The 109,371-nt window shown below is 69.6% G+C and carries 116 protein-coding genes and 2 pseudogenes (1 of these 118 only partly in view); 50 read left to right on the top strand and 68 right to left on the bottom strand.

The window, feature by feature from the left end; translation table 11 throughout:
* The 3 genes from IC63_RS01045 to IC63_RS01055 form a co-directional block, all read left to right on the top strand.
* On the top strand, window positions 1-476 hold a 476-nt coding region (locus tag IC63_RS01045), incomplete at its 5' end, for a LysE family translocator (protein WP_036716167.1).
* Complete coding sequence (locus tag IC63_RS01050) at window positions 473-1,138, top strand: RluA family pseudouridine synthase (protein WP_036716169.1); 666 nt, start codon at window positions 473-475, stop codon at window positions 1,136-1,138. The genes IC63_RS01045 and IC63_RS01050, both read left to right, overlap by 4 nt.
* Before the next feature lie 62 nt (window positions 1,139-1,200).
* Window positions 1,201-1,731, top strand: a complete 531-nt coding sequence (locus tag IC63_RS01055) for a lipocalin family protein (protein ID WP_052041762.1) — start codon at window positions 1,201-1,203, stop codon at window positions 1,729-1,731.
* On the opposite strand, the gene IC63_RS17210 is transcribed toward IC63_RS01055, so the two are convergent.
* The 3 genes from IC63_RS17210 to hslU form a co-directional block, all read right to left on the bottom strand.
* Window positions 1,728-2,636, bottom strand: a complete 909-nt coding sequence (locus IC63_RS17210) for an SDH family Clp fold serine proteinase (RefSeq protein ID WP_232222469.1) — start codon at window positions 2,634-2,636, stop codon at window positions 1,728-1,730. The genes IC63_RS01055 and IC63_RS17210 overlap by 4 nt on opposite strands.
* Window positions 2,637-2,869: 233 nt before the next feature.
* Window positions 2,870-3,064, bottom strand: coding sequence for a PLD nuclease N-terminal domain-containing protein (locus IC63_RS01065; protein WP_036716173.1), 195 nt, complete (start codon window positions 3,062-3,064; stop codon window positions 2,870-2,872).
* A gap of 62 nt (window positions 3,065-3,126) precedes the next feature.
* Complete coding sequence (gene hslU, locus IC63_RS01070; RefSeq protein ID WP_036716174.1) at window positions 3,127-4,425, bottom strand: ATP-dependent protease ATPase subunit HslU; 1,299 nt, start codon at window positions 4,423-4,425, stop codon at window positions 3,127-3,129.
* Between the two features lie 131 nt (window positions 4,426-4,556).
* Here hslU and purH point away from each other — a divergent pair, with 131 nt between their 5' ends.
* From purH to trpB, 4 genes are all read left to right on the top strand, one after another.
* Window positions 4,557-6,143, top strand: a complete 1,587-nt coding sequence (gene purH / locus IC63_RS01075; RefSeq protein ID WP_036716175.1) for a bifunctional phosphoribosylaminoimidazolecarboxamide formyltransferase/IMP cyclohydrolase — start codon at window positions 4,557-4,559, stop codon at window positions 6,141-6,143.
* A 181-nt stretch (window positions 6,144-6,324) separates the two neighbouring features.
* Entirely contained in the window at window positions 6,325-6,831 is a 507-nt protein-coding gene (lspA, locus tag IC63_RS01080; RefSeq protein WP_036716354.1) for a signal peptidase II, read from the top strand.
* Between the two features lie 54 nt (window positions 6,832-6,885).
* Window positions 6,886-7,395 carry a DUF3035 domain-containing protein gene (locus IC63_RS01085; protein ID WP_036716177.1) on the top strand — a complete coding sequence of 170 codons (510 nt, stop codon included), beginning with the start codon at window positions 6,886-6,888 and terminating at the stop codon, window positions 7,393-7,395.
* Between the two features lie 69 nt (window positions 7,396-7,464).
* Entirely contained in the window at window positions 7,465-8,676 is a 1,212-nt protein-coding gene (gene trpB, locus IC63_RS01090) for a tryptophan synthase subunit beta (protein ID WP_036716179.1), read from the top strand.
* A gap of 33 nt (window positions 8,677-8,709) precedes the next feature.
* Here trpB and IC63_RS01095 read toward each other — a convergent pair whose 3' ends face one another.
* Genes IC63_RS01095 through pobA form a run of 11 tightly spaced genes read right to left on the bottom strand, consistent with a single transcriptional unit; the run spans window position 8,710 to window position 18,298 of the window.
* Window positions 8,710-9,456: a sulfite exporter TauE/SafE family protein gene (locus IC63_RS01095; RefSeq protein WP_084115343.1), complete on the bottom strand. Its 747-nt coding sequence runs from the start codon at window positions 9,454-9,456 to the stop codon at window positions 8,710-8,712.
* Between the two features lie 18 nt (window positions 9,457-9,474).
* Window positions 9,475-10,794: a TRAP transporter large permease gene (locus IC63_RS01100; protein WP_036716180.1), complete on the bottom strand. Its 1,320-nt coding sequence runs from the start codon at window positions 10,792-10,794 to the stop codon at window positions 9,475-9,477.
* Window positions 10,791-11,327 carry a TRAP transporter small permease gene (locus IC63_RS01105; protein ID WP_036716181.1) on the bottom strand — a complete coding sequence of 179 codons (537 nt, stop codon included), beginning with the start codon at window positions 11,325-11,327 and terminating at the stop codon, window positions 10,791-10,793. The genes IC63_RS01100 and IC63_RS01105 overlap by 4 nt, the downstream gene beginning before the upstream one ends.
* 11 nt (window positions 11,328-11,338) lie before the next feature.
* Window positions 11,339-12,376 (bottom strand): TRAP transporter substrate-binding protein, encoded by a 1,038-nt coding sequence (locus IC63_RS01110; protein WP_036716182.1) that lies wholly within the window; start codon window positions 12,374-12,376, stop codon window positions 11,339-11,341.
* The gene (locus tag IC63_RS01115) at window positions 12,373-13,689 is read right to left on the bottom strand and encodes a lyase family protein (protein WP_052041763.1); all 1,317 of its coding nucleotides are present in this window, start codon (window positions 13,687-13,689) and stop codon (window positions 12,373-12,375) included. The genes IC63_RS01110 and IC63_RS01115 overlap by 4 nt, the downstream gene beginning before the upstream one ends.
* A complete protein-coding gene (locus IC63_RS01120) occupies window positions 13,686-14,540 on the bottom strand; it encodes a BKACE family enzyme (protein ID WP_036716184.1) in 855 nt (284 codons plus the stop codon). Before IC63_RS01120 ends, IC63_RS01115 begins: the two co-directional genes overlap by 4 nt.
* Complete coding sequence (locus tag IC63_RS01125) at window positions 14,533-15,246, bottom strand: protocatechuate 3,4-dioxygenase subunit alpha (protein ID WP_036716186.1); 714 nt, start codon at window positions 15,244-15,246, stop codon at window positions 14,533-14,535. Before IC63_RS01125 ends, IC63_RS01120 begins: the two co-directional genes overlap by 8 nt.
* Entirely contained in the window at window positions 15,246-15,968 is a 723-nt protein-coding gene (gene pcaH / locus IC63_RS01130; protein ID WP_036716360.1) for a protocatechuate 3,4-dioxygenase subunit beta, read from the bottom strand. Before pcaH ends, IC63_RS01125 begins: the two co-directional genes overlap by 1 nt.
* A complete protein-coding gene (gene pcaC / locus IC63_RS01135; protein ID WP_036716187.1) occupies window positions 15,968-16,348 on the bottom strand; it encodes a 4-carboxymuconolactone decarboxylase in 381 nt (126 codons plus the stop codon). Before pcaC ends, pcaH begins: the two co-directional genes overlap by 1 nt.
* Complete coding sequence (gene pcaD, locus IC63_RS01140) at window positions 16,341-17,129, bottom strand: 3-oxoadipate enol-lactonase (protein ID WP_036716189.1); 789 nt, start codon at window positions 17,127-17,129, stop codon at window positions 16,341-16,343. Before pcaD ends, pcaC begins: the two co-directional genes overlap by 8 nt.
* The gene (pobA, locus tag IC63_RS01145) at window positions 17,129-18,298 is read right to left on the bottom strand and encodes a 4-hydroxybenzoate 3-monooxygenase (protein WP_036716190.1); all 1,170 of its coding nucleotides are present in this window, start codon (window positions 18,296-18,298) and stop codon (window positions 17,129-17,131) included. The genes pcaD and pobA overlap by 1 nt, the downstream gene beginning before the upstream one ends.
* 91 nt (window positions 18,299-18,389) lie before the next feature.
* On the opposite strand from pobA, the gene pcaQ reads away from it, so the two are divergent.
* The gene (gene pcaQ, locus IC63_RS01150) at window positions 18,390-19,292 is read left to right on the top strand and encodes a pca operon transcription factor PcaQ (protein WP_036716191.1); all 903 of its coding nucleotides are present in this window, start codon (window positions 18,390-18,392) and stop codon (window positions 19,290-19,292) included.
* A 3-nt stretch (window positions 19,293-19,295) separates the two neighbouring features.
* On the opposite strand, the gene IC63_RS01155 is transcribed toward pcaQ, so the two are convergent.
* Window positions 19,296-19,763 (bottom strand): MarR family winged helix-turn-helix transcriptional regulator, encoded by a 468-nt coding sequence (locus IC63_RS01155; RefSeq protein ID WP_036716192.1) that lies wholly within the window; start codon window positions 19,761-19,763, stop codon window positions 19,296-19,298.
* Between the two features lie 105 nt (window positions 19,764-19,868).
* On the opposite strand from IC63_RS01155, the gene IC63_RS01160 reads away from it, so the two are divergent.
* Window positions 19,869-21,740, top strand: coding sequence for an FAD-dependent monooxygenase (locus IC63_RS01160; RefSeq protein ID WP_036716193.1), 1,872 nt, complete (start codon window positions 19,869-19,871; stop codon window positions 21,738-21,740).
* A gap of 9 nt (window positions 21,741-21,749) precedes the next feature.
* Here the strand turns inward: IC63_RS01160 and IC63_RS01165 are convergent, their stop codons facing one another.
* The gene (locus tag IC63_RS01165) at window positions 21,750-22,661 is read right to left on the bottom strand and encodes a LysR family transcriptional regulator (protein ID WP_036716195.1); all 912 of its coding nucleotides are present in this window, start codon (window positions 22,659-22,661) and stop codon (window positions 21,750-21,752) included.
* A gap of 113 nt (window positions 22,662-22,774) precedes the next feature.
* On the opposite strand from IC63_RS01165, the gene IC63_RS19145 reads away from it, so the two are divergent.
* The 8 genes from IC63_RS19145 to IC63_RS01200 all read left to right on the top strand — a co-directional run bounded on the left by IC63_RS19145 (window position 22,775) and on the right by IC63_RS01200 (window position 27,653).
* Window positions 22,775-23,074 carry a cytochrome P450 family protein gene (locus IC63_RS19145; RefSeq protein ID WP_332257708.1) on the top strand — a complete coding sequence of 100 codons (300 nt, stop codon included), beginning with the start codon at window positions 22,775-22,777 and terminating at the stop codon, window positions 23,072-23,074.
* Window positions 23,068-23,949 (top strand): cytochrome P450, encoded by an 882-nt coding sequence (locus tag IC63_RS01170; RefSeq protein ID WP_332257709.1) that lies wholly within the window; start codon window positions 23,068-23,070, stop codon window positions 23,947-23,949. Before IC63_RS19145 ends, IC63_RS01170 begins: the two co-directional genes overlap by 7 nt.
* 103 nt (window positions 23,950-24,052) lie before the next feature.
* Window positions 24,053-24,304 carry a 2Fe-2S iron-sulfur cluster-binding protein gene (locus IC63_RS01175; RefSeq protein WP_332257710.1) on the top strand — a complete coding sequence of 84 codons (252 nt, stop codon included), beginning with the start codon at window positions 24,053-24,055 and terminating at the stop codon, window positions 24,302-24,304.
* The gene (locus IC63_RS01180) at window positions 24,301-25,458 is read left to right on the top strand and encodes an NAD(P)/FAD-dependent oxidoreductase (protein ID WP_036716197.1); all 1,158 of its coding nucleotides are present in this window, start codon (window positions 24,301-24,303) and stop codon (window positions 25,456-25,458) included. The genes IC63_RS01175 and IC63_RS01180 overlap by 4 nt, the downstream gene beginning before the upstream one ends.
* Window positions 25,455-26,150 carry an alpha/beta fold hydrolase gene (locus IC63_RS01185; RefSeq protein WP_036716199.1) on the top strand — a complete coding sequence of 232 codons (696 nt, stop codon included), beginning with the start codon at window positions 25,455-25,457 and terminating at the stop codon, window positions 26,148-26,150. Before IC63_RS01180 ends, IC63_RS01185 begins: the two co-directional genes overlap by 4 nt.
* Window positions 26,147-26,485, top strand: a complete 339-nt coding sequence (locus tag IC63_RS01190) for an extradiol ring-cleavage dioxygenase (protein WP_036716201.1) — start codon at window positions 26,147-26,149, stop codon at window positions 26,483-26,485. Before IC63_RS01185 ends, IC63_RS01190 begins: the two co-directional genes overlap by 4 nt.
* A gap of 111 nt (window positions 26,486-26,596) precedes the next feature.
* Window positions 26,597-27,325, top strand: coding sequence for a class III extradiol dioxygenase family protein (locus IC63_RS01195; protein ID WP_232222470.1), 729 nt, complete (start codon window positions 26,597-26,599; stop codon window positions 27,323-27,325).
* Between the two features lies 1 nt (window position 27,326).
* A complete protein-coding gene (locus tag IC63_RS01200; protein ID WP_036716202.1) occupies window positions 27,327-27,653 on the top strand; it encodes a YciI family protein in 327 nt (108 codons plus the stop codon).
* Between the two features lie 68 nt (window positions 27,654-27,721).
* Here the strand turns inward: IC63_RS01200 and IC63_RS01205 are convergent, their stop codons facing one another.
* From IC63_RS01205 to IC63_RS01215, 3 genes are read right to left on the bottom strand one after another with little or no spacing between them, the layout of a single operon-like run.
* Window positions 27,722-28,111 carry a TRAP transporter large permease subunit gene (locus tag IC63_RS01205; protein WP_036716204.1) on the bottom strand — a complete coding sequence of 130 codons (390 nt, stop codon included), beginning with the start codon at window positions 28,109-28,111 and terminating at the stop codon, window positions 27,722-27,724.
* Window positions 28,112-28,155: 44 nt separating this feature from the next.
* A complete protein-coding gene (locus IC63_RS01210) occupies window positions 28,156-28,617 on the bottom strand; it encodes a TRAP transporter small permease (protein WP_052041765.1) in 462 nt (153 codons plus the stop codon).
* A complete protein-coding gene (locus IC63_RS01215) occupies window positions 28,617-28,814 on the bottom strand; it encodes a hypothetical protein (protein WP_036716206.1) in 198 nt (65 codons plus the stop codon). Before IC63_RS01215 ends, IC63_RS01210 begins: the two co-directional genes overlap by 1 nt.
* Between IC63_RS01215 and IC63_RS19150 the strand changes: the two are divergent.
* Window positions 28,768-29,652 (top strand): annotated as a pseudogene (locus tag IC63_RS19150) (LysR family transcriptional regulator). The gene IC63_RS01215 and the pseudogene IC63_RS19150 sit on opposite strands and share 47 nt — an antisense overlap.
* 9 nt (window positions 29,653-29,661) lie before the next feature.
* On the opposite strand, the gene IC63_RS01225 reads toward IC63_RS19150, so the two are convergent.
* Entirely contained in the window at window positions 29,662-30,597 is a 936-nt protein-coding gene (locus IC63_RS01225; RefSeq protein ID WP_198026216.1) for a DUF1932 domain-containing protein, read from the bottom strand.
* A gap of 129 nt (window positions 30,598-30,726) precedes the next feature.
* On the opposite strand from IC63_RS01225, the gene IC63_RS01230 reads away from it, so the two are divergent.
* Genes IC63_RS01230 through IC63_RS01240 form a run of 3 tightly spaced genes read left to right on the top strand, consistent with a single transcriptional unit; the run spans window position 30,727 to window position 33,850 of the window.
* Window positions 30,727-32,259, top strand: a complete 1,533-nt coding sequence (locus IC63_RS01230) for a M16 family metallopeptidase (RefSeq protein ID WP_084115345.1) — start codon at window positions 30,727-30,729, stop codon at window positions 32,257-32,259.
* Window positions 32,256-33,557 carry a M16 family metallopeptidase gene (locus IC63_RS01235; RefSeq protein WP_036716207.1) on the top strand — a complete coding sequence of 434 codons (1,302 nt, stop codon included), beginning with the start codon at window positions 32,256-32,258 and terminating at the stop codon, window positions 33,555-33,557. Before IC63_RS01230 ends, IC63_RS01235 begins: the two co-directional genes overlap by 4 nt.
* Window positions 33,554-33,850, top strand: coding sequence for a hypothetical protein (locus IC63_RS01240; protein WP_036716208.1), 297 nt, complete (start codon window positions 33,554-33,556; stop codon window positions 33,848-33,850). Before IC63_RS01235 ends, IC63_RS01240 begins: the two co-directional genes overlap by 4 nt.
* A gap of 54 nt (window positions 33,851-33,904) precedes the next feature.
* Here IC63_RS01240 and IC63_RS18330 read toward each other — a convergent pair whose 3' ends face one another.
* Window positions 33,905-34,081, bottom strand: a complete 177-nt coding sequence (locus IC63_RS18330; RefSeq protein ID WP_198026217.1) for a hypothetical protein — start codon at window positions 34,079-34,081, stop codon at window positions 33,905-33,907.
* Window positions 34,082-34,212: 131 nt separating this feature from the next.
* On the opposite strand from IC63_RS18330, the gene mutL reads away from it, so the two are divergent.
* Both mutL and IC63_RS01250 read left to right on the top strand, forming a co-directional pair.
* Window positions 34,213-36,006: a DNA mismatch repair endonuclease MutL gene (gene mutL / locus IC63_RS01245; RefSeq protein WP_036716210.1), complete on the top strand. Its 1,794-nt coding sequence runs from the start codon at window positions 34,213-34,215 to the stop codon at window positions 36,004-36,006.
* A gap of 47 nt (window positions 36,007-36,053) precedes the next feature.
* The gene (locus IC63_RS01250) at window positions 36,054-36,401 is read left to right on the top strand and encodes a DUF3775 domain-containing protein (protein WP_036716213.1); all 348 of its coding nucleotides are present in this window, start codon (window positions 36,054-36,056) and stop codon (window positions 36,399-36,401) included.
* Window positions 36,402-36,423: 22 nt separating this feature from the next.
* Here the strand turns inward: IC63_RS01250 and IC63_RS01255 are convergent, their stop codons facing one another.
* From IC63_RS01255 to IC63_RS01275, 5 genes are all read right to left on the bottom strand, one after another.
* Window positions 36,424-37,620, bottom strand: coding sequence for a PQQ-dependent sugar dehydrogenase (locus IC63_RS01255; protein ID WP_332257711.1), 1,197 nt, complete (start codon window positions 37,618-37,620; stop codon window positions 36,424-36,426).
* A gap of 73 nt (window positions 37,621-37,693) precedes the next feature.
* Window positions 37,694-38,836 (bottom strand): saccharopine dehydrogenase family protein, encoded by a 1,143-nt coding sequence (locus IC63_RS01260; protein WP_036716217.1) that lies wholly within the window; start codon window positions 38,834-38,836, stop codon window positions 37,694-37,696.
* Window positions 38,833-39,894, bottom strand: coding sequence for a saccharopine dehydrogenase (locus IC63_RS01265; protein ID WP_036716218.1), 1,062 nt, complete (start codon window positions 39,892-39,894; stop codon window positions 38,833-38,835). Before IC63_RS01265 ends, IC63_RS01260 begins: the two co-directional genes overlap by 4 nt.
* A gap of 60 nt (window positions 39,895-39,954) precedes the next feature.
* Window positions 39,955-40,785 carry a C40 family peptidase gene (locus tag IC63_RS01270; RefSeq protein ID WP_036716219.1) on the bottom strand — a complete coding sequence of 277 codons (831 nt, stop codon included), beginning with the start codon at window positions 40,783-40,785 and terminating at the stop codon, window positions 39,955-39,957.
* Entirely contained in the window at window positions 40,785-42,182 is a 1,398-nt protein-coding gene (locus IC63_RS01275; RefSeq protein WP_036716365.1) for a leucyl aminopeptidase family protein, read from the bottom strand. Before IC63_RS01275 ends, IC63_RS01270 begins: the two co-directional genes overlap by 1 nt.
* Before the next feature lie 143 nt (window positions 42,183-42,325).
* On the opposite strand from IC63_RS01275, the gene IC63_RS01280 reads away from it, so the two are divergent.
* The 6 genes from IC63_RS01280 (at window position 42,326) to IC63_RS01305 (ending at window position 51,759) form a co-directional block, all read left to right on the top strand.
* Window positions 42,326-43,348: an aspartate-semialdehyde dehydrogenase gene (locus IC63_RS01280; protein ID WP_036716221.1), complete on the top strand. Its 1,023-nt coding sequence runs from the start codon at window positions 42,326-42,328 to the stop codon at window positions 43,346-43,348.
* A 113-nt stretch (window positions 43,349-43,461) separates the two neighbouring features.
* Window positions 43,462-45,093 carry a DUF4139 domain-containing protein gene (locus IC63_RS01285; protein ID WP_036716222.1) on the top strand — a complete coding sequence of 544 codons (1,632 nt, stop codon included), beginning with the start codon at window positions 43,462-43,464 and terminating at the stop codon, window positions 45,091-45,093.
* Between the two features lie 65 nt (window positions 45,094-45,158).
* Complete coding sequence (locus tag IC63_RS01290; RefSeq protein ID WP_036716224.1) at window positions 45,159-46,091, top strand: ROK family protein; 933 nt, start codon at window positions 45,159-45,161, stop codon at window positions 46,089-46,091.
* Window positions 46,079-47,188, top strand: a complete 1,110-nt coding sequence (locus IC63_RS01295; protein ID WP_052041768.1) for an N-acetylglucosamine-6-phosphate deacetylase — start codon at window positions 46,079-46,081, stop codon at window positions 47,186-47,188. The genes IC63_RS01290 and IC63_RS01295 overlap by 13 nt, the downstream gene beginning before the upstream one ends.
* A gap of 48 nt (window positions 47,189-47,236) precedes the next feature.
* Window positions 47,237-48,634 (top strand): efflux RND transporter periplasmic adaptor subunit, encoded by a 1,398-nt coding sequence (locus IC63_RS01300; protein WP_084115347.1) that lies wholly within the window; start codon window positions 47,237-47,239, stop codon window positions 48,632-48,634.
* Window positions 48,634-51,759, top strand: coding sequence for an efflux RND transporter permease subunit (locus tag IC63_RS01305; protein ID WP_052041769.1), 3,126 nt, complete (start codon window positions 48,634-48,636; stop codon window positions 51,757-51,759). The genes IC63_RS01300 and IC63_RS01305 overlap by 1 nt, the downstream gene beginning before the upstream one ends.
* A gap of 95 nt (window positions 51,760-51,854) precedes the next feature.
* On the opposite strand, the gene IC63_RS16785 is transcribed toward IC63_RS01305, so the two are convergent.
* A complete protein-coding gene (locus tag IC63_RS16785; protein WP_232222471.1) occupies window positions 51,855-52,814 on the bottom strand; it encodes a calcium-binding protein in 960 nt (319 codons plus the stop codon).
* Between the two features lie 255 nt (window positions 52,815-53,069).
* Window positions 53,070-55,217 carry a polyribonucleotide nucleotidyltransferase gene (gene pnp / locus IC63_RS01315; RefSeq protein WP_036716226.1) on the bottom strand — a complete coding sequence of 716 codons (2,148 nt, stop codon included), beginning with the start codon at window positions 55,215-55,217 and terminating at the stop codon, window positions 53,070-53,072.
* Between the two features lie 246 nt (window positions 55,218-55,463).
* Here pnp and IC63_RS01320 point away from each other — a divergent pair, with 246 nt between their 5' ends.
* On the top strand, window positions 55,464-55,919 hold the full coding sequence (locus tag IC63_RS01320) for a hypothetical protein (RefSeq protein ID WP_036716227.1): 456 nt from the start codon (window positions 55,464-55,466) through the stop codon (window positions 55,917-55,919).
* 194 nt (window positions 55,920-56,113) lie between these two features.
* On the opposite strand, the gene rpsO is transcribed toward IC63_RS01320, so the two are convergent.
* The 4 genes from rpsO to IC63_RS01340 all read right to left on the bottom strand — a co-directional run bounded on the left by rpsO (window position 56,114) and on the right by IC63_RS01340 (window position 58,829).
* Window positions 56,114-56,383: a 30S ribosomal protein S15 gene (gene rpsO / locus IC63_RS01325; RefSeq protein ID WP_036716373.1), complete on the bottom strand. Its 270-nt coding sequence runs from the start codon at window positions 56,381-56,383 to the stop codon at window positions 56,114-56,116.
* A 139-nt stretch (window positions 56,384-56,522) separates the two neighbouring features.
* The gene (locus tag IC63_RS01330) at window positions 56,523-57,428 is read right to left on the bottom strand and encodes a calcium-binding protein (protein WP_036716228.1); all 906 of its coding nucleotides are present in this window, start codon (window positions 57,426-57,428) and stop codon (window positions 56,523-56,525) included.
* A 104-nt stretch (window positions 57,429-57,532) separates the two neighbouring features.
* Window positions 57,533-58,186: a Smr/MutS family protein gene (locus IC63_RS01335; RefSeq protein WP_036716230.1), complete on the bottom strand. Its 654-nt coding sequence runs from the start codon at window positions 58,184-58,186 to the stop codon at window positions 57,533-57,535.
* A 1-nt stretch (window position 58,187) separates the two neighbouring features.
* On the bottom strand, window positions 58,188-58,829 hold the full coding sequence (locus tag IC63_RS01340) for a Tim44/TimA family putative adaptor protein (protein ID WP_036716232.1): 642 nt from the start codon (window positions 58,827-58,829) through the stop codon (window positions 58,188-58,190).
* 98 nt (window positions 58,830-58,927) lie between these two features.
* Here IC63_RS01340 and IC63_RS01345 point away from each other — a divergent pair, with 98 nt between their 5' ends.
* The 3 genes from IC63_RS01345 to IC63_RS01355 all read left to right on the top strand — a co-directional run bounded on the left by IC63_RS01345 (window position 58,928) and on the right by IC63_RS01355 (window position 60,742).
* Window positions 58,928-59,452 (top strand): FxsA family protein, encoded by a 525-nt coding sequence (locus IC63_RS01345; RefSeq protein WP_036716234.1) that lies wholly within the window; start codon window positions 58,928-58,930, stop codon window positions 59,450-59,452.
* 64 nt (window positions 59,453-59,516) lie between these two features.
* On the top strand, window positions 59,517-60,056 hold the full coding sequence (secB, locus tag IC63_RS01350; protein ID WP_036716236.1) for a protein-export chaperone SecB: 540 nt from the start codon (window positions 59,517-59,519) through the stop codon (window positions 60,054-60,056).
* 116 nt (window positions 60,057-60,172) lie between these two features.
* Complete coding sequence (locus IC63_RS01355; RefSeq protein ID WP_036716237.1) at window positions 60,173-60,742, top strand: HD domain-containing protein; 570 nt, start codon at window positions 60,173-60,175, stop codon at window positions 60,740-60,742.
* A gap of 16 nt (window positions 60,743-60,758) precedes the next feature.
* On the opposite strand, the gene IC63_RS01360 is transcribed toward IC63_RS01355, so the two are convergent.
* The 3 genes from IC63_RS01360 to IC63_RS01370 form a co-directional block, all read right to left on the bottom strand.
* Window positions 60,759-61,091, bottom strand: a complete 333-nt coding sequence (locus tag IC63_RS01360) for an H-NS histone family protein (protein WP_052041772.1) — start codon at window positions 61,089-61,091, stop codon at window positions 60,759-60,761.
* A gap of 78 nt (window positions 61,092-61,169) precedes the next feature.
* Window positions 61,170-61,724: an ActR/PrrA/RegA family redox response regulator transcription factor gene (locus IC63_RS01365; protein ID WP_036716239.1), complete on the bottom strand. Its 555-nt coding sequence runs from the start codon at window positions 61,722-61,724 to the stop codon at window positions 61,170-61,172.
* A 65-nt stretch (window positions 61,725-61,789) separates the two neighbouring features.
* Entirely contained in the window at window positions 61,790-62,419 is a 630-nt protein-coding gene (locus tag IC63_RS01370) for an SCO family protein (protein ID WP_036716240.1), read from the bottom strand.
* Between the two features lie 72 nt (window positions 62,420-62,491).
* Here IC63_RS01370 and IC63_RS01375 point away from each other — a divergent pair, with 72 nt between their 5' ends.
* Window positions 62,492-63,868, top strand: a complete 1,377-nt coding sequence (locus IC63_RS01375; protein ID WP_232222472.1) for an ActS/PrrB/RegB family redox-sensitive histidine kinase — start codon at window positions 62,492-62,494, stop codon at window positions 63,866-63,868.
* Between the two features lie 78 nt (window positions 63,869-63,946).
* The gene (locus tag IC63_RS01380) at window positions 63,947-65,518 is read left to right on the top strand and encodes a PAS-domain containing protein (RefSeq protein WP_052041773.1); all 1,572 of its coding nucleotides are present in this window, start codon (window positions 63,947-63,949) and stop codon (window positions 65,516-65,518) included.
* A gap of 9 nt (window positions 65,519-65,527) precedes the next feature.
* Here the strand turns inward: IC63_RS01380 and IC63_RS01385 are convergent, their stop codons facing one another.
* Genes IC63_RS01385 through IC63_RS01395 form a run of 3 tightly spaced genes read right to left on the bottom strand, consistent with a single transcriptional unit; the run spans window position 65,528 to window position 68,406 of the window.
* Window positions 65,528-66,190, bottom strand: a complete 663-nt coding sequence (locus IC63_RS01385; RefSeq protein WP_036716244.1) for a YggS family pyridoxal phosphate-dependent enzyme — start codon at window positions 66,188-66,190, stop codon at window positions 65,528-65,530.
* A 9-nt stretch (window positions 66,191-66,199) separates the two neighbouring features.
* On the bottom strand, window positions 66,200-67,165 hold the full coding sequence (locus tag IC63_RS01390; RefSeq protein WP_156965309.1) for a YVTN family beta-propeller repeat protein: 966 nt from the start codon (window positions 67,163-67,165) through the stop codon (window positions 66,200-66,202).
* Window positions 67,166-67,167: 2 nt separating this feature from the next.
* Complete coding sequence (locus IC63_RS01395; RefSeq protein ID WP_232222473.1) at window positions 67,168-68,406, bottom strand: ABC transporter substrate-binding protein; 1,239 nt, start codon at window positions 68,404-68,406, stop codon at window positions 67,168-67,170.
* Window positions 68,407-68,545: 139 nt separating this feature from the next.
* Here IC63_RS01395 and IC63_RS01400 point away from each other — a divergent pair, with 139 nt between their 5' ends.
* Genes IC63_RS01400 through IC63_RS01410 form a run of 3 tightly spaced genes read left to right on the top strand, consistent with a single transcriptional unit; the run spans window position 68,546 to window position 70,538 of the window.
* Window positions 68,546-69,055, top strand: coding sequence for a DUF3280 domain-containing protein (locus IC63_RS01400; protein ID WP_156965310.1), 510 nt, complete (start codon window positions 68,546-68,548; stop codon window positions 69,053-69,055).
* 2 nt (window positions 69,056-69,057) lie between these two features.
* On the top strand, window positions 69,058-69,612 hold the full coding sequence (locus IC63_RS01405) for an SRPBCC family protein (RefSeq protein WP_036716246.1): 555 nt from the start codon (window positions 69,058-69,060) through the stop codon (window positions 69,610-69,612).
* Entirely contained in the window at window positions 69,609-70,538 is a 930-nt protein-coding gene (locus IC63_RS01410; RefSeq protein WP_052041774.1) for a YncE family protein, read from the top strand. Before IC63_RS01405 ends, IC63_RS01410 begins: the two co-directional genes overlap by 4 nt.
* Here IC63_RS01410 and IC63_RS01415 read toward each other — a convergent pair.
* The 11 genes and pseudogenes from IC63_RS01415 to hrcA form a co-directional block, all read right to left on the bottom strand.
* Window positions 70,535-71,071: a rhodanese-like domain-containing protein gene (locus IC63_RS01415; RefSeq protein ID WP_052041775.1), complete on the bottom strand. Its 537-nt coding sequence runs from the start codon at window positions 71,069-71,071 to the stop codon at window positions 70,535-70,537. The two genes, IC63_RS01410 and IC63_RS01415, sit on opposite strands and share 4 nt — an antisense overlap.
* On the bottom strand, window positions 71,068-71,880 hold the full coding sequence (locus IC63_RS01420) for a substrate-binding domain-containing protein (RefSeq protein ID WP_084115349.1): 813 nt from the start codon (window positions 71,878-71,880) through the stop codon (window positions 71,068-71,070). Before IC63_RS01420 ends, IC63_RS01415 begins: the two co-directional genes overlap by 4 nt.
* Entirely contained in the window at window positions 71,880-72,569 is a 690-nt protein-coding gene (locus IC63_RS19155) for a c-type cytochrome, methanol metabolism-related (protein WP_036716386.1), read from the bottom strand. Before IC63_RS19155 ends, IC63_RS01420 begins: the two co-directional genes overlap by 1 nt.
* 512 nt (window positions 72,570-73,081) lie before the next feature.
* Window positions 73,082-74,878, bottom strand: a pseudogene (locus tag IC63_RS01430) (methanol/ethanol family PQQ-dependent dehydrogenase); the annotation flags it as partial.
* Window positions 74,879-75,093: 215 nt separating this feature from the next.
* Window positions 75,094-75,927, bottom strand: a complete 834-nt coding sequence (gene fghA, locus IC63_RS01435; protein ID WP_036716249.1) for an S-formylglutathione hydrolase — start codon at window positions 75,925-75,927, stop codon at window positions 75,094-75,096.
* Window positions 75,924-76,439 carry a GNAT family N-acetyltransferase gene (locus IC63_RS01440; protein WP_036716250.1) on the bottom strand — a complete coding sequence of 172 codons (516 nt, stop codon included), beginning with the start codon at window positions 76,437-76,439 and terminating at the stop codon, window positions 75,924-75,926. The genes fghA and IC63_RS01440 overlap by 4 nt, the downstream gene beginning before the upstream one ends.
* Window positions 76,436-77,095 carry an ATP-dependent Clp protease proteolytic subunit gene (locus IC63_RS01445; RefSeq protein WP_036716251.1) on the bottom strand — a complete coding sequence of 220 codons (660 nt, stop codon included), beginning with the start codon at window positions 77,093-77,095 and terminating at the stop codon, window positions 76,436-76,438. The genes IC63_RS01440 and IC63_RS01445 overlap by 4 nt, the downstream gene beginning before the upstream one ends.
* A gap of 73 nt (window positions 77,096-77,168) precedes the next feature.
* Complete coding sequence (locus IC63_RS01450; RefSeq protein WP_036716253.1) at window positions 77,169-78,299, bottom strand: S-(hydroxymethyl)glutathione dehydrogenase/class III alcohol dehydrogenase; 1,131 nt, start codon at window positions 78,297-78,299, stop codon at window positions 77,169-77,171.
* Window positions 78,300-78,401: 102 nt separating this feature from the next.
* On the bottom strand, window positions 78,402-78,995 hold the full coding sequence (gfa, locus tag IC63_RS01455; protein ID WP_036716255.1) for an S-(hydroxymethyl)glutathione synthase: 594 nt from the start codon (window positions 78,993-78,995) through the stop codon (window positions 78,402-78,404).
* Between the two features lie 88 nt (window positions 78,996-79,083).
* Window positions 79,084-79,638 carry a nucleotide exchange factor GrpE gene (locus tag IC63_RS01460; RefSeq protein ID WP_036716256.1) on the bottom strand — a complete coding sequence of 185 codons (555 nt, stop codon included), beginning with the start codon at window positions 79,636-79,638 and terminating at the stop codon, window positions 79,084-79,086.
* A gap of 3 nt (window positions 79,639-79,641) precedes the next feature.
* Window positions 79,642-80,694 carry a heat-inducible transcriptional repressor HrcA gene (gene hrcA, locus IC63_RS01465; RefSeq protein WP_036716258.1) on the bottom strand — a complete coding sequence of 351 codons (1,053 nt, stop codon included), beginning with the start codon at window positions 80,692-80,694 and terminating at the stop codon, window positions 79,642-79,644.
* A gap of 87 nt (window positions 80,695-80,781) precedes the next feature.
* On the opposite strand from hrcA, the gene rph reads away from it, so the two are divergent.
* Genes rph through hemW form a run of 4 tightly spaced genes read left to right on the top strand, consistent with a single transcriptional unit; the run spans window position 80,782 to window position 83,624 of the window.
* Window positions 80,782-81,495 carry a ribonuclease PH gene (gene rph, locus IC63_RS01470; RefSeq protein ID WP_036716260.1) on the top strand — a complete coding sequence of 238 codons (714 nt, stop codon included), beginning with the start codon at window positions 80,782-80,784 and terminating at the stop codon, window positions 81,493-81,495.
* Window positions 81,492-82,097 (top strand): RdgB/HAM1 family non-canonical purine NTP pyrophosphatase, encoded by a 606-nt coding sequence (gene rdgB, locus IC63_RS01475; RefSeq protein WP_036716262.1) that lies wholly within the window; start codon window positions 81,492-81,494, stop codon window positions 82,095-82,097. Before rph ends, rdgB begins: the two co-directional genes overlap by 4 nt.
* Window positions 82,090-82,464 (top strand): RidA family protein, encoded by a 375-nt coding sequence (locus IC63_RS01480; protein ID WP_036716264.1) that lies wholly within the window; start codon window positions 82,090-82,092, stop codon window positions 82,462-82,464. Before rdgB ends, IC63_RS01480 begins: the two co-directional genes overlap by 8 nt.
* A gap of 2 nt (window positions 82,465-82,466) precedes the next feature.
* Window positions 82,467-83,624: a radical SAM family heme chaperone HemW gene (gene hemW / locus IC63_RS01485; protein ID WP_036716266.1), complete on the top strand. Its 1,158-nt coding sequence runs from the start codon at window positions 82,467-82,469 to the stop codon at window positions 83,622-83,624.
* 1 nt (window position 83,625) lies between these two features.
* On the opposite strand, the gene IC63_RS01490 is transcribed toward hemW, so the two are convergent.
* From IC63_RS01490 to hemJ, 7 genes are all read right to left on the bottom strand, one after another.
* A complete protein-coding gene (locus IC63_RS01490) occupies window positions 83,626-84,501 on the bottom strand; it encodes a ParB/RepB/Spo0J family partition protein (RefSeq protein ID WP_036716267.1) in 876 nt (291 codons plus the stop codon).
* Window positions 84,494-85,300, bottom strand: coding sequence for a ParA family protein (locus tag IC63_RS01495; RefSeq protein ID WP_036716269.1), 807 nt, complete (start codon window positions 85,298-85,300; stop codon window positions 84,494-84,496). The genes IC63_RS01490 and IC63_RS01495 overlap by 8 nt, the downstream gene beginning before the upstream one ends.
* The gene (gene rsmG, locus IC63_RS01500; RefSeq protein ID WP_052041791.1) at window positions 85,279-85,857 is read right to left on the bottom strand and encodes a 16S rRNA (guanine(527)-N(7))-methyltransferase RsmG; all 579 of its coding nucleotides are present in this window, start codon (window positions 85,855-85,857) and stop codon (window positions 85,279-85,281) included. The genes IC63_RS01495 and rsmG overlap by 22 nt, the downstream gene beginning before the upstream one ends.
* Complete coding sequence (gene mnmG, locus IC63_RS01505) at window positions 85,854-87,710, bottom strand: tRNA uridine-5-carboxymethylaminomethyl(34) synthesis enzyme MnmG (RefSeq protein WP_036716272.1); 1,857 nt, start codon at window positions 87,708-87,710, stop codon at window positions 85,854-85,856. Before mnmG ends, rsmG begins: the two co-directional genes overlap by 4 nt.
* Window positions 87,711-87,719: 9 nt before the next feature.
* Window positions 87,720-88,973 carry a tRNA uridine-5-carboxymethylaminomethyl(34) synthesis GTPase MnmE gene (mnmE, locus tag IC63_RS01510; RefSeq protein ID WP_036716274.1) on the bottom strand — a complete coding sequence of 418 codons (1,254 nt, stop codon included), beginning with the start codon at window positions 88,971-88,973 and terminating at the stop codon, window positions 87,720-87,722.
* Window positions 88,974-88,980: 7 nt separating this feature from the next.
* On the bottom strand, window positions 88,981-90,252 hold the full coding sequence (gene rho, locus IC63_RS01515) for a transcription termination factor Rho (RefSeq protein WP_036716277.1): 1,272 nt from the start codon (window positions 90,250-90,252) through the stop codon (window positions 88,981-88,983).
* Between the two features lie 122 nt (window positions 90,253-90,374).
* Window positions 90,375-90,821, bottom strand: a complete 447-nt coding sequence (gene hemJ, locus IC63_RS01520) for a protoporphyrinogen oxidase HemJ (protein WP_036716389.1) — start codon at window positions 90,819-90,821, stop codon at window positions 90,375-90,377.
* 444 nt (window positions 90,822-91,265) lie between these two features.
* Here hemJ and IC63_RS01525 point away from each other — a divergent pair, with 444 nt between their 5' ends.
* The 4 genes from IC63_RS01525 to IC63_RS01540 are packed head-to-tail and all read left to right on the top strand — an operon-like array spanning window position 91,266 to window position 94,432.
* Window positions 91,266-92,156, top strand: a complete 891-nt coding sequence (locus tag IC63_RS01525) for a shikimate dehydrogenase (RefSeq protein ID WP_084115353.1) — start codon at window positions 91,266-91,268, stop codon at window positions 92,154-92,156.
* Window positions 92,153-92,758, top strand: a complete 606-nt coding sequence (coaE, locus tag IC63_RS01530) for a dephospho-CoA kinase (RefSeq protein ID WP_036716279.1) — start codon at window positions 92,153-92,155, stop codon at window positions 92,756-92,758. The genes IC63_RS01525 and coaE overlap by 4 nt, the downstream gene beginning before the upstream one ends.
* Complete coding sequence (dnaQ, locus tag IC63_RS01535) at window positions 92,751-93,476, top strand: DNA polymerase III subunit epsilon (protein WP_036716281.1); 726 nt, start codon at window positions 92,751-92,753, stop codon at window positions 93,474-93,476. Before coaE ends, dnaQ begins: the two co-directional genes overlap by 8 nt.
* Complete coding sequence (locus IC63_RS01540) at window positions 93,473-94,432, top strand: YihY/virulence factor BrkB family protein (RefSeq protein WP_052041776.1); 960 nt, start codon at window positions 93,473-93,475, stop codon at window positions 94,430-94,432. The genes dnaQ and IC63_RS01540 overlap by 4 nt, the downstream gene beginning before the upstream one ends.
* Before the next feature lie 3 nt (window positions 94,433-94,435).
* On the opposite strand, the gene IC63_RS01545 is transcribed toward IC63_RS01540, so the two are convergent.
* The 3 genes from IC63_RS01545 to IC63_RS01555 are packed head-to-tail and all read right to left on the bottom strand — an operon-like array spanning window position 94,436 to window position 96,951.
* Window positions 94,436-96,208 (bottom strand): sensor histidine kinase, encoded by a 1,773-nt coding sequence (locus IC63_RS01545; RefSeq protein ID WP_052041777.1) that lies wholly within the window; start codon window positions 96,206-96,208, stop codon window positions 94,436-94,438.
* Window positions 96,209-96,214: 6 nt separating this feature from the next.
* A complete protein-coding gene (locus tag IC63_RS01550; RefSeq protein ID WP_232222475.1) occupies window positions 96,215-96,799 on the bottom strand; it encodes an RNA polymerase sigma factor in 585 nt (194 codons plus the stop codon).
* Window positions 96,800-96,804: 5 nt separating this feature from the next.
* Entirely contained in the window at window positions 96,805-96,951 is a 147-nt protein-coding gene (locus IC63_RS01555; RefSeq protein ID WP_036716283.1) for a NepR family anti-sigma factor, read from the bottom strand.
* Between the two features lie 92 nt (window positions 96,952-97,043).
* On the opposite strand from IC63_RS01555, the gene IC63_RS01560 reads away from it, so the two are divergent.
* Window positions 97,044-97,847, top strand: coding sequence for a response regulator (locus IC63_RS01560; protein ID WP_036716285.1), 804 nt, complete (start codon window positions 97,044-97,046; stop codon window positions 97,845-97,847).
* Window positions 97,848-97,934: 87 nt separating this feature from the next.
* On the opposite strand, the gene IC63_RS01565 is transcribed toward IC63_RS01560, so the two are convergent.
* A complete protein-coding gene (locus IC63_RS01565; protein WP_036716287.1) occupies window positions 97,935-98,579 on the bottom strand; it encodes a carbonic anhydrase in 645 nt (214 codons plus the stop codon).
* Between the two features lie 160 nt (window positions 98,580-98,739).
* Here IC63_RS01565 and IC63_RS01570 point away from each other — a divergent pair, with 160 nt between their 5' ends.
* On the top strand, window positions 98,740-99,117 hold the full coding sequence (locus IC63_RS01570) for a hypothetical protein (protein WP_232222476.1): 378 nt from the start codon (window positions 98,740-98,742) through the stop codon (window positions 99,115-99,117).
* On the opposite strand, the gene IC63_RS01575 is transcribed toward IC63_RS01570, so the two are convergent.
* From IC63_RS01575 to IC63_RS01590, 4 genes are read right to left on the bottom strand one after another with little or no spacing between them, the layout of a single operon-like run.
* A complete protein-coding gene (locus tag IC63_RS01575; RefSeq protein WP_036716289.1) occupies window positions 99,110-99,745 on the bottom strand; it encodes a glycosyltransferase family 29 protein in 636 nt (211 codons plus the stop codon). The genes IC63_RS01570 and IC63_RS01575 overlap by 8 nt on opposite strands.
* The gene (locus IC63_RS01580; protein WP_036716290.1) at window positions 99,742-100,785 is read right to left on the bottom strand and encodes a glycosyltransferase family 4 protein; all 1,044 of its coding nucleotides are present in this window, start codon (window positions 100,783-100,785) and stop codon (window positions 99,742-99,744) included. The genes IC63_RS01575 and IC63_RS01580 overlap by 4 nt, the downstream gene beginning before the upstream one ends.
* On the bottom strand, window positions 100,778-101,986 hold the full coding sequence (locus tag IC63_RS01585) for an MFS transporter (protein ID WP_036716292.1): 1,209 nt from the start codon (window positions 101,984-101,986) through the stop codon (window positions 100,778-100,780). Before IC63_RS01585 ends, IC63_RS01580 begins: the two co-directional genes overlap by 8 nt.
* A 55-nt stretch (window positions 101,987-102,041) precedes the next feature.
* A complete protein-coding gene (locus IC63_RS01590; RefSeq protein WP_036716294.1) occupies window positions 102,042-103,733 on the bottom strand; it encodes a hypothetical protein in 1,692 nt (563 codons plus the stop codon).
* A 135-nt stretch (window positions 103,734-103,868) separates the two neighbouring features.
* Between IC63_RS01590 and IC63_RS01595 the strand changes: the two genes are divergently transcribed.
* Complete coding sequence (locus IC63_RS01595; protein ID WP_084115369.1) at window positions 103,869-104,783, top strand: ornithine cyclodeaminase family protein; 915 nt, start codon at window positions 103,869-103,871, stop codon at window positions 104,781-104,783.
* A gap of 20 nt (window positions 104,784-104,803) precedes the next feature.
* Here the strand turns inward: IC63_RS01595 and IC63_RS01600 are convergent, their stop codons facing one another.
* On the bottom strand, window positions 104,804-106,063 hold the full coding sequence (locus IC63_RS01600) for an MFS transporter (protein WP_036716298.1): 1,260 nt from the start codon (window positions 106,061-106,063) through the stop codon (window positions 104,804-104,806).
* 103 nt (window positions 106,064-106,166) lie between these two features.
* On the opposite strand from IC63_RS01600, the gene IC63_RS01605 reads away from it, so the two are divergent.
* Complete coding sequence (locus tag IC63_RS01605) at window positions 106,167-106,793, top strand: glutathione S-transferase family protein (protein WP_052041779.1); 627 nt, start codon at window positions 106,167-106,169, stop codon at window positions 106,791-106,793.
* On the opposite strand, the gene IC63_RS01610 is transcribed toward IC63_RS01605, so the two are convergent.
* The 3 genes in view from IC63_RS01610 to lptE are tightly spaced (at most 4 nt apart) and all read right to left on the bottom strand, a layout consistent with a single transcriptional unit that may run on beyond the window.
* Window positions 106,769-107,986 (bottom strand): BaiN/RdsA family NAD(P)/FAD-dependent oxidoreductase, encoded by a 1,218-nt coding sequence (locus IC63_RS01610; protein ID WP_036716300.1) that lies wholly within the window; start codon window positions 107,984-107,986, stop codon window positions 106,769-106,771. The genes IC63_RS01605 and IC63_RS01610 overlap by 25 nt on opposite strands.
* Window positions 107,983-109,011: a DNA polymerase III subunit delta gene (gene holA, locus IC63_RS01615; RefSeq protein ID WP_036716301.1), complete on the bottom strand. Its 1,029-nt coding sequence runs from the start codon at window positions 109,009-109,011 to the stop codon at window positions 107,983-107,985. The genes IC63_RS01610 and holA overlap by 4 nt, the downstream gene beginning before the upstream one ends.
* 4 nt (window positions 109,012-109,015) lie before the next feature.
* Window positions 109,016-109,371, bottom strand: partial view of an LPS assembly lipoprotein LptE gene (gene lptE, locus IC63_RS01620; RefSeq protein ID WP_036716302.1) — the 3' portion only. It continues 115 nt past the right edge of the window; the window shows 356 of its 471 coding nt (coding positions 116-471); its start codon lies beyond the right edge, outside the window; it ends in the stop codon at window positions 109,016-109,018.

Below are 109,371 nucleotides of genomic sequence, written 5' to 3' on the forward strand. Positions count from 1 at the left end.
GGCTGGGGGTCGGCATGGGGGTGGTGGTCCATGTGCTGCTGGCCACCGCCGGGCTGGGCGCGGTGATCGCCGCGCATCCCGGCGCGCTGACCGCGATCAAGTGGATCGGCGCCGGCTATCTGCTGGTGCTGGCCTGGAAAAGCTGGCGGGCGGGGGTGTCGGACGGCTCGGCGCGCGGCGCGGTGCGCCCGTGGACCGTGATCCGGCGCGGGGCGATGTCGAACCTGCTGAACCCCAAGCCGGTGCTGTTCCTGCTGGCCTTCCTGCCGCAGTTCACCAGCCCCGCCTTTGGCCCGATCTGGCAGCAATTGCTGGGGCTGGGGCTGATCTTCATGGTCACCGGCACGCTGGTCACGATGGGCTACGGCATCGTCGCGGGCTGGCTGGGGGCGCGGCTGGGCGCGCATCTGGGCATCCTGAACCGCGTCGCCGCGGTGATGTTCGCGGCCCTCGCCCTGCGGCTGGTGGCGCGGTGAGCGCCGAGGGTCCCGGCGCGCGCTTCGTCTATCGCCCCACCGACGCGCAGCCTCGGCTGATCCACCACGACGACCAGATTCTGGTCGTGGACAAGCCCGAGGGCCTGCTGTCGGTCCCCGGCCGGGGCGAGGATCGCGCCGACTGCCTGATCGCCCGGCTGCGGGGGGCGTTTCCCACCGTGCTGCTGGTGCACCGGCTGGACCTGGACACCTCGGGCGTCATGGTCTTTGCGCTGACCCCCCACGCCCAGCGCCATCTGGGCCAGCAGTTCGAAAAGCGGCAGGTCCGCAAGTCCTATGTCGCGCGGCTGTGGGGGCGGCTGGAACCCCGCACCGGCACGGTGGACCAGCCGCTGATGGTCGACTGGCCGAACCGCCCGCGCCAGATGATCCACCCCGAGGGCCGCCCCGCCCAGACCGGCTGGCGGGTGATCCGCGCCAGCTACGCCGAGACCCGGGTGCGGCTCAACCCGCTCACCGGCCGCAGCCACCAGTTGCGCGTCCACATGGCGCATCTGGGCCACCCGATCCTGGGCGACCCGCTGTACGCCTCGGGGGCGGCGGCCGATTTCCCACGGCTGATGCTGCACGCCGAGACCCTGCGCCTGCGCCACCCCGAGACGAACGTCACCATGACGTTTTCCGCCGAGGTGCCGTTCTAAGGCCGGAACGGGATGCGACCCGACCGGGCTCGCGCGCGTTCGGCTGGGAAAGGGAGCTTCTCATGCGTATCCGAAACCTCGCCTTGGCGCTGGCCACCCTGGCCGCGACCGCCGCCTGCACCCGCACCGTGATGACCCGCGTGCCGGCGGGGATCGAGCCGGTTTCCGGCTTCGAGGTCGCCCGCTACATGGGCCGCTGGCACGAGATCGCCCGCCTCGACCACCGCTTCGAGCGCGGCATGACCGAGGTGACCGCCGATTACAGCCTGAACGACGACGGCACCGTGAAGGTGGTGAACCGCGGCCTGAAAGACGGGCAGTGGAAGTCGATCGAGGGCACCGCCCGCTTCCTGGGCGACCCCTCGGTCGCGAGCCTCGGCGTCACGTTCTTCCCCGGCCTCCCCGGCGGCTATCACGTCTTTGCCCTGGACCCGGAGTATCGCTGGGCAATGATCTCGGGTCCCAACCGCGGGTATCTGTGGATCCTCGCGCGCGAGCCGCGGATGGACGAGGGGGAGTACCGGCGGCTGGTGGGGCTGGCGAAGGAGAAGGGCTTTGCGGTGGAGGGGTTGATCAAAAATTCTCTGCGTTAATTTTCAGATATGTTCCAGGAGCTGCCGTTTGAGTTATCGATAATCTTAATAGATTTGTTTCTGGCAAATGTAGCAACATAGCTATGGTGAACGCTAAGAACGACTTCCTGGAATTCTTGAGAAGATTCCAAATCTTCGATTGTGAGGCCTATTGACCGGCACTTATCGCGCATGAGATGGTGAGAATGACTAGACATCGAGCTGAAGTCCGTCAAGCTCTTGACTACTTTTTTAGCGGTTATCTTTGGATCGGGCGTGCCTGAGAACATATTATCGCTAAGCCACTCGGCGACCATTGCGTTAGATTGGACGATTGCCATCTCGCAGCTCGCTATAAATGCAGGCTGATATTTTCGGAAAATCTCTTGCCAAAATACGAGCCTGGGCGGATCGTCGGCGATTTCCTGCAGGGCTTTTTCAATCTCGTTCACCACGCCCGTCGCCGGAAAGCCTTTTACTTGGGGGTCGATAGGCCCGAGCGACGAGTGCTTCGCCATCACAATTGACTTTGCAGCGCAAGCGATCATCGTTCCCGCCGACATTGCGATCTGGGGGACGATCACTCTTATGTCGTGATCGAATTTTGAGTAAAGATACGAAACGATAGCTCGCGTGGCTTCGATGCCGCCTCCTGGAGTGTGCAGGATCAGATCCAAACCCGATCTCGTATCTAGATTATGGAGGACAGCCATAAAGCCGTTCATGTCGAAATCGGTTATACTACACTCACGGTAATCCGGACGCTTCTGAAGAAAGCCAGAATAATAAGCTATATTTGGACGACCAGTATAGTCGGCCATTGCCTTCAAATATTGATGTCTCTTGCGGTCGCAAGCAATATTGGCTGCTACGCCATTAGATATCTCGGACGCAATTTCCGCTTCAATCTCATTCCAAGTGGGCATCAAGCGGGACCGACTTTGACGAGACCGTGGTCCCATTGTGCTCACTGAATGCACTGAATGAATTATCCAGCTCATCGGCCGCACCTAACGGAGTGCTACTGAGCATATTCATCGTCGTCAGCAACTGGACGAGCGGAGTCAGCCCCTGCTCGCGATCCTCGACGTGCATCGCAAATCCCTCCGAATCACATGAGTCACACTCGCACGAGCGAGTCAAGGACGCAAGATTCGCCTCACACCCGCCCCTGATAATTCGCCTTCGGCCCCATCAGCCACCAGGCGATCAGGCCCACCACGGGCAGGAAGGCGATGACCAGCGTCCAGATTATCTTGGACCCCCGCTCGGCGTTCGAGTTGATGACCGAGGCGATCGCCCAGATGTCGAGGGCGAACAGGATCAGCCCGCCGATGCCGCTGAAAAGATTCATCTCCGGTCTCCATGGCCAGGGAAGGTGTCGGCCGATCAACGGTCAAAGTGCCGCGCGGTTCCTTACAGCACGTAGCGCGACAGGTCGGCCGACCGGGCGAGGTCGCCCAGCTGCGCCTCGACGAAGCCCGCGTCCACCGTCACCGCCTGGCCCTGCTGGTCGGGGGCGGTGAAGGACAGGTCCTCGAAGACCCGCTCCATCACCGTGTAAAGCCGGCGCGCGCCGATGTTTTCCACGCTGCCATTCACCTCGGCGGCGATCCGGGCCAGCGCCGCGATGCCGTCGTCGGTAAAGCCGACCGTGACGCCCTCGGTCGCCATCAGCGCGGTGTATTGCCGGGTCAGGGCGTTGTCCGTCTCGGTCAGGATGCGGACGAAGTCAGCCTCGGTCAGCGCCTTCAGCTCGACCCGGATCGGCAGCCGGCCCTGCAGTTCGGGCAGCAGGTCCGAGGGCTTGGCGACGTGGAACGCGCCCGAGGCGATGAACAGGATGTGGTCGGTCCGCACCGGGCCGTATTTCGTGCTGACCGTGGTGCCCTCGATCAGCGGCAGCAGGTCGCGCTGGACGCCTTCGCGCGAGACCTCGCCGCCGCGGGCCTCGGCGCGGGCGCAGACCTTGTCGATCTCGTCGATGAAGACGATGCCGGATTGCTGCACGGCGTCCAGCGCGGCGGTCTTGATGGCCTCGTCGTCGATCAGCTTGTCGGCCTCTTCGGCCAGCAGCAGGTCATAGGACTGCGCGACCGTCACCTTGCGGCGCACCCGGCGGCCGCCGAATGCCTTCATCAGCGCGCCCAGGTCCATCATCTGGCCCATGCCGGGCTGGCCCGGAATCTCCATCCCCAGAGGGTTGGAATTGTCGGTCAGGTCCAGCTCGATCACCGTGTCGTCCAGCTCGCCAGATTTCAGCTTGCGGCGGAACATCTCGCGGGTCTGGTCGCGGGCCTGGTCGCCGGCCAGCGCGGCGATCACCCGGTCCTCGGCGGCGGCGTGGGCGCGGGCCTTGACCTGATCGCGCATCCGGTCGCGGGTCTCGGCCATGGCGGCGTCGGTGAGGTCGCGGATGATCTGTTCGACGTCGCGGCCGACATAGCCGACCTCGGTGAACTTGGTCGCCTCGACCTTGACGAAGGGCGCGCCCGCCAGCTTCGCCAGCCGGCGGCTGATCTCGGTCTTGCCGACGCCGGTGGGGCCGATCATCAGGATGTTCTTGGGAAACACCTCGTCGCGCAGGGCCGGGTCCAGCTGCTGGCGGCGCCAGCGGTTGCGCATGGCGACGGCGACCGCCCGCTTGGCGTCGGCCTGGCCGATGATGAAGCGGTCCAGCTCGGTCACGATCTGGCGGGGGGTGAGGTCGGTCATGGGGTCCCTCTCGGCGTCCTTGGGCGCAGACTTAGGGGGCATCCGCCCCGACGCCAAGGGCGCGGGCGCGGCGCTGGACTGTCCGCCGCGCAACGGCTATGTCACGCGCAAACCCCAGCCGGAGCCCCGCCATGACCGACCGCATCCCCCTGAAGCGCGCGCTGATCTCGGTGTCCGACAAGGCGGGGCTGGTCGATTTCGCGCGGGCGCTGGCGGATCGCGGGGTGGACCTGCTGTCCACCGGCGGCACCGCGCAAAGCCTGCGCGACGCGGGGCTGGCGGTGCGCGACGTGGCGGACCTGACCGGCTTCCCCGAGATGATGGACGGCCGCGTCAAGACGCTGCACCCCAAGGTGCATGGCGGGCTGCTGGCGCTGCGCGACAAGGCCGACCATGTCGCCGCGATGGACGAACACGGGATCGAGGCAATCGACCTGCTGGTGGTCAACCTGTATCCGTTCGAGGCGACCGTCGCCAAGGGCGCGGCCTATGCCGATTGCGTGGAAAACATCGACATCGGCGGCCCGGCGATGATCCGCGCCGCGGCCAAGAACCACGGCTTCGTGGCGACCATCGTGGATGTCGAGGACTACGCGGCGCTGCTGGCGGAACTGGATGCGAACGATGGGGCGACCACGCTGGCCTTCCGCCAGCGCATGGCGCAGGCGGCCTATGCGCGCACCGCGGCCTATGATGCTGCGGTCAGCAACTGGATGGCCGGCGCCATCGGCGGGGCGACGCCGCGCCGCCGCGCCTTTGCCGGGACGCTCGCGCAGAGCATGCGCTATGGCGAGAACCCGCACCAGGCGGCGGCCTTCTATACCGACGGCAGCAACCGCCCCGGCGTCGCCACCGCCCGCCAGTGGCAGGGCAAGGAGCTGTCCTACAACAACATCAACGACACCGACGCGGCGTTCGAGCTGGTGGCCGAGTTCGACCCCGCCACCCCCGCCGTCGCGATCATCAAGCACGCCAACCCCTGCGGCGTGGCGCTGGGCGCGACGTTCGCCGAGGCCTACGGGCGCGCCTTCGACTGTGACCGGACCTCGGCCTTCGGCGGGATCATCGCGTTGAACGGCACGCTGGACGAGGCGACGGCCCGCGCCATCACCGAGATCTTCACCGAGGTCGTCATCGCCCCCGACGCCACCGACGCCGCGCGAGAGGTATTCGCGGCCAAGAAGAACCTGCGCCTGCTGACCACCGGCGGCCTGCCCGATCCGCGCGCCGGGGGGCTGACCTTCCGCCAGGTGGCCGGCGGCTTCCTCGTGCAGGGGCGCGACAACGGCCATGTGGCGCGCGAGGCGCTGCAGGTCGTGACCCGGCGCCAGCCCTCGGACGCCGAGCTGGAGGACCTCATGTTCGCCTGGACCGTGGCCAAGCACGTCAAGTCGAACGCCATCGTCTATGCGAAAGACCGCGCCACGGTGGGCATCGGCGCCGGGCAGATGAGCCGCGTGGACAGCACCCGCATCGGCCGCCGCAAGTCCGAGGACATGGCCGAGGCGCTGGGCCTGACGGCCCCGCTGACCGAGGGAGCGGCGGTCGCCTCGGACGCGTTCTTCCCCTTTGCGGACGGGATCGAAGCGCTGGCCGCGGCCGGCGCGCGGGCGGTGATCCAGCCCGGCGGGTCGATGCGCGACGCCGAGGTCATCGCCGCCGCCGACCGGCTGGGGCTGGCGATGGTGTTCACCGGCCAGCGCCATTTCCGCCACTGACGGGCCGCGGATGACCGAGACTCCCGACACCCCGGCCCCCGATGGCCCCAGGACCGAGGCCCCGAAGAAGCCGCGGCGCAAGCTGGCGGCCGACGGCAACCCGGCCGCGCCCCGCAAACGCCGAACGCTCAAGGCCGAACCGCCGCCCCCGTCCCCGCGGCTTCTCTGGTGGGCGGCGGGCGTGGCGCTTGCGGTGCTGCTGATTGACCAGCTGTCCAAGTGGGTCGTTGTCCATGCGCTGAACCTCAAGGAGGTGCAGGCGATCGACGTGATCGACCCGTGGCTGAACCTGCGGATGGCGTGGAACCAGGGGGTGAACTTCGGCCTGTTCGGCTCGGACGCCGAGCTGATGCGCTGGGTGCTGGTCGGCGTCGCCGCGGTGATCTGCATCTGGGTCGCCGTCTGGCTGTGGCGGGCCCGGCCGGGGCGGCTGGCGCAGGTCGCCGCCGGGCTGCTGATCGGCGGCGCGCTGGGCAACGTCATCGACCGGGTGGCCTATGGCGCGGTCGCGGACTTCCTGAACATGAGCCTGCCGGGCTGGCGCAACCCCTATTCCTTCAACGTGGCCGACATCGCGATCTTTGCCGGCGCGCTGGGGCTGGTGATCCAGCCCGGCCCCAAGCCCAACGCCGGCGCGGGCGGGAAGCCCTCTGACAAGACCCGTGACGCGGGCCGCAGGACGCGCTAGAACGCCCTCAAACACGGCGCGGCTGCGGGTCGTGACAACCGACGAGGGTGGTTCATGCGGGCGGTTCTGCTGACTTTCTGTGTCCTGGCGCTGGGCGCCTGCGAATCCAGCGGCAAGCTGATGACGCTGGCCAGCGATGACGGTCCCGAGGAATTCGCCATCGTGCCGTCCAAGCCGCTGGAACTGCCGCCGGACCTGGCCGCCCTGCCGGCGCCGACGCCGGGCGGCAGCAACATCACCGACCAGAACCCCGATGCCGATGCGGTCGCGGCCCTGGGCGGCAACCCGGCGCAGCTGGCCGCGCAGGGCGTGGGGGCGGGCGACGGCGCGCTGATCGCCCATGCCGGCCGCCACGGCGTCACCCCGGGCGTGCGCCAGATCACGGCGCAGGAAGATGCCGAATACCGCCGCCGCAACGGCCGCCGCCTGCTCGAGGTCGTGGCCCGGTCCAACGTCTATTACCGCGCCTATCGCCGGCAGTCGCTGGACAGCCAGGCCGAGCTGGACCGCTGGCGTCCGACCGGCGTGCAGACCCCGACCGCGCCGCCTGCCCCCTCGCGCTGAGGCGCCGGGCAGGAACCGGCGCCGGGGCCGATCCCACCACACGACCGGCACCACATGAGAGGGGGAGCGATGGCATCCTATCTGAAGACGACGCCCGACGCGCAGGGTTATTTCGGAACCTATGGCGGGGCGATGCTGCCGCCGCCGCTGGTCCCGCATTTCAAGGACATCACCGACGCCTATCTGCGGATTTCCAAGTCGGCGGACTACATCAACGAGCTGCGCCTGATCCGAAAGCATTTCCAAGGCCGGCCTACCCCGGTCAGCTATCTGAAGAACCTGTCCGACGCCTGCGGCGGCGCGCGGCTTTACGCCAAGCGCGAGGACCTGAACCACACCGGCGCCCACAAGCTGAACCACTGCATGGCCGAAGGGCTGCTGGCCCGCCACATGGGCAAGACCAAGCTGATGGCCGAGACCGGCGCCGGCCAGCATGGCGTCGCGCTGGCCACCGCCGCCGCCTATTTCGGCATGGAGTGCGAGATCCACATGGGCGAGGACGACATCGCCAAGGAGGCGCCGAACGTCACCCGCATGAAGCTGCTGGGGGCCGAGGTGGTGCCGGTGTCGTTCGGCGGCCGGTCCCTGAAAGAGGCGGTGGACAGCTGTTTCGAAAGCTACCTCAAGCAGGCCGACACGGCGCTGTTCGCCATCGGCTCGGTGGTCGGGCCGCATCCCTTCCCGATGATGGTGCGCGATTTCCAGCACGTCGTGGGCGTCGAGGCACGCGAGCAGTTCCTGGAAATGACCGGCGAGCTGCCCGACATGGTCGCCGCCTGCGTCGGCGGCGGGTCGAACGCGATGGGCATCTTCTCGGGCTTCATCGACGACGAGGGCGTGGCGCTGTTCGGGGTCGAACCGCTGGGCTCGTCGTCGAACCTGGGCGATCACGCGGCGACGATGACCTATGGCGAGGACGGCGAGCTGCACGGCTTCCGCTCGATCCTGCTGAAGGACCCGCAGGGGGCGCCGGCCGAGGTCCACACCATCGCCTCGGGGCTGCATTATCCCGGCGTCGGCCCGGAACACGCCCATCTGCACCGCACCGGCCGCGCCACCTATGTCGGCGCCACCGACACCGAATGCCTGCGGGCGTTCTACGACCTGTCGCGGCGCGAGGGGATCATCCCGGCGCTGGAAAGCGCCCATGCCGTCGCCTTCGCGATGCGCGAGGCGCCGGCCAATCCGGGCAAGTCGATCCTGATCAACCTGTCGGGCCGGGGCGACAAGGACATCGACTATGTGACCCAGAACCACGGCTTCGGGGAAAACCTGCGGTAGCCGTAAGCGGCGATCTGCCCTAGGTGAGGCGCGCTACAGCGCGTCCCACAGCAGCTTGAGCGCCAGCACCGTCAGCAGCGTCAGGATCACCCGGTCAAAGGCCGCGCTGGACAGCCGCCGGCCCAGCCGGGCGCCGATCGTCATCCCGGCCAGGATGGTGACGAAGGCGCCCAGCCCCAGCAGCGCATGGGGCGCGGTCAGCACCCCGTTCCACAGCAGCAGCGGGATCTGCACGCAGGCCAGCGCCACGAAGAAGCTGGACACCGTCCGCACAAAGGCCGGGCGCGGCAGGGCCACGGCGTTGAGGAAGGTCAGCGACACCGGGGCAGAGATCCCGGTCGCCCCCATCAGCACCCCGCCCAGCCCGCCCGCCACCGGCGCCAGCCGGGCGGCCGCGTTCGGGAAAAGGGCGCGGCCTGGGCGGATCAGGCGGAACAGCACATAGACCATGACGGTCAGGCCGACGGCGATCTTCAGCACCGCGTCGGGCAGGCTGAACAGCAGCGCGGTCCCGATGGCGGTGCCGATCCCGCCGCCCAGGGCAAAGCCCCACAGCAGCCGCCGGTCGACGGGCACGGTCCGACAGGCCCAGGACTGCCCGACATTGGCCAGCAGGTTCGGCAGCGCAAAGACCGCGACCGCCGTTTCCACCCCGAACATCATCGTCATCAGCGGCACGGCGATGATCGGCGTGCCTGCGCCGGTGGCGCCCTTGAGTATGCCTCCGGCCAGGAAGGCCAGCGCGGTCAGGGCGACGCTCGCCGGATCCGGCATCATCATGCGGCGCCCCCTTTCCGGTCAGCCGAGCGCCCGCACCAGCCCCAGCGTGATGGCGGGGAAGGCGACCAGCAGCAGGATGCGCAGGATGTCCGAGATCAGGAACGGCATGACGCCCCGGAAGCTTTCCCACATCGGCACGTCCCGCGCCATGCCGTTGATGACGAAGACGTTCATCCCGACCGGAGGCGTGATCAGCCCGACCTCGACCACCACCACGGCCAGGATGCCGAACCAGATCAGCGTGTCCTCGCGGCTCATCCCGAAATCGAGCCCGGCGATGATCGGGTAGAAGATCGGGATGGTCAGCAGCAGCATGGACATCGAATCCATCACGCAGCCCATCGCCAGATACAGCAGCAGGATCGCCGCCAGCACCATCATCGGCGACAGGCCCGATTCCGCGATCATCGTGGCGGCAAGCATCGGCGTCTGGGTGGCCGACAGGAAGGCGTTGAACATCTCGGCCCCCAGCATGATCAGGAAGATCATCGCCGAGGTCTTGGCGGTGCCCTGCAGGCACGTGATCAGGCCCCCCATGCGCATCCCGCCATGCAGCACCGCCAGCACGAAGGCGCCGAACGCGCCGACCGCCGCGCCCTCGGTGGGGGTGAACCAGCCGCCATACATGCCGACTACCACGACCCCGAAGATCAGGATGATCGACCATGTCTCGCGCAGGCTGGCCAGGCGCTCGGTCCAGCTTGCCGCGGGCGCGGCCGGCCCCTCGCCCGGGCGGATGCGCACATAGACCGCGACCGCGATCATGTAACCGATGGCGGCGATGATGCCGGGGATCATGGCGGCGACGAACATCTTGGCGATGTTCTGTTCGGCCATCAGCGCATACAGCACCAGGATCACCGAGGGCGGGATCAGGATGCCCAGCGTCCCGCCCGCGGCCAGCGACCCGGTGGACAGCGCGCCCGAGTAGTTATAGCGCCGCATCTCGGGCAGGGCGACCTGGCCCATCGTGGCGGCGGTGGCCAGCGACGATCCGCAGATCGCCCCGAACGCCGCGCAGCCGCCGATCGAGGCCATCGCCAGCCCCCCCCGCAGATGCCCGAGAAACGCCGCCGCCGCGCGGTACAGCGCCCGGCTCATCCCCGCATGGGTGGCGAATTCGCCCATCAGCACGAACAGCGGGATCACCGACAGCGAATAGGTCGAGAACTGGTAGTAGGTGTTGGTCTTGAGATAGGCCAGCAACGGCATCCAGCCGTTCACCAGCCCATAGCCGCCGATCCCCACCGCCAGCATCGCCACGGCGATCGGGATGCGGATCGCCATCAGCCCCAGCAGCACGGCAAAGCCGGTCAGTCCGGCGGCGATCCCGGTCATGCCCGCACCTCTCCCGCCTGCGCCGCGCGCCAGTGCCCGATCATCGTGAAGAACGTGGTGACGATCAGCAGCGCCATCGCCGGCAGGATCACGGTGAAGCCCCACCAGACCGGAATCCGCAGCACCATCGACTGCTCGCCATATTCGCGGAACTCGGACGCACCGTGGAACATCCGCCAGGTCAGCAGGATGCCGATCGCCAGGAACACCAGGTCGCCCAGCGCCTCGAGCGCGTGGTTGGTGCGCGGGCCGGCCTTCATGGTGAAGAAGTCGACCAGCACGTTGCCCCCGGTGATCTGGCACCAGGGCAGGAAGCAGGACACGACGATGGCCGAGCCGATCTCGACCAGCTCGAAGTCGCCGGGGATCGGCGCGCCCAGCAGGCTGCGGCGGGCGATGCTGGCGACGGTCATCAGCATCATCGCCACCAGCACCAGCCCGCCCAGCGTGGCGAACCAGCGGCACAGCGCCACCAGCCAGTGCGGCACCACGACCGGATGCGCGTGTTCGGTGAGGGGTTCGGGCTCGGCCATCGTCTGCGTCCCTACTTGGCGCCGGCGGCCACCAGCGCGGCGCGGGCGTCGTTCAGGATCGTCTGCCCGTCATGGCCCGCATCGGTCGCCGCCTTGACCCAGGCGTCGAAGACCGGCTTGGTGTTTTCCTTCCAGGCGGCGACATCGGCCTCGGGGATGACGTGGATGGTGCCGCCGGCGTCGATCGCCTTCTGCCGCTCGGCCGCCTCGGCGTCGTCCAGCGCCTTGCCGGCCAGCGGGGCGAGATTGGCGCCCGAGTTGTCGTCGATCACCTTCTTCAGGTCGTCCGGCAGGCTGTCATACTTGGCCTTGTTCATCACCAGCGCAAAGACCGAGGTGGACATGCCGCCATTCTCGACCCCCATCTCGGTGTGGTCCTTGGCGACCGAGTCGATGCGCAGCGAGCCGAAGACCTCCCACGGGATCACCGCCCCGTCGATGACCCCGGTGGTCAGCGCCTGGGCGACCTCGGGGACCGGCATCCCCACAGCGGTCGCGCCCAGCGCGTTCAGCGCCTCGGTCATCTGCCGCGAGGGGGCGCGGATCTTCATGCCGGCCAGATCGGCCAGGCCCGCCACCGGCTTGGTCTTGGTGTGGATCTTGTAGGCCGCGGGGGCGTGGATCAGCAGCGGGTGGACCTGTTCCAGCTCCTTGCCCAGGTGCTTGGCCTGGAATTCCTGCAGCGCCATCGTGGTCTGGGTCGAGGTGCCGCCCATGAACGGCAGCTCGAACACCTCGGCGATGGGGAAGCGGCCGGGGGTATAGCTCAGCAGCGTCCACGCCACGTCCACGATCCCGTCGCGGGCCTGGTCGAACAGCTGCGGCGGCTTGCCACCCAGCTGCATCGAGGGATAGCGCTGGATGTCGATCCGGCCGCCCGACTGTTCCTCGATGGCCTTTTCCCAGGGCTGGAGGATGCCGACCTCAAGCGGGGAATCGCCGGTCAGGAAGTGGTGCACGCGCAGCACGACCTCTTGCGCGGCAGCGGCGGCGGGCGACAGGGCCAGCGCGGCGAGCGCCAGCGCGGCGGCGGTCTTGAGGGTGGTCATGTTGGGGTCTCCTCCCGTTGGGTCTTGTCGTTATGGGGCAGCGTGGCCGGATCGAGCGCGCCGTGCCAGTCGGTGCCCGGCGCCAGCCGGGACAGCGCGTCCGCCAGGGTCGGGGCGTCGTCGGCGGCGACCAGGCGCAGCGCCTCGGCCACGGTCACCAGCGCCTGCGCGCGGGGCATCCGGCGGGCCAGCAGGAAGCCCGCGGCCTCGGCGGTCATCCGGCCCCGGTCGGCGGCGAAGGTCGCGGCGATGCGGTCGGGGGCGGGGGCGAGCGTATCCGCCAGCTCCTGCGCCAGCCGCAGGCTCGCGGCGGTGCGTTCCAGCATCGCGGGCAGGATCGCCCATTCCAGCCCCAGCACGGTGCCGTCGCGTTCCTGGGCATGGATCATCGCGTGCTGCATCCCCGCCACGTCGCCGGCGTTCAGCCGGGCGAGCGCCACCAGCGCCTCGGCGGCGACGGGGTTCGATTTCTGCGGCATGGTGGACGAGCCGCCACCGGCGCCGGCGGTCACCTCGGCGATCTCGGACTGGCCCAGCTGGACCAGGTCGAGCCCCATCTTGCCCAGGCCCCCCGTCACCAGCGCCAGCCAGCCGGCGAGTTCCGCCATGCCGTCCCGCGCCGCGTGCCACGGACCGGGCGGGGCGGTCAGCCCAAGCTCGGCCGCCATCGCCGCGCGGACCCTGTCGGCATGGGGGCCCAGCGCCGCGCTGGTCCCGGCGGCGCCGTGCAGCGACAGCAGCAGCAGGCGCGGGCGGAGTTCACCCAGCCGGGTCAGGTTGCGCGACTGGATGCCGCGCCAGACGGCGATCTTGGCGCCCAGCGTGGTCGGGGCGGCGATCTGATGGCGGGTGCGGGCCGGGATCGGCTGGCCGGCGTAAGCCTCGGCCCTGGCGGCGAGGGTCGCGTCCAACGACACCAGCCGCCCGTGCAGCAGCGCCAGCGCCTCGGCCAGTTGCAGCGCCAGCGCGCTGTCGGTGATGTCCTGCGAGGTGGCGCCGTAATGGACGAAGCCTGCCGTCTCGGCCCCATGCTCCGCGGCGACGGCGGCCTTGAGCGCCCCGATCAGCGGCTGCGCCGCGATCCCCGCCGTCGCGGCCCTGGCGGCGAGATCGGCCGGCGCGGGCGTCAGGGTCCCGGCCGTCGCCGCGATGGCGTCAGCGGCCGCCGCGGGAATGTCGCCCACCGCCGCCTGCGCGCGCGCCAGCGCCGATTCCACGCGCAGCATGGCGGCAAGTGCCGCCGGTTCGGACAGCAGCGCCGCCATCCCGGCATCGCCATACAGCGCGCCCATCAGGGGGGCGGCGCGGCTCAAGCAGCCCTCAGCCCGAGGATCTGACGCGCCTGCGCGACGCTGGCGACGGGGCGTTCATGGCGCTCGCACAGATCGACGGCGCGGCGGACCAGCGCGGCGTTGGACTGCGCCAGCGTGTCGCGGTCGATCCGCACGTTGTCTTCCAGCCCCGTGCGCGCGTGCCCGCCCGAGGAAATCGCCCATTCGTTCAGCACGATCTGCTGCGGGCCGATGCCGGCAGCGCACCACGGCGCGTCGTCGCCGAACAGCCGTTTGACGGTGTGGATGTAGTAGTGGAAAACGTCGCGGTCGGCGGGCATGGCGTTCTTGACGCCCATCACGAACTGCACATAGGGCGTGCCGGTCAGGCGGCCGTCATCGGCCATCTTGCGGGCCTGCAGGATGTGGGACAGGTCGAACGCCTCGATTTCCGGCTTCACGTCGTATTTCAGCATTTCCGACGCCAGCCAGTCCACGAGGTCTGGCGGGTTTTCATAGACGCGGGTCGGAAAGTTGTTCGACCCGACCGAGAGGCTCGCCATGTCGGGGCGCAGGGGCAGCATCCCGCCCCGCGCCCGGCCGGCGCCCGACCGGCCGCCCGTGGACAGCTGGACGATCAGGCCGGGGCAGTGCCGTTCCAGCCCCTCTTTCAGCCGCGCGAACCGTTCCGGGTCCGAGGTCGGTTTCCCCTCGTCGTCGCGGACATGGCAATGGGCGATGCTGGCCCCAGCCTCGAAGGCTTCCTGCGTCGATTCCACCTGCTCGGAGATGGTGATCGGGACGGCCGGGTTGTTTTCCTTCGTGGGCAGCGATCCGGTGATCGCCACGCAGATGATGCAGGGCTTGCCGGAGACGGAGTGCGGATCAGACATCGAAGAACACCGTTTCGTTGTCGCCCTGCAGGCGGATGTCGAATCGATAGACCGGCATGCCGTCCCGGTCACCCGAATGTTTGGCAATCAGCGTGGCGCGGCGGTTTTCCCATTCGATCAGGTTCAGCACCGGATCGGTCGCATTGGCCTCGGCCTCGTCGTCGAAATACATCCGGGTGTTCAGCCCGATGTTGATGCCCCGGGCGACGATCCACAGGTTGAGATGCGGCGCCATCGGGGCGTGGTTTTCATCCGCCCGGCCCTGCCAGTCGGGGTGGGTGTCGCGGACCTTGCCGGCCACGCCCGAGGCCATCTTGGCCCGCGCATTCACCTTGCCCGGCTTGATGGTGTCGAAACCCCACTCGCCGGTCTCGAAATCGGTGATGACCCGGCCCCAGCCGCGAAACCCCTCCTCGACCCTGGCCCCGCCCTCTTCGTGGCGGACATAGGTGCCGTCGGCATTGGCCTGCCAGACCTCGATCAGCACGTCCTTGACCGGGCTGCCGGTGCCGTCGATCACGCAGCCCTCGACCCGGATGCGCTGCCCCTTGGCGTTCGGCCCGGCGATGTCCCAGCCCAGCTCGTTGTCAAAGATCTTGAAGCCCGCCGCACCGGGCGCCAGCCCGATATGGACATACGGCCCGGCAGTCTGCGAGGCGCTTTCGCGCAGATAGTGCGGGGCGTTGTTGCGTGCGTCGACGACCATCAGTTCCCCTCCATCCGGTTCTCGAACATCGTCGAGCGGCGACCGCGCAGCACGATGTCGAAACGATAGGCGATGCTGTCCAGCGGCACGGTGGCGTTCAGGTCCAGCTTGGCGGTCAGCCGGTCGATGGCGTCCGGGTCCGGGATGGTCTGCACGATCGGGCAATGCGGGATCAGCGGGTCGCCCTCGAAATACAGCTGGGTGATCAGCCGCTGGCAGAAGGCATGGCCAAAGACCGAGACGTGGATATGCGCCGGCCGCCAGTTGTTCACCCAGTTCCGCCACGGATAGGCGCCCGGCTTGACGGTGCGGAAGAAGTAATGGCCGTCGGCATCGGTGATGGTCCGCCCGCAGCCGCCGAAGTTCGGGTCGATCGGCGCGAGATAGGTGTCCTTCTTGTGCCGATAGCGGCCGCCGGCATTGGCCTGCCAGATCTCGACCAGCGTGTTCGGCACCGGGCGGGCGTTCTCGTCCAGCACCCGGCCGTGGACGATGATGCGTTCGCCCACCGGGTCGCCGTCCTTGGCGTAGTTCTTGATCAGGTCGTTGTCGATCGGGTTCAGGTCGCCATGCCCGAACACCGGCCCGGTGGTTTCCGACACCGACCCCTGCAGCGAGATCAGCGCCAGCCGCGGGCTGCGCGCGACGCTGGTCTTGTAGTCCGGCGTCAACGCCGGGGGGTGGATGCGGCGGTCGCGCTGGTAATATTCGGCCGGGTGCATCATGCCTTGCCCTCCATCTCGGCATAGGTGTCGCGGGCGATTTTGATCGCGTGGTTGGCCTTGGGCACGCCGCAATAGATCGCGACATGCTGAAACGCCTCGAGCACGTCCTGCTTGCTGGCCCCGGTGCGGGCGGTGGCGCGGATATGCATGGGGATTTCCTCGAAGTTCCCCATCGCGGCCAGCAAAGCGAGCGTCAGCATCGACCTTTCGCGCCGGCTGATCGCGTCCGAGGCCCAGACCGTGCCCCAGGCGGCGTTGGTGATCAGCTCCTGGAACGGCGCGTCGAAGTCGGTCTTCTGCGCCTCGGCCCGGTCCACATGGGCGTCGCCCAGGACCTCGCGCCGGACGGTCATGCCGGTTGCGTGGCGGTCAGCCATGGGCGGTCTCCTTGAAGAAACGCGTCAGGATCGCCGCGTACTCGGCCGGAGTCTCGACGCAGGGAATATGGGCGGCCTGGGCGATCAGGTCGAACCGCGCGCCGGGGATCAGCGCGGCGGTGTCGCGGACCAGATCGGGCGGGGTGGCGCCGTCATGGCCGCCGGCGATCAGCTGGACCGGCAGGGTCAGCCGGGCGGCCTCGGCGCGCAGGTCGGCATCGGCGATGGCCTGGCAGCAGGCGATGTAGCCCTCGGCCGGCTGGCGGGCCAGCATCCGCGACCAGGGCGCGTCCCGGCCCTCGGCCAGGAAGGCGGGGGAAAACCACCGCTCCATCGTCGGCCGGGCGATGCTGGCCAGCCCGTCGCGGCGGATCGCGGCGATGCGGTCGCCCCACATCTGCGGGTCGCCGATCCTGGCGGCCGAGTTGGAAATCACCAGCCCGGCCAGCAGGTCGGGGTGGCGCAGGGCCAGCGACTGCCCGATCAGCCCGCCGATGGACAGGCCGACGAAGACGACCCGGCCCAGCCGCAGGTGGCGGATCAGCGCGGCGGCGTCGTCGGCCAGCGTCTCGATGCGGTAGGGGCCGGGGGGTTCCTCGCTCAGCCCGTGGCCGCGCTTGTCATAGCGCAGCACCCGCAGCCCGGCGGGCAGATGCAGCAGCAGCGCGTCCCAAACCCGCAGGTCGGTGCCCAGAGAGTTGGAGAACATCACCACCGGCGCGCCCTCGGGCCCGTCCAGGCGGTAATGCAGGTCGGCGCCGTTTACGGTTGCAGTCAGCATCAATAGGGCAATCCCACATAGTTTTCGGCGAAGGCGCGCTGCTGCGCGTCGTTGTCGCGCAGGAATGCGATCTCGGCCTGCTGCATCTTCAGGTCGAAGGGCGACATGTGCGGATAGACGTGCAGCAGGCTCGAGAACCACCAGCTGAAGCGCTCTGCCTTCCACACCCGCAGCAGGGCCTTTTCGGAATAGCGGTCGATGTCCTCGCTGTCGCCATCGGCATAGAACTGGCGCAGCCCCTCGAACAGGTAATGCACGTCGCTGGCGGCGGTGTTCAGCCCCTTGGCGCCGGTCGGCGGCACGATATGGGCGGCGTCGCCGACCAGGAACAGCCGGCCCCAGCGCATCGGCTCGGTCACGAAGGACCGCAGGGGCGCGATGGATTTCTCGATCGTCGGGCCGGTCACCAGGCGCTCGGCGACGTCCGAGGGGATGCGGCGCCTGAGTTCCTGCCAGAAGGCGTCGTCGGACCAGTCCGAGGTCGATTCCGACAGCGCACACTGGATATAATAGCGCGACAGGTTCTCGTTGCGCATCGAGCACAGCGCAAAGCCGCGGTCCGAGTTGGCGTAGATCAGCTCGTCATGCACCGGCGGGGTTTCCGACAGCACCCCCAGCCAGCCGAAGGGATAGATCTTCTCGTATTCCCGGCGCACGTCCAGCGGGATGGCCTGGCGGCTGACGCCGTGGAACCCGTCGCAGCCGGCCACGAAGTCGCAGTCGATGCGCTGCGCGTGGCCGTGGCGGGTAAAGGTCACATGCGGGTGGTCGCCGTCGGCGTCGTGGATCACCACGTCCTCGACCTCGAAGATGGTCGGCGCGCCGGCCGCCTCGCGGGCGTCATACAGGTCGCGGGTGACCTCGGTCTGGCCATAGACGATGACCGGTGTCCCGGTCAGCGCCTTGAAGTCGACGTGGAACATCTGATCGCCCACGGCGATCTGGGTGCCGTCATGGACGAAGCCCTCGGCGTGCAGGCGGTCGGCGACGCCGGCTTCCTCCATCAGCTTCACGAGGCCGGTTTCCAGGACCCCGGCGCGGATGCGGCCCAGCACATAGTCGCGGGTCTTGCGTTCCAGCACGACCGCGTCGATGCCCGCGCGATGCAGCAATTGCCCCAGAAGCAGCCCGGACGGCCCGCCGCCGATGACGACGATCTGTGTGCGCATGATCTTCCCCCTCGTGCCGGCGAACTTGACCGCTTGTTTCGCGCAAGTAAAATGAGAAATCCCCTGGCTTGCTTACCAGAAATGGCAATCGATGGACCGACGCATCCGGCTGCGCCACCTGCAGGCATTTGTGGAGATCGTGCGCCAGGGCAGCCTCAAGGCCGCGGCCGAGGCGTTGTTCCTGACCCAGCCCGCGATCTCGCGCACCCTGGCCGAGCTGGAGGAGATCACCGGCGGGCCCTTGCTGATCCGCGGCCGCGGGGGCGTGCGGCTGACCGCGCAAGGGCAGTTCCTGCACGGCCACGCGCTGTCGGGGCTGGCGGCGTTGTCGGCCGGGCTGGCGGGGCTTGGCGGCGTGGCCTCGCCGCCGCCGCAACTGCGCATCGGGGCGCTGCCCTCGGTAGCGGCGCGGCTGATGCCGGGGATCGTCGCCCGGCTGCTGCAGATGGCGCCCGACCTGCAACTGGCGATTTCCGACGGCGCCCATGAGGCGCTGACCAAGGCGCTGCGCGCGGGCGACCTGGACGCCGTGATCGGCCGGCTGGGCGAGCCGCACAGCATGCAGGGCCTCAGCTTCACCCAGCTTTATCTCGAGGAGGTGGCGGTGGTCGTCCGCCCCGGGCACCCGATCCTTATGGATCCCGACCTGCGGCGGGTGGGCAATTACCTGGTGCTGTATCCGACCGAGGTGGCCGCCATCCGGCCGCTGGTCGACCGGCTGATGCTGGGGCTGGGGCTGGGCCTGCCGCCGCGGCGGATCGAGACGGTGTCGGGCGCCTTCGGCCGCGCCTTCGCCCGCGACGCCGACGCGGTTTGGTTCATCTCGGCCGGCGTCGTCGCCCGCGACGTGGCCGAGGGGCGGCTGGTCCGGCTGCCGGTCGATACCGGGCTGACCCGGGGGCCGGTCGGGGTGATGACCCGCGCCGGCGCCCCGCGCAGCTTCGCCGAGACGCTGTTCATGGAGGTGGTCGTCCAGATGGAGCTGTCCGACTGATCGTCAGCCCGGCGCGGACGGATCGGCGTCGCTCCGGGCCTCGGCCGCCGCCACAGCCCGGGCCGCGAGCGCGGAAAACTGCGCCCGCTCGGTCGCCGACAGGCCGGGCAGGATGTCGTCCTGCAGCGCCCGGACCACCGGCGACAGCCGCGCGTGCAGCGTCCGCCCGGCCTCGGTCGGGGCCACGGCGATGGCGCGGCGGTCGGTGGCGCTGGCTTGCCGCGCGATCAGCCCCTTGCGTTCCAGCCGCGCCGCGACCGACCCGACCGTGGCGCGGTCCTTGCCGATGCCGCGCGCCAGCGACGCCTGGTCCAGCCCCGGCTGGGTCATCAGCGTGTCCAGCATGGCGAACTGCACAGGCGTCAGGTCCTCGCCCTGCGCCGCCATCGCCGCCGCGAACACCTGGGTCGAGACCTGGTGCAGCCGCCGGATCAGGTGTCCGGGCAGCGTGCAAAGTTCGGGTCCGTCCATCGAAAGCCTCTCCTGCCCGGGCATGATTTCGTATGTAGGCATACTTTCCTCTTGCATGCCAGCCCGCCATATCGTAAGACGACTTACGACACAGGGAGGCTTGCGATGCAGTACCATCGCGATGGATTTCGCCCCGGAGACCCGACGATCCTGCCCGCCGCGCCCGGACGCGCGGAGGCGGGCGCGCCGCTCCCCGACACGGTGGACGTGCTGATCGTCGGCAGCGGGCCTGCCGGCCTCGCACTCGCCGCGCAGCTGGCCGCCTTCCCCGAGATCACGACGCGCATCGTGGAGCGCCGCGAGGGGCCGATGGACAAGGGGCAGGCGGACGGCATCTCGTGCCGCTCGATGGAGATGTTCCAGGCCTTCGGCTTTGCCGATACCGTGCTGGCGCAGGGCTATTGGGTGAACGAGACGACCTTCTGGAAGGACGATCCGGCCAACCCCGCGCGGCTGGTCCGCAACGGCCGGGTGCAGGATGTTGAGCACGGGCTGTCCGAGATGCCGCATGTCATCCTCAACCAGGCGCGGGTCCACGACATGTTCCTGCAGGTGATGCGCCACAGCCCGAACCGGCTGCATCCGGATTACGGCCTGACCCTGCAGACGCTGTCTGTGGACGAGACCGGCGATCATCCGGTCACCGCCACGCTGCTGACCGCGGACGGGTCCGAGCGCCGCGTTCGCGCCCGCTTCCTCGTCGGCTGCGACGGCGCCCGCAGCGCCGTGCGCCGGGCCATCGGACGCGAGCTGCGGGGAGATTCGGCCAACCAGGCCTGGGGCGTGATGGACGTGCTGTGCGAGACCGACTTTCCCGACATCCGAATGAAGTCGATCCTCAAGTCCGATCGGGGCAGCGTGCTGATCATCCCGCGCGAGGGCGGCTATCTGACCCGGATCTATATCGAGATGGACCGGCTGGGCGAAGGTGAACGGGTCGCCGAACGCGCCATCACGCTGGACCATCTCGTGAGCGCGGCGCAGCGGGTCTTTGCGCCCTACAGGCTCGAGGTGCGCGAGGTCGCCTGGTGGTCGGTCTACGAGATCGGCCAGCGGCTGACCGACAAGTTCGACGACGTGCCTGCGGGCAGCAACCGGCTGCCGCGGGTCTTCATCGCCGGCGATGCCTGCCACACCCACAGCCCCAAGGCCGGGCAGGGGATGAACGTGTCGATGGGCGACGGCTTCAACCTGGGCTGGAAGCTGGCCGCGGTGCTGCGCGGGCGCGCGGACCCGGTGATCCTGCACAGCTATTCGGCCGAACGGCAGGGCGTGGCGCAGGACCTGATCGACTTCGACCGCCGCTGGGCGGCGATCATGAGCGCCCGCGACGCGGGCGCCGCAAGCGGCGACACTCCGCTGTTCCAGCGCAGCTTCGTCGAAAACGGCCGCTACACCGCCGGGATGCAGGTCAGCTATCAGCCCGGGGTGCTGACCGGCCTGGCGACGCATCAGGCGCTGGCCCCCGGCTTTCCGGTCGGCGAACGCTTCCACTCCGCCCCGGTGATCCGGCTGGCTGATGCCAGGCCGATGCAGCTGGGCCATGCCGTCACCGCCGACGGCCGCTGGCGGCTGTTCGCCTTTGCCCCCGCCGAGGACCCCGCGGAACCCGATTCGGCGATTCGGCGGCTCTGCGGCTTTCTGACGGACGACCCCGCCTCGCCGCTGCGTTTCAACCGGCCGGGCGACGATCCCGACGCCCAGATCGACCTGCGCGCGGTCTTTCAGCAGGGGTTCCGCGAGGTCGACCTGCGCGGGCTGCCGCCGCTGCTGCTGCCCAAGGTCGGGGCGCTGGGGCTGGTCGATCACGAAAAGTCGTTCTGCGCCGATCCGGCGCAGGACATCTTTGACCTGCGCGGGATCGACCGGACGACCGGCGCGCTGGTGATCGTGCGCCCGGACCAGCACGTGGCCCATGTCCTGCCGCTGGACGCGACCGACGAGCTGGCCGCCTTCTTCGCCGGGTTCCTGATCTGAGGCCCGGCCTTACGCGGGGGGGCTGTCTGGCAGCCGCACCGCCTCGATCACCTGGTGGTGCAGCCAGCGGTGCATGACGTCGCGGTGATGGCGCTGCGGCCAGACCATGGCGATGGAAAACCGCCCCGGCACCGGGCAGTCGCGCAGCACCAGCCCGGCGCCGATCGCCGCCGCCAGCCGGCGCGGCAGGGTGGCGACCAGCCGGCTGCCCGCGATCAGGCTGGGCACGCCGGCCGGGCTGGGCACGGCCAGCCGCGCGTCCAGCCGATGGCCCAGCGCCTCCAGCTCGGCCAGATAGCGCGACCGCCAGCGGCCCTCATAGGTGATGTCGATGTGATCGAGCCGCAGATAGTCGTCCAGTGCCAGCTTTTCGGTCTCGGCTTGCGGATGGGCGGGGTCCATCAGGCAGACATAATCCTCGTCGCGCAGCGCCCGGGCATAGACGCCGGCCACGTCCGACAGATAGGGACCGATCAGCAGGTCGGCCTCGGACGCCAGCAGCCGGTCGATGCCGCGGCCGCGCGAATCGACGATCTCGATGCGCAGCCCCGGTGCCTGCTGCCGCACGCTGCGGATCAGCGGCGGGATCATCAGCAGCCGTTCATAGTAATTGCAGGCGATCGTCACCCGGCCGACGATCCGGGCCGGGTCCATCTGCTGCGGTCGGGCCAGCTGGTCCAGCCGGTCCAGCGCCGGGGCGACGCCGGCGATGATCTCGGCCCCGCGCGCGGTGGTGACCTGCCGCCCCGCCTCGCGCACGAAGATCGGGTCGCCGAACGCCGCGCGCAGCTTGTCGACGGTATAGCTGACGGTGGACTGGGTGACGCCCAGCCGCTCTGCCGCGGCGGTGAAGGACCCCGCGCGGTCCACAACCACCAGCAGCCGCAGGGCCGTGATGTCCAGATGTCCCGGCAGGGCCATGGGCCGCACCTATCGAAATCCTCGATGGCCTCCATCAAGAGGATCATGTTGGTGAATGGTCAATGCCCCGTTTAACCTCCCGCCCCGACGACAAGCCGGGGAGGAGAGGCGCAATGCTGCCGCCGCTGGACGACACCACCACCATCGACCAGCTGACGCTGGACCCCTATCCGATCTATCGCCGGATGCGCGCGGAAACCCCGGTGATCCGCGTCGCCTTGGCGCAGCGGACCTTCCTCGTCAAGTATGACGACACCAAGGCGGTCAAGGACGACCCCGAGCTGTTCAGCTCGAACGACCCGCGCACGCCGATGCAGCCCGCATTCCGCGCCCACACGCTGATGCGCAAGGACGGGCCCGAGCACGTGCGCGAGCGCATGGCGATGATGCCGGCGCTGACCCCAGGATGCTGAACGCGGAATGGGTGCCGCTGTATGAACGGCTGGCCGGCGCGTATCTGGACCGCCTGCCCAAGGACGGCCCGGTCGATCTGTTTTCCGAGCTGTGCGGCCCGATCGCGGCTCGCATCCTCGCCCATATCCTCGGCATCCCCGAGGCGACGGACGAACAGATGCAGCGCTGGTCGCAACTGCTGATCGACGGCGCCGGCAATTTCGGCTGGCGCCCCGGGCCGTTCGCCGCGAGCGACACCGCCAATGACGAGATGGACGCCCTGTTCGGCCGCCTCGCCGAACAGCGCCGCGCGGCGCCGGACAGCTCGGCGCTGTCGGTGATGGTGAACGCGGCCGACCCGATCCCGGTCAGCCAGATCTATGCCAACATCAAGATCGCGATCGGCGGCGGCATCAACGAACCGCGCGACGCGCTGGCGACGCTGATCTATGGCTTCCTGACCAACCCCGATCAGCTGGACGAGGTCAAGCGCACCGGCGAATGGTCCAAGGCGTTCGAGGAGGGCGTGCGCTGGGTGGCGCCGATCCAGGCCAGCTCGCGGCTGGTGACCCGCGACACTCAGATCCGCGGCTATGACATCCCCAAGGGCGACACGGTGATGACGATCCAGGCTTCGTCCAACCGCGACGAAGAGGTGTTCGGCGACAATGCCGAGGACTTCTTCGTCTTCCGCGACAAGAACCCGCACCAGGCCTTCGGCAACGGCCCGCATCACTGCGCCGGCGCCCATACCGCACGCCGCACGGTCGGCAAGATCATGCTGCCGATGCTGTTCGAGCGGTTCCCGAACATGCGCCTGCCCGACCCCTCGGCCGTCAAGTGGCGCGGCTTCGGGTTCCGCGGGCCGATCAACGTGCCGGTGGTCATGGGTTGACCCCGGCGAACTTGCCAGAACAGGATGAATCCATGGTCAAAGTCACCTATGTCGCCGCCGACGGCACCCAAACGACCGTCGAGGGGCGGCCGGCGCCAGCGTCATGCAGACCGCGCTGGCCAACGACGTCGACGGCATCGTCGGCGAATGCGGCGGCGCGATGATGTGCGCGACCTGCCATTGCTATGTGGACGAGGCCTGGACCGACCGCACCGGCCCCCGGCACGAGCGCGAGGACGACATGCTGGAAGGCGCCGCCTCGGAAGTGACCGCAGCCTCGCGGCTGTCCTGCCAGATCAGGCTGACGCCGGATCTGGACGGGCTGGTCGTGCATCTGCCGGACGAACAGTTTTGACGACGGTCGTCATCGTCGGGGCCGGGCAGGGCGGCCTGCAGGCGGCGATCTCGCTGCGCCAGAACGGCCACGAGGGGCCGGTGGTGCTGCTGGGCGACGAACCCGGCCTGCCCTATCAGCGCCCGCCGCTGTCCAAGGCCTACATGTTCGACGGCAACGAGGACGCGCTGGCGCTGCGGCCCGAGTCCTTCCTTGCCGCCAAGCAGATCGACTATCGCCCCGGCCTGCGGGCGCTGCAGATCGACCGCGCCGCGCGGCAGGTGGGGACCGAGTCCGGGGCGCTGCCCTATGACCATCTGATCCTCGCCACCGGGGCGCGCAACATGCACCCGCCGCTGCCGGGGGTGGAACGGGCGATGGACCTGCGCACCCTGGCCGATGCACGGCGGCTGCGCGACCGCTGCGCCAGCCCGCGCCGCTTCGCGGTGATCGGCGGCGGCTTCATCGCGCTGGAATTCGCCGCCGTCGCCCGCAAGCTGGGGCATGAGGTCACTCTGGCCGAGGCCGGCCCGCGGCTGATGGGCCGCGCCGTCTCGGCCGAGATGTCGCGCGATTTCGCCGAGATGCATCGTGCCCTGGGCGTCAACCTGCGGCTGGCCGACCCGGTCGCCGCGGTGACCGAGACCGGCATGGTCCTGACCAGCGGCCACGTGGTCGAGGCGGACGACGTGCTGCTGGCCGCCGGGGTGCGGCCGAACGTGGAACTCGCCGAGGCGGCGGGGCTGACGGCGGCGAACGGCATCTGGGTGGATGGCCAGCTTCTGACCGAGGACCCCGCGATCTCGGCCCTGGGCGACTGCGCGGCCTTCCCCGACGCCCGCTCGGGCCGGCGGGTGCGGCTGGAAAGCGTGCAGGCGGCGACCGACCACGCCCGCCACATCGCCGCCCGGCTGACCGGGGGCAACCCGCCCGATTATGACGCGGTGCCGTGGTTCTGGTCCGACCAGGCCGACTGGAAGCTGCAGATCGCCGGCCTCGCCATGCCCGAGGACCGGGCCGAACAGCCCGCCCCCCATGTCGTGTTCCGCTTCGACGATCAGGACCGGCTGACGGCGGTGGAAACGATCAACGGCGCCCGCATCCACATGAAGGCGCGCAAGATGATGGCCGCGGGCCCGATCGACGCCGCCCAGGCCGCCGAGCTGCTGGCATGACCTGGGTCCTGATCCCCGGCCTTCTGTCCGACGCCCGGGTCTGGGGCCCTCTGGCCGAGGCGCTGCCCGGCCCCGTCCTGCACGCCGACCTCACCCGCGACGCACCCATCCGCGCGATGGCCGCCCGCCTGCTGGTCGAGACCGATGGCCCGCTGGTCGCCGTCGGCCATTCGCTGGGCGGCCGCGTGGCGATGGAGATGGCCGCGCAGGCCCCCGACCGCATCCGCGCGCTGGTGCTGGTGAGCAGCGGCCACCACCCCGCGACCACGGCCGAGCTGCCCCGGCGCGAGGGGCGGATCGCCGAGGGTCACACCGACATGGCCGCCCTCGTCGCCGACTGGCTGCCGCCGATGGTGGCGCCCGACCGGCACGGGGACACGGCGCTGATGGACGACCTTGCCGCGATGGCCCGCGGCTTTGACGCCGCGACCCATGAACGCCAGATCCGGGCGCTGATGGCGCGGCCGGATGCGGGGGCGACGCTGCCCGAGCTGCGCTGCCCGGTGCTGCTGGTCGTGGGCGACTGCGACGGCTGGTCGCCGCCCGCCCAGCATCACGAGATCGCCGCGCTGGTCCCCGATGCCGAGGTCCGCGCCATCCCCGGCGCCGGACATTTCCTGCCGGTCGAACGCCCGGCCGAGACCGTCGCCGTCCTCACCGGCTGGCTGGCCGACAAGGGGCTGCTGACATGACCGACCGCCGCGAGATTCCCGACACGCCGCTGTTCGACCGCGACGTGAACCGGCAGGGCTATGCGCTGAACAAGTTCGCCATGTCGCTGGGCCGGCCCGACAACCGCGCCGCCTACAAGGCCGACGAGGATGCCTACCTGGCCCGCTTTGGCCTGGGCCCGGCCACCACCGCCGCGGTCAAGGCGCGGGACTATGCCGAGATGGTCCGGCTGGGTGGCAACCTGTTCTTCATCCTCAAGATCTCGGCGGTCGATCCGACCCCGATCACCGCCATCGGGGCGGCGCAGGTGGGCATGGATCACGACCGTTTCCTCAAAGAGAGGCTGGGCAAGTAATGGCACGGATCATCGGCGGGCTGGGCACCAGCCACGTGCCCTCGATCGGGGTGGCTGGACCGGGGGCTGGCGGACGGGCCGGACTGGAAGCCGCTGTTCGAGGGCTATGCCATGCCGCAGCAATGGATGCGCGACCACAAGCCCGACATCGCCGTGGTGATCTTCAACGACCACGGGAACAGCTTTTTCCTTGACCGGGTGCCGACCTTCGCGGTGGGCGTGGCCGACAGCTACAAGCCCGTCGACGAGGGCTGGGGCCCGCGCGCCATCCCCGATTTCGACGGCGCCGCCGATCTGGGCTGGCACTTCGCCGACCGGCTGGTCGAGCGCCACTTCGACCCGCTGATCTGCCGCGAGATCGAGGTCGATCACGGGCTGCAGGTCCCGATGGAGCTGTTCTGCGGCCGCCCTGCGGAACGCTGGCCGGTGAAGGTGCTGCCGATCTGGGTCAACACCATCCAGTTCCCGATCCCCACCCCGCAGCGCTGCTGGGACATGGGCGTGATGCTGCGCGAGGCGATCGAGAGCTTTCCCGGCGACGACCGCGTGGTCATCATGGGCACCGGCGGGCTGTCCCACCAGTTGCAGGGCCGCCGTGCCGGGTTCCTGAACCCCGCCGCCGACCGCGACTGGCTGGCCACCATCGGCCCCGACCCCGACCGCTGGCGGGGGATGAACCGCGAGGATTACGTGGAAACCTTCGGGTCCGAAGGGGCCGAGCTGATGATGTGGCTGGTCATGCGCGGGGCGATGAACCGCGAGGTGCGCACGCTGCACACGCATTACCACGTGCCGGCCTCGATGACCGGGGCGGGCTGCGTGGTGATGGAAAACGCCTGAGATGCCGTTCTTCCTGATGCGCTGCCTGCACCATCCCGGCCGCGACGCCGACCGCGACCGGCTGCGCCCCGCGCATCGCGACTGGGTGGCCTCGGGCGGGGAGGGGCTGGCGTCGGTGCTGATCGGATCGACGCTGCTGGACGAGACAGGGGCGTCGGCGGGGAACTTCGGCATCCTGGAGGCTGCGTCGGCCGCCGAGGCGCGCCGCTTTGCCGAGGGCGATCCCTTTGCCCGGGGCGGCGTTGTCCGCGCCGTCGAGATCACTCCGCTGCCCGACAGCTTCCAGCAGGACCGGATCGGGCGGCGGATGTCGCCGCCCGTCACCTGAGCGCTACTGCATCATCGTCGTCGGCAGATACAGCGACAGCGCCGGGATCGCGACCAGGATCAGCAGCGTCACCAGCATCGCCAGCCCATGGTCAGCGCCGAGGCGACCGAGGACCCCGACAGCGCCGCGAAGCCGCCGCAGCCGATCAGCGTGGCGATGGCCAGCCCGCCGCGGATCTGGCCGATCAGCGCATAGGCGGCCTCGTACAGCCGCCGGCTCATCCCGGTGATGCTGGCGACGTTGCCCATCAGGATGAACAGCGGCACCACGATCAGTTCGGGGTTCGACGCGATGGTGAAGGACTCCGACGCCAGCAGTCCGGTGGCGGCGTTCAGACCGTTCAGCATCCAGACGCCCACGAAGCCCACGAGGAACATCGAGAACGCCACCGGCACGCGCAGCGCCAGCAGGGCAAGCAGGATCACCGTCCCGGTGACGGCCACGGCAACGGGGCTCATGCGATGTCCTTGCGCCTGTGGGACGACCGGCCCGAGGTGATGAACTACACCGCCCGCAGCAGCATGGCGAGCGCGGTGATGACCGACAGCGCGGCGATGGCCCACTGGAACCACGCCTGCGGCAGATTCAGCAGGTTGGTGGACAGATGCAGCTTCCGGCTGAGCTTGGCGGCCTGGAACACCGACCAGGCGATGGTCAGGAAGATGACCCCGCCCAGCAGGTCGATGGCGATGTCGATGACGTGGTTCACCCGCGGCGACATGTGCCGTTCCAGCAGGTCGACGGCGATGTGGCCGCCCTCGCGGTCGCACAGCGCCATGCCGCCGAAGACGACGATGACGAAAGCCATCGTGGCGATGTCCTGCGCCCCGAACAGCGGGCTGCCGAAGGCGCGGCCGATCACGTCGACCAGCACCACGCCCACCAGGCACCACAGCGCCACGGACCCGGCCAGCGCCGCCAGCTCGATCAGCCGGTCGGCGGCGCTGCGCAAGCCGGACAGCATCACCTGCCCTGCATCCTGGCCAGGACCTCGTCGCCGCCGACCTGCTTGACATAGGCGTCGGTGATCGGGGCCAGCGCCTGGCTGAAACCGGCGACCTCCTCGGGCGTCAGGTCGATCCAGGTGTTGCGGGTGTCGGCCTTGGCGGCGGCGATGGCCGCGTCGGCGCTGATCGCGGTCGCCGAACTGGAAAGCTTCACCCGCGCCGCGCAGCAGCTGGGACTGGCGCAGCCGACCGTTCACCGTTCGGCCACGATGCTGGAACACGCCGCCGGGGTCCGGCTGTTCGAACGCACCGCCCACGGGCTGATCGCCACCCGCGCCGCGCGGCAGCTGGCGCTGGCGGCCCGGCTGGCGTTTGCCGAAATGGACCAGGCCACCGCCGAGCTGGGCGCGCTTGCCGGCCGCGAGGTCGGGCGCATTGTCATCGGCGCGCTGCCGCTGTCGCGGTCGGGGTTCCTGCCCCGCGCGCTGGTCGAGTTCCGCGCCCGCCACCCCACCTTTCCCTTCGAGGTGATCGACGGGCGCTATGACGAGCTGCTGACCGCGCTGCGGCGGGGCGAGATCGACCTGATGCTGGGGGCCTTGCGGCTGCCGGCGCCGACCGAGGACATCCACCAGGACCGGCTGTTCGACGATTCGGTCGTGATCGTCGCCCGCCCCGGCCATCCGGTGCTTGCCGACGGCCCGCTCGACCCCGCCCGGCTGGCCGCCTATCCGTGAGTGCTGCCGCGCCGGCCCACCCCGATCCGCGCCACGCTGGACGCCTTCATGGCCGGCCACCCGCCGCGCAGCATCATCGAGACGTCCTCGGTCATCACCATGCGCGAGATCCTGCGGCAAAGCGACCATCTGGGCGCGCTGTCGCGCCAGCAGGCGCAGACCCCAGCCGAGGCGCACGCCCTGACGATCCTGCCGGTCGAGGTGCCCAATTCCCGGCGGCCCATCGGGCTGACGACGCGGTCGCTGTGGGAACCGACCGCGCTGCAGCGCGAATTCCTGGCCATCCTGCACGAGGTCGCGCGCAAGGTGGCCTGAGGCCGCGCGTCAGCCCTGGTCGTCGCGCCCCGCCAGCCGCGCCAGGATGGCGTCGCTGCGCGCGGCCAGGTCGTCGGGCCCGGCCGGCAGCGCCAGCTGGCCGATCCGGTCCTGCCACTGGGCGGTGGCGGTGGCGAGGCCCGACGGCATCCCCAGCTCGTCCAGCGTCGCCGCGACCTCGCGCATCTCGGCGGCACGGCGGCCGCCATGCACCATCATCCGTTCCAGGTTATAGGCCGCGCGCCGCGGCCAGTCAGTCCCCGGATCCGAGGCCACCAGCGATCCCAGCACCCGGCCGTCCACCCCCGCCCGACGCGCGGCCAGCAGGCATTCCGCGGTCAGCGCCTCGATCCCCTTGATCATCACCGACCGGATCATCTTGACCGCCGAGGCATCGCCGACCGCGTCGCCCGCGATCTCGGCCGACATGTCCAGGTCGCTCAGCAGCCCGGCCGCCGCCGCGGCATGCGGCCCGGCGATCAGCATCGGCGTGCGGTGCAGGCGGGGATGGACCGGCGCCATGATCGCCACGTCGACACAGCGGCCGCCAGCGGCCTCGATGACCTCGGCCGAGACCCGCTTGGCCCCCGGCGAGCAGCTGTTCGCGTCCAGCCACAGGCAGCCCGCCGGCAGGTGCGGCGCGCATTGGCGGGCGGCCTCGACGGCGCGGTCGGCGGTGACGAGGCACCACACCGCCTCGGCCCCGTCCAGCGCCGCCGCCCGGTCGGCGGCCAGTGTCACCCCCGCGGCCGCCGCCCGCGCCAGCGGCTTCGCGTGCGGTTCGGTCTGCCGGATGTCATAGCCGGCGAGCCCCGCCGCCCGCGCGTCCCCCAGCCGGTGGCAAGGGCCTCTGCCGCCTCGCCGAAACCGATCATCGCCATCCGCATCGCCCGGCCCTCTCGTTGGTCGCGCGCCGATCAGTCCCCGTCTGCCGCGCGCCCGCAAGCCGTCCTAGCCTGTCCTTATGACGCGGCACGCACTCCGACGGCCCGGATCACCACCCGTTGACCGCCCCCGCCTTGCGTCGGCGGGCCCGAGACGCCACCTTCCGGCCAGCACCGAAAGGTTATCCCCATGCGCCTTGCCCTCGTCGCCCTGCTGCTGACCGCCTCGCCCGCACTGGCCGAGATGCCGCCCGGGGTCAGCCACTTCACGCTTGAGAACGGCATGGAGGCGGTGGTGATCGAGGATCATCGCGCCCCGGTCGTGGTGCAGATGGTCTGGTACAAGATCGGCTCGGCCGACGAGGTGCCGGGCAAGACCGGGCTCGCGCATTACCTGGAACACCTGATGTTCAAGGGCACCGACAAGCTGGCCGCGGGCGAGCTGTCCAAGACGGTGACCGCCAATGGCGGCATGGACAACGCCTTCACCAGCTATGACTTCACCGCCTATTTCCAGCGCATCGCCGCCGACCGGCTGGACCTGGTGATGGGGATGGAGGCCGACCGCATGGCCAACCTGCGGATCGGCGAGGATGACTGGCAGGCCGAACGGCAGGTCGTGCTGGAGGAACGCGCCCAGCGCACCGACAGCGACCCCCGCGCGCTGTTCGGCGAGGAACGCTCGGCCGTGCAATATTACAACCACCCCTATGGCCGCCCGGTGATCGGCTGGCGGCAAGAAATGACCGGCCTGACCCGCGAGGATGCGCTGGGCTGGTACGACCAGCATTACGCGCCGAACAATGCCGTGCTGATCGTCGCGGGCGACGTGACGGCCGACGAGGTCAGGGCCCTGGCCGAAAAGCACTATGGCCCGATCCACGCCGACCCCGCCGCGGTGCGCGCCCCGCGCCCGCAGGAACCCGAGCAGCGGACCGAGCGGCGGATGCAGATGACCGACCCGCGCGTCGCCCAGCCGGTCCTGTCGCGCAGCGTGATCGCGCCAGAGCGCAACCCCGGCGACCAGAGCCAGGCCGCCGCGCTGACCGTGCTGGCCGAGCTGCTGGGCGGGTCGCCGCAGACCTCGGTGCTGGGCAAGGCGCTGGTGCTGCCGGGCAAGGCGCTGTTCGTGAATGCGGGCTATGACGGGCTGACGGTGGACCCCACGACCTTCACGCTGAGCCTGGTGCCCGCGCCGGGGGTGTCGCAGGATGACGCCGAGGCGGCGCTGAACGCGGCGCTGGAACAGTTCGTCAAGGACGGGCCGGACCCGGCGCAGCTGGACCGAGTGCGCACCCAGCTGAAGGCGGCGCGGATCTATGAACGCGATTCGGCGCATGGGCGCGCCTATGACTATGGGCAGGGGCTGGCGATCGGGCTGTCGGTCGAGGACGTGAACGCCTGGCCCGACCTGCTGGCCGCGGTGACCCCTGACGACATCCGCGCCGCCGCGGCCGAGGTGCTGGGCGACCGGCCCGGCGTGACCTCGTGGCTGCTGCCGGGACCGGCAGAGACTCCGGTCGAGATGGCCGAGGCCGCCGCGCCCGGTGCGGGCGGGCCGGTGCCGGATGGCGCGGCGCCTGGGGCGGATCCCGGCGACGGCACCCCCAGCACCGCCGCCGAGACCCCCCGCCCCGCCGTCCCGGCACCGCAGCCCACGGACACGCCGCATCCCGCGGCCGACACGCCCGCATCCGCAACCCCGACGGAGCCGCAGCAATGATCCGCGCCCTGTTCACCGCCGCGCTGCTGAGCCTCGCCGCCGCCCTGCCCGCGCGGGCCATCGACATCCAGCAGGTCACCTCGCCCGGCGGCGTCCCGGCCTGGCTGGTCGAGGATCACTCGATCCCCTTCGTGGCGCTGAACATCGCCTTCCGGGGCGGCGCCTCGGTCGATGCGCCCGGCAAGCGGGGCGCGGTAAACCTGATGACCGCGCTGCTCGAGGAAGGCGCGGGCGAGCGGGACGCCACCGCCTATGCCGAGGCGCTGGAATCGCTGGGGGCGACCACCAGCTTCGGCGCGGGCGACGACGCCGTGACCGTCAGCCTGCGGGCGCTGACCGAGAACCGCGACGAGGCCGCCGACCTGCTGCACGACGCGCTGACCACGCCGCGCTTCGACGCCGACGCGGTGGAACGGGTCCGCGCCCAGGTGCAGTCGGTGATCCGCTCCGAGGCGACCGATCCGCAATCCATCGCCGCCAAGGAAATGGCCCGCCGCGCCTGGGGCGACCACCCCTATGGCAGCTCGCTGAACGGCACCGCCGAGTCGGTCGCCGCCCTGACCGCCGACGACCTGCGCGCCGCCAAGGACCGGGTGCTGGCCCGCGACCGGGTGATCGTCTCGGCCGCCGGCGACATCGACGCCGCGGCGCTGGGGGCGCTGATCGACCGCATCCTGGGCGACCTGCCCGCGCAGGCCACGGCGCCGCTGCCGCCCCCGGCGCAGCTGAAGCTGACCGGAGAGACCACGGTCATCGACTGGGACAGCCCGCAGACCGTGGTCAGCTTTGCCCAGGCCGGCCTGCCGATGTCGGACCCCGACTATTTCGCCGCCTTCGTGCTGGACCACATCCTCGGCGGCGGCGGGTTTTCGTCGCGGTTGATGGACGAGATCCGGGAAAAGCGCGGCCTCACCTATGGCGTCGGCACCGGGCTGGCCAATAAGGTGCTGGGCGAGACCTGGCAGGGCGGCATGGCCACCGCGAACGACAAGACCGCCCAGGCGGTGGCGCTGGTGCGCGAGGTCGTGGGCCAGATCCGCGAGGGCGTCACCGACAAGGAACTCGCCGACGCCAAGACCTACCTGACCGGGGAATATCCGCTGCGCTTCGACGGCAACGGCAAGATCGCCGGCATCCTCACCGGGATGCAGTTGATGGGGATGCCGCGGGACTACGTGAACACCCGCAACGGGATGATCGAGAAGGTGACCGCCGCCGACGTCAAGCGCGTCGCCGACCGACTGCTGGACCCGGCAAAGCTGGAATTCGTGCTGGTCGGGCGGCCGGTGGGGCTATGAAGGCGCTGTCTGACCGCGCCCTGCTGACTGTCGGGTGGACGGGGTTTCTGGGCTTCGCGACGCTTTTCTTACGCGAGGTGGTCTATCTGACTGGGCTTGGCGCGCTGAACGGCGGGCTGGAAGGCGGGCGCCGCTTCATCGGTGGACACGGCACCTATCGGGAGGTGCCGCGATGGTTCTGCAACCTGCTTGGTATGAACTGGCCGCGTTCCTGCGATTCGGGGGGCATGATCGCCTTGCCGATACTATCAGCGCGGCTCAAGCGGCGCGGAGAACCTATTCCCTGGCTCTGAACAGGCGAACCGCGCCGCGCCCGGGGCTGGCCCCGGCCGCGGGGCGGGCGACGCTTACTTGACCTGCACGGCCCCGCTGCCGCCCAGCGCGGCACCGGCGACGGCACCCACGGGGCCCGCGACGACGGCGCCGGTCGCGGCGCCGGTGGTGGCGCGGGTGCCCGCGTTCGGGCCGCAAGCGGCGAGAGCCAGGGCAGCGGCGGTCAGGCTGGCGAGGGTAACTTTGTTCATGGGTCCAACTCCGTTGATCTGTTGCAGGTCAATGCCTGCGGCTCGCGGTGGTTCCGCAAGCGCGGCATGAATCGTCCCGCAGGATCGCGAATCGATTTCCCGGTGCGGCGTCCGATGCTATATCTGGGGACATGACGCGCCATGACCCCAACATCCGCCCCGTTATCCGCCAGCTCGACGAGGCGGCGGCGAACCGCATCGCCGCCGGCGAGGTGGTCGAACGCCCTGCCTCGGCGGTCAAGGAACTGGTGGAAAACGCGCTCGACGCCGGCGCCCGGCGCATCGAGGTGGCTATCGCGGGTGGCGGCAAGCGGCTGATCCGGGTCACCGACGATGGCTGCGGGATGACGCCCGCCGACCTGCCGCTCGCGCTGGCCCGGCATGCCACTTCGAAGATCGACGGCTCGGACCTGCTGGCGATCCGCAGCTTCGGCTTTCGCGGCGAGGCGCTGCCCAGCCTCGGGGCGGTGGGGCGGCTGACCCTCACCAGCCGCGCGCCGGGCCATGACGCGGCGCAGATCGCCGTCGAGGCCGGGCGCATCGGCCCGGTGCGTCCCGCCGCTGGCAATCGCGGCACGGTGGTCGAGCTGCGCGACCTGTTCTTCGCCACCCCCGCGCGGCTGAAATTCCTGCGCAGCGACCGCGCCGAGACCCAGGCCATCGCCGAGGTCATCCGCCGCCTGTCGATGGCCGAGCCAAGCGTCGCCTTCACCCTTTCCGACGAGGATGCGGGCCGGGTCCTGTTCCGCGCCGATGCCGAGACGGGGGACGACCTGCACGCCGCCCGCATCGGCCGCGTCATGGGGCGCGAGTTCGTCGACAACGCGATCCCGCTGGACGCGACCCGCGACGGGCTGCAGCTGACCGGGCTGGCCGCTCTGCCGACCTATTCGCGCGGCGCGGCGGTGGCGCAGCACCTGTATGTCAATGGCCGCCCGGTCCGCGACAAGCTGCTGATCGGGGCGCTGCGGGCGGGCTATTTCGACGTGCTTGCCGCAGGGCGGCACCCGGCGGCGGTGCTGTTCCTGACCTGCGACCCGCAGGGCGTGGACGTCAACGTCCACCCCGCCAAGGCCGAGGTCCGGTTCCGCGAACCCGACGCTGCGCGCGGGCTGGTGGTGTCGGCGCTGCGCCACGCCCTGGCCGGGGCGGGGCATCGGTCGTCCTCGACCGGGGGCGCGGCGACGCTGGCCGCGCTGCGCCCGGAACCGCAGCCGATCCTGCGCCCCGCCGCGATCCACCCGGCCGCGATCCGGGCCGCGTGGGAGGCGCAGGCGCCCATGCCGGGCCTCGCCGAGGCCGCGGGCTTTGCGCCTGCCGCGGCACGGGTCGAACCCGAGCCCGACCCGACCGACGCGCCGCTGGGCGCCGCCCGCGCGCAGCTGCACGAGAACTGGATCGTCGCCCAGACCGCCGACGGCATCGTCATCGTCGACCAGCACGCGGCGCACGAGCGGCTGGTCTATGAGCGGCTCAAGGCGCAAGCGGCCGGGCGGATCCCCTCGCAGGCGCTGCTGATCCCCGAGATCGTCGAGCTGGGCGACGGCGCCGACCGGATGCTGGCGGTGGCCGAGGACCTCGACCGGCTGGGGCTGGTGATCGAGCCCTTCGGCCCCGGCTGCCTCGCCGTGCGCGAGCTGCCCGCCGTGCTGGGCCATGCCGATGCCGCGGCGCTGCTGCGCGACATCGCCGACGACCTGGCCGATCTGGGCCGATCCGACCGGCTGCAGTCGCGCATCGACGCGGTGTTGTCCTCGATGGCCTGCCACGGCTCGGTCCGCTCGGGCCGCCGGCTGACCGGCGACGAGATGAACGCCCTGCTGCGCGAGATGGAGCGCACCCCGCGATCCGGCCAGTGCAGCCACGGCCGCCCGACCTGGGTCGAACTCAAGCTGGCCGACATCGAACGGCTGTTCGGACGCTGATTGACGCAAAGCCCCCTTCGGGTGACAAGCGGGCAAAGGGGAAAGCCATGCTTGAAATCAGCGCCGACAAGATCGCCTTCGTCATCATCCGGGCCCGCGATTACGATCAGGGGCTGGACGGGCGCGGCGGGCGCAATGCCTTCGAGCTGCGCGACTTCATCGCCGATCTGAACGACGACGAACAGGCGGCGCTGACCGCGGTGATGTGGATCGGCCGCGGCACGTATGAGCCCGAAGACCTGGCCGAGGCTGTCGCCACCGCCCGGGCCGAAAAGACCACGCCGACCGAGGATTACCTGATGGGTGAGCCGCAGCTGGCCGACCATCTCGAGGCCGGCATGGCCGCCCTCGGGCTGGACGCGACCGGGGCCGAGGACGACCTGCTCAAGTTCTGACCGGGGCGCGTCGCGTCCAGATTCACTCGCGCGTCAGCACCCGCATCTCGCCGCTGTCCAGCAGCAGCCGCACCGAACCGTCCGAGGCAACGGCCACGTCGCGGACCCGTTCGCCCTGCGGATAGCGGGCCTCGCCGGTGACCTTGCCGCCCTCCATGGTCAGCCGCACCAGCGCCTGCGCGACCATGCCGCCGACGAGGATGCTGCCCTTCCAGTCCGGGAACATCGCGCCGTCATAGAAGGCCATGCCCGAAGGGGCGATCACCGGGTCCCAGTAATAGACCGGCTGCTCCATCCCCTCTTTCGCCGAGATCCCCTCGTTCAGCGGCGCGCCGCCATAGGACTGGCCATACGAGATCACCGGCCAGCCATAGTTCTTGCCGGGCTCGATGCGGTTCAGCTCGTCGCCACCTTCGGGGCCATGCTCGATGGTCCACAACTGGCCGCTGGCATCCAGCGTCCCGGCCTGCACGTTGCGCACACCCTTGGCGTAGATCTCGGGCAGGCCCATGCCGGGATTGCCCGGGGCGGGGGCGCCGGTGGTGCCGTCGATATGGACGATCTTGCCCAGGGTGTTGTCGTCGGCCTGCGCGGTGTCGCGGATCGGCACGTCCGACCGTTCCCCCAGCGTCACGAAGATCCCGCCCTGGCCGTCCGGGACGATGCGGCTGCCGAAATGCTTGTCGCCGTCATAGGTGGGGGTCTGGCGGAAGATGACCTTCAGGTCCTCCAATGCCCGCCCATCCGCGGCCAGCGTGGCGGTGGCGACGGCGGTGTGATTGCCGCCCTCGACGGGTTCCGAGAAGCTGAGCCACAGACGGCGCGAGCTGGCGAAGTCGGGCGCGATCTGCACGTCCAGCAACCCGCCCTGCCCGGCCGAGGCGACCTTGGGCACGCCCGCGATCGGGTCGGACAACGACCCGTCGGCACCGACCATGCGCAGGCTGCCGCCGCGCTCGGTCACCAGCCAGCTGCCGTCGGGCAGTTCCGCCATCCCCCACGGGTTCTGCAGCCCGGTGACCGCGGCGGTGGCCTTGATCGGGGTGTCGTCGGTGATGACGGGGGCGCGGGTCTGGCCCTCGAAGGCCGGGCTGAAATGTTCGACGTTCGGGGGCGCATCGTTGAAATCGGTGGCGCTTGCGGCCTGAGCGGCAGCGGCGCCCAAGGCCAGGGCGGCCGCCAGCGCGGTGCTGGACATGGCGTGGCGCAGAATGGTCACAGCGTGAAGCTCCTGGGTGAATGTCCAGGAGAAACCGTCCCGAACCCTCTGCGGTTCCGCACCGCGTCGGATGTCAGGCCGCCGAGAGGTGGTTCACCTTGGCCATGTGATCGGCGATCTCGCCCACCTCGACCAGCCACTTGCCGACCAGCTCGGGGTCCTCGGGCGCGGCGTGGACGCCGGGCGGGAATGCGCCGCGCAGCACCGATTCCACCGCCATCGCCACGGGGATCGACACCAGCTGCGCCATCGCGCTGCCCTGGTCGTTGCCCTGCGCGTCCAGCACCCATTCGCGGTCATAGACCGCCGCGCCGTCGCGTTCCGCGGCCAGCCGCACGAACAGCACCACGCGGTCGGGCTCGCCCTTGGCATAGGCGTGCTGGTCCCAGAACCCCTCGGCCATCTCGCGCAGGCGCACGTCGCCCTCGGGGCCGACCAGCCCCTCGACCTCGGCGAACACCTCGGACCATGCCTCGGACCAGCCCTTCAGCCGGATGGTGCCGCGAACGAAATCCTGCAGCGTCCAGTCGCGGTCGAAATTGTACTGGTCGATGAAGGCGGTGGAATCGCGGTTCGGATAGACCTCGAAGCGTTCCGGCACCGGCAGCGGCGCGTCATAGGGGTCGATGGCATGCCACGGCCGCTCGACGACGCGTTCCTCGCCGCCCCGGATCGACCTGGACGGAGAGCGCAGCGCCCGCAGCACCCCCAGCGGCGACCACGAGAACTTGTAGCGGAACGGGTTGGGGTGTTTCGGGATGCCGCCGCAATAGCTGGTAAAGCTGATCCGGTCGCCCTTCTGGGCGCAGTGGCGGTAATCGGCGACCAGCTCGTGCGCCATCAGGTGGTCGATGCCGGGGTCGAGCCCGACCTCGTTCACCAGCGCGACGCCGGCATCGACGGCGGCCTGTTCCAGCGCCGCCATCTCGGGCGAGATGTAGGACGAGCTGACGAAATGCGCCCGCTTTTCCACGCACATCCGGGCCAGAGCCGGATGCTGGTCGGCGGGCAGCATCGACACCACCACGTCGCCCGCGGCGACCGCCCCGGTCAGCGCCGGCAGGGAATAGGCGCGGATGTCGCCGGTCAGGTCGCCCACCGCCTCGCGCGCCTTGTCGACGGTGCGGTTCCACACCGCGACCGGCGTGTCCCCCGCCAGCAGCCGCCGCAGCCCGGGGATCGCGGACAGTCCGGTTCCGACCCAGTGGATGGTCATGGCTCAAGCCCTTTCGCGTGGGTGTCATAGATGGCCGCGGCCCGGCCCCAGGGACCGGTGTCGATCGCGTCCAGCCGTTGCAGCACCGGCAGCAGCTGCGCGGCATAGTCGATGCTGGATTCCCGCGGCAGCATCGAGGGCAGGTTGTCGATCGCCGTCACGTCCAATGGCGGGTTCTCGGCCACCCGCAGCGCCGGTTCGGCCCAGGTCGTGGTGCGGTCATAGACCTTGACCGGGGAAAAGGCGCTGGTCGGATCGCAGGCGATGTCGCCGATCACGGTCAGGGCTCGGCCGGGGTTCCTGGCGCTTTCGGGGACGAAGACCGGCGCGCCGGGCTGGGCGAGGATGCAGTTGAGGAATATCTCGTGCAGCAGGATCTCGGGGAACGGCCCGCCATGCGCGGTTTCCGCCATGTCCCATTTCGTCACCCGAACGCCCATTTCGGCGCACAGATCCGCGGCGCCGGTGCCGACCCGGCCCTTGGCGCCGATGACGATCGCCCGCGGCCGCAGCCGGCCGGTGGCGTCCAGGTCGGCCCGCAGTTCCGAGGCCAGCGCCTCCTTCCCCGGATAGGGGACGACCGGCCCGCAGATGCCCCCGCGCTGCTGCGCCGCCCAGCATTTCAGCGCCACCGCGGCGCCCGCATAGCCGGCCCAATAGCCGAACGCCGCCAGCCGCCTTCCGTCATCGTCCAGCAGGTATTCCAGATCATACAGCCGCCCGCCCCCCTTCTGGAAGCGACGCAGCAGCACCTGCCCGGCGGGCTGGCCCTTGAAGGCGTGGCCGAACATGATGTGGCGGTGCGGCAGGGCGGTCCCGTCCTCGGGCAGCTCCTTGAGGCCGAAGATGATGGCGTCGGACGGCGCCTCGGGCCACGAGCCCTCGGGCGCGATGACGGCGCCGGCGGCGCGATAGTCCTCGGTCGGGATGATCCGGCGCGGGCTGTCCTCGACCGTGACCTTGAAGCCGCGGCGGATCAGGTCGCGGACGCCGTCGGGGGTGATGCCGACCCGGTCCTCGTTGGGGCGGCTTTCCGCCCGAACCCACAGTTGCGTCATTCGACCCCTCCGGCTGTCTCTCGCGCGACTCCCCCCGACCGGGGAGGGCGTGTGATCCCCTTACGGAAACGCCGTTGCCCGGTCCAGAGCGACCCGCCGCGCGCCCCGGAACGGGCCCTCGCCCGCGGCGTCGATGCGGGCGACGGCCTCGGCGATGCCTTCCGTGATCACGGCCATCCGAAAGGCGGTGGCATGGACCATCGTCTGCGCATCCAGCGCAATGGCCACGTGCCCCGGCCAGAACAGCAGGTCATTGCGGCGGATGTCGGGGACCTCGGGGAGGGCGGCCTGCTGCAGGTCGGAATCGCCGGGGATCGTCACCCCGCAGGCCGCAAAGGCCGCCTGCGCCAGACCGGAACAGTCGATCCCGCCGCGTGAATTGCCGCCCCACAGATAGGGCGTCCCCAGCAGCGACAGCGCCACCGCGGCGGGATCGGGGGCGGGCGTTTCCGAGATATGCTGGACCGGGACGAACTGACCGGAGACAAGCCGCGCGAAGCCCCCGTCGATGCCGGCGACCGACAGCCGCGACCCCAGCGAGAGGCTGGAGATCTCGTGCTCCTTCATCGTCGCCCTGGGGTACAGATGCGTCGCCGGCGCGCTGATGCGGTGGGTGATCGCGGGCATCTCGGCCGACAGCGCGGCCATCGGGACCCAGCCGCAATAACCGTCCGCCGCGGCCTGCACGAAGGCCCGATCGTGGCGGCGCTCGATCACCGTCACGTCGGCGCCGAACAGCAGCTGTCGGTCGCGGCACCCGTCGGGCTCGCGGTCCAGGTCGACCAGCGGCAGCACGACCCGCATCGGCGTGCCGTCCGTGATCACAGGGCGGTCGACGCTGCTGCCGCGCAGCGCCACGCGGTCGGTCGCGGGTGTCAGCCGCCGATCCATCAGGCGACGCCGGTCAGCGCCGGAAGGGCATGCAGGATCGCCCGCATCCCCTGACCGACCCCGCCCTTGGGCCGCCCCGGCGCGGCGCTGGGCTGCCAGCCATAGATGTCGAAATGCACATAGGTGCCGGCGCCTTCGGTGAACCGCCGCAGGAACAGCGCCGCGGTAATCGCCCCGGCGAACCCGCCCGAGGGCGCGTTGTCCAGATCGGCGATGGCCGGCTCGATCATCGCCTCATAGGGTTCCCAGAACGGCATCCGCCAGATCGGGTCGGCGTGATCGCGGCCGGCGCAGAACAGCGCCTCGGCGGCGGCGTCGTGATCACAGAAGAACGGCGGCAGGTCCGGCCCCAGCGCCACCCGCGCCGCGCCGGTCAGCGTTGCCATGCTGATCAGCAGCGCCGGCTGCGCCTCGGCGGCATACGCCAGCGCATCGGCCAGCACCAGCCGGCCCTCGGCGTCGGTGTTGTTGACCTCGACGCTCAGCCCTTTGCGGCTGGCCAGCACGTCGCCGGGGCGGAAGCTGTCCGGCCCAACGGCGTTTTCCACCGCCGGGATCAGCACCCGCAGCCCGCCGGCGCGTCCCAACCTTGCCAAGGTCTCGGCCAGCCCCAGAACGTTCGCGGCGCCGCCCATGTCCTTCTTCATGATCAGCATCGAGGCCGAGGGCTTGATGTCCAGCCCCCCGGTGTCGAAGCACACCCCCTTGCCGACCAAGGTCACCGCGGGCCCCTCGCCCGGAAAGCGCAGGTCGATCAGCCGCGGTGCCCGCCCCGACCCGGCGGCCCGGCCCACGGCGGCGATCATCGGGAAGCCCTCGACCAGCGCGTCGCCCGTGATCACATCGACCGAGGCGCCGTGCCGCGCCGCCAGATCACGCGCCGCCTCCTCCAGCTCGGCCGGTCCCAGGTCGCTGGCGGGGGTGTTGATCAGGTCGCGGGCCAGATACTCGCCGGCGGCCATCGCCAGCACCGCGTCGCGGTCCACGCCCTCGGGGCAGACCAGCCGCGCCCTGGGCGGCTCGGCGGTCTTGTAGCGGCCAAAGCGGTACTGCGCGAACAGCCACCCCAGCGCGCCGTGGGCCATGTCATAGCCCGCCGGCGCCCCGGCGATGCGCCACGCCCCCTCGGGCAGCGCCTCGGCGGCGCGGGCCAGCGCGAACCGCTCGCGCGCCGGACGATCCGCCGGCGTCGCGGGCCGTCCGACCCCGAACAGCGCCCAGCTGACGCCGCCCTCGCCGGGCAGCAGGCACAGCTGCCCCGGCCGGCCGGCGAATCCGGTGGCCGCGGCGAAGCCGCTGTCCACGCCTTCGGGCCAGACCGGCCCGTCCTCGCCCTGCGGCACCAGCCACAGCGGGCGGGCGGCGGCATCGGCTGGGGCGAATTCTGGCTCGGTCATCGGCAGCTCCATCTCGTTCGGGCGGTCGCAAATATCCCGCGGGGGCGCGGGGGCGCGAAGCCCCCGCCTGCGGCAGAACTCCTGTTCACTTTCCCCGGCGTTTCCGCTATGCGCACGCGGCTGAAAGCGAAAGGATTCCCCAGATGGGTTACAAGGTCGTCGTCGCGGGCGCCACGGGGAACGTGGGCCGCGAAATGCTGAACATCCTGGCCGAGCGCCAGTTTCCTGCCGATGAGGTCGTGGCTCTGGCGTCCCGCCGGAGCCTTGGCACCGAGGTCAGCTATGGCGACAAGACCCTGAAGACCAAGGACATCGAGGGCTTCGACTTCACCGGCTACGACATCGCGCTGTTCGCCATCGGGTCCGAGCCGACCAGGAAATACGCCCCCATCGCGGCGTCGCAGGGCTGCGTGGTGATCGATAACAGCTCGCTCTACCGCTACGACCCGCTGATCCCGCTGATCGTCCCCGAGGTGAACCCGGACGCGGTCGAGGGCTATGCCAAGAAGAACATCATCGCCAACCCCAACTGCTCGACCGCGCAGATGGTGGTGGCGCTGAAGCCGCTGCACGACCGGGCGCGGATCAAGCGGGTGGTGGTGTCGACCTACCAGTCCGTCTCTGGCGCCGGGAAAGAGGGCATGGACGAGCTGTGGGACCAGACCAAGGCGGTCTACAACCCGACCTCGGACGTGCCCCCGAAGAAGTTCCAGAAGCAGATCGCCTTCAACGTCATTCCCCAGATCGACGTCTTCATGGAAGACGGCCAGACCAAGGAGGAATGGAAGATGGTCGCCGAGACCAAGAAGATCATGGACCCGTCCATCAAGGTCACCGCGACCTGCGTGCGGGTACCGGTCTTCGTCGGCCATTCCGAGGCGATTAACGTCGAGTTCGAGGATTTCCTGGACGAGGACGAGGCCCGCGACATCCTGCGCGAGGCGCCGGGCCTGATGGTCGTCGACAAGCGCGAACCCGGCGGCTACGTCACCCCGATCGAGTGCGTGGGCGACTATGCCACCTTCGTCAGCCGCATCCGCCAGGATCCCACAGTCGAGAACGGCCTGAACCTGTGGTGCGTCAGCGACAACCTGCGCAAGGGCGCGGCGCTGAACGCGGTGCAGATCGCGGAACTGCTGGGCAATCGGGTGCTCAAGAAGGGCTGATCGCCCCCGCCCGCCCGCAAAGATGTGAGAGCGCCCCTGCGGGCGCTCTCTTGCTTTATGATCGGCTCCGGCGGACCTTGGGCGCGAGGAACCGCCACCCGAGGACCACCCCCATGCGCCCCATGCTTCTGCCGCTGCTGGCCGCGACGCTGATCGGCTCTCCGGTCTGGGCCGAGCGGCTGTTCTCGCCCGCGCCGGTGCGGGCGGTGACGCTGTATCCCGACGGGGCCACCGTCACCCGCAGCCTGCGCATCGACGGCGCGCCGGGGGTGCATGAGCTGGTCGTGACCGACCTGCCGCCGGGCATCGACGCGGCTTCGCTGCGGGTGGCGGCGACGGGCGCGCGGATCGGTACCGTCGCGCTGCAGCGCGACCGCGCGCTGCCGGGCGAGGACATGGAAAGCGACGCCGTCAAGGCCGCGCGCGAGGAACTGCAGCGGCTCGAGGCCGCCTTGCGCGACCGCGACGCCCGCGTCGCCGCGATCCGGGCGCGGGCGCAGGCGGCCGAAGATACCGTCGCCTTCCTGCGCGCGCTGGGGCAGTCCGACAACGCCACCTCGGGCGACGTCAACGCGCTGGCCGACAACGTCGCCGCCCGGCTCACCGCCGCCCGGCGCGAGATGATCGCCGCCGAGACCGAGGCCAAGGCCGCCGAGGTCGGGCGCGAGCAGGATGTCGAGGCGGTGGACCGCGCCCGCGCCGCGCTGGCCGCGCTGCAATCCCCCGACAACCCCCCGGCGGCGCTGGTCATCAGCCTGCAGACCCAGGGCCCGGCCGAGATCTCGATCACCAGCCAGACCGCCGAGGCGAGTTGGGCGCCCGCCTACGACCTGCGGCTCAGCCGAGCCGCCCGGGCGATCACGCTGGATCGCGGTCTGATGGTGGCGCAATCTACCGGCGAGGACTGGACCGACGCGGCGCTGACCCTGTCCACGGCACGGCCCTCGGGGCAGGTCGCGGCGTCCGGGGTGGACCCGTGGTTCCCGCGCATCGAGGAGCAGGTGGTCTATGATGCCGCCGCGGCCCCCGCGGCGCCCGTGGCGATGGCCGAACGCAGCCGCGCGATGGTCGAGGTCGCGCCGGTGGTCCTCGGCGGCGGCGTCGGCAATGCCGAACTGTCCGCGATCGGGACCACGGTGGTCTATCGCTATCCGACACCGGTCACGATCCGCACCGGCGCCGACGCCGTGCGGCTAGGCATGGACAGCCAGACGATCCGGGTCGAGGTCATGGCCGAGGCCGTGCCGCTGCATGACGACAGCGCCTATCTGCGGGCCGAGGGCACCAACACCCTGCCCGACGTGATCCTGCCCGGTTCGGCGACGCTGTTCGCCGATGGCGCGATGGTCGGCCAGACCCAGCTGCCGCTGATCGCCGCCGGCGACCGGCTGGAACTGGGCTTTGGCCGCATCGACGGGATGCGCGTGGAACGCCGCGTGCCCGAACAGACCGAGGGCGAACGCGGCCTGATCCGCTCCTTGAATCAGCGGGTCGAGGTGGCGACGCTGCGGGTCGAGAACCTGACCGCCGAGGCGTGGCCGCTGCGGGTGGTCGACCGGGTGCCGGTGTCCACCCAGGACGACCTGGTCGTGGACTGGTCGGCCCAGCCGGCGCCGACCGAGACCGACCCCGACGGCGAACGCGGCGTACTGGTCTGGCGCACCGAGATCGCGCCGAAATCGGTGCACGAGATCACCCTCACCACCCGGATGCGCTGGCCCGAGGGCAAGGTGCTGTTCGACTGACGGCATTTGGCAAGCCGCGCCGGGCAGGCTACAGGGGCAGCGGAACCCCTAGGGAAGGCGCGGGCATGATTTGCGGCGGTCTGGATATCGGCGGCACCAAGATCGAGGCGACGCTGTTCGATCCCGACCTGGCGCCGCTGGACCGCCGCCGACTGCCGACGCCGCGCGACAGCGCCGACGCCTTCTTTGCCGCGGTCGCCGATCAGGTCGGCTGGCTTCGCGGGCGGGCCGGCGGCGACCTGCCGGTGGGCATCGCCACCACGGGGATGGTCGAGCCGGACACCGGGCTGGCGCAGACCGCGAACCTGCCGATCAGCGGCGAACACATGGCCGACCGGCTGACCGCCTCGGTCGGGCGGCCTCTGCCGGTGATGAACGATTCCATGGCGCTGGCCTTTTCCGAGGCGAATGGCGGCGCGGCCGAGGGCGCGACCGCCGCGGTGGGGCTGATCCTGGGGACCGGCGTCGCCGCCGGCTACTGCGTCGATGGCGCCCCGGCGCCGCGGTTCGGGGGGATCGCGGTGGAAATCGGCCATAGCGGCATGCCGGCCCGCGCGCTCGCCCGGCACGGGCTGGGCCTTTGGCCCTGCGGCTGCGGGCGCGAGGGCTGCATCGAGGCCTATGTCGCCGGCCCCGGCCTGCCGCGGATCGCTGATCACCTGGGGCTGGGCCGGATCGACGCGCCCGGTCTGTGCGCCCGGGCCGCAGAGGGCGAGCCGGGCGCGGAACGGGCGATGGCGATCTGGGCCGACCTGGCCGCCGAGGCGCTGGAGGTCCTGCAGCTGACCATCGACCCGCAGGTCGTCGTGCTGGGCGGCGGGCTGTCGCAGATGCCCGGCATCGTGGACCGGCTGACCGCCGCGCTGCAGCCGCGGCTGATGGCCGGCACGCCGATGCCGACGCTGCAACTGGCCCACTTTGGCGATGCCAGCGGCGTGCGCGGCGCGGCGCTGCTGGCGCGGCGCATCCAGACCGGCGACCTGCCTTGGACGCCCTGATCGCCCCGCAGCTCACTTGGCACGAGGGCGACCTGCGCGAGGGACTCGCGATCCGGCTGCGCGGCGGCGTGATCTCCCAGATCCGGCCGCTGGGCCGCGACACGGCCGATCTGCGCCCCTATCTCGCCCTGCCGGGGCCCACCGACCTGCAGGTGAATGGCGGTGGCGGGGTGCTGTTCAACGCCACGCCCACGCCCGAGGGCATCGCCGCGATCCGCGCCGCGCACCGGGCCCTGGGCACCCACGCGATCCTGCCCACCCTCATCACCGACGCCCGCGAGGTGATGGAGGCCGCCGCCGACGCCATCCTCGCGGCGCGCGGGCAGCCGGGGATCGCGGGCATCCATCTCGAGGGGCCGCATCTGGCGCCGGAACGGCGCGGCACCCACGCGGCGCAGCATCTCCGGCCGCTGGACGGCCGCACGATGACGGTCCTGCGCCGGCTGCGCGCGGCCGAGGTGCCGGTGCTGCTGACGCTCGCCCCCGAACGCGCCGATCCCGCGCTGCTGGCCGAGGCGGCAGCGCTGGGGGTGGTGCTGTCCGCCGGCCATTCCCAGGCGACCGCGGCCGAGGCCGAGGGGGCCTTTGCCGCCGGCGTCAGCATGGCCACGCATCTCTTCAACGCGATGCCGCCGCTGCACCACCGCGACCCCGGCCTTGCCGCCGCGGCGATCCTGTCCGACGCCTTCGTCGGCTTCATCCCGGACGGCATCCACGTCGCCTGGCCGATGCTGCGGCTGGCGCTGGCGGCGCGGCCGCGGGCGGATCGCAGCTTCATCGTCTCGGACGCGATGCCGACGGTGGGCGGGCCCGAGGCGTTCGACCTGTATGGCCGCCGCATCCGGGTGCAGGCGGGGCGGCTGGTCAACGACGAAGGCGCGCTCGCCGGGGCGCATCTGGACATGATCACCGGCCTGCGCCGGCTGCATCGCGACGGCGGGGTGGCGCTGAAGGCCGCCGTCGCCATGGCGACCCACATCCCGCGCCGGGCGATGCGGCTGCCGCCGCTGGGGGTCGCGCCCGGCACCCCGGCCGCGGTGATCGCGACGCTGGACGAGCGGCTGCGCTTTCAGGGCTGGCTGGGCGATCCGGCCTGACGGTTTCGTGCGCTTGCGGCGCGGGGCGGGGGCTGCAAAGGTAATCCCATGAACAGCTTTCCCCGCCTTGCCCCTGTGGGCGCTCGCCTGCTGGGCGCGCTGCTTACCGTGTTCGTCGGCCTGCCCGGCCTGGCCTTGGCGCAGGCCGACCCGCCGGGGGGCGGGGCGCCGGGCCCGCGTGAGGTCGGCGTTCTGACCCTCAAACGACAGAGCGTGCCGGTCACCGTCACCCTGCCCGGCCGTGCCGTCGCCTATCACCAGACCGCCATCCGGCCCCAGGTCGGCGGCGAGATCACCGAGATCGCCTATCAGCCCGGCCAGCCCGTCACCACGGGCCAGGTCCTGTTCCGGCTGGACGACGACCAGCTGGCCGCCACCCTGTCCGCGGCCGAGGCCGCCGTGACCAGCGCCGAGGCCGCGGTGCAGGGCGCTCAGGCCACGGTGAACCGCTATGACCGCCTGCAGGGCACCGGCGTCAGCCGGGCCGAGCTGGAATCCGCCCAAGTCGCGCTGGCCAACGCCCAGGCCGCCCTGGCCGCCGCGCGGGCCGAACGCGACATGGCGCAACTGTCAGTGGACCGGGCCAAAATCCGCAGCCCGATCGACGGGGTCGCGGATCTGGCCACGGTCTCGGTCGGCGACCTGGTCACCGCGAGCCAGAGCGATGCGCTGACCACCGTCACCCAGCTGGACCCGATCTATGTCGACGTGTCGGAATCCCGCGCCCGCTTCCTGCGCAACGTCGCCCGCCAGAACGAGGGCGCGCTGTCCCGGCCGCCCGACATCGACGCGCGGCTGATCCTGGAAACCGGGCAGGTCTATGGCGGCGGCGGGCGGATCGTGACGCCGGGCATCGCGGTGTCCTCGACCACCGGCACGGTCCCGTTCCGGCTGGAGTTTCCGAACCCCGACCGGCTGATCCTGCCCGGCCAGTTCGTCCGCGTGCAACTGACCGTCGGCACCGTCGAGGGCGTGCTGGTCCCGCAACGCGCCACCAGCCGTTCGGCGACCGGGGTGCTGACCGCCTTCGTCGCCCGGGACGGCAAGGCCGACGAGGTCGAACTGACCGAGGCCGGCGCCCACGAGAACGCCTGGATCGTTACCGAAGGGGTCCGCGAGGGCGACCAGGTGCTGCTGGACGGGCTGACCAACATGACCGACGGCACCGCGATCACCACGGTCCCGGTGACCATCGACGCCGAGGGCATCGTGCGCACCGAGGCGGAGGCACAGGCGGCGAACGCGGCGGCGGCTGGTGAGACGCAGACCGAGGCCGCGGATGCCGCCCCTGCGGAGAGCCCGACCGAAACGGCCGCCGCCTCGGAGGCCCCGACCGGGTCGGACCAGCCGGCCGGGACCGCAGCGGCGCCGGAACCCACCACCGCGCCCGCCGCCGCACCCACACAAGCCGACCCCGTCCCCACCCCGCGCCCGGCGGCGAACTGATGGCCCAGTTCTTCATCCACCGCCCGGTCTTTGCCTGGGTGCTGGCCATCGTCACCATGCTCGCCGGCGCCTGGGGCGTGCTGCAGCTGCCGATCTCGCAATATCCCGACATCGCCCCGACCACGGTGCGGATCAGCGCCAGCTATCCCGGCGCCACCGCCGAGGCGGTGCAGAACTCGGTCACCACGCCCATCGAGGATACGCTGACCGGCATCCAGGGGCTGATCTATTTCGAGTCGACCTCGACCCAGGGGCGGTCGTCGCTGACCCTGACCTTCGACGACAGCGTCGAACCCACCGACGCGCTGAACGACGTGCAGTCCAAGGTCAGCAGCGTGGAATCGCGGCTGCCGACGGCGGTGCGATCCTCGGGGGTGTCGGTGACGCGGTCCACCTCGTCGATCCTGATGGTCGGCGCGCTGGTCTCGACGGACGGGAAATATTCGACCGTCGAACTCGGCAACCTGCTCGAGGAGGTGGTCGAGGGCCCGGTCAAGCGCGTGACCGGAGTCGGCGGGATCAACGTCTTCGGGTCCGGCTATGCGATGCGGATCTGGCTGGACCCGCTGCGGCTGGCGCAGTTCCAGCTGACCCCCGCGGACATCACGGCGGCGGTGGCGGCGCAGAACGCCACCGTCTCGGTCGGGTCGCTGGGCAGCCAGCCGGTGGTGCCGGGCCAGCAATTCACCGCCACCATCACCGCCCAGAGCCAGCTGACCAGCGTCGAGGATTTCAACCGCATCCTGCTGAAGACCGGCGCCGACGGGTCCTCGGTCTGGCTGGGCGACGTGGCCGATATCGAGATCGGGCAGCAGAGCTATGGCTCGGACAGCCGCTTCAGCCGCCAGAGCGCGGCGGGCTTCGGGGTGAACCTGGAAACCGGGGCCAACGCCATCGACACCGCCGCGGGGGTGCGCGCGGTCCTGGCCGACCTGCGGGCGGCGCTGCCCGAAGGGGTGGCGATGGAGGTCGCCTACGACACCTCGCCCTTCGTCGAGCTGTCGATCGAGAAGGTCTATCACACGCTGATCGAGGCGGTGGTGCTGGTCATCGCGGTGATCCTGATCTTCCTGCAGAACTGGCGCGCCACGATCATCCCGGTGGTGGTGGTGCCGGTGGTGCTGCTGGGCACCTTCGGGGTGCTGTATGCGCTGGGCTATTCGATCAACACCCTGACCATGTTCGCGATGGTGCTGGCCATCGGCCTGCTGGTCGACGACGCCATCGTGGTGGTGGAAAACGTCGAGCGGGTGATGGAGGAGGACGGCCTCGGCCCCGTCGCCGCGACCGAACGCAGCATGCGCCAGATCACCGGGGCGCTGATCGGCATCGCCGTGGTGCTGTCGGCGGTGTTCCTGCCGATGGCGTTCATGGCCGGATCCACCGGCATCGTCTATCGGCAGTTCTCGGTCACCATCATCACCGCGATGGGCCTGTCGCTGGCCGCGGCGCTGATCCTGACCCCGGCGCAGACCGCGGCCCTGCTGCGCCCCCGCCACGGCGAGACGCGCTTCGCCCCCGCCCGCTGGTTCAACCGCGGGTTCGAGCGGCTGACCGACTGGTATGCCCGGGTCGTCGCGGCCACCGTGCGGCGGCCGTTCCTGGTGCTGCTGGCGCTGGCGCTGATCTCGGTCGGGGTCTGGCAGCTGTTCACGCGGATGAATTCGACCTTCCTGCCGACCGAGGATCAGGGCGTCGTCATGGCACAGGTGAACCTGTCCGAGGGCACCACCGCCCAGCAGACCCGCGCCGTGGTCGAGGACATGGAGAACTACCTGCTGAACGACGAACGCGAGGTCGTCGCCTCGACCTTCGGGGCGCTGGGCTTCGGCTTTTCGGGCAGCGGCCAGGGCCGGGCGATGCTGTTCGTCAAGCTGCGCGACTTTGCCGAACGGACCGAGGCCCGGCAGGCCGCCGGCGCGCTGGTGCAGCGCGCCAACCAGCGATTCGGCAACCACCGCGCCGGGCGGATCACCTTCATGCAGCCGCCGGCGATCCAGGGCCTGGGCAACGCGGCCGGGTTCCAGATGTACCTGATCGACCAGTCCGGGCAGGGCGTCGCTGCACTGCGGCAGGCGGCGACCACGCTCGAGGAGCGCGCCGCGGCCGATCCGCGGCTGTCGAACGTGCGCGGCCAGGGCGACGAGGATGACGCGGCGCTGCGGCTGGACATCGACGCCCAGCGGGCCGAGGCGCTGGGCCTGCGGATGACCGAGGTCAACGGCATGCTGTCCACCATCTTCGCCGGCGACGAGGTCAACGATTTTGCCCTGGGCGCGAACCTGCGCCCGGTGATCGTGCAGGGCGCCGCCGCCTCGCGCATGCAGCCCGACGACCTGGAGGCGTGGTATGCCCGCAACGCCGCCGGCGAGATGGTGCCGTTCAGCGCCTTCATCTCGACCCGCTGGGTGCCGGTGTCGCCCCGGCTCGCGCGGTTCGAGGGGGCGGACGCGATCTCGATGTCGGGGTCCGAAGGGGCAGGCGCGACCTCGGGTCAGGCGATGGACGCGATGGAGCAGCTGGTCGCCGAACTGCCCGGCGGCTACGGCGTCGCCTGGACCGGCCTGTCCTATCAGGAACGCCAGTCCGGCAACCAGGCGCCCTATCTGTATGCGCTGTCGGCACTGGTCGTGTTCCTGTCGCTGGCGGCGCTGTATGAAAGCTGGTCGGTGCCGTTCTCGGTGATGCTCGCCGTGCCGGTGGGGATCCTGGGCGCGGTGCTGGCGGCGCTGCTGTTCGGGCAGACGAACGACGTCTATTTCAAGGTCGGCATCCTCGCCACCATCGGCCTGGCGGCCAAGAACGCGATCCTCATCATCGAGTTCGCGCGCGAGCTGGAAATCGGCGGCCGCAGCGCCACCGAGGCCGCGGTCGAGGCCGCGCGGCTGCGGCTGCGCCCGATCCTGATGACCTCGCTGGCGTTCATCCTGGGCGTGACGCCGCTGGCGATCGCCACCGGAGCCGGGGCGGCGGCGCAGAACTCGATCGGGATCGGGGTCATGGGCGGGATGATGGCGGCGACGTTCCTGGGCATCTTCATGGTGCCCGGCTTCTATGTCGCGGTCCGCCGGCTGACCGGAAACCGGCCCATGCGGGGGGTCGGGGACCACGCCCCGGCGGAATGACGGCAGCGGACTGACGGCCGCCGAACGACGCGGGCCGCCCGTCAAGGGCGGCCCGTTCCGGTTTCGACGCGGCGCCCGGGGGGGGCGCGTGCCGATTACAGCAGGAACTCGTTGGCGCTATAGTCGTAGGCGCTGATGCTGCCGTCGGCGATCACGATGGTGAAATCCGCCACCCCGTCGTTGTTGACGTGGCCGCTGAGGACCGTGTTGCCGCCGGACTCGCTCAGCGCGACGGTGCCTGCGGCGCGCGAGGTGCTGAAGACAAAGTCCTGGTTGCCCGCGACCAGCAGGTTGGCGTCCATCCCGCGCAGGTCGAGGACATCGCCGCCGACGACGCCCACGCCTTCGAAGGCGATCGCTCCGTCGGCCCCCGCGATCACGTCGACGCCATACCTGCTGTTGGATTCGGCATGGGACAGAAAGCGGAAGGTGTCTGCGCCGGTGCCGCCATACAGGTCGTCGGCCCCGGTGGCGCCATACAGGATGTCGTTGCCGGCCTGGCCGCGCAGGAAGTCGTCGCCGGCCTGCCCCTGCAGCACATCGCCCAGGTCGCCGCCCAGCAGCGTGTCGTTGCCGGTGCCGCCGATCAGGTTGTCGTTGCCGCCCATGCCATACAGCAGGTCATTGCCGGCCATGCCGTGGATCGCGTCGCTATAGGCGGTGCCGGTCACGTTGTCGGCCGCGTTGGACGCGTAGCCGGCCGAGACGGTCAGCGTATAGCTACCGGTAGCGTTGTTGCCCTGTTCGCCGACGACCAGCGAATAGACTCCGGTCCCGCCCGCGCCGATGGTGAAGGTCAGCTGACCGTCGCGGTTCGTGCCGGGCGTGGAATCGTTGGGCGGGTTCACGTCGTCGTTGAACAGCAGCCGGGTGTTGCCCGAATACAGCGCGATGTTCGGATCGGCCAGCGAGCCGCTGCCGCTGGACGCGCCCTTGGCCGCGACCGAATAGGTCAGGCCGGCGATGAAGGTGGTGTTGAAGCTGTCATATTCGCCGTTGTACGAAATCACGCCGGTGCGCGAGGTACCGGTTTCGATGCGGCCGTCATAAGCCATGATCGTCTTCTCCTGCAGAGAGCGCCGGGGATCGGCGGGGATCAGTGTATCCGGCCCGCTGATCACACAGGCATCACCTTGCGGCGGGCGCTGCGTGACCATCCGGCCTGCGCAGCGTGAACGCAGGCCTCCGATCAACCGTTCTTTCACGAAGCGGTGTCCGCGGCCGTCCGCGCAAGAAAAAGGCCCCGGATCGTTCCGGGGCCTTTCGCGTCAGTGGGGTGCGGGAACCCGCGGCAGGTGCCGCGCGGACGATCACTCGGCCTGCGCTTCCTCGCGGCGGGGCTCGGCGATTTCCTCGCCGGTTTCCTGATCGACCATCTTCATGCCAAGGCGGACCTTGCCGCGATCGTCGAAGCCCAGCAGCTTGACCTTGACCTCCTGGCCTTCCTTCAGCAGCTCGTTCGGATGGTTCATCCGCTTGCCCGAGATCTGGCTGACATGAACCAGACCGTCGCGCTTGCCGAAGAAGTTCACGAAGGCACCGAAATCGACCAGCTTGACGACCTTGCCGGTGTAGATCTTGCCCTCTTCCGGTTCGGCGACGATCGAGTGGATCATCTCGTAGGCCTTCTTGATCGAATCGGCGTTGGCCGAGGCAATCTTGATGGTGCCGTCGTCGTTGATGTCGACCTTGGCGCCCGAGACCTCGACGATCTCGCGGATGACCTTGCCGCCCGAGCCGATCACTTCGCGGATCTTGTCGGTGGGAATGGTCATCGTCTCGATGCGCGGGGCGTGGGCCGAGAACTCGCGCCGGCCTTCCTTCAGCGCCTTGGCCATCTCGGCCAGGATGTGCATCCGGCCGTCCTTGGCCTGGGCCAGCGCCTGCTCCATGATTTCGGGCGTGATGCCTTGGACCTTGATGTCCATCTGCAGGCTGGTGATGCCGTTCTCGGTCCCGGCGACCTTGAAGTCCATGTCGCCGAGGTGGTCCTCGTCGCCCAGGATGTCGGTCAGCACGGCATACTTGCCGTCATCTTCCAGGATCAGGCCCATGGCGACGCCGGCGACCGGCGCCTTCAGCGGCACGCCCGCATCCATCATCGACAGCGACCCGCCGCAGACCGACGCCATCGAGGACGAACCGTTCGATTCGGTGATCTCGGACACGACGCGGATGGTGTAGGGGAAGTCCGTCGCCGCCGGCAACACCGCCTGCAGCGCGCGCCAGGCGAGCTTGCCGTGGCCGATCTCGCGGCGGCCGGGCGACCCCACGCGGCCCACTTCACCGACCGAATAGGGCGGGAAGTTGTAGTGCAGCAGGAAGTTCGACCGGAAATTGCCGTGCAGCGCGTCGATGATCTGTTCATCATCACCAGTGCCCAGGGTGGTCACGACCAGGGCCTGCGTCTCGCCACGCGTGAACAGCGCGGACCCATGCGTGCGCGGCAGGATGCCCACTTCGCTGTCGATGGCGCGCACGGTGCGGGTGTCGCGGCCGTCGATGCGGGCGCCGCCGTTGATGATGTCACCGCGCAGGATGCCCGATTCCAGCTTCTTCATCGCCGAGCCGAGGTTGATGTCGGCCAGCTCTTCCTCGGACAGGCCCGCCTTGACCTTGGCCTGAGCGGCCTCGATCGCGTCGCGGCGCTCGGCCTTGTCCTTGATCGCATAGGCGGCGCGCATGTCGGCCTCGCCCAGCGATTTCACCCGCGCATACAGCTCCGAATAGTCGGGCGAGCGGAAGTCGAAGGGCTCCTTGGCGGCCTCTTCGGCAAAGTCGATGATGAGGTCGATGACCGGCTGCATCTGTTCGTGGCCGAACTTGACCGCGCCCAGCATCTCGTCCTCGGTCAGCTCGTAGGCCTCGGATTCGACCATCATCACGGCGTCCTTGGTGCCGGCGACGACCAGGTCCAGACGCTGTTCGGGGTTGTTGCGCAGCTGGTCCATGTCCTGGACCTCGGGGTTCAGCACGTATTCGCCATGGGCGAAGCCGACGCGGGCGGCGCCGATCGGGCCCATGAACGGCACGCCCGAGATGGTCAGCGCGGCCGAAGCGGCGATCATCGCGACGATGTCGGGGTCGTTGACCAGGTCATGCGACAGCACGGTGCACATGACCAGGACTTCGTTCTTGAAGCCCGGGGCGAACAGCGGGCGGCAGGGCCGGTCGATCAGGCGCGCGGTCAGCGTTTCCTTTTCGGTCGGACGCGCCTCGCGCTTGAAGAAGCCGCCCGGGATCTTGCCGGCGGCGTAGTATTTTTCCTGGTAGTGCACCGTCAGCGGGAAAAAGTCCTGCCCGGGCTTGGGTTCCTTGGCGAAGGTGACGTTCGCCATGACGCTGGTTTCGCCCAGCGTGGCGATGACCGAGCCATCGGCCTGACGGGCGACCTTGCCCGTTTCCAGGGTGAGCGTTTCCTGGCCCCACTGGATGGATTTCTTCACTTCATCGAACATATGGTTTCCTCGAGGGCGCGCCGCCCCTGCGGTCGGCCCTGTGTCTATGGCGGCCCCATTGCCGCCGCCCCCTATCCTTTGCACGAGGCCGGGGGCCGGCCTCACGTCACAGATTGGCGGGCCATACAGGAAAAGTGGCCGCGTGGGAAGGGATGCGGTGTGCAGCGATTCTGCGCCGGGAAATCGCGATTCGGTGATATTCTGGCGTCGTCTCTGTCATTCCCGCTTTCACGAAAGGAAAAGCCGATGAAGGTCACCTGCATTTCCCTGTGCCTGTCCGCGCTGCTGTGGGGATCCGCCGCTGGCGCCTGGACATTAAACAAGTCCGCCAATAGCGTCACCGCAAACGAGATTGTCGGCGACCGCGCAATCAGCATTACCTGTTATCGGCATGCGCCCGACCGCATCACCATCTCGATCAGCGATCTCAGTCAGACCGGGCGGGGCTTCGAACGGGAAACCCCTTTGATGGCCTGGGTCCGCCTTCCGGACGGCCGAACGATGAAATGGTCCTTCTCCGGTGTGCCCGAGGGTCCGGCCTTTGCCGGTGTCATGCCCGTGTCGTCGCAAAATCTGGATTTCTTCGGCAATGCCGAAAGCCTGTCGGTTCAGGATCAGGCCAGCGGGCAGACGATTGTGCAAACCGGCATGAAGGGCACCGGCGCGGCCCGTATTGCGATGCGCGAACGCTGCGGGTTCTGACCCGTGCCAGAGTGAACCTGCCGAACAGATATCGTGGGCAGGTCGTGCAGGAATTGCCTGACCGGAATCGCCCCAATCAAGGCATCGCCTGTAAATCGCCTGCTGTTGCGCTGCGCAAAGCACCCAGAAGTTGCGCGCCAATGAAAACGCCCGCAGCCTTTCGGCTACGGGCGCCCGTGCGCGATGCATGGAAATCAGCGGCGCAGGCCCAGCTTGCCGATCAGCGCGGTGTAGCGCGATTCGTCCTTGGCCTTGAGATAGTCCAGCAGCTTGCGGCGCTGGGCGACCAGCTTCAGAAGGCCACGGCGCGAGTGGTTGTCCTTCTTGTGGGTCTTGAAATGCTCGGTCAGCGTCGCGATGCGCGAGCTGAGGATCGCGACCTGCACCTCGGGCGAGCCGGTGTCGCCGGGTTTGGTGGCGTGTTCGCCCATGACGCGGGCTTTTTCCTCGACAGTGATCGACATCGGGGGCTCCTGTAGGAAAAGGGTGATGGCGCAGGCCGGGATGTCGTCCAGCACAGGCCCTTGGAGGGTTCGCCGCGACCGGAATCGCGGATCGGGCGGCTATAGGCCACCCGTCGCGCAAAGGAAAGGTGATTCGCGGTCAGGCCGCGCGCAGGCCGATCAGCCCGGGCTCGAGCCCGCGCGGGTGCAGCACATGGGCCACGGCATTGTCGTTCAGCAGCACCAGCGCCGTGCCGTCCGGCTGCAGCGCGACGCTGATGCGGGCGTCGGCCAGCATATGCTCGGGCAGGACCAGGTCCAGCCGGTCCTCGGCGGCATCGAAATCGGCCAGAGTCGTCGGTGCCGCGCCGGTGCGGTCGGCGGGCAGTTCGAACAGGTCGGCCCCGGCACCGCCTTCCAGCCAGTCGTCGCCGGCGCCAGAGAGGGTGTCGTCGCCGTGGCCGCCATGCAGCCAGTCACGGACGCCGTCATCGTCGGTCGCGCTCAGCAAGTCGTCGCCATTGTCTCCGGAGAGGTCGTCGGCGCCGCGGCCGGCCACTAGCGTGTCGTTGCCCTCGCTGCCCGACAGCCAGTCGTCGCCAGTTCCGCCGCGCGCCAGGTCGTCGCCCTCGCCGCCCAGCAGGGTGTCGGTGCCGGTGCCACCGTCCAGCACGTCGTCGCCGCCATCGCCGGCCAGCAGGTCGTCGCCGGCCCCGCCGCGCAGCGTGTCGTCGCCGAACTCGCCCAGGCTGTAATCGCCATAGATCACGTCATGTCCGCCGCCGCCGTCGATCACGTCATCGCCGGCGCCCGCCCGGATGTCATCGTCGCCGGCCCTGCCGTCCAACTGTTCGTCGGCATCGGTTCCGGCCAGCCAGTCGGCGTCGTCGGACCCCAGGATCGGGTCTGCGGGCTGCGCGGCCGGATCGCCGCCTTCCTCGGAGCCGTCCCCCGGGCCGATGGAATCGTCGCCAGAGACCGGGTCGCCCGCCTCGTCCTCGTCCCCCGAGGGGTCGATGACGAGGCCGAGCATGAGCACGCCCGCCAATCCCAACAAAACCAGCATCGTCAAACTCCACGCGCGGGACGTCCCACGGTTCGGGTTTTACCCCATCGCGGGCCGTGGGGGGAGCGAAAGGTTACGAAAGGGTTAAGAAACGCGGCCCGGGCCTAGCCGCGGAACCGGCGCAGCCAGACGTAATAGGCGCCGCCGCCGCCGTGGCGGAAATGGGCCGGCACCACCTGCATGACCGCCCCGGCCATCGGCGCCATGTGCAGCCAGTGCGGCACCTCGTGGCGCAGCGCGCCCGAGCGGATCGGCAGCGGGCCGATATCGCCCCGTCCCTTGCCGGTGATGACCAGCACCAGCCGCCGGCCCGAGGCCTGCGCCGACAGGATGAAGCCGGTCAGCTCCGCCTTGGCCGCGGCGAGCGTCATGCCGTGCAGGTCGATCCGTGCCTCGGGGCGCAGCTTGCCGCGCGACAGGTCGCGATGGGTGCGCGCGTCCATCTGCACCGGCTGGCCGCGCAGCCGCTCGGCCGGAGAGGCGGGCGTGCCCCGGGACGCCGAAGCAGCGATCCGGCCGGCAGCGGTCGCACCAACCCGAAAGTCGGCCGGCAGGGCAACGGGAGCGGGGCGGTTCAGCGGAACCAGCGCGTGGTCATGGGGAACCGGCGGCAGCGGCAGGACGTCCGCGGCCGGGCTGACCGCCTTGCGGCGGTCGGCGGCCGACATCGGCGTGACGCTGCGGGCGACCTGCGACCACAGGGCGCGATCCTCGTCGTTCAGCCCCTGTCCGCTACCGCGACCGCGCCGCCGTGCCATCTCAGGCCGTGGCGACCAGCTGCCAGTTCGGATCGGACTGACCCATCCGGCGGGCAAAGGTCCAGACGTCACGCTGCTTGCGCGAGGTCTTGGGATCACCGTCGACGATGTTGCCGGCAGGGTCGCGATGCGCCGCGATCAGTTCGCCCACGAAGCGGACAGACACCTCGCCCATGCCCGTCTGCGGATCGAAGGCGGCCCCGTCCAGCGCGGTTTCGCGGGTGCCGATATACTGCACCTCGCTGGCGATGCCGCGCGCCTTGCGGTCGGCGATGACGCTGTCGAAGGCCGCGGCCACGGGCTCGGCCAGGAACGGCCGGACCTCGGACAGATCGCCCTTTTCGAACGCGGTGAGGATCATCTCGTAGGCCTGCCGCGCGCCGGTCAGGAAGGAACCGACGGAAAACGACGGCTCGACCCGTTGCATCGCGGCCAGCGCTGCGGCCGTGTGCGACCCCGGCTCGGCATGGTCCAGCACGTCGCTTTCGGCCGGCGCGGCGGCCGCGACCCGGCGCGGCGCGGGCTGGGCCGGCTGACGCGGGGGCTCGAACCCGTCGCGCGTGCCCAGCACATTGCGCAGCCGCATGATCAGGAACAGGGCGATGGCCGCAAGCACGACGATCTGGATCAACGAATTCGACATCTCTGGCAGCCTCGGGCTGGTGTTGCGGCAACGTCCGATTATGTAGGGACGGGACCGCCCCAAGTCCAGTTGCGGCCCGTAACCCGAGGTTTTCGCCGATGTGGCTGCTGATCCCGTTCCTCGTCCTGCCGGTCGTCGAGATAGCGCTGTTCATCCGGGTGGGCGGGCTGATCGGGCTGTGGCCGACGATCGGGCTGGTCATCCTGTCCGCCGTCGCCGGGTCGTGGCTGATGCGCCAGCAGGGGGCGGCGGCACTGGCCGACCTGCAGCGGTCGTTCCGCGAGCTGCGGGATCCGACGGCGCCGCTGGCGCACGGGGCGCTGATCCTGCTGGCCGGCGCGCTGATGGTGACGCCGGGGTTCGTCACCGATTCGATGGGGATCGCGCTGCTGATCCCCGCCACGCGGCGCTGGGTGATCCGGCAGCTGGGGCGGCGGATGCGGGTGACCTCGGCCGGGTTCGGCCATGGCGCAACCGGCCCCTCGGCCCCGCCGTTCCGGCCCGGCGCCCGCGCAACCACCATCGACGCGGACTATGTGGTGATCGCCGACGGCGACGCGGCCGGGAATGACACCCCGCGCCCGCGAGACGGCCGCCCGCCCTCGGGCTGGACGCAGCATTGAGCCAGCATGCCGCGGGTGATAACACCCCGTGCAAGACGTGACTTTCCTCCGCAAGGACCGACCCATGACCGATGAGACCACGAACGGTGCCCCGACCAATGGCACCCCGACGCCCGAGACCGCCGCGCAGGACGCGGCGCCGCAGGTGCGGCTGAACATCCTCGCCCAGTATGTCCGCGACCTGTCCTTTGAAAACATCGTGGCGCAGAAGGGCATCGGCGGCGAGGTGACCCCTGAAATCCAGGTGCAGGTGAGCCTCGACGGCCGCAAGCGCCAGGCCGAGCACCAGTATGAGGTGATCTGCAAGTACCGCGTCACCTCGACGAACACCGCCGACCAGGCCAAGCTGTTCCTGTGCGAACTGGACTATGCCGGCGTCTTCCACATCGAGGGCGTCCCCGAGGACCAGATGCACCCGTTCCTGATGATCGAGTGCCCGCGGATGCTGTTCCCCTTTGTCCGCCGGATCCTGTCGGACGTGACCCGGGACGGGGGCTTTCCGCCCTTCAACCTCGACCCTGTGGACTTCGTGGCGCTGTACCGGCAAGAGGCCCAGCGCCGCGCCGCCGCCCAGGCCCGGCCCGAAGGCACGCCGCTGTCCTGATCGGCGGGGCAGCCCACCGGAACGGGCCGTTCTGGCGGGCGGCCCTTTTCGTTGGCAAGAGGGCGACGAAAGGAGCGGACGCGGTGGCGCAGCGACCGAAGCGGGCATGGCAGCGGATGCTGTCGGGGCGCAGGCTGGACCTGCTGGACCCGACCCCGCTGGATATCGAGATTGAGGACATCGCCCACGGGCTGGCCTTCGTCGCCCGCTGGAACGGCCAGACCAGCGGCGACTGGGCCTATTCGGTGGCCGAACATTCGCTGCTGGTGGAACGGATCTTTGCCCGGCTCGACCCCGGCGCCGCGCCGGCCTGGCGGCTGGCGGCGCTGCTGCACGACGCGCCGGAATACGTGATCGGGGACATGATCTCGCCGGTCAAATCGGCGCTGGGGGTGGAATACGGGGAAATGGACAGCCGGATTGCCGCCGCCGTGCATCGCCGTTTCGGCCTGCCCGCGGTCATTCCGGCGCCGATCAAGAAACGGATCAAGATTGCCGACCGCTTTTCCGCCCGGCTCGAGGCAGTCGGAATTGCCGGTTTTACACCGGCAGAAGCGGTCCGGCTATTTCCGGTTCCCGCCGGGATCGGGATCGAGGGGCTGGAAATCCGCCTGCGCCCGCCATCGGACACCCGCGCCGCCTATCTGGCGCGTTTCGCGGAATTGCTGGCCGGCGCCGAATCCTGACGCCGGCCGTATCTCGTTACAGCGCCAGATCGTCCAGCGAGCGGCCAGATTCCAGCTGTTCCGTCACCCAGCGCGGGCGGCGCCCGCGGCCCGACCACGTCTGCGTCTGGTCATCGGGATGGGCATATTTCGCGTCGCCCGCGGGACGGGCGGCGGCACCGGCGCGGCGGCCCCGGCCCTTGCCGGTCAGGTCCGTCAAGGCAAAGCCGTGGTCACGCGCAGCCTGTTCCGCGGCGGCCAGAGCCTCGCGGCGCTTGCGGTCGGTAAACGACGAGATCGCCCGTTCGACCCGCGCCCGCAGGCCGCGCAGATCGTCCAGCGACATCCCGTCCAGATCGATGTTATCCAATTCGTTTCAAGCCCCGGATCAAAAACGCCTAGAGCCAGGCGAATTGCACGAAAACTTCCAATTCCGCAAGTCCTACTTTCAACGGGGCCCGCGCTTGGCAAGAATTCGCTGCAACGTCCGGCGGTGCATGTGCAAACGCCGCGCCGTTTCGCTCACATTCCGATCGCATTGTTCGAAAACGCGCTGGATATGTTCCCAGCGGACCCGGTCGGCCGACATCGGGTTTTCCGGCGGCGGCGGCAGGGTGGAATCCTGGGCGATCAGCGCGGTGGTGATCTCGTCGGCATCGGCGGGTTTCGACAGATAATCCGTGGCGCCCATCTTGACAGCGGCGACGGCGGTGGCGATCGCGCCATAGCCGGTCAGCACGACGATCCGCGCGTCCTCGCGCCGCGACCGCAGCGCGTCCACCACGTCCAGCCCGCTGCCGTCCTCAAGCCGCAGATCGACGACGGCATAGGCGGGGGCAGCCGCGTCCACCATCTCGCGCGCCATGCCGACGCTGGTGGCGATGCGGGGCGCAAAGCCGCGGCGCTCCATCGCCCGGCCCAGGCGGGTCACGAACGCCTCGTCGTCATCGACAAGCAGCAGGCTCGGATCGGGGCCGATGGCGGCGGAATTGTCGTCGGTCATGCCATTATCGCTCCGCAGGGTTCGCAATGACATATTGCGAAACACGCGGTCGGGTCAAACCACGATCAGGATTTCGCCGCGTCCACGAAACACGCGACGCGCTCGGCCATCTCTTCCGGAGACACGTCGCGGGTAAAGAATTCCACGGTGCCGCGGCCGGGCATGACCAGGTAGCTTTGTGTGGTGTGGTCGACCAGGTAGTTGACCTTGTCCTCGGCGTCGTTGACCTTGAAATAGCCGCGCCATGCCTTGCTGACGGCGGTGACCTCGTCGACGCTGCCGGTCAGGCCCAGCATGTCGGGGTGCATCCCGTCGGTGAATTCGGCCATCCGTTCGGGCGTGTCGCGGGCCGGATCGACCGACATGAAGACGGGGCGCACGTCCATCCCCCGCGCCTTCAGCAGATCGACGGCCGCGGCGTTGCGCGCGTTGTCCATCGGGCAGACATCCGGGCAGAAGGTATAGCCCATGTAGAAGATGCTCGGCCGGTCGAAGACCTGCGCGTCGGTCACCCGCTCGCCCGTCTCGGCGGTCAGCGTGAAGGGCGCGCCCAGCGCCTCGGTCCCGCCGGCGACCACCGACTTGCGGCACTGGGCAAATTCGTCGCCCGATCCCGGACGCAGCCACAGCCAGCCGGTCAGCAGCAGCAGGGCGGCGGCGAGCAGGCCCAGCAGCATCAGTCGGCGTTCGGTCATACCGGGGGTTCCTTTCGTTGCCGCGCGTCCCGTCGCTGGCTATCAAGAGATGAACGAACGAGGCAAGCTGACATGATACCGCGAAGGCTTTGGCGCCGCAACGGCGCGGGCGGCGCCGGGATCGCGGCAGGCGCCCCGCGCATGGCGGCGGCGATCTCGCGGCCCGAACCGATCCGCCACCGCACCCTGATGGCCATGCGCTGGGTCGCGCTGGCCGGGCAGGCCTCGGCCGCGATCGCGGCCTGGGTGCTGGGGGCGCGGTTTCCGCTGGCCGTGGTGCTGGCGGTGATAGCCGCGGCGGCGGTGGTGAACCTGTCCTCGGGGTGGCGGCGGCACCGGGCCTCGCCCGACGAGGCGCTGACGCAGCTGATGCTGGACACGGTGCAGACCGGAGTCCTCTTGTCGCTCAGCGGCGGGACCGGCAATCCCTTTGCCCTGTTCGTGCTGGCGCCGCTGGCGATCGGCGCCGGCGTGCTGCCGCGGCCGCGGCTGCTGGCGCTGGCGGGGGTGACGGGGGCGATGATCCTCGCGATGACCGTGCTGGCGACGCCGCTGGCGTTCTCGGCCGATCCGCTGGTGCGGCCGGTCACCGCGATCGGGGTCGGGCACGTGCTGGCGCTGGCCATCGGCGGGGCGTTCATCGCGTCGTCCTCGTATCGGGTCACGTCCGAACTCGCCGCGACCCGCGACGCGCTGGCCGCGACCCAGCTGGGGCTGGCACGCGAACAGCGCCTGCAGCATCTGGGCGGCGTGGTGGCCGCCGCTGCGCACGAGATGGGGACGCCCTTGGCCACCATCAAGCTGGTCGCCTCCGAGCTGGCGGATGAACTCGCCGACCAGCTGGCGGACCGGCCCGACCTGGCCGAGGACCTGTCCCTGCTGCGCCGTTCCGCCGACCGCTGCCGCGACATCCTGCGCAGCATGGGCGCGGCGGGGAAAGAGGACCTTCACCTGCACACCGCCCCGCTGGCCAGCGTGCTGGACGAAGCCGCCGCCCCGCATCGCGGGCGGGGCCCCGAGATCCGCATCGCCGACACCACCGACGGGATGATCGTGGCGCGCGACGCCGGGCTGATCCATGCGCTGCGCAACCTGATCCAGAACGCGGTCGATTTCGCCGCCACCCGGGTCGAGGTGCAGGCCCGACGCGACCGGGGCCTGGTCACGGTCAGCATTCACGATGACGGGCCGGGCTATCCCCCGCATCTTCTGGACCGGCTGGGAGAGCCGTTCCTGACCACCCGCCGCGGCGGCTCGGACTCGTCGTCGGAAGGCTACGAGGGCATGGGCCTGGGGCTGTTCATCGGCCGCACCTTGCTGGAACGCAGCGGGGCGCGGGTGGAGTTCGCCAATGACGGCGGCGCCGTGGCGCGGGTGACCTGGCCCGAGGCGGCGCTGGCCGCGACCGACCGGGCGGCGCTGGGTCGAAACCCCGTCATCGCGGATTGATCGGCGCAGCCTTCGCCTTTAACGATTTCTTAAGGCGGCCGGTGCTACCGGAGGGCGAAGGACGGGCTGGATGGAATCATGACGGACGGGATCACGGTGGCAATCGCCGTTGCGGCGGGAACGGTCTCGGTCCTGCTGGCGCTGCTCATCGCCCGCGCCATCCCGATGCTGTCGGGAACACCGGCGCGGTCGCCGACGGCGATGCCGGCGGTGGAACCGATCGTGATGCTGTTCCGCGACCGCCGGCTGGTCGACGCGACCGGCTCGGCCCGGACGCTGCTGGACGCGCTGCCGGGCGATGGCGACTGGTCCAAGCTGTGGGTGTGGCTCGCCCAGCGTTTCGACCATCCGCAGGTCGCGCTGGAAAAGGCCGCGGCCGACGGGCGGGCGACGCTGTCGGGGTCCTCGATGCGGGGCGCCTCGTCGCTGCGCCTGCAGGCCGAGGATATGGGCCAGGGGCTGCTGCGGCTGGAAATCGTCGATCCGCAGCTGGGCCATGCCGGCATAACGATCAACTCTCACTCGCTGGCGGCGATGGAAGACGAACTGTCGATCCTGCGGGAATCGGTAGATCACGCCCCGGTGCTGATCTGGCGCGAGAACCCCGAGGGCGTGGTCACCTGGGCCAACGCCGCCTATCTGCGCGAGGTCGAGGCGCAGATGGACGGCGAGGTGCGCTGGCCGCTGCCGCGCCTGATCGAGCTGCCGGCCGATGCCGGGCTGGTGCGGCGCGCCCAGATCGACCTGGACCAGAAGGTGCGCTGGTTCGACTGCCACCTGCAGCCCGGCGATAATCACCGCACCATCTTTGCGGTCCCGGCCGACGAGGCCGTGCGCGCCGAACGCAGCCTGCGCGAGTTCGTGCAGACGCTGACCAAGACCTTTGCCGACCTGCCGATCGGGCTGGCGATCTTTGACCGCGAACGGCGGCTGCAGCTGTTCAACCCGGCGCTGATCGACCTGACCGGGCTGGCCACCGGGTTCCTGACCGCCCGGCCGACGCTGTATGCGACGCTGGACGCGCTGCGCGAGCTGCGCATGGTGCCCGAGCCCAAGGACTTCAGCAGCTGGCGCAGTTCCATCGCCACGCTGGAAACCGAGGCCGCGTCCGGCCATCACGTCGAAACCTGGAGCCTGCCGGGCGGCCAGACCTATCGCGTCACCGGCCGCCCCCATCCCGACGGGGCGATCGCCTTCCTGTTCGAGGACATCACCTCGGAAATCGCCATGACCCGCCGCTTCAAGGCCGAGCTGTCCTTGGGGGCCGAGGTCATGGACGCGATGGAATCGGCGGTGGCGATCTTCGACGCCGACGGCCGTTTGCTCAGCACCAACCGGCTGTTCGAGGAATTGTGGGGCGCTCATGTCGCCACCACCCTGCGCGGTTTCAACGAGATCTGGCGCCGTGCTGCCGAAGACAGCCCGGGCTATCAGGCGCTGCGCGCCGCCCTGTCGGCGGATCGCGGCGAGGGACAGCAGAAGGGCGCGCTCGCGGGGCCGGACCATGCGCTGCTGAGCTGGCGGGTCTGTCCCCTGTCGGGCGGGCGCAGGATGGTGCTGTTTGTCCGCGCCGTTCCCAAGGCCACCCCCGCCTCGACGCGGGATGCGATGGGGCCCACCGAGGCGCGCCGGGCGACGGCGGCCGGCTGACCCCCGGGGTCAGCCGGGACGTTCGGTCGGACGGGCGCCAAAGATCGCGCTGCCGACCCGCACATGCGTCGCGCCTTCCGCGATGGCGGTCTCGAAATCGGCGCTCATCCCCATCGACAGGCCGGACAGGCCGTTGCGGGTGGCGGTCTCGCGCAGCAGCTGGAAATGCGGGCGGGGATCGGCGTCGTCCGGGGGGATGCACATGCAGCCTGCCAGGTTCAGGCCGAGCTGCCGGCATTCCTGGATCAGCGCATCGGCCTCGGCCGGCAGGACGCCTGCCTTCTGCGGCTCGGCCCCGGTGTTCACCTGCACGAAGACCTGCGGCGCGAGCCCGGTTTCCTGCGCGACCCGCGCCAGCCGCCGGGCCAGGGACGCGCGGTCCACGCCGTGGATCGCGTCGAACAGCTCGACCGCGGCGCGGGCCTTGTTGGACTGCAGCGGGCCGATCATGTGCAGGGCCACCTCGGGCCAGCGCGCCCGCCAGGCCGGCCATTTGCGCTGCGCCTCCTGGACGTAGTTCTCGCCAAAGACCCGCTGGCCCTGGTCCAGCGCCGCCTCGACCCGGTCGGCGGGCTGCAGCTTGCTGACCGCGATCAGCGTCACGCTGCCCGGGGGCCGGCCCGCGGCCGCTTCGGCGGCGCGGATGCGGGCGCGAATGTCGTCGAGTGCCATCGGACCTTCTCAGTTCGGGGCGACGACGACGCCCCACGGCTGCTGCCCGACCGGGATCGACTTGACTGCCTTGTTGCTGGCGACCTCGATCGCGGTCACGTCGTTGGAATTGCCGTTCGTCGTGTAAAGATAGTCCTGGTCCGGGGTAAAGGCCAACTGCCAGACCCGCTGACCGACGAGGATATAGTCCGTCACCTCGAGCGTCTCGCCGTCGATCACCGCGACCCGGTTGGCCGGGCCCAGCGCGACGAAGACCTTTTTCCCGTCTGCCGTCACCCGCAGGCCGACAGGCTGGATCGCCTCGGGCAGCACGCCGGGGATCTGGAAGCCGATGGTCTTGACCACCTGCTGTGTCGCCGGGTCGATGACGCTGACCGTCCCGCCGATCTCGGCGCTGACATACAGCCGCGTGCCGTCGTCCGAGAACTGCGCAAAGCGCGGCCGCTGGTCGACCAGCACGTTGGCGGTGATCTGATAGCTGTCGGCGTCGATGAAATGCGCCATGTTCGTGGTTTCCGAGGTGTTGATGACCACCTTGCCATCGGGGCTGACGCCCATCCCCTCGGGTTCCACGCCGACCGGGATCTCGGCCAGCATCTGGTGGGTCTTCGTGTCGACCACGGTGACCAGGTTGTCGTCCTCGTTGGCGATGTAGAGCTTGCCCCCGTCCGGGCTCAGCACGAACAGCTCGGGGTCGGGGCCGGACGGCAGGGTGTGGGTTTCCTGCATCGTCTCGGGGTCGAAGACCCGTACCAGGTCGTCGTCCGAGGCGCAGACATACAGTTCCTTGCCGTCGGGCGAGATGGTGATGCCGCGGGGCCGGGTCCCGGCGGGATAACTGCCCAGCACCTCCATCGTGGCGCCGTCGATCACGGTGATGTCGTTGCCCTTTTCGTTGGTCACGAAGACCTTGTTCGCCAGGGCGGGCGTGGCAGTCGTCAGCAGCAGCAGCGTCAGCAGGGATTTCATGCTCATCCTCAGAACTTGCATTGCGTCTCGGGGCGGTCGATGCCCAGCGTGTCCAGCGCCGTGACCTGGTGCAGATAGGCGTCCTGGGGGCTGACGCTGGCCATCAGCAGCCCGGTCGTCAACAGGATTGGCTGGCGCAGCTGGTGGTCCCAGTCGCGGACGGTCAGCTTCTGGCCCTTGAAGCCCGCCACCTCGAAATCGGGCGACAGCATGAATTCGCGCAGCTGCGCGGGATCGGCAGAGCGGGCGCGGGTCGCCGCCTCCCCCACGAGCCGCACCGCCAGCCAGGCCTGGTAATCCTCCTCGCGGATCGGGCGCGCGGCCAGCTTTTCGAAGCGGGTCTGGAACTGGGTGGCGCCCCAGGCCTCCATCGCCGGGTGAAAGCTGCGCGGCACCAGCCCGGCCGAGCCCGCGACCGGGCGCGGGTCCCAGGTCTGATAGGGCATGTAGCCGGCAAAGATCCCGGCATCGTCGGCGGTGATCAGGATGTCGTAATCGGGCGCGCGCTGGGTAAAGACCGGCAGCTGCGCCTGCACCTGCACGTGACCGGAATCGGTTCGGCGGGCGCCGCCGGTATCCTCGAAGACCCGCTCCTCGACGATCTTGCCGCCGAATTTCGTCGCCGCGCGGGTATAGGCGGCGGCGAGATCGGCATCCTCGGGGTAGCTGCCCTTGACCAGGAACCAGCGCGGCCATTTCTTCCACATCAGGAACTGCGCCAGCGCATCGGCCAGCATCGCGTGGCTGGGCGCGACATGGATGACGTTGGCGCGGCAATCGGCGCCGCGCAGGGCGTCGCTGCGGGCCCGCGCGTTCAGGATCAGCGCCCGGTCGCCGGCCCGGTCGGCCAGCGCGAGCGTGGTCGCGTCGTCGGCCAGCAGGACAATGAACTGGGTGCCCCCCGCGATCAGGCGGTCCAGCTCGGCGGCGGCGGTATCGGGGGTGGCGGTGACCTCGGCGGTCTCGAAATCCTGGCCCATGAAGCGGCCGGTGGTGTCGTTGTCCTCGGTCCCCAGCCGCGCGCCGGCAAAGCCCAGGTCTGGCGGCGGCAGTTCCAGCCGCGAGATCGGCGGCAGCCCGGCGCGATCGACGCGCAGCACCGCGATCTGGACGGTCTGCGCAGGCGCCGTGGTCTGCCCCTGCGCCGTGGCCGGCGCAGGTGCCTGGGCCGGCGCGCCCTGCGCCGCCGTCTCGGTCACGGGGGCCATGATCAGGGCCAGCGCCGAAAGAAACATTGCGGATTTCATGTGACGTCTCCCCCCTCGCGGCAGTCTTGCGGCAGGATGACCCGGGTGCAAGCCCGCAATCATTCCCGGCCCCGGTGCCGAACGTGCCTGCGACGTTCGGGTGATGGACGGCGCCCGCGCGTGCGCTAATCTGCCGGCCATGAGAGTCCTGCGCCCGCTTCTGATCCTGCTTGCCGCGCTTGTCACGGCGGCGGCCACGCCGCTTTACGGCCCGCCGCCGCAGCCGGGCAAGGCGGTCTGGTACGGGCTGCATTTCATCGACACCTCGACCGAAGGCGCGATCAACGGCGTCCGCCCCGACGAGGTCGCGCGGATCGAGATGGCCGAGGATTTTATCGCTGCGGACCTGGAAAGCCGCGGCTTCGAACTGGTCGCGCCGCCCGAGGACAAGGTCGCGGCGATCAAGAACCCGGTGAAGTCGAACCACCGCGACACCAGCATCGCGCGCGAGATGGGCGCGCGCTACGCGATCTCGGGCGAAGTGCAGAAGGTGTCGAACCTGATCATCGCCGTGAACCTGTATGTCCGCGACGCCGAGACCGGCGAGAACGTGCGCGCCGGCGCCGTGGACATTCGCGGCAACAATGACGACAGTTTCCGCCGCGGCTACAGCTACCTGCTGCGGAACATCATCTTCCGGGAGAAATGACGATGCGATCGGTAATCATGCTTGCGGCTCTGGCGACGCTGGCTACGGGCGGCACGGCGCTGGCCCACGGGCCGGTCCGGCTCAAGCTGGAACTGGACCAGACGCTGAACGCGACCCCCGACGAGGTCTGGGCGGTGATCGGCAAGTTCGACGACATGAGCTGGCATCCCGCCGTCGCCTCGACCGAGATGACCGCCGACAGCCCCGACGCGGTGACGCCGGACAAGTCCACCCGCGTGCTGCATCTCAAGGCCGATGCGGGCGATCCGACGATCACCGAGACGCTGACCAAGTGGCAGCCGGACAAGCGCTGCTACGGCTATCTCATCAAGGAGGTCGACGTGAAGGTCGTGCCGGTGACCAACTATGCCGCGACCTTGTGCGTCAATGACGAGGCCGGCAAGGCCAAGGTGGTCTGGAAGGGCGGGTTCTATCGCGGCTTCCCGAACAACGAGCCGCCGGCCGATCTGAATGACGACGCGGCGATCAAGGCGGTGACCGGCATCTATCAGGGCGGGCTGGACGCGCTGGCGGAAAAATTCGGCAACGCCGATTGATCCGACTGCTCGCGGCGCTGCTGGCCGTCGCCGGTCCGGCGGCGGCGGGCGACATCGCCTTTGTGACCTCGCAGCCGGCCGGGTCGGTCAGCATTGTCGACCTGGACACCGGCGCGGTCCGCACCACCACCCCGGTCGAGGGCGCGCCGGCGCCGGTCGCTTATGACGCGGCGGCGGGACTTGCCTACGTCATTTCGGCAGAAACCGGGCGGATGACGGTGCTGGACGCCGAGGGCCGGGTGACACGCATCGTGGAACTGGGCGAGGGCGCCTTTGGCATCGCCCTGCGGGGCGAGCGGCTCTTCGTGTCCGATTGGTATGGTTCGCGCCTGCGCTGCCTGACCTTGGCGGGCGACCATGTCTGGACCGCGCCCACCGGCAAGGCGCCGGCCGGGGTGGCCCTGTCGGGGGACGGTCGCATCGTGGCGGTGGCGGACCGGGACGACGACCGCCTGTCTGCCTATGATGCCGCGACGGGCCGGCTGGTGTGGCAGGCGGCGACCGGCAGCCATCCCTACGCGGTGGCCTATCACGACGGCCGGTTCTGGACGACCGACGTGCAGTCCGACAGCGTCACGGTGATCGAGGCCGCCTCGGGCCGGGTGACCGGGCGGGTCGAGACCGGCAGCCATCCCTATGGCGTGGCCTTCGCGGCCGGCAAGGGGTTCGTGACCGACCAGTATGCGGCGACGATCTCGGTCTTCGACCCGACGACGCTGCGCCCGCTGGGCCGGATCGAGGTCGGCGACTACCCCGAAGGGATCGCGGCGCTGTCGGATGGCCGGCGGCTGGCGGCGGTCAGTTGGGACAGCAACGAGCTGACCCTGATCGACGGCGAAACGCAGCAGGTGCTGGCGGTGATCGACGTGCCGGACGGGCCGCGGTCCTTCGGGGCGTTCGTCGGCCCCGATCCCGCGCCTCGCTAGTCCAGCGGCGTGGCGGGGGTCAGGCTGCCCTCGGTCGCCGCCCACGCGTCGGTGCCGCCAGGGAACCAGCCGACCCGGCGATAGCCCCACTCGACCGCCCGCTTGGCGGCGTTCCAGCTCATCCAGCAATCGGGCTTGCAGAAGAACACCAGCGGGAAATCCACCTTGCCGCCCGAGATCCGCTCGAGCGCCGCAGAGAAGCGGGCGCTGTCCTGCGCCGACAGCGCCTCGTAGCCGACGCCGGGCAGCCAGACGGCGCCGGGGATGGTGTCGTGCCGGGGCATGCGGAACAGCGTTCCGGCCGGCAGACCCTCGGGGCGCCTGACCTGCGGCAGCACGTCGATCAGCACCGCGCCCTCGGCCTGCGCCCGGGCAGCGGCGGCCGCGTCCATGACCGTCGCGCCGGAGAGCGTATCCGGGACCGGGGACAGATACGGTTCGCCGTGATAGCCCTGCGGCTCGGGCACCGCCGGATCGGCGCCGGCGGTCCCCGCCGACGCCAGCGCAAATGCCAGCGCGGCCGCGCGGATCACGGCTTCAGCGCCTTGCCGTAGTCGTCGACCAGCGGCACCCCGGCCTCGTGCAGGATCGCGTCGATCTCGGGCTGGTTGCGGCGGATGAGGCTGTTCAGCTGGCGCTTCCATTCCTGCTCGTTCAGCCGCACGCCCATGGTGATGCGGTAGAACAGCTTCGGCCCGCCCTTTTCCTTGACAAGCGGCACGAATTGCAGGTCAGGGTCCTGCTTGACCAGCGGCCCGGCCAGCGGGCCCCACAGGACCGCGGCGTCCAGCGTGCCGTCCTTGACCCCCTTCAGCATGTCGCCCACCGGGTTTTCCGTGCGCCGGTCGACGAACAGGTCCCAGCCGCGCATGTCCTTGGCCAGACCCGCGCGCGCCATGTGGGTGGCGGGCGGAGTGCCGGCCACCACGCCCAGGTTGCGGCCCTTCAGCAGCGGGTCGGTCAGGTGGTCGACGCCGGCCAGCGGCCCGTCCGTGCGGGTCACGATCCCGTAGGTCGAGGTGTAGTAGTGGTTGGTGTTCTGCACCAGCTCGTCGCCCTGGGCATAGCCCATGATGAGGTCGCAATTGCCGTCCCGCAGGGTCTTGCGGACAAAACCCATCCCCTGCGGGAACCAGAAATATTCCAGCGGCAGGTTCAGTTTCGCGGCCAGCAGCTCGGCCAGCCGGTTTTCGAAGCCGCTGCCATCCTCGGACGACATCGGCGAGGCCGCGGGATCGGCGCAGACCCGCAATGCGGTGGTCGAGCGCAGGTCGGCGACCTGCGCCTGCGCCCCCCCCGCCAGCACGGCAAGGGCGAGTGCCGCGGCGAGCGGACGCCGCATCAGCCGCTCATGCAGGATTCTTCCTGCGCGGCGAACTCGTCGGACTTCTTGGCCTTCAGCGCCGGCCGGCCGCGCGGGATCGCCCCGGTGCCATGCGCCAGCAGGTAGGTGTAGATGTCGTCGACATAGCACCAGACGTTGCGGTTGGTGCCGAAGGCCGGCATCACTTGGTTGGCCGACCCGGTGCCCGTGGACTGCAGGCCCGAGGCCACGATCTCCTGGAACGTGTAGTAGTCGATCTTGTGGGTGACCGAATCCTTCAGCGCGGGGGCATAGGTCGAGCCTTCGCCATCGGGGCCGTGGCAGACATGGCATTCGGCGTGATAGCGGCGATAGCCCGAGAAGCTGGCGTAATCGAGCTCTCCGTTCTCGACCTTGAAGGTCGGGATGCCCTCGGCGTTGTACCAGCGCCCGTTTTCCATGTGATCGGGGGTCAGGTCCATCGGGCCGCCGGGCAGGTTCAGCGTCGTCGGGCCGGCCGCCGCGGCGGGGGTAGCGCCGGCCGGGGCCGCCGCCGCAGCAGCAGGGGCGGCATCCGCCGGGGCCGCGGTGCCCGAGGCCGCCGCTGCGGCACCCGCACCCGCGGCGGCGGGGGCCGTCTCGGCCGGGGTAGCAACCGGGGCCGCGTCGCCCGGAACGGCGGCCGCCGCGCCCGCACCGGCCGCGACCGGCGGCTGGCCCGCGGGCACGGGCGGCGTCGCGGTCTGGGCATGTGCTGTCGCGGCCAGAAGGCTCAGGCTGATCGCCAGCAGGGCGGCGTGGTCCCGAACGGTCATGTGTAATCTCCCTCTCACGGTCACCTCCCTGACCGAACCGCCCCGAGGTTACCCTCGGGGCGGCCGTTGTGCAGTCACACTTTGGTGGCAGTCGCGCCGGGTCAGTTGGACGGCTTGGGCGCCTCGCCACCGGCCGGCGCCTCGTTCGGCGACACGGTGCCCACCTCTTTGGCGGTGCTGGCGCCCTGACCTTCGGCCGGGGCCGAGGGATCGGTCGGCGCCGCAGCGTCAGCCGCCGGAGCAGCCGCATCGGCAGCGGGTGCCGCAGCATCGGCCGCCGGAGCGGTCGCGTCAGCAGCCGAAGCCGCCGGGGTCGCCGCGTCCGCGGTAGGGGCCGCGGCGTCCGCCGCCGGGGCAGCCGCGTCGGCCGGCGCAGCCGCCGGGGTCGCCGCGGTGTCTGCCGCAGCGGTCGCGGTGCCTTCACCCGGCAGTTCGAACACGGTCAGCTGGCCGCCCAGTTCGGTATAATCCGACAGCGCGGCATAGCCGCCGACGGCGCCCAGGCCCTCGTTCGGGTTGGTCAGGCCCGCCGCCAGGCCGATCCCGGCCCAGCCGCCGACGCCCGACAGGATGCCGACATACTGCTTGCCGCCATGCTCATAGGTCATGACGTTGCCGATGATGCCCGAGGGCGTCTTGAACTTGTAAAGCTCCTTGCCCGTCTCGGCGTCGACCGCCTTGAGATACCCTTCCAGCGTGCCGTAGAACACCACGTCCCCGGCCGTCGCCAGGGCGCCCGACCAGACCGAGAACTGTTCCGGCACCGACCACTTGATCTCACCCTTGGTGTTGTCCCAGGCGATGAAGTTGCCCATGCCGCCATGGCTGTTCGGCGCCGGATACATCGACAGCGTGGCGCCGACATAGGGCTGGCCGGCGGTGTAGGCGACGCGGAACGGCTCGTAGTCCATGCAGACGTGGTTGGTCGGCACGTACATCAGGTTGGTCTTGGGGCTGAACGCCGCCGGCTGCTGGTCCTTGGTCCCGAGCGCCGCCGGGCAGATGCCGGTGGTGTTGGTGTCCTCGCCGTTCTGTTCGGTCGAATACTGTGACACGACCTGCGGACGGCCATACTGGTCGCTGGCCGGGTCCATGACGACTTCGGTCGCCCAGTTCACGGCCGGGTCGAACTTCTTGGCCACCAGCAGCTCGCCCGTCTCGCGGTCCAGCGTATAGCCGAAGCCGTTGCGGTCGAAGTGGGTCAGCAGCTTGCGCGGCGCGCCGTTGAAGTCCTGGTCGGTCAGGATCATCTCGTTGACGCCGTCGAAGTCCCATTCGTCATGGGGCGTCATCTGATAGACCCACTTGGCCATCCCGGTATCGGCGTCACGGGCAAAGATGGTCATCGACCACTTGTTGTCGCCCGGACGCTGCGCCGGGTTCCAGGTGGAGGGGTTGCCGGTGCCGTAATAGATCAGGTTCAGGTCCGGGTCATACGAGAACCAGCCCCAGATCGGGCCGCCGCCGATCTTCCACTGGTCGCCTTCCCAGGTCTTGAGCGAGCTGTCGGGACCGACCGGCTTGCCGAGCGACATGGTCTTTTCCGGGTCGATCAGCATCTCGGCGTCGGGACCGGTGGAATAGCCCTTCCACGCGACCGAGCCGTCCTTGATGTTCAGCGCCGTCATCCGGCCGCGGACGCCGTATTCGCCGCCGGACACGCCGACCATCAGCTTGTCCTTGACCGGCATGGTGGTCGCGGTCAGCGTTTCGCCGATCGCCGGGTCGCCGATCTTGGTCGACCATTTCGGCTCGCCGGTCTTGGCGTCCAGGGCCACGACGGTGGTGTCGGCCTGCGACAGGAACACCATCCCGTCGGCATAGCTGAGACCGCGGTTCACCGTGTCGCAGCACATCACCGCGATCACGTTCGGGTCCTGCTGCGGCTCGTAGCGCCACAGGATCTTGCCGTCGTTGTTCAGGTCCAGCGCAAAGACGTTGTTCGGGAACGGCGTGTGGACATACATGATGTCGCCGATCACCAGCGGCGAGCCTTCGTGGCCGCGCAGCACGCCGGTCGAGAAGGTCCACGCGACGCGCAGGTCGCCCACGTTGTCGCGGTTGATCTGGTCCAGCGTCGAATAGCGGGTGTTGGCGTAGTCGCCGGTCTGGATCGCCCACTGGGCCGGGTTCTTCGTCGCCTCGAGCACGCTGTCATTGGCCAGCAGCGCAGAGCTGGACAGCAGCAGGGCGACTGACGCGCCCTTGATCAGATGGGTCATTGATTTTCCTCCGCGTTGGTGCCGGCCGCGCCGCAAGGGGCGCCGGGGCTGCGGTCAGAGTTGGTAGAGGACCCCCGTCCGTCAATCGCGGCGTCGGGAACTTAAGCGGAAAGTCTTAGGCAGTTCCTGCAGCGTCCCGGGAACAAACGGCAAGCGCCGCGGCTGGCGGCCGCGGCGCTGGAAATCGTGAAATTTTTCCGGGGTGAGCGGCCGGCTCAGCGCAGCCGGTCGGCGTGCCACTGGACGTGGTCGCCCATGAAGCTTTGCACGAAGAAATAGCTGTGGTCATAGCCCGGCTGCATCCGGAACCAGCCGGGCTGGCGGCGCTTGGCCATCGCGTGGGCCAGCGTCTCGGGCTTGAGCAGGTCGAGAAACTGGTCATCGGCGCCCTGGTCGATCAGGACCTCTCCCGGATAGCCCTTGTCGAGCATCAGCAGGGTGGAATCGTGGGGCTTCCAGGTCTCGCGGTCCTCGCCCAGATAGGCGGTCAGCTGCTTGCGGCCCCAGTCCGAGTCGGTCGGGTTGGCGATCGGCGAGAAGGCCGAGACGCTGCGATAGCGGTCGGGACGGGTCATGGCGATGGTCAGCGCGCCGTGGCCGCCCATCGAATGGCCGGTGATCCCCTGCGCGTCGCGGTCCAGCGGGAAGGCGTCGAAGACCACGCCCGGCAGTTCCTCGACGACATAGTCCCACATCCGGAAATGCGGCTTCCACGGGTCCTGCGTCGCGTTGACGTAGAAACCGGCGCCCTGGCCGAGGTCATAGGCGTCGTCGTTGGCCACCCCCTCGCCGCGCGGCGAGGTGTCGGGAAAGATCAGCGCCAGCCCGGTTTCGGCCGCCCATTCCTGCGCGCCGGCCTTGGTCATGGCGTTCTCATGCGTGCAGGTCAGGCCGGACAGGAACCACAGCACCGGCACCGGCCCGTCCGCCGCATCGGGCGGCAGATAGACGGCAAAGGTCATGTCGGTCCCGGTCGCATCGCTCTTGTGGCGATAGACGCCCTGGGTGCCGCCGAAGCTGCGGTTTTCGGAAAGGGTTTCGAGTGTCATCCGGTCGCTCCGATCAGGTCCTTGTACATCACCAGCGCGTCGACATAGCCGAGGCGGGGGTGATGGAATGCGCCGGGCAGGCGGCCTGCAACCGCAAACCCGGCCTTCTGCCACGAATGGACGGCATCCGCGTTCGTGGCGACGACGAAATTGAACTGCATGGCGCGAAAGCCCTGCGCCCGCGCCCAGTCCTGCGCATGGGCGGCCAGCGCCGCCGCGATGCCCCGGCCCCGCGCCTCGGGGTGGGTCGCAAAGCCCGCATTCGCGACATGGGCGCCGCCGCCGCGCCGGTTGGCGCCGACATGGCTGGTGCCCAGCACCCGCCCGCCGCTGTCGGCGACGAAGGCGCTGTAGGGCGAGGCGAACCAGTCCGTCAGCGCATCGGCGCGCGAGATGTCCTGCGGCACGCAATAGGTTTCCCCGGCGCGATAGACGGGTTCGAGGATCGCCCAGATTGCGTCGTGGTCGTGGTCGGTGGCGGGGCGGATCGCCACCCCGCCGGCCGCCGTCATTCCAGGTCGTCCACGCTGCGGATCACCCGGCCCAGCAGGCCGTAATCCAGCGCCTCCTGCGTGTTCAGCCAGAAGTCGCGCTGGGTGTCCTTCTCGATCCGCTCGATGCTCTGCCCGGTGGCGTCGGCAAAGATCTGGTTCAGCCGCTCGCGCATCAGGCGGACCTGTTCTGCCTGGATCATCATGTCCGACGACGTCCCGCCGATCCCGCCCGAGGGCTGGTGGATCAGGAAACGCGTATTGGGCAGGCAGAAGCGGTTCTCGCGTTCCGCGCCGACGAAGATCAGCGCCCCGGCCGAGGCGACCCAGCCCGAGCCGATGGTGCGCACGGTGGGGCGGATGAACTTGATCACGTCATGGATCATGTCGCCCGATTCGACATGGCCGCCGGGGGACGAGATCAGCATGTTGATCGGCTTGTCGCTGTCCTCGGCCAAAGCCAGCAGGTGCGACACGGTGCGTTGCGCCAGCTTGTCGTTGATCGGCCCGGCGACGATCACGGTGCGCGACTTGAAATACAGCTTGGCGATCTTGTCGCCGGCCGGCATCCCCAGTTCGCCTTCGCCATCGTCCTTGTGGCGGCGATCCTCGCGCGGCTCGTCCTCTTCCTCGTCGTCGTCGTCGTTCAGCAGGTGGGGCGGAAACGGGCGCAGCATCGGTCGTCCTTTCAAATGGCACGGCGGGGGAAAGCGCCCCCCGCCGCATCGTTACCTAAGCATCCCTTGAGGATCAGTAAATGACGACCGAGCGGATGGATTCCCCGGCATGCATCAGGTCGAAGCCCTTGTTGATGTCCTCGAGCGGCATGGTGTGGGTGATCATCGGGTCGATCTCGATCTTGCCGTCCATGTACCAGTCCACGATCCTGGGCACGTCGGTCCGGCCGCGGGCGCCGCCAAAGGCGGTGCCTTTCCAGACCCGGCCGGTGACCAGCTGGAACGGGCGGGTGGCGATCTCGGCCCCGGCCGGCGCCACGCCGATGATGATCGACTGGCCCCAGCCGCGATGGGTGCATTCCAGCGCGTCGCGCATCACCTTGACGTTGCCGGTGGCGTCAAAGCTGTAATCCGCGCCGCCGATCGGGTCGAAGGGCGTCTTGGTCAGGTTGACGATTTCCTGCACGACCGACCCCTCGATTTCCTTGGGGTTGATGAAGTGGGTCATGCCGAAGCGTTCGGCCATCGGCTTCTTGTCGTTGTTCAGGTCAACGCCGATGATCATGTCGGCGCCGGCCATGCGCAGGCCCTGGATCACGTTCAGCCCGATTCCGCCCAGCCCAAAGACCACCGCCTTGGCGCCGATCTCGACCTTGGCGGTGTTGATGACCGCGCCGATGCCGGTGGTCACGCCGCAGCCGATATAGCAGATCTTGTCGAACGGCGCGTCCTCACGGACCTTCGCCACCGCGATTTCCGGCAGCACGGTGTAGTTCGAGAAGGTCGAGCAGCCCATGTAGTGGCGGATCGGCGTCCCATCCAGCATGGAAAAGCGGGTGGTGCCGTCCGGCATCAGACCCTGGCCCTGGGTGGCGCGGATCGCGTGGCACATGTTGGTCTTGCCCGACAGGCAGGACGCGCACTGGCGGCATTCCGGCGTGTACAGCGGGATGACGTGATCGCCCGGCTTGACCGAGGTGACGCCGGGGCCGACCTCGACCACCACGCCCGCGCCCTCGTGGCCGAGGATCGAGGGGAAGATGCCTTCCGGGTCGGCGCCCGACCGGGTGAATTCGTCGGTGTGGCAGATGCCGGTGGCCTTGATCTCGACCATGACCTCGCCGGCCTTGGGGCCTTCGAGGTTCACTTCCATGACTTCCAGCGGCTTGCCGGCTTCCAGCGCGACGGCGGCTCTCGTTCTCATCTTGCTCTCCTTGGTCAGCGGCCGTCAGGGCCGGTCATGGCGAAAGGGCCAGCGGAACCGGCCCTTGGGCTGGGCTGCGTGGTAGGTCCGTTCCAGCCGGTGTCACGCGTTCAGCGTGCCGAACTTGCCGGATTTCTTGGCCACATGGGTGGCGATCGCGTCCATCAGGGGCGGCGACAGCGCGTCATAGGGCTCCAGCCCGATTTCCTTCAGCCACGCGCGGATCGCGCCCATGCGGTCGGGGTTCACGCCCGATTCGATGATCGAGGGCACGAAGGCCGCGAATTCCGGCGCCGACCAGCCGTCACCGTCGCCCAGCTCGGTATGGACGAAATCCAGACCGTAGAAGGGATGTTCGGTGTTCTCGATCCGGCCATACATGTGCACGCCGCAATCCCGGCAGGCATGGCGCTGGATGGGCGCGTCCTTGTTGACGATCTGCAGCTTGTCGCCGTTTTCCAGCACCTCGACCGAATCGCGGCCCACGACGGCGACCTGGCTGAAGATGGCGCCGTCGGGCTTCCAGCACTTGGTGCAACCGCAGACGTGGTTATGCGCGGTCTGGGCGCTGACCCGCACCTTGACCGGGTTCGTGGCGCATTTGCAGGTCAGCACGCCGCCGGCAAAGCCCTGGTCGGTCGGTTTGATGCCGTCATCGACTGAGGGGTGAATTTTCACCCCGGCGGTGTCTGCCATGAATTCCGTCCTCCGCTGACCATACTTGCGGCGAGGTTGCGGCGAGGAACGCGGGCGATCAAGTCCGCCGAAGGTTGTATTGGCGCGGTCAGGCCGCGCCGCCCGGGGTGGACGAGACCCCGACCTGCGCCGCGCGCAGCAGCCGGTCGTGCAGCATGAAGCCGTTGGACATCACCTGGATGATGTCCCCGGCCGCGGTGCCGGGAACGGGCGCCTCGAACATCGCCTCGTGCTGCTGGGGATCGAAGCGGTCCCCCAAGGCGGGGCTGATGACGGTGATGCCGTGGCGGGCAAAGACGTTCTGCAACTCGCGCAGGGTCAGTTCGACCCCCTCGATCAGCTGCGGCGCGACGGCGCGTTCGGCGCCCGCGGCGTCGATGGCGCGGGACAGCGCGTCATAGACCGGCAGCAGGTCGCGGGCGAGCCTGGAGCCGCCGTAGTTTTCAGCCTCGCGGCGGTCCTTTTCCGCGCGCTTGCGGGCGTTTTCGGCATCGGCCAGGGCGCGCATGAAGCGGTCGCGGAAATCGTCGCGTTCGGCGGTCAGGGCGGCGATCTCGTCATCGCCGATCCCCAGCGGATCGTCGAGAATCTCGTCGTCCAGGGGGAGGTCCGACAGGGCGTTGGGGTTCAGCGTATCGGTCATGTCCTATCCTTTTCGGTCGGAGAGCACCCTACCGACCAGCTGGGCGGTGTAATCCACGATCGGGACGATTCGGCCGTAATTGAGCCGGGTCGGCCCGATCACGCCCACGGCGCCCACGATCTTTCGGTCAGCGTTCATATAGGACGAAACCACCAGAGAGGAACCCGAAAGTGAGAAAAGCTCGTTTTCCGAGCCGATGAAGATGCGGACCCCGTCGCCCTCTTCGGCCAGTTCCAGGAAGCGGGCGATGTCGCGCTTGCGTTCCAGGTCGTCGAACAGAATGCGGATGCGCTCCAGATCGGCCGCCTCGTGTTCCAGAAGGTTGGCACGGCCGCGCACGATCAGCCGCGGATCGGGGGCGCTGGAATCCCAGGACGCGAGCCCCGCCTCGGCCAGCTGCGCGGCGAGGCTGTCCAGTTCCCGCCGGTGCTGGGCGATATGGGCACCCATGTCACGACGCAGCTCGGCCAGGGTGTGCCCGGCGGCGCGGGCGGACAGGAAGTTCCCGGCCTCGCGCAGCGAGCTGGGCGTCTGGCCGGGCGGCGGGGTGAACAGGCGGTTTTCGACCCGTCCATCGGCGAAGACCAGGATCACCAACGCCCGGTCGGGGGCCAAGCTGACGAACTCGATATGCCGCAGCGGCGCTTCCTCTTGCCGTGGCATCAGCACGACCGACGCGCCGCGTGTCAGCGTCGACAACGCCGTCGAGACGCGGTCCAGCATTGCCCCCGTATCGGGGCCGGATTCGCCCACCATGTCGGCGATCATGGCGCGGTCCTCGGGGCGGATGGGCCCTGCCTCCATCAGCCCGTCGACGAACAGCCGCAGGCCCTGCTGGGTCGGGAACCGGCCGGCCGAGACATGCGGGCTTTCCAGGAGCCCCAGATATTCCAGGTCCTGCATCACGTTGCGGATCGTCGCCGCGGACACCGCCATGCCGCGGGTCAGCGTGCGCGAGCCCACCGGCTCGCCGGTTTCCAGATAGGTTTCGACGACGCGGCGGAAGACCTCGCGCGAGCGGTCGTTCAGTTCGGCAAGCAGATTCGGCTGGGGCATTCGGGTTGCGGTGTCGGGGGTGTGACCTGTATCTGACGGCATCAGGCGAAGGCCCGGGCCGGCCGGGCGGACGGAAAAGGACCACGCATGCGACCCTCTGGCCGAAAGTTAAGCGAACTGCGCCCGATTTCAATCGAAACCGGGGTGATGGGCCACGCCGAGGGGTCGTGCCTGATCCGGGTCGGCGGCACCCATGTGCTGTGCTCGGCCTCGATCGAGGACAAGCCGCCGCCCTTCCTGCGCGGCACCGGGCAGGGCTGGGTCACGGCGGAATACGGTATGCTGCCCCGCGCCACCCATTCGCGCAACCGGCGCGAGGCGGCATCGGGCAAGCAGTCGGGCAGAACGCAAGAGATTCAACGGCTTATCGGACGGTCGCTGCGCGCGGGCGTGGACCGGCTGGCGCTGGGGGAACGGCAGATCGTCATCGACTGCGACGTGATCCAGGCCGATGGCGGCACCCGCTGCGCGGCGATCACCGGCGGCTGGGTGGCGCTGCGACTGGCGGTCAACAAGCTGCTGGCGGCGCGGCAGCTGACCAGCGATCCGATCCTGGACCACGTCGCCGCGGTCAGCTGCGGCATCTATGCGGGCCAGCCGGTGCTGGACCTGGACTATGCCGAGGACAGCGAGGCCGGCACCGACGGCAACTTCGTGATGACCGGCGCCGGCCGCCTGATCGAGGTGCAGATGTCGGCCGAAGGCGCCGCCTTCACGCGCGCGCAGATGGGCGAATTGCTCGACCTGGCCGAGGCGGGCATCGCCGGGCTGGTCGAGGCGCAGCGGGCCGCGGTCGCATGAGGAAGTTCGAGGGCCGCAAGCTGCTGGTCGCCACCCACAACGCCGGCAAGCTCGAGGAGATGCGGCAGATGTTCGCGCCCTTGGGCGTCGAGGTGGTCGGCGCCGCCGATTTCGGCCTGCCCGAGCCGGAGGAGACGGAGACCAGCTTTGCCGGCAATGCGCGGATCAAGGCACGCTCGGCGATGGAGCTGTCCGGCCTGCCGGTGCTGGCCGACGACAGCGGGATCACCGTGGACGGGCTGGACGGCGCGCCGGGCGTCTACACCGCCGACTGGGCCGAGACGCCGGACGGCCGGGACTTCATGCAGGCGATGCGGCGGACCTGGGAGGAACTCGAGGCGCGCGGCGTCCCCGACCCGCGCACCGCGCAGTTCCGCGCCACGCTGCTGATGATGTGGCCGGACGGGCATGAGGAGCTGTTCGAGGGGATCGCCCCCGGCCGCCTGGTCTGGCCGCCGCGGGGCGTCGCGGGGCACGGCTATGACCCGATCTTTGTCCCGGACGGGCACGACCGGACCTATGCCGAGATGTCGGCCGAGGAAAAGAACGCGATCAGCCACCGCGCCGACGCCTTCCGCAAGCTGAGCGCGATCCTTGCGTAGGATCTCGACCGGCTCGCCCTTCGAGGCGACCATGGGCTACAGCCGGGCGGTGGTGCGCGGCGGCTGGTGTTTCGTCTCGGGCGTCACCGGCTATGACTATGCGAAGATGGCGATCCCGGATGATCCCGCCGCCCAGGCGCGCAACTGTTTCGCCACGATCCGCGCTGTGCTTGACGAGGCCGGGTTCGGCATGGGCGACATCGTGCGGGTCCAGTACACGGTGACGGATCGGGGCTTCGTCGACGCCATCGTTCCGGTGCTGGGCGAGGTGCTGGGCGCCGTCCGGCCGGCAGCGACGATGGTGATCGCCGGGTTGATCCGCCCCGAGATGAAGATCGAGATCGAAGTCACGGCGATGAAAGAGTGACGATGTCGTCGGTCGAGGACTGGCAGGCCGGCGGCTTTGCCCTGTACGTGCATTGGCCGTTCTGCACGTCGAAATGCCCCTATTGCGACTTCAACAGCCATGTCGCGGCGGCGATCGACCAGCACGCCTGGCTGGACGCCTATCGGACCGAGATCGCCCGCGCGGCGACCGAAACCGGCGGGCGCGTGCTGCGCAGCATCTTCTTTGGCGGCGGCACGCCGTCCCTGATGGCGCCCGAGGTCGTGGCGGGGGTGATCGCAGCCGCCGCCGACGGGTGGCGGTTTGCCAATGACATCGAGATCACGCTGGAAGCCAACCCGGGCAGCGTCGAGCGCGGGCGCTTTGCGGCCTATGCCGAGGCCGGGGTGAACCGGCTGTCGATGGGGGTGCAGGCGCTGAACGACGCCGATCTGCGGCGGCTGGGCCGGCTGCATTCGGTGGCCGAGGCGAAGGCCGCCTTTGACGTGGCGAGGTCCTGCTTTCCGCGGGTCAGCTTTGACCTGATCTATGCGCGGCAGCACCAGACCCGCGCCGCCTGGGCCGCCGAGTTGCGCGAGGCGCTCTCGATGGCGGTCGATCACCTGTCGCTGTACCAGCTGACGATCGAGGACGGGACCGCTTTCGGCGCCCGGGCCGCTGCGGGCAAGCTGGGCGGCCTGCCGCAGGACGATGTGGCGGCCGACATATATCTGGAAACGCAGGATATTTGCACGGCGGCCGGAATGTCGGCCTATGAGGTGTCGAACCACGCCGCGCCCGGTTCGGAAAGCCGGCATAACCTCGTCTACTGGCGGCAGGGCGACTGGGTCGGGATCGGTCCGGGCGCGCATGGCCGGCTGACGCTGGGCGGCCGGCGTTTCGCGACGGAGACTCACCGCGCGCCGGATCGCTGGCTGGCCGCGGTGGCCGAGGCGGCGGCGGAGCTGCCTCGGGTCGAGTTTCCCGCCGACGAGCAGGCGACCGAGTACCTGCTGATGGCGCTGCGGCTGAGCGAGGGGATGGACCTGGGCCGCTACGCCCGGCTCGCGGGGCGGGGGCTTGACGGGGCGGTCATCGACGACCTGTCGCGGATGGGGCTCGTGCAGACCGACGGGGTGCGGCTGGCGGCCACCTCGGCGGGGCGGCCGGTGCTGAACAGCATCCTGCGGGCGCTGGCCTGACCTACAGCCCGCCGCTGAGCAGCTGGCACAGGCGGTCGAGCTGGTCGAGATCGCGATAGGTCACCGTCAACCGCCCGCCGTCATGACCGGCGTGTTCGATCTGGACCCGCATCTTCAGCTGGGCGCCCAGATCGGCCTCGAGCGCACGGGTGTCGGCGTCCTTTTCCGGCTTGCTGCGTGACGCCGGGGTCGGGCGCGGCGCGCTGGCCTGTTTTGCGAGCGCCTCGGTCTCGCGCACCGACAGCCCGCGTTCGATCACCCGGCGCGCCAGACCGACCGGGTCGGGCGTGGTAATCAGCGCCCGGGCGTGGCCGGCCGACAACTTGCCGTCGCGGACGAAGCCCTGCACTTGGTCCGGCAGGTTGAGCAGCCGCAGCAGATTCGAGATATGGCTGCGGCTCTTGTCCAGCGCCTCGGCCAGCTGTTCCTGGGTGTGGCCGAACCGGTCCATGAGCTGGCGGAACGAGGCGGCCTCTTCGATCGGGTTCAGGTCGGCGCGCTGGATGTTCTCGATCAGCGCGATTTCCAGGACCTCGGTGTCGGTCATGTCGCGGATGATGACCGGCAGGTCATGCAACTGCGCGATCTGGGCCGCCCGCCAGCGCCGTTCGCCGGCGACGATCTGGTAGATGCCGGGCTCGCGGGGGTGCGGGCGCACGATCAGCGGCTGCAGCACGCCGCGGCTTTTCAACGAGGCAGCAAGTTCGGCCAGCGCCTCGGGGTCGAACGCCCGGCGCGGCTGGTCGGGGTTCGCGGTGATCTGTTCGACCGGCACGGTTTGCGTCGATTGCGGTGCCGCTGCTGAGGTGACGTCGACATCGGCCATCAGCGCGGAAAGACCCCGCCCCAGACCCATTTTCCGCGGTTTTTCAGCCATTTGCCGACTTCCTCTGGCGCGTCCCGGGGGCGTTGACGATTTCCTGGGCAAGCGCGCGATACGCCGCGCTGCCCTTTGACGCGGGATCATAGTGGATCACCGGCAGGGCGTGTGAGGGAGATTCCGACACGCGGATGTTGCGCGGAACGACCGTCTCGAACACCAGCGGGCCGAGCGTGTTGCGGACGTCCGCTTCGACCTGTTGCGAGAGGTTGAGCCGAGAGTCCGACATGGTGAGCAGGACGCCCTCGATCCGCAGATCGGGGTTGGCTGTGGCCCGGACCTCGCGGACCGTGAGCATGAGCTGCGAGAGGCCTTCGAGGGCATAGAACTCGGCCTGGAGCGGGACGATCAGGCTGTCGGCGGCCACCATCGCGTTCAGCGTCAGCAGGCCCAGCGCGGGGGGGCAGTCGATGAGGACGATGCCGGGGGGGCCCTTGAGCGCCGCGGCGAGCAGGTGGGTACGTCGCGCGCGGCTGGCGATGTCGAGTTCGGCCGAGGCGAGATCGGCCGTCGCCGGGACGATGGAGAGATGCGCGTGGTCGGTGGGCCGCCGCGCGGCGGCGAAGGCGGCGTCTCCGATCAGCAGGTCATAGCTGTTGGGGGTCCGCTGCTCGGCCGCGATGCCCAAGCCCGTCGAGGCGTTTCCCTGCGGATCGAGATCGATCACGGTCACGTCCTGGCCGAGCTCTGCCAGCGCCGCGCCAAGGTTGATCGCGGTGGTCGTCTTGCCGACTCCACCCTTCTGGTTGGCGATGGCAATGATCCGGGGCGTGGTCACGTGGTCTTCCTGTCGCATTGGAGTATGGCTGCTGCCGGGTCGGTGATGCTGCGATGGATCCGGATGTCGAACTGCGCCTCGGCTTCCGACTGATCCAGTTCGGCCTGCCAGTTCTGGCCTTTCATCAGCCAAGCCGTCCCGTCTGCCGCCAGATGGCGGTCCAGATATGGCATAAGTCGGGGAAGCGGGGCAAGCGCGCGGGCGCTGAGGTGACGGGCGGACGCCGGTGCCAGGTCCTCGATCCGGCCGGCTGTCGCGCGGCAGCGGGTCAGGCCGAGGTCGCGAATAGCGGTCTGCAGGAACGCGACCTTCCGGCGGTCGGAGTCGACCAGGAGCAGTTCGGAGTCGGGATGGTGGATGGCGACGACCAGCCCTGGGAGACCGCCGCCGCTGCCGATATCCAGCCAGAGTCCGTCCCAGGGGTCGACGACGAGGGACGCCAGCTGCGCGCTGTCCTGAAGGTGCCGCCGCTCGAGGTCGGGGACGGTGCCCGGGGCGATCAGGTTGATCGACGGATTCCATTTCCTGAGCAGGGCGGCATAGGTCGCGAGCCGCGCTTCACGTGAAGCATTCATGCGGCACTGCGCCCGCTGCGGAGCCATGCGATCAGCAGGGTCAGGGCGGCGGGTGTCATCCCCTCGATCCGGCCCGCCGCGGCGATGTTGGCCGGCCGGGCCATAGTCAGCTTGCCGCGGAGTTCGTGGGAAATCCCGGTGATCTGCTGGAAATCTAGGTCGGCCGGCAGGGCCAGCGCCTCTTGCCGCTGGATATCCGCAGCATCACGCTGCTGCCGGTCCGTGAACTGCGCATAGAGCGCATCGTTGCGGACCAGTTCCAGAGCTTCGCTGTCCGCGGTAAGGGCCGCCGGGAGAAGTGCGGCGAGCGTCCCGAGATCCAGGTCCTTCTGGCCGAGCAGCGCGTAGGCCGTGCGCCGCTGTCCGTCCTGCCGCACAGGCAGGCCTTTCTGGGCGAGTTCGGTCGGGGTGAACGACGTCGCCTCGGCCAAGTTCTGCACCGTCACAAACCGGCGATGCTTTTCGGCGTAGGCCGCCTTGCGTGCAGTCCCCACGAGGCCCAAGTCGATTCCCATCGGGGTCAGCCGCCGATCCGCGTTGTCGATTCGCAGCGACAACCGGAACTCGGCGCGAGAGGTGAACATGCGATAGGGCTCGCTGGCCCCGCGTGTGACCAGGTCGTCGATCATCACGCCGATATAGCTGTTCGTGCGGCTGAAGGTGGTGGGGTCGCGCCCGAGGACGGATGATGCCGCATTGAGCCCCGCCACAAGCCCCTGGGCGGCGGCTTCCTCATACCCGGTTGTGCCGTTGATCTGGCCGGCCAGGTACAGTCCCGTGACGTCCCGGGTTTCCAGCGTGGGTCGCAACGCACGGGGGTCGATATAGTCGTATTCCACGGCATAGCCGGGCTGGACAATCTCTGCCTGTTCCAGCCCACGCATGGTGCGGACATAGGCCAGCTGGACGTCACGGGGCAGCGACGTCGAGATGCCGTTGGGATAGACCAGATCGGTGTCGTGCCCCTCGGGTTCCAGAAAGACCTGGTGCGAGTCCTTGTCGGCAAAACGCACGACTTTGTCCTCGATGGAAGGGCAGTATCGGGGACCCACGCCCTCGATGCGGCCGCCATACATCGCCGACCGGGACAGGTTCTCTGCGATGATCCGATGCGTTTGCGCGTTCGTATGGGTCAGGGCGCAGGACACCTGCGGCGCGACGGGCGCCTGACTGAGGAACGATAGCATCGAGGGCACCTCGTCGCCCGGCTGCTGGTCCAGCTCGTCCCACGCGATCGAGTTCCGCGCCAAGCGCGGCGGGGTCCCGGTCTTGAGCCGACCAAGAGGCAGGCCCAGCCCCAGCAGCGCGGCGGCGAGGCCCGTCGCCCGCCCGGCCCCCCATCGCCCGGCGGGGCGTGTTTCGTCCCCGATGTGAATGAGGCCGTTCAGGAACGTTCCCGTCGTCACGATGACCGTCGGCGCCTGCAGCTGGGTCCCGTCCGCAAGCGTAACCCCGGCGACGCGCGTGCCCTCGACCTCCAGCGTCGCGACCTCGCCGATGACAAGGTCGACGCCGCGGGTCTGGGCCAGTTCGCGCTGTGCGGCCTGACGATACAGCCCCCGGTCGGCCTGCGCCCGCGGCCCCTGCACAGCGGGACCCTTCCGGCGGTTCAAAAGACGGAACTGAATCCCGGCGGCGTCGGCGAGCCGGCCCATCACGCCGTCCAGGGCGTCGATCTCCCTGACGAGATGGCCCTTGCCCAGTCCGCCGATCGCCGGGTTGCAGGACATCGTGCCCGCATCGTCGGCCCGCAAGGTGACCAGCGCGACCATGACACCCACCCGCGCAGCCGCCGCGGCCGCTTCGACCCCCGCATGGCCCGCGCCGATGACGACGACATCATAGTGTTTCACGTGAAGCACCTATTTCCCGATGCAGAAAGTCGAAAAGATCTCGTCAAGATAGTCGTCCGGCGCGACGCGGCCAATGACTTCGTGCAGGCTTAGTGCGGCCAGCCGCACCGCCTCGGCCAGCAGCTCGGGCGGCGCGTGATGCGTCACCGCGAGCGCATCGGCCGCGTCCTGCAGCGCCTCGACCTGCCGCGCGCGCGACACGAGGCCGGCCCCAGCGACGCGCGCGGCCAGCATCTCGCGCACCTTCTCCAGAAGCTCGTCCACGCCTTCCCCGGTGACCGCCGAGATGTCGCCAGCCCCCAGGTCCGACTTCGACCGCACCACCAGGTCGCCCTCCACATGGACCTCCTGGTCAACGGTCGCATCCGTCACCAGATGGATCCGCAGGTCCGCCGCCGCCGCCCGATCCCGGGCCCGCGCGACTCCCATCCGTTCCACCTTGTTCTCCGCCTCGCGAAGCCCCGCGGTGTCCAAGAACGTCACCGCCAGCCCGCCCAGATCGGCCCGCAGTTCCAGCACGTCCCGGGTCGTTCCAGCTTCGTCGCTGACCAGAGCGACGTCCCGACCCGCGATCCGGTTCAGCAGCGAGGATTTCCCGGCATTGGGCGGTCCGACGATCGCGACCTCGAACCCCGCGCGGATCCGCTCGGCCGCCGCGAAGCCGCCCACTGACCGCTGAATGTCGTCCCGGACTTCGGCCAGAAGCGCCATGACCTCGGCCGGCACCTCGGCCGGCGCATCCTCCTCGTCGGCGAAATCCAGCGAGGCCTCGACCAGCGCCCCGGCCCGGATCAGCTTCTCGCGCAGTCCATCCGCCCAGCGGGTCAGATCGCCCGATACGATCCGCATCGCCTGCTGCCGCTGCGCCTCGGTCTCCGCGACCAGCAGATCCGACAGCGCCTCGGCTTCACTCAGCGGCACCACGCCGTTCAGGAAACCCCGCCGCGTGAACTCTCCCGGCTCGGCCAGCCGGGCGCCCCGCGCGCGCAGCGCCGACATCAGCCGCCGCACCACGACCGGCGCGCCGTGCAGATGAAACTCGACCACCTCTTCGCCGGTAAAGCTCGCGCCCGGGTCAAAGCGGATCACCAGAGCCCGGTCGATCACGTCGCCGTCCCGCACCGACCGCAGCACCGCCTGGCGCGCCTCGGGCAACGCACCCGCGACTCCCTCGCCGATCGCACGCGCCCCCGGTCCGCTCAGGCGGACGATCGAGACCCCGCCCCGCCCGGGAGGCGTCGTTTCGGCATAGATCGTGTCCATCCCATGCTCAGGCGTTCATGGACTCGAAGAATTCGGCGTTGGTCTTGGTCTGCTTCAGCTTGGAAATCAGGAACTCGATCGCATCGGTCGTCCCCATCGGGTTCAGGATGCGCCGCAGCAGATAGGTTTTCTGCAGGTCCTTCTGATCGACCAGCAGCTCTTCTTTCCGCGTCCCGGACTTGAGAATATCCATCGCCGGGAACACACGCTTGTCGGCCACCTTGCGGTCCAGCACGATCTCGCTGTTGCCGGTGCCCTTGAATTCCTCGAAGATCACCTCGTCCATCCGGCTGCCCGTGTCGATCAGGGCCGTCGCGATGATCGTCAGCGACCCGCCTTCCTCGATGTTCCGCGCCGCGCCGAAGAAGCGCTTCGGCCGCTGCAGGGCGTTGGCGTCCACACCCCCGGTCAGCACCTTGCCCGACGACGGCACCACGGTGTTGAACGCCCGGCCCAGGCGGGTGATCGAATCGAGCAGGATCACCACGTCGCGCTTGTGCTCGACCAGCCGCTTGGCCTTCTCGATGACCATCTCGCTGACCGCCACGTGCCGCGTCGCCGGCTCGTCGAAGGTCGACGAGATCACCTCGCCCTTCACCGAACGCTGCATGTCGGTCACTTCCTCGGGCCGCTCGTCGATCAGCAGCACGATCAGATAGCACTCCGGGTGGTTCTTCTCGATCGAATGGGCGATGTTCTGCAGCAGCACGGTCTTGCCGGTGCGCGGCGGCGCCACGATCAGCGACCGCTGACCCTTGCCGATCGGCGACACCAGGTCGATGATCCGGGCCGAGCGGTCCTTGGTCGTCGGATCGTCCAGCTCCATCTTCAGCCGCTCGTTCGGATAAAGCGGTGTCAGGTTGTCAAAGGCGACCTTGTGGCGCGCCTTCTCGGGCTCTTCGAAGTTGATCTTCTCGACCCGGGTCAGGGCGAAATAACGTTCATTCTCGCCGGGCGCGCGGATCACGCCTTCGACCGTGTCGCCGGTCCGCAGGCTGTGCTGGCGGATCATGTCGGGGCTGACATAGATATCGTCAGGGCCAGGCAGATAGTTCGCCTCGGGCGAGCGCAGGAAGCCAAATCCGTCCTGCACGACCTCCAGCACGCCGTCGCCGCCGATATCGACGCCTTCCTCGGCATGCTCCTTCAGCAGCGAGAACATCATCTCGCCCTTGCGCATGGTCGAGGCGTTCTCGATTTCCCACTCTTCGGCCATCGCCAGAAGATCTGCGGGGCTCTTGGCCTTGAGATCGGCCAGGTTGAGACGTTCTTCGCTCATCGGGTCACCATGCGCCGGACGAGCGTCCAGAGAACGCTGCGGCGAAATATTTATCTGGAAGGGCACGAGCCGGACGGCCCGCAGCGGCCGGATAGGCGATTCCCGCCCGAAAGTCAAACCTGTCAGAACTTCACGATCACCGACACGACGATCAGGACCATCAGGATCGTCGGCACCTCGTTCATGATCCGGTACTGCCGCCCGCTCAGCCCGGCGCCGCGCTGCAGCTTTCGGCGCTGGATCATCAGCCAGTGATGAAACAGCGTCATCCCGATCACGCCTGCCGCCTTGGTCCAGGGCCACGCCAGCGACCAGTCGACGATGCCCGGGGTGAAGACCAGCGCCAGCCCCGCGATCCAGGTTGCGATCGAGGCCGGCCCCATGATCACCCGCAGCAGCTTCAGCTCCATGATCTCGAAGCTTGCCGCAGGCTCGCCCGGGCCGGTCGCGCGTTCCGCATGATAGACGAACAGACGCGGCAGATAGAACAGCCCGGCCATCCACGACATCACTGCCATGATGTGAAACGACTTGATCCAGGGATACAGTGTCGCCAGCCAGTCCGTGATCATCGTCGCCTCCGTCGCGCCTTCTTATCTTAAAGAAGAGAAGAGAAAAGGATGATGTCGAAGTAGGGGTGGCGGATAACTGGATTTGTCGCGCTCGCGACGGTCATCCCGGACTCCGCCGGGCGGGGCCATAGTGGGGATAAGATGTGGAACGTGAAGAAATCATGATTTCTTTCAAATGCTTGCGACGCAGGACGCACGCGCGGACAACGCCCTGATCCCCAGCCTGTGGACGAACAATCCGGCGCTGTCCACCTGTGGACGACCCGCGGCGACCGTCCCCCGAGCCGCAGTCGTTTTCGCGCATCCCGGCCGTCGCCCAGCCAAGGCCTAAACCCCCAACATCCCCCGCCTCACCCTCTCCCCAGGGTTTTCCACAGCCGCCAAGCTTTCCTCCGCCGGCCGGGCGGGCTAGACAGAAGACGCCCAACGACACGAAGAACCATGCCCGCAGAACAGGTGCCGCTTCAGACCGCTCCGACCTCGGCCGGGACCGCGCCGGGTTCCGTGCCCGCGCTGCCGCTGGCCGGGGTCATGGGCTGGCCGGTGGCTCATTCCCGCTCGCCGCAGCTGCACCGGCACTGGCTCGACCGCTATGGCATCCGCGGCCACTACGTGCCGCTGACCGTGGCGCCCGAACATCTCGCGCAGGTGCTGCATGCGCTGCCGCGCGCCGGGTTCGTCGGCCTGAACGTGACCATCCCGCACAAGCAGGCGGTGCTGGCGCTGGCCGACGTGGTGACCGACCGCGCGGCCCTGATCGGCGCAGCGAACACTCTGATCTTCCGCCCCGATGGCCGGATTCACGCGGACAATACGGATGGTTACGGCTTCACCGCCAACCTGTTCCAGCAACAGCCCGAATGGAATCCGGCCGCCGGTCCCGCCGCCGTCATCGGCGCCGGGGGCGCCGCCCGGGCGGTGGTCGCGGCGCTGCTGGAATGTCACGTCCCCGAATTGCGCATCGCCAACCGCACCCGCATCCGCGCCGACCAGATCAAGGCCGAATTCGGCGCCCGCGTGGTCGTCTATGACTGGGCCCAGATCGGCAACATGCTGGAAGGCGCCACCACCGTCGTCAACTCGACCTCGATGGGGATGGAGGGCGCGCAGCCCCTGCGCGTGCCGCTGGACGCGCTGTCCCCCGACGCGCTGGTGACGGATCTGGTCTATACCCCGCTCGACACGCTGTTCCTGCGCGAGGCGCGGTCGCGGGGCTGCCGCACCGTCGACGGCTTGGGCATGCTGCTGCACCAGGCCGCCCCCGGATTTGAGCGCTGGTTCGGCGTCCGCCCCCAGGTCGATGACGCCCTGCGCGTGGCGGTCCTCGGATGAGCTATCTTCTGGGACTGACCGGCGGGATCGGCATGGGCAAGACCACCACAGCAGCCAAGTTCGCGGCCCACGGCGTACCGGTCTGGGACGCCGATGCTGCGGTGCATCGCCTGTATGCCCCGGGCGGCGCGGCCGTTCCCGGGGTCGGCGCGCTGTTCCCCTCGGCCGTTACCGCCGCCGGCATCGATCGCAAGCTGCTCAGCCAGCTGCTGGCCGCCGCCCCCCGGCGCCTCGCGGAACTCGAGGCCGTCGTCCACCCGCTCGTCGCCGACGACCGCGCGGCCTTCGTCGCGGCCCATGCCGATGCGCCGGTGGTCTTGCTGGACATTCCGCTGCTGTTCGAAACCGGCGCCGAGGCGCAGATGGACGGCGTCGCCGTGGTCTCTGCGCCGGCCGAGGTGCAGCGGGAGCGGGTCCTGTCCCGCCCCGGCATGACGCCCGAGACGCTGGACCTGATCCTGTCCCGGCAGATGCCCGACGCCGACAAGCGCGCCCGCGCGACCTGGATCATCCCGACCGACTCGCTGCAAGCGGCGCAGGCGGCGGTGGCGGGCATCCTCGCCGACATCGCGCAGGAACCTCAGGACCGGCCCCATGCGTGAGATCGTGCTGGACACCGAAACCACCGGCTTCGATCCTGACACCGGCGACCGCATCGTCGAGATCGGCGCCATCGAGCTGATGAACTATCTGCCCACCGGCCGGCATTTCCACGTCTACATCAACCCCGAACGCGACATGCCGGCCGAGGCGCTGGCCGTCCACGGCCTGACCAGCGAGTTCCTGGCCGACAAGCCGAAATTCGCCGAAATCTCGCGGGATTTCATCGACTTCGTGGGTCAGGCGCGGCTGGTCATCCACAACGCCCCCTTCGACATGAAATTCCTCAACTGGGAACTGCGCCGCGCCGGTCACGCCGCCCTGCCGATGGCGCGTGCGCTGGATACCGTGGCGCTGGCGCGCGAGAAATTTCCCGGCGCGCCGGTGTCGCTGGACGCGCTGTGCCGGCGCTGGGGGATCGACAACTCGGGCCGGACGCTGCACGGCGCGCTGCTGGACAGCGAGCTTCTGGCCGAGGTCTATCTGGAGCTGATCGGCGGCCGTCAGCCCGACCTGGTGCTCGTCGCCGCCAACGCCCCGGCGACCGGCGCGGCCGGCCTGTCCGACACCCCGCAGCGCCCCCGCGCGCCGCGCCCCGTGCCGCTGCCGCCCCGAATCAGCGCCGCCGAGATCGAGGCCCACGCCGCCTTCGTCGCCCGCCTCGGCCCCGGCGCGCTGTGGCTGCGCTATTCCGCCACCGCGAGCGCGGTCCCCCGATGATCCGCGCCGCCTTCCGCGTCCTGACCGGCTATCTGCGCGATTCCTGGCAGTTCATCACCGCGCTCTTCGACCGGATGGACAAGATCCACATGGGCCTGATCGCCGCCGGCGTGGCCTTCTATGCGATGTTCGCCGTGTTCCCCGGCCTCGCGGCGCTGATCGCGCTGTGGGGGTTGTGGTTCGACCCGGCGATCATCCAGGAATACGACCGTTACGTGGACGAATTCATCCCCGGACAGGCGGCCGAGATCCTGCATTCGCAGATCGACGCGCTGACCTCGGGCGGCAGGACGCAGCTCGGCTGGGCCTCGGCGATCTCGTTCGTGATCGCCACCATCGCCGCGCGGGCCGGGGTGGACGCGCTGGTCCGGGGGCTGAACGCGGCCTATGGGGTGCGGTCGCACTCGACGATCTTCGGCTGGGTGCTGGCCTACATCCTCACGCTCGCGATCGTGGGGGTGGTGCTGATGGGGCTGGCGACGATCGTCATCGTACCGCTCGCCTTCAACTTCCTTGAGTATGGGCCGTTGCGCAGCTGGCTGGTCAGTTCGGTGCCGTGGGTGGCGATGTTCGTCATCGTCATCGTCGGGATCGGCATCCTCTACCGCTACGGCCCCAACGTGAAGACGCCGCGCACGCCGATCTTTACATGGGGCGCGCTGTTCGCGGCGCTGGCCTGGGGTGCGGCGTCGGTGGCGTTCTCGGCCTATCTGTCCAGCTTCAACAGCTACAACCGGATCTACGGGTCGATCGGGGCGGTGGTGGCGCTGCTGATGTGGTTCTACCTGGCCGGGTTCTCGGTGATGCTGGGGGCGCTCATCAACGTCGAGTTCGACCGCTACAAGCGGCTGGTGCAGGCTCGCAAGGCCCGCAACCTGGCGCTGCAGATGGCGCGCGAGCGCGCTGCCGCCAAGACCCCGCCCGAGGGCACGCCCGGGGACGCCCCCGACAGCTGAGGATCAGTGCCGCGCCCCCGCCCGCGCGGCCGAGGTCAGCACCACGCGGCGGCTTTCTTCCTCGTCATGCGCGGTCTGCGACAGGTCGGGGACAAAGCGCAGCTCCAGCCGATAGCGATGGTCCTCGACCTCGATCTGGGCCTCGCTGTCCAGCTGCATGGCGAAGGCCTCGATCAGCTGGCTGCCCAGCCCGGTGCCTTCCGGTTCGGCCGCGTTGGCGCCCAGCGAATTCTCGATGCTCAGCACCGCGCTGCCATCGGGGTCGCGGCGCAGCTGCACCCGCACCAGTGGCCGGTCTTCGCCGGGCGGGGTGCCGGCGTATTTCAGCGCGTTGGTGAAGGCCTCGGTCGTCAGCAGCGTCAGCGGAACCGCCTGGTCGGGCTGCAGCGTCAGCGGTTCCAGCTCGGTTTCGACCCGGATCGAGTTGTCGTTCATCACCGAGGCGGTGGACATCTGCCCGATGATGTCGCGGATCAGGCGATCGGCCTCGACCGAATCCAGATGCTCGGCCTGATACAGGTTCTTGTAGATCGTCGCCAGCGAGGCCACCCGGTCCTGCACCGACCGCAGCACCCGCTTGGCATCGGCATCGTCGATCACCCGGCTCTGCATGTTGATGATCGAGGCGATCAGCTGCAGGTTGTTCTTGACCCGGTGGTGAATCTCTTTCAGCAGCACGGTCTTTTCCGCGACGGCTTCCTCCATCGCCGCCTCGTCGCGGATCAGGATGCGGGCCATGTTGTGAAAGGTCTCGCTGACGTCCCGGATCTCTCCGGGCGCGGCGGCCAGAACCGGGGGCGCCACGCTGCGGTCGCCCAGCGCAAAGCGGCGCATCTGGCCGCGCAGTTCGCGGACATGCCGCAGCACCAACCGGTAGACCGCGAAATAGGCCACCGCCAGCGATACCGCCCACAGCGCCAACGGAAACAGGATCGCCGCGAAGCGCGAGACGTTCAGCCCGGCAAAGCCGGTGACCTTCGGGCTCCAGCTGCCCAGCGCATAGACCAGGTCGGGCACCACCGGCACGACCGAAAAGACCCGCGACTCACCGGAATTCGAGATCGCCCGGAACGAGCTGTCCGACAGCGCCACCAGCGAGGCCAGCGACTGTCCCTGCGGCAGGATCGGCGTCGGGTCCTCTTCGTCGCCCATCGCCCCGGACAGGGCCTGGCCGTCGCGGTTGAAGGTCACGATGCGCGCGCCCTCGGCCCAATAGACCGACGAGTGGGTGGACCGCAGCAGGTCCTGCGACAGCGACAGCGCGACGAAGCCCAGCAGGTCGCGGTCGCGATACAGCGGCTGCGACACGGCGACGATGGCCTGGCCGGACATCAGCCCGCGCTGCGCGGCGGTGATCTGCGTGCGGGGCGACTCCAGGAAGCTCTGGAAATGCTGCGAGCCGCTGACATCGACCACTTGGCCGGTCGATGAACAGACCGTCTTGCCCTCGACCGAGGTGAAGCCGGCATAGACGAAGGTCGCGCTGCGCTGGACGTATTGCCGCATCATCTCGGAACAGGCCGCCGGATCGTCGAGCAGGGTCAGGATCGACGCGCCCAGCGCGTCGGCGGTGCCGATGGCGCCCTGCAACAACGCGCGTTCGCCTGCTGCGGCGGCCGCCGTCCGCCCCTGCAGGGCGATCTCGGTGGACCGTTCCGCCTCGCGCGACAGATGCAGGGTCTGTATGATCGAGATCAAGCCGATCGGCAGGATCGCGACGGTCAGCAGCAATCCCAGCCGGAACCCGAGCTTGCCGGTAATGCCCGCGCCACGCACCGGCGCCTACCGCGAAACCGGATGGTTCACCGCCATGACTGCCAGCGTCGAAGCGTCCGTCATGTCCAGTTCTTCGCCCTCGGCCATGTGCAGCAGCTCGGCCAGCCGCCGGCGGCCGCGGTTGGCGCGCGACTTGACGGTGCCGACCGCCACCCCGGTCATCGCGGCGGCCTCTTCATAGGAAAAGCCGGACCCGCCGACCAGGATCAGCGCCTCGCGCTGTTCGTCCGGCAGCTGCAGCAACGCCGCCTTGAAGTCGTTCATTGCCAGCCGGCCGTCATGTTCGGGGCGCGTCGCCTGGCGCGCAGCATGGATGCCGTCGCTGTCGCTGACCTCGCGCCGGGTCTTGCGGCGGGCGGAATAGAAGGTGTTGCGCAGGATGGTGAACAGCCAGGCGCGCAGGTTGGTGCCGGGCTGGAACTTCTCGATGTTGGTCCACGCCTTGACGATAGTGTCCTGCACCAGGTCGTCGGCGGACGCGCCGTCGCGGGTCAGCGACAGTGCAAAGGCCCGCAGGGCGGGCAGGTGATCGACCAGTTCATCACGCGGGTTGGCGCCGGACAGCGCCTTGTTGTCTGCCGATGCTGTCATGGGGATCATTCCTGCTCGCGCAGGCGTTCGAGCAGCATGAGGAAGCGATCAGGGACCTCCTGCGACGTCTCCTGCTCGTATACGCGCCGCAGATTCTCGTCGATCTGCTTTTCTAGGGCGGCGCGCTTTCTTTCTTCCCGCCTCGTGTTCATTTAATTGTTTATCCCGGAAATCTTGTGTGCACGTTGCCCAACCGCTACAGCACGTCAAGGTTCCCCAACAGGGACGATTTTTGAGGAATACCATGTCCGCTGCTGATCTTGCTCAATCCATCGGCCGCGAGCTGCCCTATCTGCGCCGCTACGCGCGCGCCCTGACCGGCAGCCAGACCGCTGGCGACAATTACGCCGCCGCAACGCTGGAAGCGATCCTGTCGGATCGCAGCCTGATGAGTGACAACGACACGCGAATCGGGCTGTTCCGCACGTTTCACGCGATCTGGCAAAGCTCGGGCCAGCCGGTCGCCAGCGAGGACCAGTCGGGGCGCGAGGCTGCGGCCCAGGGCCACCTGCGCGGCCTGACCGCGAACTCGCGCGAGGCGCTGCTGCTGCGCACGATCGAGGAGCTGCGCTATGACCAGATCGCGCAGATCATGCAGGTCGACCAGGACGAGGCCGAAGAGCTGGTCCAGATCGCCCTGAACGAGATGGGCCGCGCCATCCGCGGCCGGGTGATGATCATCGAGGATGAGACGATCATCGCCATGGACCTCAAGGGCATCGTCCAGGCGATGGGCCACGAGGTCACCGGCATCGCCCGCACCCACACCGCCGCGATTGAACTCGCCGGCGACCGCCGTCCCGACCTGATCCTGGCCGACATCCAGCTGGCCGACGGGTCGTCGGGGATCGACGCGGTGAACGAGCTGCTGGGCAGCCTCGGCGATCTGCCGGTGATCTTCATCACCGCCTTCCCGGAACGCCTGCTGACCGGCGACCGGCCGGAACCGGCCTTCCTGATCTCCAAGCCCTATTCCGAGGAACAGGTCCGCTCGGCGGTGTCGCAGGCGATGTTCTTCGCCTCTACCGACGGTCTGGGCGTCGCCTGATCCCCAGCCGGCGGACATGACAAAAGCGGCGTCTCCGGGGTCGGGGACGCCGTTTTTCCCTTGGCTGACACGGGGCCCGCCGGCCGCTCAGATCGAGACGAAGCCGCCCTTGCCGTCCAGTGACCACAGCTGCCCGTCGCGGATGTCGTGCAGCAGGCCGTGCAGAGACAGTTCGCCCGCCTCGACGGCTGCGGCGACGAAGGGGAAGGTCATCAGGTTGTCCAGCGAGACCTCGACCGCCGCCCGTTCCAGCGCCGCGATCTGTTCGTCCTCCGGCAGGTGCTTGATCCGCTCATAGCCCGGCCGCAGGATGTCCATCCAGCGCCCGACAAAGCTGGTCGCCTCGTCCAGTTCCGGCGCGTGGCCGGCGCACATCGCGTGGCAGCCGGCGACGCCGCCGCACTGGCTGTGGCCCATGACGATCAGATGCGCGACCTTCAGTTCCTTGACCGCGTATTCCACCGCGGCCGAGGTGCCGTGCTGTTCGCCGTCCGGCGCATAGGCGGGCACCAGGTTGGCGATGTTGCGGTGGATGAAGAACTCGCCCGTGTCGGCCCCGAAGATCGAGGTGACGTGCACCCGCGAATCGCAGCACGAGATCACCATCGCCCGCGGCCGCTGGCCCTCGTCGGCCAGCCGGCGATACCAGGCGCGGTTTTCCGTGAAGGCGGTCGCGCGCCAGCCGTGATAGCGCTGGACGAGATACTGGGGCAGCGGACGGGTCGAAGTCATGGGCGCCTCCTCGCGGGTTTGCCGGTAAGTAGCGGGCAGGTGCGTCAAATTCGAGAGGTTTCCTGCCGCCGCGATAAGGAAATCTTAGCCGCTTGCGGTCATCTTCTTCGGACGTGTGGGGACACGGGTGTGGAAACGGGGTGACGGGATGGGGAACCTCATGGTTCTGGCCATGCACGAAGCGGTGCTGGTCGATACGCGAAGGCTCGGCGAAATCGTCGACGAGCTCGGCGAAACCGCGGCGCAGAACATCATCTGCGCGGCGCTGGAACAACTCGCGGCGGCTCTGGCCGACACGCGAGAGGCGGCGATGGCGGGCGACACCGCGCGCCTGGCCGAGCGGGCCGAGATGCTGTCGCGGCTGGCCTGGCAGGTGGGGCTGACCTCGCTGGCGGGGGTGGCCATCGACGTGGTGGCCTGCGCGGAACGGCGCGACGCGACCGGCCTTGCCGCGACGCTGGCGCGGCTGATGCGGATCGGCAACCGCTCGCTGACCGAGATCTGGGACGGCAGCGGCCCGGGCCCGCTGGTCAGCTGACCCGGCCTGCGGATGGCGCGACCCGCAGCCGGGGGTCGCGGGCGGCGCGATCCTCGACCCAGGCGGCCTCGGCCGCGAAGTCGTGCGGCACCTGCTCGGCGCTGCGCGACCCGGACAGCGAGCGCGAGGCGAAGAAGTCGAAGCCGTACAGCGTCAGCGTGGCAAGGGGGGCCTCCAGCAGCAGCCGGATCGCCATGAACCCGGTCGAGGGCGGGGCGCCCAGCTCGTGTTCCAGCGCCTGATAATCGTCCAGCGGGAACAGGTAGAAGCCCGGGCTGTGCGCGCTGCGCCAGTCCAGCCGCTTGCGCTTGGGCGACATCCACAGGATGCGGCCGGGCGCCAGCCGGGCGCGGTCCGCCTGCGGCAGCCGCACCGCCAGCGCCAGCCAGTCGGTGCGGGTGCCGTGGCTTTCGGGCGCGGGCATCGGCGCGCGGTTGATCCGGACCACCAGGTCGGCCGCGTCGATCTGCGCGCCCTGCGTCCCCTCGGCCAGCGACCGCGCATTCCCGACCAGCGCCACCCGCTTGCCGCCCAGCTGGGCCACAAGCTCGGACAGCGGCACCGACAGCGACCGCAGCATCGGCTCGTTCCGCAGCGTCCTGGCGGCGTAGAAGCGCAGCGGAGTCATCGGAGGCCCTCGTCCAGCAGGCGGCGATAGACCTGCACGATGGCACGGGCCTCGCCCTCGATGGCGTGATGCGCGACGACATGGGCGCGCGCCGCCAACCCCGCCGCGGCCCGGCCAGCGTCATCCGACAGCCAGCGATCCAGCGCCGCGGTCAGCCCCTCGACGTCGTCGCGCGCGACCAGCGTGCCGGTTTCGCCGTCGCGGATCAGCGTCTCGTAGGCGCCGACCCGGGACGCGACCACCGGCACCCCGCAGGCCATCGCCTCGAGCGGGGTGAGCCCGAACCCCTCCCACCGCGCCGGCGCGGCGAACAGGTCCAGCGTCTGATAATGGCGCACCACATCCTCCCACGGGATTTCCCCCAGGAAGCGAATGCGGTCGCCCAGCCCGGCGGCGTCGGCGCGCGCGATCAGGCCGTCGGCGAAGGCGCGGTTGTCCGGCGTGATGCGGCCGGTGAAGATCAGCTGCGCCCGGGGATGGCGCGGGAAGGTCCTCAGCGCTGCTTCGACCAGCAGATCGACGCCCTTCTGCGCCCGCACCCGGCCAAAGCAGCCGATCAGCACCGCCTCCGGGTCCAGCCCCAGCTGCCGCCGCAGCGCCTCGCGGCGAGGGGCGGGCTGGAAGATCGCGGTATCCACGCCGTGCAGGATCACCGTGGCCGGCCGCTCCAGATAGGACGCGGCCTGCGGCGAGGTCGCGATCAGCGCGTCCTGCCGCCGGATCAGCCAGCGGGTGAACCCGGTATGGGCGCGCTGGGCGGCGCTGGTGAACAGCAGCCGATAGCGCCGCCGCAGGAGGTGGCGCAGGATCAGCCCCAGCGCCATCTCGGTGTTGCGGCGCGCGTGCCAGACCCGCCAGCGGTCGCGCGGCAGGGTGGCGGCGCGGGCCAGCGGGATATGCGGCAGCTCGGCCGGCAGCCCCGGCCCGGTCGCCACGATGCCGATCATCCGCGCCTGCACCGGGATCAGCCGCACCACCGTCGCGGTGACCCCCGACAGGCGGCGCTTGAGGTTCGGGGCGACGACCTCGATCTCAGCCATGCGCCGGGTCCGTGGCCGGGGGCCGGGCGGGGGCCAGCAGGAAGATCGCAAAGCCCAGGATCAGCGGCAGCAGGAAGAACAGGAACAGCAGCGAATAGGCCTGCGCGGGCGGATAGGCGGCGCTCGCGCTCATGTGCAGCGGGCGCGAGGCGAACTGCATCACCCCCACCCCGCCGATCGACGCCATGTTCAGCAGGGTCATCCCCCGCCCGACCAGGTGCGGCGCCAGGAACTGCCGGGCATGCGCCATCAGCAGCGTGTAGTTGGTCCCGGTCAGCCCGACCAGCGCCAGCAGGACGATCGCCGGCCCCAGCCGCCAGCCGGGGGCGAGCCACAGCGCCGCCAGGGTCGCGACCGAGATCGCGTGGCCCGCGATCAGCGCCCGCCGCGCGCTGCCGGCCAGCCGCACCAGCGGCCCGGCGGCGAGGTTGCCGACCACCATCGCCAGCCCCATCGCCAGCGTTGCGCGGCCGACCATCACGTCGTCGGCGCCGAACACCTCGTGCAGATAGGGCGAGGCCCACAGCCCCCGGATCGCCGCCGAGGCCGCGTAGCTGACGAAGATCAGCGGCAGCATCAGCCGGATCGCGGGCAGCGTGAACAGCTCGCCCACCCGGCCGCGGGGCGGGCCGTCGTGATGCACCGGATCGCGCACCGTGACCGCCAGCAGGGCCGCCACCGCCAGCGTGACGCCCACCAGCAGCCACAGCGCCGGCCGCCAGCCGATGGCGTGAATCAGCGAGACCAGCGGCGCCGCGCCCAGGATGTTGCCGGCCGACCCGAGCCCCACCATCGCCCCGGTCAGCATGCCGAATTTCGCCGGCGGATGGTCGTGGGCAAAGATGTAATAGGCCGCCATCAACGCCGGCGCGCAGCCGATCCCGATCAGCGCCATCGCGACGTGCAGGTGCCAGGGCGCGGTGGCCATCGCAAAGACCGCGGCGCCGCCGCCGCCGCCGACCGCGAGCGACACCGCCGCCGTCAGCCGCGGCCCGATCCGGTCCAGCGCCCAGCCGACCGGCAGCTGCATCAGCGCAAAGGACAGGAACCACATCCCCGACGACAGCGCGAGATCGCCCGGCGTCGCCCCCAATTCCTCAAGCAGGGTCGAGCTGAGCACCGCGAGGAAGGCGCGGTAGAACTGGCTGAGCGTATAGCCCAGCGTCAGCGCGATGATCCCTGCGTTCAGAAAGCTCGACATTCCCGCCTCATCCTCGGCCCCAGCTCGCGGGGTAACCGGTCCTGCACCCCGCCGGTCACAGCCCGGCCGCCCTGCTTAGCCGCCCGGCAGAGGCGTCCGCCAGCCGCCGATAATGCGTGACCGAGTCCGCCCGCAGCGTCGACCCCCCCTCGGCATGATCGACAAGGAACGGAAGCGCAATGACGACCCGCGTCTTGCGGCGTTCCAGCCAGCGGTCGATGGTGTTGGTGAAGGGGTCGTCGTTGCCCGGGTCCCAGGCGGCAAGATGTTCGAGGACCGGGCGGCGCAGGATGTTGAAGACCATGCTGACGGCGCGGTCGCTGTCGATCAGGTCGATGTCCCCCGCCCGGCAGCGCGGCCGCACCGTCCAGCCAGCCCCGGCATCGGCGACATAGCCCGAAAACATCTCCCAGTCGTCCGCTGCATCCAGATGATCGCGGATCGCCGCAAATCTGGTCTGGAACCCGTCCGGGAAAACGACATCATCCTCGCAGATGATCGCCTCGTGGATCCCTTGGCGCAGCAGGTCGCGGCACAGCCGGGCATGGGACAAGGCCGCCCCGCGCCACCCGGGACGGCCGCGCAACCCCGCCCAGGCGGTGAAATCAGCGGCCGGGGCCTGGGCCGCGAATGCCGCAAGGCGGGCGGGCGTTTCCGGCAGGGTTAGGCAAAGCCGCGCCGGAGCCGGTGCCGGAGGCTGCCACTGCGGTACCGCCTGATCGAAGGCTGCGGGCGAGATCAGACCTTCCGCCAGAAGAAACCTCAGGAACCCTGCCCGCAGGCGGTTGTCGGGGCGCGCCGCATGGGCGTCGATGGTGGCGAACCGAGCGGCCGCATGCACGGGGTCGTCCAGCAGCTTTCGCACCCGCCGGATCAGGTCCTCGACATCGCCGGCCGCCGCGAAATCCACGATGCCGGCCAGGTCGCCGTGCCGGTCCTGATCCGCGCCCGCCTCGCTGACGACGGGCGCGCCATGGGACATGGCCTGCGTCAACCGGGCGGTCTCCAGCAGCGCGCCTTCGTAGAAATGCACGTTCAGCACCACCGCCGCCTCGCACAGCGCCTGATCCAGAGCCGGCCCGAACAGCGCCGTCTCAATCCGAAGCTCGGGTATCACGGTCGCCAGGCGCGACAGGATGCGCTGCCGCCTGGGGCTGGACACGTCTCCGTAGAACAGCACCCCCCGGCGCGGTCCGGGGTCCGGGCGCAGCAGCCCCGGATCGACGTCCAGGGGGACGTGAAACAGGCGGTCCAGCGGTATCCCGCCGTCCCGCAGCACGGTCAGGTTATCGACCGAATAGTCGAGGACCGCCCGCGCCGATTTCAGCAGCTTTAGGTATTGCCCGGTCAGCCAGCGGTCGCTGACCGACTGTTCCATCTGAAAGGCGATGAAGTTCGGCGGAAGCCGGTCGAACATCTGCGGAGTCAGGACCAGCACATGGGCGAACTCGTCCGCGCCCGCGGGATCGGTGGTGATCTGAGCCGAAAACCCCTGTTCGGTCAGGATCGCGGCCAGGTGGCGCGCGATGTGCTGGACATGGGGGGTGGTGATGATCGCAAAGGATTTCGGGTCCGCGCCGGGATCCGTCAGGCGGGGCGCCGCCGCATGATGCGCCGCCAGCCGGCGGCGGACGCCGGCGGTCCCCTCGCTGCCCAGCACCCGCACGCCCAGCTTGACCAGTTGCCACGCGCCGCGATGGCGGACGGCGCGGGCGATGCTGCGCAGCGCTGGCGGAAGGGTCGGCATCGGGAGGGGCTCGGCGCAATCTGAAATCGGGTGAGAATCGAAACCACAGCCTGCAAGGGTTGTCCACCAAGGCCGACCGGACTAACCCTGCGCGACAAGCCAATCTGGACAATGGGCGGCGAGGTGGCGGAAACCATGCAGATCATCGGACGGGACATCGAACCGCGGCTCGACTGGATCGCGCTGACGGACGCGCTGGCGCAGGGGCACGAACTGCCGCGGGCCGAGGTCGCGGACACCTTCCTGTATCGCGGCGACGACACGCTGCTGACCCGCAGCGCCTGGATCGACGGGCTGGGGCTGGCGGTCAAGCCGGCCAGCGTGTTTCCGGGCAACCCCGCGCGCGGCCTGCCGATGATCAACGGCGTGGTGAACCTGCTGGACGACACCACCGGAGCGCTGCGGGCGCTCGTCGATTTCCACCTGGTGACGAAATGGAAGACCGCCGGCGACAGCCTTTTGTCCGCCCGCCGGCTGGCGCGCCCTGATGCGCGACGGGTGCTGGTCATCGGCGCCGGCCACGTCGCGGAAAGCATGATCGAGGCCTACCGCGCCCTGATCCCCGACGCCCGCGTCAGCGTGTGGAGCCGCTCGGGCGGGTCGGCCGCCGAGCTGGCCGGGCGGACCTGCAGCCAGGCCGTGAGCGATCTGGAACCCGCCGTCAGCGACGCCGAGATCATCGCCACCGCGACGATGGCCACCCAGCCGGTGCTGCGCGGGGAATGGCTGTCTCCGGGCACCCATGTCGACCTGATCGGCGCCTATCGCCCCGACATGCGCGAGGCTGACGACGAGGTGCTGCGCCGGGCGCGCCTGTTCGTCGACAACCGGGCGACGACGATCGGGCATATCGGGGAAATCCAGGCTCCGCTGGACCAGGGGGTGATCCGGGAAAGTGACATCCTCGGCGATTTCTACGACCTGCCGGCGGGGGCCTATTGCCGCCGCTCGGATGACGAGATCACGGTGGCCAAGAATGGCGGCGGCGCGCATCTGGACCTGATGACCGCGAGCTACATCCTGTCGGTCGCCGAAAGCGGCGCGGCCTAGACAGCCGAAAGCGGCGCGGCCTAGGCCGCGGCGGGGCGCGGGGCGATCAGCGAGGGCGCCTCGCGGATCGGCAGGTGGATCAGCGCCGAGAACGCGCCAACGCCGACGCCGACCCACCAGACGATCGTGTAGTCGCCATAGATGTCGTACAGCTTGCCGCCCAGCCAGACGCCCAGGAACGACCCCAGCTGGTGCGACAGGAAGACGAAGCCGTACAGCGTCCCCATGTAGCGCAGCCCGTAGATATAGGCGACCAGCCCCGAAGTCAGCGGCACCGTCGCCAGCCACAGCGCCCCCATGCTCAGCGAAAACACCAGCACCGTGACCGGCGTGATCGGGGTCAGGATGAACCAGGCGGAAATGATCGTTCGCAGCGTATAGATCGCCGCCAGCAGGTATTTCCGGGTATAGCGCTTGCCCAGCCAGCCGGCCAGGATCGAGCCGGCGATGTTGGCCATCCCGATCACCGAGATCGCCACCGCGCCCAGCGCCGAGGTCGAGGTGATCCCCAGCGCCGCGAGGCCGCCGTCCGGGGCGATCGGGCCGCACATCTCGGTCACCATCGCCGGGAAATGCGCGGTGATGAAGGCCAGCTGATAGCCGCAGGAAAAGAACCCGGCGAAGATCATCAGATAGCTCGGGTCGGTGAAGGCGCGGCGCAGCACGCTGCCCATGCTCTCTTCCAGCTCGGCCCGGCTGGCCGGGCGGGTGGAGCGCAGCATCGGCAGGAACAGCAGCACCGTCATGATCAGCGCCGCAAAGACCAGGAACACCTGCTGCCAAGGCATGAAGGCCATCAGCCCCTCGGCCAGCGGCGCCCCGATCACCTGCCCCGCCGACCCGGCGGCGGTGGCGATCCCCAGCGCGAGGCTGCGGTTCTCGTCGCTGGCCGCGCGGCCCACGATGGCGAGGATCACGCCAAAGCCGGTGCCGGCGATGCCGAAGCCGACCGCGATCTCCCACAGCTGCATCGCCTCGGGGGTGGTGGCCATGGCGCTCATCACCATGCCCAGCGAATACATCGCCGCGCCCAGGATGATCGCCCAGCGGTCCCCCCAGCGTTCGGCAAGGGCGCCGAACAGCGGCTGGCCGATCCCCCAGGCGAGGTTCTGGATCGCGATCGCCAGGCTGAATTCGGCCCGCGGCCAGCCGAAGGTCTCGGCGATCGGGATCTGGAAGACGCCAAAGCTCGCCCGCAGGGCAAAGTTGATCATGAGGATGATCGACCCGCCGATCAGGATCGGGGTGAACAGCCTCGCGGGGGACTGGGTGTGCGGCATGACGCGGCTCCGGGCGGTCGTGGTGCACCCTGACAACGTGCCGCAGGCAAGGTCAATGACCCCCAGGCGGCGATTTACCGGCTGGTAAGATCATCGGGCTAGGATGACGGGACGCGAGCTGGGCGGGGGCGACGGCATGTATACGGTGATCGGATATGGGGGCACGCGCGCCTTCCGCCTGCTGTGGCTGCTGGAAGAACTCAGCCTGACCTATCGCCACGAACGGGTGATGCCCTTCACCGACGCGGCGCGGGCCCGCACGCCGGGCGGCAGGCTGCCGGCCCTGCAACTTGCCGATGGGACCATTCTGCAGGATTCCACCGCGATCCTGACCTGGCTGGCCGACCACCACGACGCGCTGACCTTCCCCGCGGGCAGCGTGGAACGGGCGCGCCAGGATGCCTGGGTGCACATGGTGCTGGAATGTCTCGCCACGCCGATGATGTGCTGGACGCTGATGATCCAGCGGTTCCGGGCCGAAACCGATCCGGTGGTGCGCGCCTGGGTCGCTGATTCCGTCGACAAGGGCGCCGAGCGGATCGCGCAGGAGCTTGAGGACAGCGGCGGCCCGTGGCTGATGGGGTCGTGCTTCACCATCGCCGACATCGTGCTGGGCCACTGTCTGCACTGGGCGGAACGGTATGAACGCCCCGTCTCCCAGCCGATCCTGCGGGATTACCTGGCGCGGGTCGAGGCGCGGCCGGCCTATCGCACCGCCGATTGGGCCTGACCCAGCCGCCGCGCCGCCGCCTGCCCGGCGTGGCGCCCGGTGGCAAGGCAGGTGGTCAGCAGATAGCCGCCGGTCGGCGCCTCCCAGTCCAGCATCTCGCCCGCCGCAAAGACTCCGGGCAGCGCCCGCAGTTCCAGGTCCGGGGTCAGCGCGGCCGCGGTGATCCCCCCGGCCGAGGAGATCGCCCGTTCCAGCCCCATCGGCCCGGCGTGGCGCAGGGGCAGCGCCTTGATCCGCCGCGCCAGCGCCGCCGGGTCCTGCGGCAGCGGCCGGCCCCATTCCAGCAGCAGCGCGACCCTGGCCGGATCGCCCAGCACCCGCCGCAGCCAGTTGCCGACCGACAGCCGGCCGCGCGGCCGCGCCAGACGCGCCGCGAGCGCCTCGACGGTCAGGTCGGGCGCGAGGTCGACCCGTGTCGCCGCGCCATCGCGCAGCGCCGCGGCGATCTCGTAGATGCCGCCGCCCTCGATCCCGTGCCGGGTGATGACCCATTCGCCCCGGCTGTCCGCGGCCCCCGCCGTCAGCCGCGCGCCCTTGACCGCGACGCCGTGAAACCGGGCCATCTCGGGCGACCAGTCCACAAGCAGGCCCATGTTCGCGGGCCGGAACGGCGCGATCTCGACCCCTGCCGCGCGCAACGGCGCGACCCAGGCCGCGTCCGATCCCAGCCGCGGCCAGCTTGCCCCGCCGAACGCGAGCACCACCGCCCGCGCGGCGATCCGGCGTTCGCCCTCGGGCGTCGCAAAGACGTGGGCGCCGTCCGTCAGGCCCGACCAGCGCCAGCGGGTCCGCAGCGCGACCCCGCGCCCGGCAAGCCGCACCAGCCAGGCCCGCAGCAGTGGCGAAGCCTTCATGCCGACCGGGAACACCCGCCCGGTCGATCCGGTGAACAGCTCGATCCCCAGCCCGCGCGCCCAGGCCGACACCTCGGCCGGGCCAAAGCCGCGCACCAGCGCCTGCAGGTCGCAACCGCCCGCCGCGGCGCTGCCCGACAGCCGCGCCGCAAAGTCCGGCGCCGGTTCGTCCCGGGTCAGGTTCAGCCCCGACTTGCCGGCCATCAGGAACTTGCGCGCCGGGGTCGGCATCGCCTCGGTCACCACGACCCGGTGGCCTGCGGCCGCGATCGCCTCGGCAGCCATCAGCCCCGCCGGTCCCGCCCCGATCACCAGCGCCGGGACCTGTTTGGCCGTCACCGCCGCCCCCGCGGCATCATCGCCAGCCGGATCAGCGCCCGTTCCATCACCGCCATCGCCGGCGCGCGCGAGGATGAACGCAGCGTCAGGTCGGTCTCGATCAGCAGGTGGATCGCATCCTCGAGCGCCCGCCCGCCCCAGCCCTGTGCCTGCCGCCCCATCCGGTCGCGGCGCGGGCCGAAGACCGGCGGCCGCAGCCGCCCCAGCCCCGCCTGCACCCCGCCGGGGTCCGAGGCGGCGAGGTGCAGCGCCCGGACATGGCGCAGCGCGGCGATGCAGATGGTGACCGGCGCGATGCCCTGCGTCTCGATCCGCCGCATCAGCGGGCCCAGCGCGTCCGACCGGCCCTCGGCGGCGGCGTCGATCAGCTCGTCCACGTCGGCTTCCACCGTGGTGGGCGCCAGCGCCGCGATCTCGTCGGGGGTCAGCGGCGTGTCGTCGCCGAACTTGTAAAGCCCGATCTTTTCGACCGTCTGTCGGAAATCGCCGGGGTCCAGCGCGCGGGCCAGGGTGGTCAGGTCCCGCATTGCCGCCGGCGGCACCGCGCGCAGCCCGGCCTCGGCCAGCCAGCGCGCGATCTCCTCTTCGCCCGGTGGATCGTCATAGATCGGGGCGCAGATGGCGGTCTTGTGCGGCTCGAACAGCTTGCGCAGAGCCGAGGATTTCGTCAGCGCCCCGGCCGTGACCACGATCACCGCGTCGCCATGCGCCCACGCCTCCAGCGCCGCGGCGACCGCTGGCGCGACGGCGTCGGTCGCCTCCTCGACCAGCACCACCCGCGGGCCGGGGAAGAAGCCGACCGCCTTGATCTCGTCCATCAGCGTCGCGCCGTCCTTGCGCAGGTCGCTGCCGGCCAGCCGGGTCAGGCGCATCTCGGCCTCGGCATCGGGACCGGTCAGCGCGGCGACCGCCTCGGCCCGCTTCAGCGCCACCCGCATCGCGTCCTGCCCGTGGATCAGCAGCGCCGGCCGCGTCGGATCGGGCCTGGCCAGATAACGCGCGATCTCGGCGCCCTTCAGCAGCATCGCCCTAGGGCACCGTCGCCAGCAGCCGCGTCACGACCTGATCGGCCAGCATCACCGCAAGGCGGTTGCGCGCGTCCTGTTCGGCCGCGTTGGTGGCGATCACCGTGCCGACGGTGGAATGGCTGGTGAAGTTCGACACCTCGCCCTGCGCCACCGTCGCCCCGGTGACCGAATCGGTCAGCCGATAGGTGGCGGTGCCGTTCAGCGAGAACCGCGTGGTGACCTCGTCCGGGGTGATCGCCTGCGGCAGCACCGCGACCCGCAGCGTATAGGCGAGGTCATAGCGCCCGGTTTCCGCCGGACCCAGCCGCTCGGTCAGCCGGCGCAGGAAGGCATAGTCGTCGGCAGTCTGCGGATCGG

It is taken from the genome of Paracoccus sphaerophysae (genome assembly GCF_000763805.1).
Lineage (GTDB): Bacteria > Pseudomonadota > Alphaproteobacteria > Rhodobacterales > Rhodobacteraceae > Paracoccus > Paracoccus sphaerophysae.

Coding starts and splice junctions, on each gene's coding strand:
- IC63_RS01390 (WP_156965309.1), bottom strand. CDS start 67,165: ATGAGCATGAAATCCCTGCTGACGCTGCTGCTGCTGACGACTGCCACG.
- IC63_RS01420 (WP_084115349.1), bottom strand. CDS start 71,880: ATGCGGCGTCCGCTCGCCGCGGCACTCGCCCTTGCCGTGCTGGCGGGG.
- hslU (WP_036716174.1), bottom strand. CDS start 4,425: ATGACCGACCTCACCCCCCGCCAGATCGTGACCGAGCTGGACCGCTTC.
- mutL (WP_036716210.1), top strand. CDS start 34,213: ATGACGCGCCATGACCCCAACATCCGCCCCGTTATCCGCCAGCTCGAC.
- IC63_RS01560 (WP_036716285.1), top strand. CDS start 97,044: ATGTCCGCTGCTGATCTTGCTCAATCCATCGGCCGCGAGCTGCCCTAT.
- IC63_RS18330 (WP_198026217.1), bottom strand. CDS start 34,081: ATGAACAAAGTTACCCTCGCCAGCCTGACCGCCGCTGCCCTGGCTCTC.
- pcaQ (WP_036716191.1), top strand. CDS start 18,390: ATGGACCGACGCATCCGGCTGCGCCACCTGCAGGCATTTGTGGAGATC.
- IC63_RS01100 (WP_036716180.1), bottom strand. CDS start 10,794: ATGACCGGGATCGCCGCCGGACTGACCGGCTTTGCCGTGCTGCTGGGG.
- rdgB (WP_036716262.1), top strand. CDS start 81,492: ATGAGGAAGTTCGAGGGCCGCAAGCTGCTGGTCGCCACCCACAACGCC.
- holA (WP_036716301.1), bottom strand. CDS start 109,011: ATGCTGCTGAAGGGCGCCGAGATCGCGCGTTATCTGGCCAGGCCCGAT.
- IC63_RS01155 (WP_036716192.1), bottom strand. CDS start 19,763: ATGGACGGACCCGAACTTTGCACGCTGCCCGGACACCTGATCCGGCGG.
- IC63_RS01380 (WP_052041773.1), top strand. CDS start 63,947: ATGACGGACGGGATCACGGTGGCAATCGCCGTTGCGGCGGGAACGGTC.
- IC63_RS01575 (WP_036716289.1), bottom strand. CDS start 99,745: ATGACTCCGCTGCGCTTCTACGCCGCCAGGACGCTGCGGAACGAGCCG.
- IC63_RS01290 (WP_036716224.1), top strand. CDS start 45,159: ATGATTTGCGGCGGTCTGGATATCGGCGGCACCAAGATCGAGGCGACG.
- IC63_RS16785 (WP_232222471.1), bottom strand. CDS start 52,814: ATGGCTTATGACGGCCGCATCGAAACCGGTACCTCGCGCACCGGCGTG.
- fghA (WP_036716249.1), bottom strand. CDS start 75,927: ATGACACTCGAAACCCTTTCCGAAAACCGCAGCTTCGGCGGCACCCAG.
- hrcA (WP_036716258.1), bottom strand. CDS start 80,694: ATGCCCCAGCCGAATCTGCTTGCCGAACTGAACGACCGCTCGCGCGAG.
- IC63_RS01595 (WP_084115369.1), top strand. CDS start 103,869: ATGCAGATCATCGGACGGGACATCGAACCGCGGCTCGACTGGATCGCG.
- IC63_RS01590 (WP_036716294.1), bottom strand. CDS start 103,733: ATGCCGACCCTTCCGCCAGCGCTGCGCAGCATCGCCCGCGCCGTCCGC.
- IC63_RS01405 (WP_036716246.1), top strand. CDS start 69,058: ATGCGATCGGTAATCATGCTTGCGGCTCTGGCGACGCTGGCTACGGGC.
- rsmG (WP_052041791.1), bottom strand. CDS start 85,857: ATGAATGCTTCACGTGAAGCGCGGCTCGCGACCTATGCCGCCCTGCTC.
- purH (WP_036716175.1), top strand. CDS start 4,557: ATGACCGACCGCATCCCCCTGAAGCGCGCGCTGATCTCGGTGTCCGAC.
- IC63_RS01600 (WP_036716298.1), bottom strand. CDS start 106,063: ATGCCGCACACCCAGTCCCCCGCGAGGCTGTTCACCCCGATCCTGATC.
- IC63_RS01175 (WP_332257710.1), top strand. CDS start 24,053: ATGCAGACCGCGCTGGCCAACGACGTCGACGGCATCGTCGGCGAATGC.
- pcaC (WP_036716187.1), bottom strand. CDS start 16,348: ATGGCTGACCGCCACGCAACCGGCATGACCGTCCGGCGCGAGGTCCTG.
- IC63_RS01555 (WP_036716283.1), bottom strand. CDS start 96,951: ATGAACACGAGGCGGGAAGAAAGAAAGCGCGCCGCCCTAGAAAAGCAG.
- IC63_RS01065 (WP_036716173.1), bottom strand. CDS start 3,064: ATGAATCTTTTCAGCGGCATCGGCGGGCTGATCCTGTTCGCCCTCGAC.
- IC63_RS01235 (WP_036716207.1), top strand. CDS start 32,256: ATGATCCGCGCCCTGTTCACCGCCGCGCTGCTGAGCCTCGCCGCCGCC.
- IC63_RS01305 (WP_052041769.1), top strand. CDS start 48,634: ATGGCCCAGTTCTTCATCCACCGCCCGGTCTTTGCCTGGGTGCTGGCC.
- IC63_RS01605 (WP_052041779.1), top strand. CDS start 106,167: ATGACGGGACGCGAGCTGGGCGGGGGCGACGGCATGTATACGGTGATC.
- IC63_RS01440 (WP_036716250.1), bottom strand. CDS start 76,439: ATGACGGCGGCCGGCGGGGTGGCGATCCGCCCCGCCACCGACCACGAC.
- IC63_RS01375 (WP_232222472.1), top strand. CDS start 62,492: ATGATACCGCGAAGGCTTTGGCGCCGCAACGGCGCGGGCGGCGCCGGG.
- hemW (WP_036716266.1), top strand. CDS start 82,467: ATGTCGTCGGTCGAGGACTGGCAGGCCGGCGGCTTTGCCCTGTACGTG.
- pobA (WP_036716190.1), bottom strand. CDS start 18,298: ATGCGCACACAGATCGTCGTCATCGGCGGCGGGCCGTCCGGGCTGCTT.
- IC63_RS01570 (WP_232222476.1), top strand. CDS start 98,740: ATGGTTCTGGCCATGCACGAAGCGGTGCTGGTCGATACGCGAAGGCTC.
- IC63_RS19145 (WP_332257708.1), top strand. CDS start 22,775: ATGCTGCCGCCGCTGGACGACACCACCACCATCGACCAGCTGACGCTG.
- IC63_RS01270 (WP_036716219.1), bottom strand. CDS start 40,785: ATGGATCGGCGGCTGACACCCGCGACCGACCGCGTGGCGCTGCGCGGC.
- IC63_RS01400 (WP_156965310.1), top strand. CDS start 68,546: ATGAGAGTCCTGCGCCCGCTTCTGATCCTGCTTGCCGCGCTTGTCACG.
- pcaD (WP_036716189.1), bottom strand. CDS start 17,129: ATGCTGACTGCAACCGTAAACGGCGCCGACCTGCATTACCGCCTGGAC.
- IC63_RS01105 (WP_036716181.1), bottom strand. CDS start 11,327: ATGGCCGAGCCCGAACCCCTCACCGAACACGCGCATCCGGTCGTGGTG.
- IC63_RS01385 (WP_036716244.1), bottom strand. CDS start 66,190: ATGGCACTCGACGACATTCGCGCCCGCATCCGCGCCGCCGAAGCGGCC.
- IC63_RS01240 (WP_036716208.1), top strand. CDS start 33,554: ATGAAGGCGCTGTCTGACCGCGCCCTGCTGACTGTCGGGTGGACGGGG.
- IC63_RS01490 (WP_036716267.1), bottom strand. CDS start 84,501: ATGGCTGAAAAACCGCGGAAAATGGGTCTGGGGCGGGGTCTTTCCGCG.
- IC63_RS01275 (WP_036716365.1), bottom strand. CDS start 42,182: ATGACCGAGCCAGAATTCGCCCCAGCCGATGCCGCCGCCCGCCCGCTG.
- rph (WP_036716260.1), top strand. CDS start 80,782: ATGCGACCCTCTGGCCGAAAGTTAAGCGAACTGCGCCCGATTTCAATC.
- IC63_RS01540 (WP_052041776.1), top strand. CDS start 93,473: ATGATCCGCGCCGCCTTCCGCGTCCTGACCGGCTATCTGCGCGATTCC.
- IC63_RS01265 (WP_036716218.1), bottom strand. CDS start 39,894: ATGACGCAACTGTGGGTTCGGGCGGAAAGCCGCCCCAACGAGGACCGG.
- IC63_RS01085 (WP_036716177.1), top strand. CDS start 6,886: ATGCGGGCGGTTCTGCTGACTTTCTGTGTCCTGGCGCTGGGCGCCTGC.
- IC63_RS01450 (WP_036716253.1), bottom strand. CDS start 78,299: ATGAGAACGAGAGCCGCCGTCGCGCTGGAAGCCGGCAAGCCGCTGGAA.
- IC63_RS01160 (WP_036716193.1), top strand. CDS start 19,869: ATGCAGTACCATCGCGATGGATTTCGCCCCGGAGACCCGACGATCCTG.
- rho (WP_036716277.1), bottom strand. CDS start 90,252: ATGAGCGAAGAACGTCTCAACCTGGCCGATCTCAAGGCCAAGAGCCCC.
- mnmE (WP_036716274.1), bottom strand. CDS start 88,973: ATGGACACGATCTATGCCGAAACGACGCCTCCCGGGCGGGGCGGGGTC.
- IC63_RS01210 (WP_052041765.1), bottom strand. CDS start 28,617: ATGCTGTCCGGCTTGCGCAGCGCCGCCGACCGGCTGATCGAGCTGGCG.
- IC63_RS01585 (WP_036716292.1), bottom strand. CDS start 101,986: ATGTCGAGCTTTCTGAACGCAGGGATCATCGCGCTGACGCTGGGCTAT.
- IC63_RS01340 (WP_036716232.1), bottom strand. CDS start 58,829: ATGTCGAATTCGTTGATCCAGATCGTCGTGCTTGCGGCCATCGCCCTG.
- IC63_RS01335 (WP_036716230.1), bottom strand. CDS start 58,186: ATGGCACGGCGGCGCGGTCGCGGTAGCGGACAGGGGCTGAACGACGAG.
- IC63_RS01095 (WP_084115343.1), bottom strand. CDS start 9,456: ATGATGATGCCGGATCCGGCGAGCGTCGCCCTGACCGCGCTGGCCTTC.
- IC63_RS17210 (WP_232222469.1), bottom strand. CDS start 2,636: ATGCCCACTTGGAATGAGATTGAAGCGGAAATTGCGTCCGAGATATCT.
- IC63_RS01460 (WP_036716256.1), bottom strand. CDS start 79,638: ATGACCGATACGCTGAACCCCAACGCCCTGTCGGACCTCCCCCTGGAC.
- IC63_RS01230 (WP_084115345.1), top strand. CDS start 30,727: ATGCGCCTTGCCCTCGTCGCCCTGCTGCTGACCGCCTCGCCCGCACTG.
- IC63_RS01205 (WP_036716204.1), bottom strand. CDS start 28,111: ATGAGCCCCGTTGCCGTGGCCGTCACCGGGACGGTGATCCTGCTTGCC.
- rpsO (WP_036716373.1), bottom strand. CDS start 56,383: ATGTCGATCACTGTCGAGGAAAAAGCCCGCGTCATGGGCGAACACGCC.
- IC63_RS01580 (WP_036716290.1), bottom strand. CDS start 100,785: ATGGCTGAGATCGAGGTCGTCGCCCCGAACCTCAAGCGCCGCCTGTCG.
- IC63_RS01565 (WP_036716287.1), bottom strand. CDS start 98,579: ATGACTTCGACCCGTCCGCTGCCCCAGTATCTCGTCCAGCGCTATCAC.
- IC63_RS01370 (WP_036716240.1), bottom strand. CDS start 62,419: ATGACCGAACGCCGACTGATGCTGCTGGGCCTGCTCGCCGCCGCCCTG.
- trpB (WP_036716179.1), top strand. CDS start 7,465: ATGGCATCCTATCTGAAGACGACGCCCGACGCGCAGGGTTATTTCGGA.
- IC63_RS01170 (WP_332257709.1), top strand. CDS start 23,068: ATGCTGAACGCGGAATGGGTGCCGCTGTATGAACGGCTGGCCGGCGCG.
- coaE (WP_036716279.1), top strand. CDS start 92,153: ATGAGCTATCTTCTGGGACTGACCGGCGGGATCGGCATGGGCAAGACC.
- IC63_RS01495 (WP_036716269.1), bottom strand. CDS start 85,300: ATGCGACAGGAAGACCACGTGACCACGCCCCGGATCATTGCCATCGCC.
- IC63_RS01355 (WP_036716237.1), top strand. CDS start 60,173: ATGCTGTCGGGGCGCAGGCTGGACCTGCTGGACCCGACCCCGCTGGAT.
- pnp (WP_036716226.1), bottom strand. CDS start 55,217: ATGTTCGATGAAGTGAAGAAATCCATCCAGTGGGGCCAGGAAACGCTC.
- IC63_RS01120 (WP_036716184.1), bottom strand. CDS start 14,540: ATGTCTGATCCGCACTCCGTCTCCGGCAAGCCCTGCATCATCTGCGTG.
- IC63_RS01185 (WP_036716199.1), top strand. CDS start 25,455: ATGACCTGGGTCCTGATCCCCGGCCTTCTGTCCGACGCCCGGGTCTGG.
- IC63_RS01165 (WP_036716195.1), bottom strand. CDS start 22,661: ATGGCCCTGCCGGGACATCTGGACATCACGGCCCTGCGGCTGCTGGTG.
- IC63_RS01330 (WP_036716228.1), bottom strand. CDS start 57,428: ATGCTGGTTTTGTTGGGATTGGCGGGCGTGCTCATGCTCGGCCTCGTC.
- IC63_RS01190 (WP_036716201.1), top strand. CDS start 26,147: ATGACCGACCGCCGCGAGATTCCCGACACGCCGCTGTTCGACCGCGAC.
- IC63_RS01280 (WP_036716221.1), top strand. CDS start 42,326: ATGGGTTACAAGGTCGTCGTCGCGGGCGCCACGGGGAACGTGGGCCGC.
- IC63_RS01550 (WP_232222475.1), bottom strand. CDS start 96,799: ATGACAGCATCGGCAGACAACAAGGCGCTGTCCGGCGCCAACCCGCGT.
- IC63_RS01250 (WP_036716213.1), top strand. CDS start 36,054: ATGCTTGAAATCAGCGCCGACAAGATCGCCTTCGTCATCATCCGGGCC.
- IC63_RS01300 (WP_084115347.1), top strand. CDS start 47,237: ATGAACAGCTTTCCCCGCCTTGCCCCTGTGGGCGCTCGCCTGCTGGGC.
- IC63_RS01055 (WP_052041762.1), top strand. CDS start 1,201: ATGCGTATCCGAAACCTCGCCTTGGCGCTGGCCACCCTGGCCGCGACC.
- IC63_RS01260 (WP_036716217.1), bottom strand. CDS start 38,836: ATGACCATCCACTGGGTCGGAACCGGACTGTCCGCGATCCCCGGGCTG.
- secB (WP_036716236.1), top strand. CDS start 59,517: ATGACCGATGAGACCACGAACGGTGCCCCGACCAATGGCACCCCGACG.
- IC63_RS01525 (WP_084115353.1), top strand. CDS start 91,266: ATGCCCGCAGAACAGGTGCCGCTTCAGACCGCTCCGACCTCGGCCGGG.
- IC63_RS01110 (WP_036716182.1), bottom strand. CDS start 12,376: ATGACCACCCTCAAGACCGCCGCCGCGCTGGCGCTCGCCGCGCTGGCC.
- IC63_RS01195 (WP_232222470.1), top strand. CDS start 26,597: ATGCCGCAGCAATGGATGCGCGACCACAAGCCCGACATCGCCGTGGTG.
- dnaQ (WP_036716281.1), top strand. CDS start 92,751: ATGCGTGAGATCGTGCTGGACACCGAAACCACCGGCTTCGATCCTGAC.
- IC63_RS01365 (WP_036716239.1), bottom strand. CDS start 61,724: ATGACCGACGACAATTCCGCCGCCATCGGCCCCGATCCGAGCCTGCTG.
- IC63_RS01320 (WP_036716227.1), top strand. CDS start 55,464: ATGAAGGTCACCTGCATTTCCCTGTGCCTGTCCGCGCTGCTGTGGGGA.
- IC63_RS01445 (WP_036716251.1), bottom strand. CDS start 77,095: ATGCTGCGCCCGTTTCCGCCCCACCTGCTGAACGACGACGACGACGAG.
- IC63_RS01200 (WP_036716202.1), top strand. CDS start 27,327: ATGCCGTTCTTCCTGATGCGCTGCCTGCACCATCCCGGCCGCGACGCC.
- IC63_RS01285 (WP_036716222.1), top strand. CDS start 43,462: ATGCGCCCCATGCTTCTGCCGCTGCTGGCCGCGACGCTGATCGGCTCT.
- IC63_RS01395 (WP_232222473.1), bottom strand. CDS start 68,406: ATGAAATCCGCAATGTTTCTTTCGGCGCTGGCCCTGATCATGGCCCCC.
- IC63_RS01345 (WP_036716234.1), top strand. CDS start 58,928: ATGTGGCTGCTGATCCCGTTCCTCGTCCTGCCGGTCGTCGAGATAGCG.
- IC63_RS01125 (WP_036716186.1), bottom strand. CDS start 15,246: ATGGTCGTCGACGCACGCAACAACGCCCCGCACTATCTGCGCGAAAGC.
- gfa (WP_036716255.1), bottom strand. CDS start 78,995: ATGGCAGACACCGCCGGGGTGAAAATTCACCCCTCAGTCGATGACGGC.
- pcaH (WP_036716360.1), bottom strand. CDS start 15,968: ATGCACCCGGCCGAATATTACCAGCGCGACCGCCGCATCCACCCCCCG.